The sequence below is a fragment of the Streptosporangium oxazolinicum genome (genome assembly GCF_039537505.1).
Taxonomy (GTDB): domain Bacteria; phylum Actinomycetota; class Actinomycetes; order Streptosporangiales; family Streptosporangiaceae; genus Streptosporangium; species Streptosporangium oxazolinicum.
Genome location: NZ_BAABAQ010000008.1, coordinates 1 through 114,183 on the forward strand (window position 1 = coordinate 1; position 114,183 = coordinate 114,183).

Consider the following 114,183-nt stretch of genomic DNA (forward strand, 5'->3'; position numbering starts at 1 on the left):
TTCAGGCGGGGTCGACGTTCAAGACGTTCACGTTGCTCACCGCGCTCAAGCAGGGCATGAAGGTCAACGACGGGTTCAGCGCGGGGGCGGGGTTTCGCGCGTCGGGGTATGCGGCGTTCAAGAACTGTAAGGGGGAGAACATCGGGGATCCGACCTGGACGGTGACCAACGACGAGGGGGCTCCGGGGTGGAAGACGTTGCGGACCGGCACCTGGGGGTCGGTGAACACGTTCTTCATGGAGTTGGAGCAGCGGGTCGGGCTGTGCGAGACGATCAAGACCGCGAAATCGCTGGGGATCCACCGCTCTGACGGGCTCAAGTTGCTGGAGTTTTCGACGTTCACCCTGGGCACCAACGAGATGGATCCGGTGACGGTGGCCAACGCCTATGCCGCGATCGGGGCGCGGGGTAAGTACTGTGCGCCGATGGCGATCAGCCGGATCACCGACCGGAACGGCAAGGTCACCGATTACAAGCCCAAGTGCCGCCAGGCGCTGGATCCGGAGGTCGCCGACGCGGCGGCCGATGTGTTGTCGGGGGTGTTCACCGAGGGCACGATGCGGGTCGTCGGCGGTATCGGCCGCGACGCGGCCGGCAAGACCGGCACCACCGACAGCTCCGCCACCGCGTGGTTCGCCGGGTTCACCCCGGACCTGGCCGGAGCGGTCAGCATCGGCGACCCGCGCGGCTCGCAGGACTACAAGCTGAACAACATCACGATCGGCGGCCGTTACTACGGCTCGGTCTTCGGTGCCAGCATCCCGGGTCCGATCTGGAAGGACACGATGCTGGCGGCGCTGAAGAACGTCGAGCCGACGTCGTTCACCCCGATCAACACGGAGCGGTTCGGCGGGTGCAGCCAGAGCTGTCAGCCCGCGCCGCCTCCGCGGGATGACGACGAGGATGGCGGCGGCACCGAGGTCATCGGTCCCGACGAGGGCGGCGGCTTCGACCGTCCCGGCGGGAACGACGGCCCCGGCGGCAACGCCGGCGGCGGTCGTGGCGGCCAGAACAACCCCTTCGGCCAGGGCGACGGCTGACGCGGCCTGGGAACCGCGTACGACGGGTGACCGGTGCCCCGGTTCAAGGTTCGTGGTCACCCCTGGCGGGGGTGATCCCGTACCGCCGGAGCCGGTCGGCCTCGGCGGCGCGGCCCAGCCGTCCCAGCAGGGTGATCGCCTGGCGCAGGGCGCCGGGCAGGCCCAGTTCGGCGGCGCGCAGGTGGGCGCGGACCGCTCTCTCCGGGTGGCCGGTCTCGCGCAGCAGGACGGCGATCCAGGTCAGGGCTTCGGTGTCGCCCGCCTCGACGCGGGCGCCCAGCCAGGTGACCGCCTCCGCCGTCCTGCCCGTCTCGTACATCAGGTCGACCGCGTGGTCCAGGGCCCCGGCGTCGCCGGTCTCGGCGCGGGCCCGCAGCCAGGTGACCGCCTCTTCGGAACGGTCCATCTGGTACAGCAGGGTGGTGAACCGCCGGAGGGCCTCGGTGTCGCCGGTCTCGGCGCGGGCGCGCAGCCAGGTGACCGCCTCCTCGGCGCGCCCCGACTCCTGGAGCAGCTCGACCGCCTTCCACAGGGCGTCGGCGTCGCCGGTCTCGGCGCGTTCCCTGAGCCAGGTGATCGCCTCTTTGGAGCGATCCGTCCGCTGGAGCAGCTCGACCATCCGCCACCCGGCGTCGGTGTCGCCCGCCTCGGCGGCGCGCCGGTACGCGGCCAGGGCCTCCTCGGTCCGGCCCGTCTCCTGGAGCAGTTCGACCATCCGCCAGCCCTCGCCGGTGTGTCCGGTCTCGACGGCCCGCCGGTACGCGGTCAGGGCCTCCTCCAGGCGGCCCCGGCGGTGCAGCAGATCGGCCATCGGCCAGTGTGAGCCGGCGTTTCCCGCTTCGGTGGCGTGCCGGTACGCGGCCAGGGCCTCCTCGGTCCGGCCCGCCCTCTCCAGGAGGTGGGGGAGCAGATCGAGGGCGAGGCGGTCGCCGGTTTCCGCGCGGGCGGACAGCCAGGTGATCGCCTCCCCGGACCGGTTCGACTCCCGCAGCAGCTCGACCGCCTCCTCGAGGGCGAGGCGGTCGCCGGTCTCGGCGCGGGCCCGCAGCCGGGCGATCGCCTCCTCGGCCTGTCCCGTCCGCCGCAGGAGGCCGATCGATCGCCAGTAGGCGTAGGTGTCGCCGGTCTCGGCGCGGGCGTCCAGCCAGGTGGTCGCCTCCTCGGCCCGTCCCGTGTACCGGAGCAGCTCGACCATCCTGGAGATCGCGCGGTGGTCACCCGTCTCCGCGCGGGCTCTGAGCCAGGTGATCGCCTCCTCGGTGCGCCCCGACTCCCGCAGCAGCTCGACCGCCTCCCACAGGGCGTCGGCGTCGCCGGTCTCGGCGCGGACCCGCAGGCAGGTGATCGCCTCCTCCGCCCGTCCCATCTCCCGCAGCAGGGCGACGGCCTGCTTGAGGACGTGACCCTCGCCGGTGCTCGCGGCGCGACGGCAGGCGATGATCGCCTCCTCCCGGTGGCCCGTCCGGTACAGCAGGGACGCCAGCCACTCCGGGGCGTCGATGTTCCCCGTCTTCGCGGCGCGCCGGTAGGCGGTGAGGGCCTCCTGATGGTGTCCCCTCCTGTCGAGGAGGGCCGCGGTCCAGGCGGGAAGGTCGGCGTCGCCGAACCAGTCGTGGGCCCACGGCCAGGTGAGCGCCTCCCTGACCCTTCCCGCCTCCACGAGCAGCGCGATCGCCTCCCTCGGGGCGTCGGCGTCCCCCGCCTCGGCGGCGCGCCGGTAGGCGGCGATCGCCCTCTCGCGGTGCCCGGCCCCGTTGAGGATGGCGGCGCTCCAGCCGAGGGCTCGGGCGTCGTCCCGCTCGCTGTGGACCCGCAGCCAGGTGAGTGCCTCCTCGGTACGTCCCGTCTCCCGCAGCAGGGAGATCGCCCGCCGGGAGGCGTCGGGGTCACCGGCCGTGGCGGCGCCCCCGTACAGCAGGAGGGCGTGGCGGTAGAGGCCGCGGGCCCGAGCCTGGGCGGCGAGGCGCGCCAGGTCCTCGGGGGCGGCGTGGGAGACCAGCGCGTCCCACATGGCGGCGGGGACGGGACATGTACGGCGCTCGGCGCGACCGAGCTGTTCCAGGTGGTCCGCCAGCCGGTAGCGGGGGGACGCGGACGGCTCGTCGTGGCGGGGGCGGACGCGCGCGAGGGGGCCGTGGGCACCGCAGGCGTAGGCCAGGGCCCGTTCGAACCAGTCCCGGGGCAGGGCGCCGTACTCATAGTCGGTCAGGTAGTCGAACGCGGCGGTCTTAAGGAGGGCCCGGGAGAGGGCGGGGCCGTGCCCCGCGCGCCTGGCGTCCATGGCGGCCTCGATCACGGCCTTGGCCGGGGCGGGCGCGTTGCGGTAGCGCTCCACCATGCCGGGCACGCCGGTCAGGTACTGGGTGATCCGGCCGTCGCGGGCCCCGGCGTACGCGCGTTCCAGACGAGGGTCGCCGCGTGCCGCGCCGCGCACCGCCTCCAGGGGGGCGCCGGTGAAACGGTCGGGAACGTGGATGGCCGCGCCGGTCACCAGCGCCCGCGCCTGGGTACGGGAGCCGGTGCCCATGCTGGGAGCCGCGGTGAGGGCGGTCCAGTACTCGGGCCACAGGGTGCCCAGGACCAGCACCGGGCCGCGCTCCGGGTCGCTCACCAGAGCCCGCAGCCCGGCGGCGACGCGCTCGCCCAGGCCGTCCGCCGGGGTGAGCAGGTAGGACTGCGACTCGTCGAGCCACACGACGGTCCGAGGCACGAGGGAGCCCAGGGCCACGGTGGCCGCCTCGGGAGGGCCGGAATCGGCCGGGTGCCACAGCCGCCACCCGCGGGGCAGGAGCCGGACGGCCTCCCAGCAGGCCCGGGTCTTGCCGGTGGACGAGTCGCCGACCAGCATCGCGACCGCGCTGTGCCCGGCCGCCGCCCGTCGTACGACGGCGGCGAGGTGGTTGTCGTGGGGGCGCGGCACGTAGGCCGGCAGACCTGCCATGCCGGCGGCCTCCGCGCCCGCGTCGATCGCCCGGTGCACCCCCAGCGAGAACGGGTCGACCGGCGAGCGGACCGGTGCCCCCGCCGCCGAGTGGACCGGCGATCCTGCCGCCGGGTGGACCGGCGACCCGGCCACCGAACGGATCGGTGACCTGGTCGCCCGGTGGACCGGTGACCCGGGCGCCGAGCCCAGGCGGGCCCTCGTCCACAGCTCGCGGCCCCGGTCGGCGGTGTCGGTGGCGTCGGCGGGGTCTCGCCGGGCCAGTCGGGCCAGCACGGTGATGACGGCCGTCAGGTCGGCCTGGCCGGTGGGCATCTCCGCCGAGGTGAGCAGCCGGTGGACGGCGTCGCGTCCGGGAGCACCCGGGCCGGGGAGGTCGTCGGCGATCCTCGCGGCGATGCCGTCGAGGGTGGGGGCGCCAGCTTCCAGATACAGCTCGTACAGCAGGTCCTTGAGATCACGCAGTGGTCCGGGAGGGATCTGCGGGCGGGTGATCAGGAGCGGTCGCCGCCGCACCTGGCCGCTGCTCTCATCACCGTTCTTCATCTCTTATCGCCACTCATCGCAACATCATCGCTCGCCGTGCAGTCTGCGAAAGATAGAAATAAGCAGTAATAAGGTGACAAAGATACTTCCGGCGCAAGTCAGAGCTCGCTTTCCCGATGCCGGAACACTCGGTGTGGACGTGCCCCGGTGGGGGCCGCTGAACGGGAAAGGCTACTTTTTTCTGTATGAGCCGATAATGGGTATTCAGGCGTTTTTTAATGTAGGTTCAGGGGATATTTACGGGCTTGGTGTGTGTATCCGAGGGCTCCATCGGTCCTCCTCGCCGGTCGGTGTCCCCGCCTGTCTGTGTCCCGCCGGACTCAGGCGAGTTTGTCCAACCGGGCGATGTCGTCCTCGGTCAGCCGCAGGTCGGCCGCGGCGATGTTCTCCTCCAGGTGGGCGACGGAGGAGGTCCCGGGGATGGCGAAGGTGATCGGGGAGCGGGACAGCAGCCAGGCGAGTATCACCTGGGTGCGGCTCGCGCCGTGACGCCCGGCGATGTCGTCCAGCGTCAGCTCCTGCTCCCGGGTGGCGGCCATGCCGGGGGGAGCCTGTGACGTGTCCAGGCCGGGCCTCAGGATCCCCGCGATTCGAGCGGCCTCGATCACGCGGAATCGGCGACGGAGCCGGCGACGGAGACGAACCCGGAACCGGGGCGGTAGTTGGGAGACTGGTGCCGGAAGTAGGTGTTGTAGACCCGGCAGTAGTGGCCGCCGCGGGCCAGCAGCGTGGTGTGGTCGCCTTCCTCGACGATCCGGCCGTGATCCAGCACGATGATGCGGTCGACGTGCTCGATCGTGGACAGCCGGTGTGCGATGACGATGGAGGTGCGGTCGGCCAGCACCCGGTCCAGGCCCTCCTGGATCTGGGCCTCGGTCAGCGGATCGACACTCGCGGTGGCCTCGTCCAGGACCACGATCGCCGGATCCTGGATGAGCAGGCGGGCCAGCGCGACGAGCTGGCGCTGGCCCATGGACAGGGCGCGGCCGTGCTCGCCGACGTCGGTCCGCAGGCCGTCGGGCAGGGCGTCGATCCAGTCGCCCCCGCCGACCGCCGTGGCGGCGGCGAGCACCTCCTCCTCGCTCGCCTCCGGCCTCGGGTAGCGGATGTTGTCGGCGACGGTGCCGCTGAACAGGAACGGAACCTGTGGGACCGCGCCGATCTGCCGCCGGTATCCGGCCAGGTCCAGCGTGCGGACGTCACGGCCGTCGATCAGCAACCGGCCGTCCTGGAACTCGTAGAACCGGGTGATCAGCTTGCTGAGCGTCGACTTGCCCGCACCGGTGTGACCGACCAGCGCGACGCTCTCGCCCGCCTCGATGGTGAGGTCGAAGTCCCGCAGGACGGTGCTCGCGGCTTCGTAGCCGAACCTGACGCCGCGGAACTCGATGCGGCCCGCCAGCCTGCCGACCGGCTGGGGATCGGTCTGCACGACCCGGGGCGGCGCGTCGATCAGGGCGAAGACCCGCTCCGACGCGGACAGGCCCTGCTGGAACTGGGACCAGAACGCCGCGATGGAGGTCAGCGGGAACCAGAAGAGCGAGACGCCCTGGAGGAAGAGGAACCAGTCGCCGCCGGACAGACCGCCGCCGAGCACGGCGGTGCCGCCCAACTGGACGAGCGCGACCGTGGCCAGCCCGGCGACGAGGAAGAGCACGGGGAAGATGCTGGAGAAGACGAAACCCTGCCGGAGCGTCACCTGGTAGCTCTGCCGGTTGATGGGGCGGAACTCGTCGTAGACCCGCTGCTCCTGGCGGAAGTTCTTGGCGACGCTGATCCCGCCCATGGTCTCCTGCAGGGTGGCGTTCACCCGGCTCAGCGAGCGTTGCGCCTGGCGGGTGCTGCTCCGGGCGATCCGCCGGAACAGCAGGGCGGCGCCCATCACGATCGGCGCCACGAGAAGGGTCAGCAGGGCGAGCTCGACACTGCGCAGGAAGAGCAGGATCGTGATGAAGCCCACCATCAGCACCTGGCTGATCAGGTCCATCGTCAGGGTGGAGACGGTGGCGAAGTCGTCGGTGTCGGAGGTGACCCGGCTTACGATCTTGCCCGACGGGTTCTCGTCGTAGAACGACAGGTCACGTTCGAGCACGGCGTCGAACGCGTCCTGGCGAAGATGCAGGACGACGTCGCCGGTGACCCTCGCGCTGTACAGCTGGCGGATGAAGTTGAAGAGCCAGCCGAGCACCCCGGCGAGCAGCAGACCGGCGGTTAGCTGCCAGCCCACGTCGGCGATCGTGCCGTCCTCGATTCCGTCCACACCCCAGCTGACCAGCAACGGCATCGCCGCCTGGCTCAGGGAGAACAACACGATCATGACCGCGACCAGGACCATCGATCCCAGTTTCGGCCTGAAATAGGACAGGATCCGGCGAAGAAGGTCACGATCGCTGTAGGTGCGGTCGTAGTCCTCGGCGTCGAGGCCGTCCATGACGAAGCCCATTAGCCCCGCCCTCCCTGCTCGCTGGTGAGAACCACGGCCGGGTCGGTGGTGCCACCGGCCACGTCGCCGTCGGCCACGTCGGCCTCGTCGTAGTGGGCGAAGATCCGCCGGTAGAGGCGGCTCCGGGTGAGCAACTCGTCGTGGGTGCCGTAGTCGACCAGCTCGCCCCGGCGGAGCAGCAGGACCTTGTCCGCCCAGCGGATCTGGGAGAGCCTGTGGGTGATCAGAAAGGTGGTGCGCCCGTCGAGAACGCGGCCGATGGCCTGCTGGATCCTGTCTTCCGTGGCGGAGTCGATCGCGCTCGTCGAGTCGTCGAGCACGAGGATCGCCGGATCCGTCAGCAGCGCCCGCGCGATGGCCAGGCGCTGGCGCTGGCCGCCGGAGAGAGTGATGCCGCGCTCACCGATGACCGTGTCGTAGCCGTCGTCGAGCTCGCCGATGAACTCGGCCGCCTGAGCCTCCTCCGCCGCCCGGACGACGGCGTCCCGCTCCACCCGCTGGCCCAGCCCGAAGGCGATGTTCTCGGCCACCGACCGGGAGAACAGCACGATGTCCTGCTCGATGGTGGAGATCTGGGAGCGCAGCGAGTCGAGGTCCCACTCGCGGACGTCCACGCCGTCGACCAGGATGCGGCCCGCGGTGACGTCGTAGATCCGGGGAACCAGCTTCGCCAGGGTGCTCTTGCCCGAGCCGGTCTCGCCGACGATCGCCACGGTCTCGCCCGGCCGTACGGTGAACGACACCTCGCGCAGCACCGGCTCGCCCTCCCCGTAGCCGAACGTCACGTTCTCGAAGCGGATCGCCCCGCTGATCGGCGCGGCGTGGCCGTCGGCGCGTTGCCCGAGCTCGGTCTCGGTGTTCATGATGCTCAGGATCCGGCGGGAGGACACGATGCCGATCTGGACCAGCGAGAAGGTGAAGATCGAGATGCTGGTCGGGAAGCCCAGCATGCTCACCAGGCCCATGAAGGCGACCAGCTCGCCGATCGTGATGGCGCCCGTGGCCTGGAGGTGGAGACCGTGCCAGAGCGCGCCGGCCATCGCGAAGGCGAAGAGCAGGGTCGGCAGGTATCGGGCCTGGACCAGGCCGTTGTGGGCGAAGGAGTCGCGATAGCGCCGCGCGCGCGTCCGGAACCGCCGCCGCTCCTGGTCCTCCTGCGCGGTCACTTTGATGACCTCGATGCCGCGGACGGCCTCGTTCAGCCCGGCGTTGAGATCGCCGAACTGCTCCCGCATGCGGGTCGCCACCGGGTTGAGCCGTCCCATGTAGTGCCAGAGCGCGACGGCGAAGGCGACCGCGAAGACGCCGGGCACCAGCAGCAGCCGCGGATCGATCGCGGTGATGAAGACCAGGGGCACGAGGCCGGTCAGGCTGGAGTCGACGATCAGGTCGATCCCCGGGCTGATCATGGTGGAGAGCTGCCGGATGTCGTTGGCGGCCCGCGCCATCAGGTCGCCGACCCGCTGCCTGTTGTGGAAGGTCTGGCTCTTGCCGAGCAGGCTGACGTAGAGCTCGTCCCTGGCGTCCCGCTCCAGCCGCTTGGCCAGGACCTCGCTGGACAGGCGCGCGACGAGATCGAAGGCGCCGCGGGCCAGCACGATCGCGAGCAGTCCCAGGGAGATCGGGCCCAGCGCCCGCGCCCCGCCGCCGTTCTCACCCAGCACGGCGTCGAACGCCTCGCCGGTGAGCCCGGGGACCATGGCGTTGAGCACGACCATGATCAGTGACGCGCCGAGGAATCCGGTCAGCTGAAGCGGATGGCGGCGAACATGGGATGAGAGCCAGCGCACCGGGCCCCGCCTGTCGTACGGGCGGCCGGGTACGGAGAACTCCGAACTGCTGGTGGCCACAAGCTCGCTCCCGAGCAGATCGAGGATGAAGGTCGAACCTGTTTTCTATCACCGGGCACCGACGGTTTCCCATCGCATTTTCCGCGGGCCCCTCCCAGGACCGGCCGGGGACGGGACGGAGCCGCGGGACGGAGACGCGGGACGGAGCCGCAGGACCGGGGGCGCCTCCGATATCGGGATGCCTGATACGGAAACCGGCGTGTACCCTGCGCGGGGAACCGTGGAGGGAAATCGTCGTGGGGCACGTTGAGGTTGGCCATCTGACATACGTTCTGCCGGACGGGCGACCGCTGCTGGACGACGTGTCCTTCCGGGTCGGCGAGGGGGTCAAGGCGGCACTCGTCGGACCCAACGGGGCGGGCAAGACGACGTTGATGCGGCTGATCGCGGGCGACCTGCAGCCGGTCGACGGGAGCGTCGCCAGTTCCGGCGGCCTGGGCATCATGCGGCAGTTCATCGGCAGCATCCGCGACGGCAGGTCCGTGCACGACCTGCTGGTCAGCGTCGCCCCGCAGCGCGTACGGCAGGCGGCCGAGCGCCTCGACGCCGCCGAGCTCGTGATGATGGAGCGCGAGGACGAGAAGGCGCAGATGCGCTACGCGCAGGCCATCACCGACTACACCGACGCGGGCGGCTACGACATCGAGGTGCTCTGGGACACCTGCGCCATGGCAGCCCTCGGCATGCCGTACGACGACTGCAAGTACCGCGAGGTCAACACGCTGTCGGGCGGTGAGCAGAAGCGGCTGGTGCTGGAGGCGCTGCTGCGGGGGCCCGACCAGACGCTGCTGCTCGACGAGCCGGACAACTACCTGGACGTGCCGGGCAAGCTCTGGCTGGAGCGGGCGCTGCGCGAGACGGCCAAGACGGTGCTGCTGGTCAGCCACGACAGGGAGCTCCTGGCCAACGCGGCCGACCGGATCATCACCGTCGAGTCCGGCAACATCTGGATCCACGGCGGGGGCTTCCGCTCGTACGCCCAGGCGCGCAGGGAGCGCAACGAGCGCCTCGACGAGCTGAAGAAGCGCTGGGACGAGGAGCACGCCAAGATCAAGCGTCTGGTCCTCATGCTGAAGCAGAAGGCCAAGTACATGGACACCATGGCCGCCGCCTACCACTCGGCCCAGACCCGGCTGCGCAGGTTCGAGGAGGCCGGGCCGCCGGAGGCGGCGCCCAAGGAGCAGTTCATCAGCATGCGGCTCAAGGGCGGCCGGACCGCCAAACGGGCGGTGATCTGCGAGCAGCTGGAGCTCACCGGCCTGATGAAGCCGTTCGACCTGGAGATCTGGTACGGCGAGCGGGTCGCGGTGCTGGGTTCCAACGGGTCGGGCAAGTCACACTTCCTGCGCCTGGTCGCCGGGGAGGAGGTCCGGCACACCGGCGTGGCGAGGCTCGGCGCCCGGGTCGTCCCCGGCCACTTCGCCCAGACGCACGCCCGCCCCGAGCTCATCGGCCGGACGCCCTGTGAGATCGTGATGACCGAGCACGCCCGGCTCAAGAACGAGGCGATGAAGGTGCTGTCCCGCTACGAGCTGGCCGGGACCATCGCCGAGCAGCGCTTCGAGACGCTGTCCGGCGGCCAGCAGGCGAGGCTGCAGATCCTGCTGCTGGAGCTGTCGGGCACCACCCTGCTGCTGCTGGACGAGCCGACCGACAACCTCGACCTGGCCAGTGCCGAGGCGCTTCAGGAGGGGCTGGACGCCTTCGACGGGACCGTGGTCGCCGTCACCCACGACCGCTGGTTCGCCGATGACTTCGACCGGTATCTGGTCTTCGGAGCCGATGGAAAGGTCTACGAATCATCCGAACCGGTATGGGATGAGGCCAGGGTGGTCCGGCAGAGGTAAAGACTCGGGCCGTTTCCGGCGCGCCCAGGTGGGCGGGAGGTCGTCACCGGTTATCACGGCTAGGTGACGCACAGCACCCGAATCGTCGGCGCCCTCACCCTCCTCCTTCTCGTCGGATGCGCCGGATGCACCGGCGACGACGAGGAGACGAAGCAGGCCGCCGCGCTCCAGCCGATCGCGGTCAGGGAGCAGGCCTCCTCCATCGTCAAGGGCGATGACGGGTACGTGGTGAATTGGGCTGGAGTGCTGGCCAACACCAACCCGTGGCACTTCGGCGAGCACGTCGTGGCCACCGTGGTGGCCAAGAACTCCCAGGGCAAGGAGGTCGTCCGGCTGGAACAGCCGCTGGACGCCGTGCCCCCCGCCGGGACGCTGCCCTTCACCGGCCAGGTGGTGACCCAGGACAAGCCCGCCGACGTGAGCATCGCGTACCGCCCGGCGCGCTGGCACCAGGCGGGCCGGATCGTCTCGGCCTTCCAGCCCTTCCCGGTCCGCGAGGTGCTGACCGACCGCACGGCCGACGGCGACTATCTCGTCACCGGCTACGTCGGCACCCCGTACGTGATACCGGCCCGCAGTCTGGCCGTCACCGCGCTCCTGCGCGACAAGCAGGGCAAGCTGCTCGGTGGTGGGAGCACGTTCGTGGACAACGTCCAGGCGGGCCAGAAGCGCCGGTTCATCATGCAGATCAAGAGCGTCGAGAACACCCGCGACATCGCCTCCGCCGAGGTGACCGCGCGCACCTGGGGATCGAGCAGCCGTCCCTTCGAACAACTCGCCCTCGGCGGTTCCCTGCCCCTGAACACGGTCAAGCCGAAGATGCCCCCGTTCGCCAAGGACCGGGGCAGACAGGCACCCCTCGCGGGCGCCGACCGCCCCTGATCGTCCCTCCGCGCCCGCCGGACGCTCGGGACCGTCCGCCCGTCGCCGTGACGCTCGTGAGCGTTCGTTCATGGTCGAACGTTCGTGGGCGTCCGTTCACGGCCGGACGCCCGCGAACGGGAGACCTTCCTCGATGCGCCGATATGCACGATTAATTCAGTTAAATAGCCATTCATCAATATTTATTATTGCTATCAGTGTCGAGTTTTTTACTCGATTCATTGACGCGGTAAAGACAGTCGAAGTCATCGCCCGCGAACCGCTGTATTTGTCGTTACCCAGCGTTTAAGTTCGATTACATGCCTGACAGTGTCCTGGTAGCGGCGTTGCGCGCGAGGAGTTCCGGAGCCCTCGCCGATCTCTACGACTCGTACGCGGAAAGCGTCTACCGATACTGCCGTTCAATGCTCACCACCTCCGGCGCCGCGGAGTCGGCGCTCCTCGACACCCTCGTCGCCGCCGAGGCCCATGTTCACGCGCTCGCCGACCCCCGTCGGCTGGAGGCGTGGCTGTACGCACTCGCTCGGGGGGAGTGCGTACGGCGTAATCTCGCCCGCGCCGAGGAGCCCGATCCGCGGGCCCCCGTCCCGGTGGTCATCGCCGGAGACGACGCGGACCTGCGGGTGATGGCGTGGAACGCCGCCCGGAGCCTGTCGCCCGGCGACCGGGAGGTCCTCGATCTGAGCTGTCGGCACGGCTTCGGGCCCATCGACCTCGCCGCGGTCCTGGGTGTCACCCCCAAGGTCGCGGGCGCGCTGTACGAGTCGGCGAGGGAGCGCCTGCGCGACGTCGTCACCGTGGAGGTCCTCGTCCGCAAGGGGCCCTACGACTGCGCGAGCCGGGCCCGCATGCTGACCGGCTTCAACGGCGAGCTCACGCCGGAGGCGCGCGAGCGGGTCATCCGCCACGTGAACCGCTGCGACACCTGTGCCCCGCACCGGGTCAGGCAGGTCTCCGCGGCCAAGGTCTTCGACCTGCTCCCCCTGGTCGCGCTGCCGCCCACGCTGCGCGCGTGGGTGATGAGCCACTTCACCGACCCCGGACGGGTCCCCTACCGCCGCGACGTCGCCCACCGGGCCGGTCCCCTCGACGACGCCGGGTTCCCCGTCGACAGGGCTCGCGGGAGCCGTCGCGGGCCCTACGCGCTGGCCGGCGCGGTGGCCGCGGTGGCCGCGGCGACGGCGCTCGCCCTGGTCCTCGCCCAGATGGTGGCCGAGCCGGGAGGCGCGGGTTCCGGCGTCGCCTCGGGTACGTTCCCGGCGGTGGCGGATCCTCCGGACGCCCCGAGACCAGGGGACCCCCGGCGGGAAGGCGCGCCCGTGACGCCGGAGCCCGTCGGGGAGGGAGTGGCCGTCGAGCGGATCGGTTCGCTCGGGGCGACGGAGCCGGTCAGCGCCACCGGACCCGACTTCGGGAGCGACCCGCCGGGGGCGCCGGGCCCGATCGGCCGCGAGGCGGAGGCCCCGCCCCGGCGGCCGGGTGACGAACGGCCGGGTGACGAACCGTCCGGCGAAGGACCGGCCGGTCCGGTCGGTGACGGACCGGCCGACCGTCCGTCCGCTCCCTCGGAGGACCCGGCCCCGCCCTCCCCGCCCGTGTCACCCGTGTTGCCGGGATCCCCCGGGATCGGTACGCCGGACAGGCATCCGTCCCGCGACCACCACGGACACTCCTCCCGCAACTGCCGGACCACCCATCGATCGGCGAACCACGCGCCCTCGCGGGTGCCCCCCGGCTCCTCGCACGCGGATCCGGCACCTCCCGGGGCGAATCCGAACCCCCCGAGAGACGCGACGGACCCGAGAGGAGAACACAGGCCCCCGCGCGCGGCCCCCCGGCCTCCGCGGGCGAACCCCCGGCCGCCGTACGTGGACCCGCGACGCCCGCGTGCCAACCCCGGCCACCCGAGGTCCGGCCCGAGACAGATCCCCGACGATTCCCGACCGGCCCCCACCGCTCCGAGGCGGCCCCAGAGCGAGGCGGGCCCGGAACGGATCCCGGCCAGCGCGGGTCATGGGCGGGCCTCGGGCAGCGCGGATCGCGGGCGGAGCCCGGAGAGTGCGGGTCGCGAGCGGATCCCGGACGGTACGAGCCGAGGGCGCGCCTCGGAGGGTGCCGGTCACGGGGGGACCCCGGACGGCGGGGGCCGGGGGAGGTCTTCGGACGGTCCGGGGCAGGGGCGGTCTCCGGGAGGCTCCTCATCAGCCTCCACCGCCGAGACTCCCGCCACGCCGCCGTCGCGGCCGGAGTCTCCCGCCCTCTCCGGGCCGCCTGCCGCATCGGTCTGACCGGTCCGACCTCTGACTGATTCGTCCCTCGCCTTTCCCTGTTTCCCGGCCTGCCTGAACCGCCTGGCCCGCTCGGCCCACCCGGCTTGCTCACCTGCCCGGACCACTTGATCTCCCCGGACCGCTTGGCGTACCCGGTCCGCCTGACCTGCCCGGCTCCCGGCCCACCTTGGGCCCCGATCCCGGCCTTCGCCACGAGGGCCGTACCGATGTCCAGGCCGTACCGCCGCCCGCGAAGAAACCCGCCGCGTCCGCCGGGGGGAAGCCGTCGCGTACCCGCCGTACCGAGGCCCGGTCGTGGGGGTTCTGGGACCGGAGCCCCCGTCGGCGGGGGTATTGTGGCGGGCGGTGACTACGGGGTGTGAGTGATATGTGTGCGGAGAGTGACAGACGGGAATGCTGAGGTAGGCCGCCGCCTGGCACGCGGCGACGCGCCGCGCCGTGCCGCGCGGTGAGACCGCGACACGCGGTATCCAAGGGGGACTCCGGGGGGAGACGCATGCATTCAGTCAGACGGCGCCGTCATGCCGCCGCGGTGGCGGGCCTCGCCTGTTGCCTGATCGCCGGGCCGGGGCTCCCCGCCGGCGCTGTTCCCGGCCGGCCGGGACCGGCCGACGACGCCGTACCGGGCGGTGTGCGGGGTCCGTCGGCCGGTGAGGTCGCCGACGCGCGGGCCCTGGCCCGCGAGCGCGGTGAGAGGCTCGGCGCGACCACGGTCCAGGTCGCCGAGGCGCAGGCCAGGTTGGAGGAGCTGGTCGCTCGGGCGGAGCGGCTCGTCGAGTCGTACAACGGGGAGTTGGTCAAGACGGCTCGCGCCAAGGAGGTCGCCGAGCAGGCGGCCGAGCGGGCCAGGGCGGCGGGTTCCGAGGTCGGGGAGGCCCGGGAGGCGGTGGCCGCGATCACCACCCAGAACTACGGTGGGCTGGACGTCGCCCAGCCCATGATGGCCATGATGACCGACAGCGGCGGTCCCACGGACGACGGCTACCTGCGCCGGGCCAGCATCCTCGCCCACATGGGCGGGGGGCAGACGGAGACGCTCAGGCAACTGCGGGAGGCCCAGGAGGTCTTCGCCATCCTGCGGGCGCAGGCGGATGACGCCTACGCCGGGCAGCGGGAGGCTCAGGCGAGGGCCGAGGAGGCGAAGCTCGCCGCCGAGGAGGCGGTCACCGAGCAGGTCGACGAGACCCGGCGGATCAAGGAGGAGCAGGCGAGGCTGGAGAAGCTGGCCGACGAGGCGCGCAGCGCCGCCGACCTGCTCGCCAGGAGGCGCGAGACGGCCCTGGAACAGGCCAGGATCGCCAGGGAGAAGGCCGAGCGCGCTCGATACCAGGCCGCCGCGGCGCGTCGCGAGGCGGCGCGGACGGCGGTGGCCTCGGGGGAGCCCGCGTCGCGCTGGGCGCTCAACGTGACGGCCGGCTCCGCCAAGGGCGACATCGCCGCCGACTGGGCGCTCACCCAGCTCGACAAGCCGTACGTGTGGGCGGCCGCCGGGCCGGCCGCCTACGACTGCTCGGGGTTGACCATGCGGGCCTGGGAGCGGGTCGGGATCGCGATGGACCACTGGACCGGCACCCAGTGGACCGCGGGCCCGCACGTGCGGCTCAGCGAACTCCAGCGGGGTGACCTGCTCTTCTACGGGCAGATCACCCAGAACCCCGGCGACATCCATCATGTGGGGATCTACATCGGCCGGGGGCTGATGGTGCACGCCCCGCAGACGGGGGACGTGGTCAGGGTCGCGCCGATGTGGCGCAGCGATCTCGTCGGCGCGACCCGTCCCGCGTGACGACCGGCCAGAGGGCGACCGGCTGAAGACGCTGAAGACGCTGAAGACGCTGAGGACCGGGTAATGATCCGGTCACGAATCAGTGCTTTCCGTGGACCTCGTCCTTGGCGCGCTTGATGGAGCGGACGATCTCCTCTTCGGCCTCCACCCTGCCGACCCAGTTGGCACCCTCGACCGACTTGCCGGGCTCCAGGTCCTTGTAGACCTCGAAGAAGTGCTGGATCTCCAGGCGGTCGAACTCCGGTACGTGGTGGATGTCGCGAATGTGTTCCATCCGGGGGTCGGTGGCCGGGACACACAGGACCTTGTCGTCGCCGCCCTTCTCGTCGGTCATGCGGAACATGCCGACGGCCCGGCACTTGATCAGGCAGCCGGGGAAGGTCGGCTCCTGGAGCAGCACCAGGGCGTCGAGCGGGTCACCGTCCTCGCCGAGAGTGTCTTCGATGAAGCCGTAGTCGGCGGGGTACTGCGTGGAGGTGAAGAGCATGCGGTCGAGCCTGATGCGGCCTGACTCGTGGTCCACCTCGTACTTGTTCCGTTGCCCCTTGGGAATCTCAACGAGAACGTCGAACTCCACCGCGGTTCCTCCGCTCAGGCCCCCGGGCACCCCCGGTTGGGCGTTAATGTCTCGTAGGCGTTTTATGCCTTTTGGATACCGATGATGAGAGGACGGCGACGATAATGCGGCGTGAGCGGTGGGTGGCATTGGTCACTCTCGTCCTGCTGCAGATTTTCGTCGTCGCGGCCGGGGCACACCTGCTCACCAGCGGTGTGCTGGTCGAGAGCGAGCCCGAGACGATCGTCGCGTCGGCCGAGCCGCCTCCCGTCCCGGTCATCACCGCGGGTCCGGTGCTGGCGGCGGGGGGGAACGGCCCTCTCCCCGCCAAGGGTACTTTGGCGCAGCGGTTGACCGAGGCGTTGGGTGACCCCGCCCTGGGAGGGAGTGTCGGGGCCGCGGTCCTCGACGCGGAGACGGGCGCCCTGCTGTTCGGCAGCGGCGCGGCCACGGGTATCACCCCCGCCTCCACCACCAAGGTCGTCACCGCGGTCGCCGCGATGGCCTCGCTGGGACCCGATGCGAGGCTGAGCACCCGCGTGGTGCGGGGCTCCTCACCCGGCTCGATCATCCTTGTCGGAGGCGGCGACCCCACCCTGGCGAGCCCCAGGACGGCGGCGAGCCCGGTCTACCCCCGGCCCGCCACCCTCGCCACCCTCGCCTCGCGCGCCGCCAAGGCGCTCAAGGAGGCCGGGGTGTCCAAGGTGACGGTGGCCTATGACGACTCCCTCTACACGGGGCCGCGCACCGCCGCGACGTGGAAGCCCGGCTACGTACCCGAGGGCAGCGTCGCCCCCGTCACGGCGCTCATGATCGACGAGGGCAGGATCTCGCGGGGCAGTGACCAGCGGGTCTCCGACCCCTCCCGCGCGGCGCACGGCGCGTTCGTGTCGCTGCTGTCGAAGTACGGGATCACGGTCGTCAAGTCCGCCAGGCGGTCCAGGGCCCCGGCCGGTGCGCAGGAGATCGCCCGGGTCGACTCCGCGCCGGTCTACGCCTTGGTCGAGCGGGCCCTCACCCTCAGCGACAACGACCTGTCGGAGGCGCTGGCCAGACATGTGGCGATCAAGGAGGGGGAACCGGCCTCCTTCGACGGCGGCGCCTCGGCCGTCGGCAAGGTGCTGACCAGGCTCGGCGCGGCGAAGGGCGTGCGGGTGTTCGACGGCAGCGGGCTGTCGCCGAAGAACCGCATCGCCCCCGAGGCACTCGCCCGACTGGTCGCGGTGGCGGCCTCCCCGGCGAACCCCGCCCTGCACCAGATCGCGAGCGGCATGCCGGTCGCCGGTTTCAGCGGCACCCTCGGGCACAGGTTCGACAAGCTCCACTCCGCCTACGGGCTGATCCGCGCCAAGACGGGCACCCTCGACGGGGTCAACACCCTGGCGGGCATGACCACCACGCGGGACGGACGCCTGGTGACCTTCGCCTTCATGGCGGACAAGGTCCCGCCGGGCTGGGGCAAGGCGGAGGCGGCCCTCGACAGGCTCGCCGCCGCGGTCGCCATCGGCTGATCACGGGTTCCGGGTGCGCGACTTGGGGGGAGAGCACGTACGGTGGACGGTATGCAGGTGATCGATTGGGATCTTGCCGTAGCGACCGGAACGCGCCTGGTGCGCCCCGGGCCGCAAGTGAGCCGAGAGGAGGCCCGGCAGGCCGTCGCCGATTTGCGGCGGCTCTCGCGCGAGGCCGAGGGGCATGTCCGCGAGTTCACCCGGATCGACACCGAGACCGCGCCGCAACCCGCGACCATCGTCGACAGGCCCGGCTGGATCAAGGCCAACGTCGACGGGTTCCGGGTGGTGCTGGAGCCGCTCACCGAGCGGATGGCCGCCCGGGGGAGCCAGGCACCGGCGATCGTGAGCGCCGTGGGCTCGCGCGTCACCGGGGTCGAGGTGGGCGCGGTGCTGGCCTTCCTCGCCTCCCGCGTCCTGGGGCAGTACGAGTTGTTCCTGCCGCCCGACCCGACCGGCCAGGCGCCCACGGGGCGCCTCACCCTGGTCGCGCCCAACATCGTCAACGCCGAGCAGGAGCTCAACGTCAACCCGCGTGACTTCCGCCTCTGGGTCTGCCTGCACGAGGAGACCCATCGGGTGCAGTTCACCGGCGTCCCCTGGCTGCGCGAGTACGTCAGCTCGCAGACGACCGACTTCCTGCTCGCCTCCGACATCGACCTGCCCGCGCTGCTCGAACGGCTCCGCTCGGCCGCCGGTACGTTCACGGACGTCGTCAGGGGCGGTGAGGGCAACCTGATCGACGCGATCCAGACGCCCGAGCAGAAGGTGATCCTCGACCGGCTCACCGCGGTGATGACCCTGGTCGAGGGGCACGGCGACTACGTCATGGACGCGGTCGGCCCCTCGGTGGTCCCCTCTGTCGCCGACATCCGCGCCAAGTTCCACCATCGCCGCGAGGGCGGTTCGCGCCTCGACCGCACGATCCGCAGGCTGCTCGGCCTCGACCTCAAGATGAAGCAGTACGCCGAGGGCTCGGCCTTCGTCCGCACGGTCGTGGGGCAGGTGGGCATCGACGGCTTCAACAAGGTCTGGACCTCGCCGGAGACGCTCCCCACCCAGGACGAGATCGCCAAGCCCGAGCGCTGGATCGCCAGGGTGATCGGCACCCCGGCCATCCCCAGCGGCACCGCAGGCTGACCGGACGGGGCGGCCCGATCGGCCGGGCCGCCCCGCCGTTCCAGCTGTCCCGGTCGACTGCCGGTGAAGCGGTCGCGTCGCCGTCCCGTTCGAGGCCGGACAGCCGGACAATGGCGGGCATGGGTCCGCATCCCGCCGTCGCCGACGTCCGGCGCGCCGTACGCCTCGCGCTGGGCGACCTGGAGCCGGGCGCTCTCGTGCTGGCCGCGTGCAGCGGCGGCGCCGACTCCCTGGCCTTGGCCGCCGCGCTGGGCTTCACGGCGCCCCGCGCCGGGCTCCGCGCCGGGCTGCTCAGCGTCGACCACGGCCTTCAGGAGGGGTCCGGCGACCGCGCGGGTGACGTCGTGCGGCTCGCGCCCGGCCTGGGGCTCGGTCTCGCCGAGGCGCTGCCCGTCTCCGTCGGCGTCTCGGGAGGGCCCGAGGCGGCGGCCAGGCAGGCCAGGTACGCGGCCCTGTCCGAGGCGGCGGAGCGCCTCGGGGCGGCGGTCGTGCTGCTCGGGCACACCAGGGACGACCAGGCGGAGACCGTGCTGCTCGGGCTGGCCAGGGGGAGCGGCACCCGGTCGCTGGCCGGGATGCCCGCGCGGGCCGGGATCTACCGGCGGCCCCTGCTGGAACTCGGCCGCGCGACGACCGTGGCGGCCTGCGCGGCGCTCGGCCTGGTCCCGTGGGACGACCCGCACAACCTCGACCCGCGATACACCCGGGTCCGGGTCCGCGAGCGGCTGCTGCCCGCCCTGGAGGACGAGCTCGGCCCCGGCGTCGCCGAGGCGCTCGCCAGGACCGCCTCCCTGTGCCGCGACGACGCCGACGCGCTCGACGCCTGGGCCGGGGAGGTCTACGCCCGCGTCGCCGTGCGGGATTGCGCTCTTAGCGATATGACGACGGTGACGATGGCCGTACGAGATCTGGAGGATCTTCCCGTCGCGGTGCGGCGGCGGGTGTTGCGGAGGGCGGCGATCGACGCGGGAGCGCCGCCGGGCACGCTCGCGGCCTCGCACGTCCTCCAGGTGGACCGTCTGGTCACGGCGTGGCGGGGGCAGCGACGCGTAGAGGTGCCCGGGGGGGTGGGTGCGGTTCGTCGGTATGGCACCCTGATATTCGCCAGACAGCCAGCCAGCCCCGTTTCGTAAGGAAAATCCCAGGTGGACGCAGCCGACATGGGCCGAGACCTCTCGAAGGTCCTCATTCCCGAGGATGAGCTCCAAGCCAAGATCAAGGAGCTCGCGAGCCGGATCGACGAGGACTACGCGGGCAAGGATCTGCTGATCGTGGGCGTGCTCAAGGGCGCGGTCATGGTGATGGCGGACCTGGCGAGGGCCCTTCACCTGCCCGTGCAGATGGACTGGATGGCCGTTTCGTCCTACGGGGCGGGCACCAGGTCGTCGGGCGTCGTGCGCGTGCTCAAGGACCTCGACACCGACATCGCCGGACGCCACGTGCTGGTCGTCGAGGACATCATCGACTCCGGCCTGACCCTGTCGTGGCTGGTCCACAACCTGAAGTCGCGCGACCCCGCCTCGGTGGAGATCTGCGCCGCGCTGCGCAAGCCGGACGCGGTCAAGGTGCCGATCGACGTGAAGTACGTCGGTTTCGACATCCCCAACGAGTTCGTGATCGGTTACGGCCTCGACTACGCCGAGCGCTACCGCAACCTTCCCTTCATCGGAACTCTCGCCCCCCACGTGTACGGAGCGGGCTGAAAAGTACGCCCTGCGCGAAGTAAGTCATTCACAAACGCGACATTGCCCATAGCGGCGGGGAACACGGACCTACCTGACGTACGTTGGTAGGGCAAAGCCGGTCTGTCCGCGCGGTGACCCCGTGCGCCACGCCGGTGTACCTTCGGACAACCGAAGAGGTGGCCTCCCGCCGTCTCTGGGTAGTCAGTTGGAGCGGTTAGGGATACCGCGAACCCCGGGTTCGCCCGGGGTTGCCAGGCTCTGGTCAGGAAGGGACGGGCCCGCCGGGGTTCCGCATCGGATGGATCTCAAGCGATTTACACGTGGGCCACTGCTGTGGATCCTGGGCATCGTCGTGCTGCTCCTTCTCGTCACCACCATGTGGGGCGGTGAGGGCAACTTCGAGAGGCGAGACACCTCCCAGATCGTCAGCTGGATCGACGAGGGCAAGGTCTCCAACGCCAAGATCATCGACAAGGACCAGCGCATCGAGGTCACTCTGACCGACAAGAAGCGCTACTACTCCTCGTGGGTGACGGGTCAGGGCGTGCAGCTCGCCGACAAACTCCAGTCGGCCAAGGCGGCCAACAAGCTGCCCGGTGGATACAACGTCGACGTTCCCAAGGAGAACTTCCTCCTCGGGCTCCTGGTGAGCTTCCTGCCGATCGTCATCATCGTGCTGATCTTCCTGTTCATCATGAACCAGATGCAGGGCGGCGGCTCCCGGGTGATGAACTTCGGCAAGTCGAAGGCGAAACTCATCACCAAGGACACTCCGAAGACCACCTTCGCCGACGTCGCGGGTGCCGACGAGGCCATCGAGGAGCTCCAGGAGATCAAGGAGTTCCTCCAGGCCCCGGCCAAGTTCCAGGCGATCGGCGCCAAGATCCCCAAGGGCGTCCTGCTCTACGGCCCGCCCGGAACCGGCAAGACCCTGCTCGCCAGGGCCGTCGCCGGTGAGGCCGGGGTGCCGTTCTACTCCATCTCCGGTTCCGACTTCGTCGAGATGTTCGTCGGCGTCGGCGCCTCCCGGGTCCGCGACCTGTTCGAGCAGGCCAAGGCGAACGCTCCGGCGATCATCTTCATCGACGAGATCGACGCGGTGGGCCGCCACCGCGGCGCCGGTCTCGGCGGCGGTCACGACGAGCGCGAGCAGACGCTGAACCAGCTCCTCGTCGAGATGGACGGCTTCGACGTCAAGGGCGGCGTGATCCTGATCGCCGCGACCAACCGGCCCGACATCCTCGACCCGGCGCTGCTGCGTCCCGGTCGTTTCGACCGCCAGGTCACCGTCGACCGCCCCGACCTGGAGGGCCGCAAGGGCATCCTCAAGGTGCACGGCCGAGGCAAGCCCTTCGGCGAGGGCGTCGACCTCGACATCATCGCCCGCCGGACGCCCGGTTTCACCGGCGCCGACCTGGCCAACGTGATCAACGAGGCCGCGCTGCTCACCGCGCGGGCCGACCAGAAGCTGATCACGATGGAGCTGCTCGAAGAGTCGATCGACCGCGTGATGGCCGGTCCCGAGCGCAAGTCGCGCGTCATGTCGGACCAGGAAAAGAAGATCATCGCGTACCACGAGGGCGGGCACGCCCTGGTCGCGCACGCGCTGCCCAACTCCGACCCGGTCCACAAGATCACGATCCTGTCCCGCGGACGCGCCCTCGGCTACACGATGACGCTGCCGATGGAGGACAAGTTCCTCGCGACCCGCTCGGAGATGCTGGACCAGCTCGCGATGCTCCTCGGCGGCCGTACGGCGGAGGAGCTCGTCTTCCACGAGCCCACCACCGGCGCCTCCAACGACATCGAGAAGGCCACCTCCATCGCCCGCCGCATGGTCACCGAGTACGGCATGAGCGAGCAGCTCGGCGCCCGCAAGTTCGGCAGCGGCAACGGCGAGGTCTTCCTCGGCCGCGAGATGGGTCACGAGCGCGACTACTCCGAGAAGATCGCCTCCACGATCGACGAGGAGGTCCGCCGCCTCATCGAGTCCGGCCACGACCAGGCCTGGGAGATCCTCGTCGAGTACCGCGACGTGCTCGACAACCTGGTGCTGGAGCTGATGGAGAAGGAAACCCTCTCCCGCGAACAGGTTCTGCAGATCTTCGCCCCGGTCGTCGTCAAGGAGAAGAGGCCCTCCTACTCCGGCTACGGCAAGCGGCTGCCCTCCAACCGCCCGCCGATCCTGTCCCGCAAGGAGCAGTCCGGCAACGGCGCGCTCCCCACGGGCGAGCAGACCGGTGGCAACGGCGCCCTTCCGGCGGGCACGGGTCATCCCGACGTCTCGCCCAAGGACGTGAACTGAGCCGTGGCGGGGGCCAAGCCGCTCCAGGTCGACACGGTCCGGCTGGAGAACGCCGTCCGCGAGATCCTCATCGCCATCGGTGAGGATCCCGACCGCGACGGCCTCCGGGCCACCCCGGCCCGGGTCGCCCGCGCCTACGCGGAGCAGTTCGCCGGGCTGGGGCAGACCCCGGAGGACGTCCTGACCACGGTCTTCGACGTGGATCACGACGAGATGGTGCTCGTCCGCGACATCGAGGTCTACTCGACCTGCGAGCACCACCTCGTGCCGTTCCACGGCGTCGCCCACGTCGGCTACATCCCGAACGCGAAGGGGCAGGTCACCGGCCTGTCCAAGATCGCCCGCCTCGTCGACGTGTACGCCAGGCGTCCCCAGGTGCAGGAGAGGATGACCTCCCAGATCGCCGACGCGCTCATGAACGTGCTGGAGCCGAGGGGGGTCATCGTCGTGATCGAGTGCGAGCACCTCTGCATGACCATGCGGGGCGTCCGCAAGCCCGGTGCCAAGACGATCACCTCGGCCGTACGCGGAGACTTCCGCAACAGTGACAAGACCCGCGCCGAGGCGATGGCCCTCATCATCCGCTGATCGCCTTCTCGCGTGCCTTCGAGAGCCCGTACGGGCCCGCACCCCGGCCAGACCGCCACCGGCGGCCCGGCCGGGGTTTCCGCGTTCCGGAGGGTGATGATCGGATCCGTTACGGGGCCCGTGGCCGGACCCGTGACAGGGTTTCCGTGACCTGGCCCGCGGCCGGACCCGTACCGGGATCCGTGGCCGGGCCCGTGACCGGGCTCGTGGCCGGAAAGGGCTGTGGCGCGGGGAAAGTCCTCCGAGGTGACCTTGGCCGGGCTAATATCGCCACACCCGGCGGGGCCGGGCGTCCCGACCGGGTTCTCCCCGGCTCCCGGACCGGCTCCCGGATCGCGGCGGGCACGCCCGAGGAGGGGTCCGCGGAGCCGCCGACCCCGAGTGGAGGAGAACGCATGCCAGCCAGACGTCCCGGGCGGGACACCCACCGCAGGCCGTCCGCCCTGTGACGGGTGTGCGGATTCGTTATGGCGCAAGCCGGACCCACGAGACGGGCGTACGGTGCACAACGCCTAGGCTGGTCGCCATGACTACGTGGAGTGTGCCCGGGTTGCCGGACGCGGGCCGGTGCCTCGTGATGGGCGTGGTCAACGTGACTCCCGACTCCTTCTCCGACGGCGGCAGGTGGTTCGACCCGGAGGTGGCCGTGCGTCACGGCCTGGAGTTGGTCGAGCAGGGCGCAGACATCGTCGACGTGGGGGGTGAGTCCACCAGGCCCGGCGCCGCGCGGGTTCCGCTGGAGGAGGAGCTGGCCAGGGTCGAGCCGGTCATCCGGGAGCTGAGCCGCGAGGGCGTCACCGTCAGCGTCGACACGATGCGGGCCGAGGTCGCCCAGATGGCCGTGGAGGCCGGGGCGAAACTGGTCAACGACGTCAGCGGAGGGCTGGCCGACCCGGCGATGCCGAGGGTCGTGGCCGCCTCAGGGGTGCCGTACGTGGTGATGCACTGGCGGGGGCACAGTCACGCCATGGACCGCAGGGCCGTGTACGGCGACGTGGTGACCGAGGTGCGCGAGGAGCTCGCCAAGCGGGTCGCCTCCGTGCTGGCCGAGGGGGTGTCGGAGGAGCAGATCGTGCTCGACCCGGGGTTGGGCTTCTCCAAGAACCCCGAACACAACTGGGCTCTGATCGCGGGTATCGACCGGCTCGGGGAGCTGGGCTACCCGCTGCTCGTCGGGGCCTCGCGGAAACGCTTCCTGGGTCGCCTCCTGGCCGGCCCGGACGGTGCGCCGCGCCCTTTCAATCGTAGTGACGATGCCACGCTCGCCGTGACGGCGCTCGCCGCGCAGGCGGGGGCCTGGTGTGTGCGCGTGCACGACGTCCGCCCGAACGCGGACGCCGTCCGTGTGGCTGCCGCAGTTCAGGGAGCGAGATCATGAGCGTCGACACCACCGCCGTCGAGACGGTCAACCAGGCGTTCTACACCGCCATCGAGGACGCCGACCTCGACCGGATGACCGAGATCTGGGCCGAGGACATCGAGGGCGAGCAGGTGAGCTGCGTCCACCCCGGCTGGCCGATCGTGAACGGCCGCCAGGAGGTGCTGCGCTCGTGGGCGCTCATCATGGCCAACACGCCCTACATCCAGTTCGTGCTGACCGACGTCCGCGTCATGGTCCTGGGCGACGTCGCCATCCTCACCTGTGAGGAGAACATCCTCACCGCGGGCGACGAGGGTGATTCCAGCTTCGCGGCGGGCAAGGTGGTCGCGAGCAACACCTTCGTGCGGACGTCGGCGGGGTGGCGGCTCTGGCTGCATCACGGCTCGCCCGTGCTGCAGGGGGACGACGAGGACGAGGAAGAGGAAACCGCGTGAGCGAACGCACCGGTGAACGGTCCGGCGGGGGCGGCGGTTTCCCGGCGGACGGGGAGTGGGGCGGTGTCGCGTCCCGGATCCACGTCGAGACGCCCCTGCGGATCGACGACGGCGTCGGCGACCTGATCGGCGATCCGGCCGACGAGCCGGTCGGCGGCCCGGCCGGGGGTTCGCTCCGGGGGCCGCTGGAGACCCCGGTCCCGGGTTCGTTCGGGGACGCGGCGTACGGCCCACCGGACACGGCCGACCGGATCAGCCTGAGGGGGCTGCGGGTGCGCGGGCGGCACGGCGTGCTGGCGGCGGAGCGGGAGCTCGGCCAGGAGTTCGTCGTCGACGTCACCCTGTTCCTCGACACGGCTCCGGCGGCGGCCGGGGACGATCTCACCAGGACCGTCCACTACGGCGAGCTCGCCGAGGACCTGGCGAGGGTCGTGGAAGGCGAGCCGGTCGACCTGATCGAGACCCTGGCCCAGCGCCTGGCCGACGTCTGCCTGGCCCGCGAGCTCGTCCAGGTGGCGGAGGTGAGCGTGCACAAGCCCGCCGCGCCGATCCCGCTGCCGTTCGACGACGTGATCGTGACGATCACCCGGCGCCGGGCATGAGGGTGGTCCTGGCGCTCGGCAGCAATCTCGGCGACCGGTTCGACACCCTGCGGGGCGCGCTCGACTCCCTCTTCGAGCAGCCGGGGCTCACGTTCGTCGCGGTGTCGCCGGTCTACGAGACCGACCCGGTCGGCGGCCCCGAGCAGGGCGCCTATCTCAACGCGGTGGTGATCGCCGAGAGCGCGCTGGAACCCCGGGAGCTCCTCGATCGTGCTCAAGGTGTGGAGAACGCCTTCGGCAGGGTCCGGGTGGAGCGCTGGGGAGCGCGCACGCTGGACGTCGACCTGATCACCGTGGGGGACGTCGTCATGGACGACCCCGACCTCACCCTGCCGCACCCCAGGGCGCACGAGCGCGCGTTCGTGCTGGTCCCCTGGGTGCGGGCCGACCCCGGGGCCGTCCTCTCCGGGCGCCGGGTGGCCGACCTGCTGGCCGGTCTCGACCAGGACTACGTACGGCCGCGCCCCGACCTGACCCTCCAGAGGCCCGTGTGAAGCCAACCCGTCCCGGTGTTCTCATCGGGTTCCTCGTCGTGGCCGGAATCCTCACCTGGGCGATGCTCAAACCGCTCTACTCGTCCCTGCCGACCGTGCCGTGGACGGCGATCCCGACGGTGCTGCTGCTGGCGATCGGCGAGTTCTACAGCGGCTGGATGACGAAGGCCAGGATCGAGCGCAGGCCCGACACCAAGCCCGTCGAGCCCCTGGCCGTGGCCCGCCTGGCCGCCCTGGCCAAGGCATCCGCGTACGGCGGGGCGATCTTCGGCGGGATCTTCGCCGGGTTCACCCTCTACACGGTGGAGCTTCTGGAGCAGGAGGTCCCCCGCCGCGACTTCTTCATCACCGGCGGGTCGTTGCTGGTGTGCGTGCTGCTGATCTGCTCGGCCCTGTACCTGGAGCACTGCTGCAAGGTGCCCAAGGACTCCGCGGACGACGACCGCTGAGGCGCCGTCCCCGGCCGGGGTGTCGCCGCGCTAGCGTCGCCGCCCCATCGTCCACTGCCGTCCGAAGAGCATGATGACCGGGAGCGTGCAGACCAGCGCCCCGGCCACTGCCAGGGGGCGCTCCAGCCACCAGAACAGGTCGGGCCGCACCCTCTCACCGGGTCCGGCGCCCGCGAGCCACCAGGTCAGCGCCACCCAGATCGCCATGCCGGTGGTGTGGAACAGGAACAGCGGGAGCGCGAACCGGTTCACCGTCTCGTTCGCGCGCTGCCACCTGGGGCGTGCGAGCAGGCGTTCCATGGACGGCCTCAGCACCTCCACCAGGCCGATCTGGAAGATCAGTAGCGCCACGATGACGAAGGTGGGCGGCGCCATGTTGGACAGCTTGTCGCCGGGAACGCCCACCATCGAGCCCGGGTAGATGCCCGAGTAGACCAGGCCGAAGAGGGCGAACAGCCCGGTCCACAGGATGGCGACGTCGAAGCGGCGGGGAAGCGCCACCACCCGGTCGTAGAAGAATCCGGCCTGGTGGGCCAGCCCCCAGACGATGATCATGTTGAGCCAGCCCGCGGCCTCGTACCCGTAGCGCAGCCGCAGCACGTCGACGACGAGCGCCGCCCCCGCCAGCCAGATCAGGGCCAGCACGTCGTAGTGCCGGTGCAGCCAGAGCGAGACCGGCAGCAGGGCGATCAGCACGAGGTAGACGCCGATGAACCAGAGCGGGCTGATGACGAGCAGAACCACGCGGTCCATCCAGTCGACCCCGAACGCCCGCGTCACGATCACGCCGAACACGATCCAGGTCCCGGCCAGCGCCAGCGCGGGGATCGCGAGGCTGCGGATGCGCCGCGACACGAAGGTGCCGATGCCGACCCCGCGCTCGCAGGCCCGGTTCCACGACAGCAGGTGGACGTGCCCGCCCACGTAGAAGAAGAGCGGCAGCACCTGCAGCAGCCACGTCAGGATCCACAGCCCCGAGGTGAAGCCCAGCGGGCTCGTCGGCGAGGGGCCGCCCGGCCCCCACTGCAGGATCGTGAACGCCCAGTGCCAGACGACCACGACGATCAGGCTGAACGCGCGCAGCCAGTCGACGTACCGGTCCCGCTGTACCCCGCTCGCGACCGGAGGAGCCTGGGACGGCACGGAATCCGTTTCGGCGGGGGATGCGGGAGGCTCCGAGGGGGTCGCCCTCTCCTGGTCTCCACCGGGTTCGATCATGCGGTTCCAACCGTGCCTTACTTGTCGATGTCGCCGACGACGAAGAACATCGAGCCCAGGATGGCCACCATGTCCGAGACCAGGTGGCCGGGGAGCATCTCGCGCAGCACCTGGACGTTGTTGAAGGAGGCCGAGCGGAGCTTCATCCGCCAGGGCGTCTTCTCCCCGCGCGAGACCAGGTAGTAGCCGTTGAGGCCCAGCGGGCTCTCCGTCCAGGCGTAGGTGTGGCCCTCGGGGACCTTCAGCACCTTGGGCAGGCGCTGGTTGATCGGCCCCGGGGGCAGGTCGAGGAGCCGCTCCACACAGGCACCGGCCAGGTCGAGGGAGACCTTCACCTGCTCCAGCAGCACCTCGAACCGGGCGTGGCAGTCTCCCGCCGACCGGGTGACGACCTTCACCGGCAGCTCCCCGTAGGCGAGGTACGGCTCGTCCCTGCGCAGGTCGACGTCGACGCCGGAGGCGCGGGCGATCGGGCCGCTCACGCCGTACTGCATGATCGTCTCGCGGTCGAGGACGCCCACCCCGCGCGTGCGGGCGAGGAAGATCTCGTTCCCGGCGATCAGGTTCTCGATGTCGGGCAGCCGCCGCCGCACGTCGGCCACGGCCTGGGCGACCCGGTCCGTCCACCCCTCGGGGAGCTCCTCCTTCAGGCCGCCGACCCGGTTGAACATGTAGTGCATGCGCCCGCCGGAGATCTCCTCCATCACGGCCTGGAGGGTCTCGCGCTCCCGGAACGCGTAGAAGACCGGGGTGATCGCGCCCAGCTCCAGCGGGTAGGAGCCGAGGAACATCAGGTGGCTGAGCACCCGGTTGAGCTCTGCCATCAGCGTGCGCGTCCAGACCGCCCTGACCGGCACCTCCATGCCGAGCATCCGCTCCACCGCGAGCACGACGCCCAGCTCGTTGGCGAACGCCGACAGCCAGTCGTGCCGGTTGGCCAGCACGATGATCTGCCGGTAGTCGCGCACCTCGAAGAGCTTCTCGGCGCCCCGGTGCATGTAGCCCACGATCGGCTCCGCCGAGCTGATCCGTTCGCCGTCCAGCGTGAGCCGCAGCCGCAGCACACCGTGCGTGGACGGGTGCTGCGGCCCGATGTTGAGGATCATGTCCTCGGTCGCGAGCTCCTTGCCGTCCGCCCCCCGCACGGCTCCGGCGCCCGCGCCCATTCCCACGCTCAGCTCACGGGGCGCGCCTTCAGTCATAGGGCCATGCTGTCATGTCAGCCGCGCGAGGCAAGATCCCGCAGGGCGTCGATCAGCCGGTCGACGTGCTCGGAGGTGGTGCCGATGCCGATGGAGGCGCGGACGGCGGAGGCGGTGACGTCGTCGCAGCCGCCGTCCTTGGCGCCCAGCAGGTGCCGTACGAAGGGGTGGGCGCAGAACTTGCCGTCGCGGACGCCGATGCCGTAGTCGCCGGACAGGGCCTCGGCGACCTCGCGGGCGGTGAAGCCGTCCACCACGAAGGAGACGATGCCGACGCGTGGGTGGTCCGGGCCCCACAGGGAGAGCTCGTGGACGCCGGGGACGGAGGCGAGGCCCGCGCGCAGGCGCCCGAGGAGGCGCTCCTCCTCGCGGACCAGCGGGGTCCAGCCGGTGGCGGTCAGGGCGTCGCAGGCCGCGGCGAGCGCGACGGCGCCCAGCACGTTCGGGGTCCCGGCCTCGTGCCGCGCCTCGGGGTCGTCGTGCCACTCGGTGGCGTCGTCGTTCACGGCCCGCACCGCGCCGCCGCCCCGCAGGTACGGCTCGGCGTCGGCGAGCCAGTCGGAACGGCCGATCAGCGCGCCGGCGCCGAACGGCGCGTAGAGCTTGTGGCCGGAGAAGACCACGTAGTCCAGGTCGAGCGCCGTCAGGTTGAGACGGCGGTGCGGGACGAGCTGCGCGGCGTCCACGAGGACGCGGGCCCCGTGCCGGTGGGCGATGTGGGCCAGCGCGGCGATCGGCCAGAGCTCCCCGGTGACGTTGGAGGCGGCGGTCACCACCAGCAGCTTGGGGCCGTCGATCGAGGCGAGGGCGTCGTCGACGGCGCGGACGGCCTCGCCGGGGAAGGCGGGGGCGGCCAGCCGCACGACCCGGTCCCAGGGCAGCAGTGAGGCGTGGTGCTCGGTGTCGAAGACCACGGTGGTGGTGCCCTCGGGCAGGCTGCGGGCCAGCAGGTTGGTCGCGTCCGTGGTGTTGCGGGTGAAGATCACCGAGTCGTCGGGGCGGGCGCCGACGAAGGCGCGCACCGTGTGCCTGGCCTGCTCGTAGCGGGCCGTGGTCAGCTGGGACGCGTACCCGGCGCCGCGGTGGACGCTGGAGTAGGCCGGGAGCGCGGCGGCGACGGCGGCGCTCACCGGCTCCAGACAGGGGGCGCTCGCGGCGTAGTCGAGGTTGGCGTAGCGGACGAGCCTTCCACCCCTGACCGGGACCTCCAGGTCCGAGCCGAGCACGGCCGGGATCGGCCGGTCGTCGGACGCGCGGGTCCCGGGGACGGTCACCGGGACGGCGGCCGGGGCGACGGGAGACGCGGGGCTCGCGGAGTTCGCGGGGGTGAGGATCGTGAGGGTGGACACGCCATGGCTCCTTAGAGGTCATCGGACCCCAACCCATGGCCTAGGTGCCTGGAGCCCGCGCTTGCCCGGCACACCTCGTGCCGGACCAGGTCCTCACCCGGGGCACCCCGCCGCGGACGCGAGGGTTGCCGGCCAGCGAGCCGGGGCTTGTCACTGGCACTCATGACCTACGGGGGAACTATAACCGACACCCCGCGGTGCCCCGCAAGCCCGAAACGTGATCAACCCGGTATCGGGGCCGGAGCGGGTGCTCCCGGAAGCGCCCGGCGAATTGAGAGCGAAGCGTGATGAGAGAGCAGGAACTCGGAGCGTCTCCCGGTCGTCCTGGCAGTCAGCCGAAGAAGCGTTCGGGCAGTTGGCCGACGGTGTGTCGAGCGCCGACCGACGAAGGAGAAAGCCAATGGACTGGGTGACCAGCCCGGAGATATGGATAGGGTTCTTCACCCTTGTCGCCCTGGAGATCGTTCTAGGAATCGACAACATCATCTTCATCTCGATCCTGGTGGGCAAGCTCCCGCCCGCGCAGCGCGACAGGGCCCGCAAGATCGGCCTCGCCGTCGCCCTGATCAGCCGCCTCCTGCTGCTGCTGGCGCTGTCGTGGGTGGTGAGGCTCACGGAGCCGCTGTTCGAGGTCTTCGGGCAGGGGATATCGGGGCGCGACCTGATCCTGATACTCGGCGGCCTGTTCCTGCTGGGCAAGAGCGTCCACGAGATGCACGGCAGCCTGGAGGGGGAGTCCCACCACTCCGAGGGCAAGGTGGCCTCGTCCTTCACCTCGGTGATCATCCAGATCATGATCCTCGACGTCGTCTTCTCGCTCGACTCGGTGATCACCGCGGTCGGCATGGTCGACGAGCTGGGCGTCATGATCGCGGCAGTCATCGTCTCGGTCATCGTGATGCTGGTCGCCTCCGGGCCGATCAGCCGCTTCGTGGACCGGCACCCGAGCATCAAGATGCTCGCCCTGTCCTTCCTGGTGCTGGTCGGCGTCGTGCTCATCGCCGAGGGATTCGAGCAGCACATCTCCAAGGGCTACATCTACTTCGCCATGGCGTTCTCGCTGCTGGTGGAGCTGCTGAACATCCGGATGCGCGGCAAGTCGAAGCGGAAGCCGGTCGAGCTGCGCTCCCGCTACGAGACCGGGGGCCAGGCCGGTTCCGAGACCCCGGCGACCCCGCAGAGCACGGAGAGCCGGGGAGCTTTGGCGACCCAGACCGACGAACCTGCTGAAAGGGGAAATCCAGACAAGCAGGCCAACTCCTAGGCCGGGATTACGATGCCTGTGTGCGCTTTGATCCCTGGAGTCCGGAGTTCGTCGCCCATCCCTATGACGTCTACGACGAGCTGAGGCGGGAGCGGCCGGTCAGCTTCTTCGAGCCGACCGGCCAGTGGCTGGTGGCCAGGCACGCCGACGTCAACGCGCTGCTGCGGGACCGCAGGCTCGGCCGCTCCTACCTGCACGTGGCCTCGCACCGGGAGTTCGGCAGGCCCGACGACCCCGAGTTCCAGGACCCGTTCTGGCGGGTGATCAGGGCGGGCATGCTCGACGTCGAGCCGCCGGTGCACACCAGGCTCCGGCGGCTGGTCTCGAAGGCGTTCACCCCTCGCATGGTCCAGGCGCTCCGTCCCAAGGTCGCCCGTATGGCCGAGGAGCTGGTGGACGTCTTCGTCGAGCACGGTGGCGGAGACCTGATCGCCGAGGTCGCCGAACCTCTCCCGGTCACCGTGATCGCCGAGATGCTCGGCGTGCCCGAGGCCGACCGGCACCTGCTGCGGCCCTGGTCGGCCGACATCTGCGGCATGTACGAGCTCCAGCCGTCGATCGAGGCCCAGCGCACGGCCGTACGGGCGGCCGAGGAGTTCTCCGCCTACCTCGTCGAGCTGGCCCGCGCCCGCAGGGCCGACCCCGGTGACGACCTGATCAGCGCGCTCGCCCTGGTGACCGACGAGGGCGACACGCTCACCGAGGAGGAGCTGGTCGGCACCTGCGTGCTGCTGCTCAACGCCGGGCACGAGGCCACCGTCAACGTCACCGGGAACGGCTGGTGGTCGCTGTTCCGCAACCCGGCCGAGCTGGACCGGCTCCGCGCCGACCACACCCTGCTGCCCACGGCGGTCGAGGAGCTGATGCGCTGGGACACCCCGCTGCAGATGTTCGAACGCTGGGTGCTGGAGGACGTCTCGGTGGGCGGGATCGACATCCCGCGCGGCACCGAGGTGGCGCTGCTGTTCGGTTCGGCCAACCGCGACCCCGAGGTCTTCGCCGACCCCGGCCGCCTGGACGTGGGCCGGGCCGACAACCCACACATCTCCTTCGGCGCCGGCATCCACTTCTGCCTCGGGGCACCGCTGGCCAGGGTCGAGCTGGTCGAGTCGTTCGGCGCCCTGCTGCGCAAGGCGCCGAAGATGGAGCTCGTTAACGAGCCCACCTGGGGTCCCGGCTACGTCATCCGGGGTCTGGAGTCCCTCCAGATACGGGTCTGAGAACCGGCTCACCCGGACGCGGTGTCCGGATGGATCGGAGAACCGGCCCGCCCGGACGCGGTGTCCGGATGAGGTCGGGAACCGGCCCGTCAGGACCCGCGTACGGCGAGGTGACGTCCTGGGTCTCGTCGGCCACCCGGGTCGCGACCGGCTCAAGAGCCCGCACGAGTCGGCCACCCGGGTCGCGAGCCTCGGCGGGACGACGATGGCGGTCCGGCGGTCAGGGACGGCTCTGGGAGAGCCAGCCGAACCCGCCGAGCCCCCCGGCGGCGATGAGCTCCGCCTCCTCCGAGGCCCTCGTGAGGGCCCGCAGGTAGCCGCGCGGGTCGTTTCCGGCCTGCTCGACCGGCGGGCGGCTCCCGGTGACGCCCAGGGCGCGCAACGCCTCGCGCTGCGTGGTCAGCGCCGTCGTGACGGCCCCGGCGCTCTCGCCGGAGGCCGCGCAGGCGTCGAGCGCCACGTGGGCGGTGATGTCGCACGAACCGTCGGGCACCGGCGCGACCAGCGCCCCGTCGCGGTATCCGGCCAGCGTGCCGTACGGCGGCCGGCTGTCGAGGACGTGGGCGTAGTCGATCGCGATCGCCCGGCCGCGCGCCAGCCGCAGGATCACCGACGCCCAGGCCCTGTCGCGCGGCCTGCCGATCTCGGCCCGCTCGCCGGGGGCCCGCATCCGCCACCAGCGGGCCAGCCACGCGAGATCCGCCTCGGAGGGACTGCCGCCGAGGCGCTCCTCACCATCCGTGACGTTGACCAGGACCAGCCGGGGGCCGTCGGCCGTCTGCTCCGCGATGTCGACGGGGACGTTGTCGAGCCACTCGTTGGCGATCACCAGCCCGTGGATCCCGTCCGGCGCGGCCTTCGACCAGACGATCTCCTCGGGCAGCGCCGGAGGCCGGGGCGCCAGGTCGACCGCGGTCACCCGCAGCCTCGACCGGAGCGCGGGCGGCGCCGCGGCGAGCACACCGGCCGCCAGCCCGCCCTCACCGGCGCCGATGTCGACCAGGTCGAGCACCTCGGGGCCGCCCAGCGCCTCGTCGATCGCGGTCAGCTCGCGCAGCACGGCCTCGGCGAAGACGGGGGAGGCGCCGACCGAGGTCCGGAAATGGCTGGAGGGACGCTCCCGGAGGTAGAAGCCGCTCTCGCCGTAGAGCGCGTGCTCCATCGCGGCACGCCAGGTGAGCCACACGCTCTCAGACGCTACCCGCCGGGGCGGGGGAACGAGATCAACTCGCGCTGACGCTTCGAGTGAGTACATGACTCCATTCTGTCACCGATTCGCACAATCGTTGTCGACACCGCCTCGGCGCGCCGACGTCGGAAACGCCGTGCCGACCGGGTCCGCGGGCTCTCCGAAGGGCCCCGTACGCTCCCGGTGTGCCCGATCCGGGCATCTCGCGGGCGACCCCGCCCCGTTACCGAACACGCGTCTTGCCACGGTTGCGACGGCATGGCCCGTTACGCTGGTCAATCGGGCACGGAGCCCCACATGGTCGAAGGACGGGACGTCATGGACGCAGTCGATCGCCCGGCACGACTGGCCGTCGGAGTGGTTGGAGCGGGCAGGGTCGGTTCGGCACTCGGCGCCGCGCTCGTCAGGGCGGGGCACCGGGTGGTCGCGACGAGCGGCGTCTCCGACGCCTCCAGGGAGCGGGCGGTCGAGCGGCTCGGCCTCGTCCCCACCCGGCCCGAGGACGTGGTGGCCGGCGCGGACCTCGTCCTGCTGACGGTCCCCGACGACGTGCTGCCCGGCCTGGTCTCCGGCCTGGTCGAGACCGGCGCCGATCTGCGCGGCAGGCTGGTGGCCCACACCAGCGGCGCGTACGGCCTGGCGGTGCTGAATCCGGCGATCAAGGCCGGGGCGCTGCCGCTCGCGCTGCACCCCGTGATGACCTTCACCGGCCGCGACGACGACCTGCGCCGCCTCACCGGGATCTCGTACGGGGTGACCGCCCCCGACGCGCTCCGTCCGGTGGCCGAGGCCCTCGTCATCGAGATGGAGGGCGAGCCGGTCTGGATCGCCGACGAGGACCGGCCGCTCTACCACGCGGCCCTGGCGGGGGCGGCCAACCACATGGTGACGCTCATCGCGGAGTCCTCGGAACTGCTGGGCAGGATCGGCGTGGAGCAGCCGGGCAGGATGCTCGGCCCGCTGCTCGGCGCGGCCCTGGAGAACGTGCTGAGACTCGGCATCGCCGGGCTGACCGGTCCGGTGGTGCGCGGTGACGCGGGGACCGTCCGCAGGCACGTGGACGCGCTGATCCTCGCCGCTCCCGAGGCGGCGGACGCCTACGTGGCGCTCGCCAGGCTCACCGCCGACCGGGCACTGGCGGCCGGGCTGCTCAAGCCCGAGGCCGCCGAGCGCCTCCTGGACGCCCTGGGCGGCAACATATGGACCTGAGGGACCGGGTCCTCCGACCCGCTGGGCGGCGACATACGGACCCGAAGGGCCCGGGGCCTGGGAGATCGGCCGGAAAGGCGGCGTACGGGCCCGGGGCTCCCGTTCCGACCCGGTGCCCGTCCCGGCGAGCCGATCCGGTTAGCTGATCCGGTGAGCCGAGTTCACCCGGCCGAGGGAACCGGCGGACTCCGACGAACGTCATTTCTCTCCGGCCCGGGGGCCGGAGCACCCCCGGGAGGTTCCAGTGATCGTGGCGGACGACCGCGCAGGGCTGCTCAAGGCCCGCGAGGCCCTGGGGATCGGCGCGGGCGCCTCCTCGGGAGGGAGCGCGCTGGCGCTCGTGCCGACCATGGGCGCGCTGCACGAGGGGCACCGCTCGCTCATCCGGCTGGCTCGCGAGAGGGCCGCGCATGTGGCGGTGAGCATCTTCGTGAACCCGCTCCAGTTCGGGCCCGCCGAGGATTACTCCCGCTATCCCCGGACGTTCGACGCCGACCTCGAAGTCTGCGCGGCCGAGGGGGTGGGCGTGGTGTTCGCCCCCTCGGTCCAGGACATGTACCTGCCGGACAGGCAGGTCGGCGTGTCCGCGGGCGAGATGGGCTCGGTCGTCGAGGGGGAGTTCAGGCCCGGCCACCTCGACGGCGTGCTGACCGTGGTGCTGAAGCTGTTCAACCTGGTCCAGCCGGACGTGGCGGTGTTCGGGCGGAAGGACGCCCAGCAGCTCGCGATGATCCGCCGGATGGTCGCCGACCTGAACCTGCCGGTCTCGATCGTCGGGGGGCCCACGGTCCGCGAGCCGGACGGCCTGGCGTTGTCCAGCCGCAACCGCTACCTGTCGCCGGACGACCGGACGGCGGCCCTGGCCCTGTCCCGCGCCCTGGAGGCGGGTTCCGGGCGGCGCGCGCCCGAGGAGATCCGCGGGGCCGCGCTCGCCGTCCTGGGGGCCGAGCCGTCGCTGGCGGTCGACTACCTGGTCCTGGTCGACCCCGCGACCTTCGCGGAGGTCGGCGACGACTACGCGGGTGAGGCGATCCTCGCGGTGGCCGCGAGGGTGGGGTCCACCAGATTGATCGACAACGTCACCGTCGACGTCCGCTGACTCCCGGCCGCTCGCCGGTGGGCGGGACGACTCATGAGCGGCCGGTGGCTACGGCGACCCATGAGCGGTGATCTATGTGTGGCCGGTGGTGAGCGGCGGCCCGTGAGCGGCCGATGAGTGGCGACCCGTGAGCGGCCAGTGGGCGGTGGCTCGCGAGTGGCGACCCGCGAGCGGCCGGTGGGCGGTGGCCCGCGAGGGGCGACCCGCCAGTGGCCCGTGGGCGGTGATCGATGAGCGGCCGGTGGTGGTGATCGGCGGTGAGCCGCCGTATCCGGCCCCGAACTGCCGTTATTTCAGGCTTCGGGTGAAATGTCCCACCCCGGGGAACAGCCGCTTCCTGGAGGGCGTTATCGTCACACTGACGAAATGAACGGCCTCTAATGATCCCCGCGAGGAGGCGGCTATGAGCATCCCGGCCATTCCCCAGAGGTTGACCGCTCCCGCTCCGGGCTGGACGGTACGGGCGGACGTGGTCGTGGTGGGCTCCGGCGTCGCCGGCCTCACCCTGGCGCTGCGGTACGCCGCCCTCGACCCCGGGGCGAAGGTCCTGGTCGTCACCAAGGACGTCCTGTCGTCCGGCTCCACCCGCTGGGCCCAGGGCGGGATCGCCGCCGTGCTCGACCCGCGCGACACCCCCGAGGAACACCTCTCCGACACGCTCGTCGCCGGAGTGGGCCTCTGCGACGAGGAGGCCGTCCGGATCCTGGTGACCGAGGGGCCCGACGCGCTGCGCGGCCTGATCGCGGTGGGCGCCAGGTTCGACACCGACGACTCGGGGGCCCTCCAGCTCACCAGGGAGGGCGGCCACCGGCGCGACCGCATCGTGCACGCGGGCGGCGACGCCACCGGGGCCGAGGTGCAGAGGGCGCTCGTCAAGGCCGTCGTGGAGTCGGGGATCGAGGTGATCGAGCACGCGCTCGTCCTCGACCTCCTCAAGGACGCCGAGGGCCGTACCGCGGGGGTGACCCTGCACGTCATGGGCGAGGGCGAGCGCGACGGGGTGGGCGCGGTCACGGCGGGGGCCGTGGTGCTGGCCACCGGCGGTATGGGCCAGGTCTACGCCGCCACCACCAACCCCGTCGTCTCCACCGGCGACGGGGTCGCGCTCGCGCTGCGCGCGGGCGCCGTCGTCAGGGACCTGGAGTTCGTCCAGTTCCACCCGACCGTCCTGTGGCTCGGCGAGAACTCCACCGGCCAGCAGCCGCTGGTCTCCGAGGCGGTCAGGGGCGAGGGCGCCGTGCTGGTCGACGCGGACGGCACCCGGTTCATGCGGGACGTCCACGAGCTCGCCGACCTCGCCCCCCGCGACGTCGTGGCCAAGGCGATCATGCGGCGGATGCGCGTCACCGGCACCGACCACGTCTATCTCGACGCCCGCCACTTCGGCGAGGAGAAGTGGCGCACCCGCTTCCCGACGATCCACGCGGTCTGCCTGGAGCACGGCATCGACCCGGTCACCCAGCTCGTCCCCGTCGCGCCCGCCGCCCACTACGCCAGCGGCGGCGTCCGCGCCGACCTGCGCGGCCGTACCAGCGTGCCCGGCCTGTACGCGTGCGGCGAGGTCGCGTGCACCGGCGTGCACGGCGCCAACCGGCTCGCCTCCAACTCCCTGCTCGAAGGTCTGGTCTTCGCCGGGCGCATCGCCGCCGACATCCATGAGGGACGGGCCACCCGCGACGGGGCGCGGCCGGTCGCGGGGGAGCCGGTCCCCGACGACCGTCCCACCGGCCTGATCGACCCCAGGGCCCGCAGCAGGATCCAGGGGCACATGAGCCGGGGGGCGAGCGTGCTGCGCGGCGAGGAGTCCCTGGGAGAGGTCGCCAGGGCCCTGCTGAACCTCAGGTGGACCCCGGTGACGGTCGAGCCGTGCACCGAGTCCTGGGAGACCACCAACCTGCTGACGGTCGCCTCCGCGCTCGTGGCGGCCGCCCGCGAACGCCGGGAGACCCGTGGGTCACACTGGCGCGAGGACTTCCCCGAGCGGGACGACGACCGGTGGCTGGGCCACCTCGACACCACCCTGACAACGGAGGGACCGGCCATGACCTACGTACCGCACGGGCGGCGCGTGACCGCGCTGCCGCTCCAGGTGGAGAACGACCTGGTCGAGGCGGGGCTGGACCCGGGAGCGGTGGCCGCGATCCTGGAGGCCGCAGCGGCCGAGGACCTCCAGGAAGGCGGCGACGTCACCAGCGTCGCCACCATCCCCGCCGACCAGACCGCCACCGCCGACGTGGTGGCCCGCGCGGACGGCGTGGTCGCGGGGCTGGCCGTGGCCGAGGGCGCCTTCTCCCACCTCAGCCAGGGCCGTCTGGTGGCCGAACGCAGGGTCAAGGACGGCGAGCGTGTCGCCGGGGGCGACGTGCTGATGACCGTCACCGGCCCCACCCGGGACCTGCTGACCGCCGAGCGCACCGCGCTCAACCTGCTCACCCACCTGTCCGGCATCGCGACCCTGACCGATCACTGGGTCCGGGCCGTCGAGGGGACCGGGGCCAGGATCAGGGACAGCCGCAAGACGCTACCCGGGCTGCGCGCCCTGGAGAAGTACGCCGTCCGGTGCGGCGGCGGCACCAATCACCGCATGTCGCTTTCGGACGCCGCGCTGATCAAGGACAATCACGTGGTGGCCTCGGGCGGGGTCGCCGAGGCGTTCCGGGCGGTCCGTGACGCCTACCCCGGCCTGCCGATCGAGGTCGAGGTCGACCGGATCGACCAGATCGAGCCGGTGCTGGCCGAGGGAGCGGAGGAGATCCTGTTGGACAATTTCACCGTCGAGGAGCTGGCGCGGGCCGTACGGCTGGTGGACGGCAGGGCGCGGCTGGAGTCCAGCGGCGGGCTCACCCTCCAGGTCGCTCGTGACGTGGCCGAAACAGGTGTTGACTACCTTGCCGTGGGCGCGCTCACGCACTCGGCGCCGGCGCTGGACATCGCCTTGGACCTTCGGGGGAATTGATGCTGCTTGCCATCGACGTCGGCAACACCCACACCGTTCTCGGCCTCTTCGAGGGCGAGGACGTCATCGAGCACTGGCGGATCTCCACGGAGGCCCGGCGCACGGCGGACGAGATCGCCGTCGTGCTCCAGGGGCTGCTCGGGCAGTCGCCGCTGCTCAAGGGCGCCGACGTCAACGGCATCGTGATCTGCTCCACCGTCCCCTCGGTGCTCAACGAGATGCGCGAGATGTGCCGCCGCTACTACGGCGACGTGAACGCGGTGATCGTCGAGCCCGGCGTCCGCACCGGGGTGCCGGTCAGGATGGACAACCCGAAGGAGGTCGGCAGCGACCGCATCGTGAACGCGCTGGCGGCCATCCAGCTGTACGGCGGGCCGTGCGTCATCGTCGACTTCGGGACCGCGACCTCCTTCGACGCGGTCTCCGCCAAGGGGGAGTACGTCGGCGCGGTGACCGCCCCCGGGATCGAGATCTCGGTGGACGCGCTCGCCGCCGCGGGGGCGCAGCTGCACAAGGTGGAGCTGATCCGCCCCCGCTCCGTGATCGCCAAGAACACCGTCGAGGCGCTCCAGGCCGGCATCATCTACGGCTTCGCGGGCCAGGTGGACGGGATCGTCGAGCGGATGGCGGCGGAGCTCGCCGACGACCCCGACGACGTCACGGTGGTCGCCACCGGCAGCGCGGCGCCGCTCGTGGTGAGCGAGGCGCGCTCGATCGACATGCACGAGCCCTGGCTCACGCTGATCGGCCTGCGCCTGATCTACCACCGCAACACCGCCTGAGGGCGCCCGCGGCGCGGAGGAGGAACCCCCTCCCGGCAGCGGGCGGTCGGCGAACTCGCGGGGTTCGCCGCATCGGTACCCTTTGGAACTGTGACCGATGACGTGACGAATCCCGCCGAGGATCTGCCCGAGCAGATGCGCGTGCGCCGGGAGAAGCTTGACCGCCTCCGTTCCGAGGACGTCGACCCCTACCCGGTGAACTTCCCGCGCACCGCGACCAACGCCGAGATCCGCCAGAAATACGCTGATCTCTCCGCTGACACCGCGACGGGCGACAAAGTGGGCGTCACCGGCCGGGTGATGCTGTCCAGGACCGGCGGCAAGCTCTGCTTCGCCACCCTCCGCGACGGCTCCGGCGATCTCCAGGTCATGGTCTCCCTGGACAGGGTGGGCGAGGAGTCCCTGGCCGCGTGGAAGCGCGACGTCGACCTCGGCGACCACGTGGGCATCGAGGGCGAGGTCATCACCTCCCGCAGGGGCGAGCTGTCCATCCTCGCCGACCGCTGGGTGATCACGTCGAAGTGCCTGCGCCCGCTGCCGGAGAAGCACGCCGGGCTCACCGACCCCGAGGCGCGGGTCCGCCAGCGCTACGTCGACCTCATCGTCAACGACGAGGCCAGGAAGATGGCCCACACCCGCAGCGCCGTGGTCAGGGCCGTCCGCGACTTCTGGCACGAGGAGGGCTACCTGGAGGTCGAGACGCCGATGCTCCAGCCGATCCACGGCGGAGCCACGGCCAGGCCCTTCAAGACCCACATCAACGCGTACGACATGGGGCTCTACCTCCGCATCGCGATCGAGCTCTACCTCAAGCGGCTGGTGGTCGGCGGCCTGGAGAAGGTCTTCGAGATCAACCGCAACTTCCGCAACGAGGGCGCCGACTCCACCCACAACCCCGAGTTCACGATGCTGGAGGCGTACGGCACGTATCTCGACTACAACGACATCGCCGACCTGACCCAGCGGATGATCCAGAAGGCCGTGGTGGCCGCCCTCGGCCACTCCGTGGTCGTCCACGAGGGCCAGGAGATCGATCTCGGCCTGGCGAAGTGGCCGCGGATCACCCTGTACGGGTCGGTCTCCGAAGCGCTGGGCGAGGAGGTCACCACCGAGACGCCCCTGGAGCACGTCCGCAAGCTCGCGGACGCGCGGGAGATCCACTGGGACGCCAAGTGGGGTCAGGGCAAGCTGGTCCAGGAGATCTTCGAGGCCCTCGTGGAGCACACGCTCGTCCAGCCCACGTTCGTCATGGACTATCCGCTGGAGACCTCCCCGCTGGCCCGCAACCACCGGGACAACCCGCTCCTCACCGAGAAGTGGGACCTGATCGGCTTCGGCACCGAGCTGGGCACCGGCTACTCGGAGCTGAACGACCCGATCGAGCAGCGCCGCCGCCTCACCGAGCAGTCCCTGCTCGCCGCGGGCGGCGACGTCGAGGCCATGCAGCTTGACGAGGACTTCCTCACCGCCCTGGAATATGCGATGCCGCCCACCGGCGGCATGGGGCTCGGCATCGACCGCCTCGTCATGGCCTTCACCGGCAAGAACATCCGCGAGACCATCCTGTTCCCGCTGGTCAAGCCGACCACCTGAGCCCGGCGGGCGGCGCGCGAGGACGTTCTCCCCGTACGGTGGCGCCGGGCCGGGCACCGCCCGGCCCGGCGCCACCGTCGTGAGGCCCGGCGCCGCTTCCCGCCCGGAGCGCGTCCCCTGCCGGAGCGCATCGAGGCCGAGAGCCCCGGAAGACCGGCCGGTCGCGCCGAGCGGCACCTCGCACGGCCCCGGGCCGGTGGGGGGCGAACCTGAGGGGTGAGCCGTACGGCCCCGAGGGGCGCGAGCCTGAGCGTTGAGCCGTACGCCCTGGGCCGGTGGGCCTGAATCCGAGCGTGAGCCGCGCGGCCGGGGGTGGGGCGGTCCTCGATACCGCCGGGCCTTTTCCCGTGGACGCGGCTCAGGACACCGGGGCGGAGCGGTGCCGTGGCCCCACCCTCGCGGATCCGCGGATCGCGGGAGTCCCCGTACGGCGTGCGGGTGAGGCCAGGACGGACAGGGCGGAAACGGTGGGCCGGAAACCGCCGTCGCGCCCATGAGCCCCCGTAATGGCGCATCCGTTTCTGTACGGGACAGAAATCCATTTCCAGCACGTCCAATATCGCCCGGCGCCCCATCGTCGCCGCGTGATACTTCGCGAATGCCGCAAAGCTGCTCCCTTGACCCTCATATTTCTGTGTTTCCCGTGGGGTGCCGTCAAGGCGGTGAGTGACCGTGGTCGCCGAAGAGTATCGGGAAGAGATCTGTTTTTCCCGAGAAATGCGGGCGGGCCGGATCCCCGGGGGGCCGGTCCCGGCGCGCCCGGCGTGCCCGGCAGGGGGCGGCGGCTCCGGCGAAACCTTGTTCTGCCAGGACTTCGACCGCCTCGGCCAGGGGGTGCTTGCCGCCTCGTGCCTGGGCTCGATCATGACATAGCCGCAAAGGCACTGACATATCATGAGTACTTCATGTAGCGCCTACTATGTCAATACTGGACGCGCGCTATGAAGAGTGGAACTTGACGACCTTTGAACAAGGCGTTTACCGTTCCTGGCGGACGGTATTCATTTCCGGCGTCTCGCACCCGGTTTCCAGAGTGGGGGGAGTGACTCTTGATGGCATATCCAGAAGTGGATTCACGCCATGGCGACAGCCCCCTGGGCATGAGCGATATCGGTCTCAGCGACGACGACCTCGTGCTGCTGGCTGAGCTCGCCAAGGGTGTCACGGTCGATCGGGTGGGTCGTCGCCTCGACATCAGCGGACGGACCGTCAGGCGCAGGCTGAGAGGCATCTGCGACCGCATCGGTGTCGCCACGGCGATCGAGGCCGTGGCCTGGGCCGCCCGCCGCCGCCTGATCTAACACCGCCGCGTGTCCGGCAGATCGGGCCGGACACGCGTGCGGGGGCCGGGTACGTTCGGTCCGCGATCAGTCAGCGATGCGGACGCCTCCGGCGAAGGGCCGGTTGTCGATCGTGGCGATGTGGACGACGTCCCCCGTCTGGGGCGCGTGGATCATCAGGCCCGCGCCGATGTAGATCCCGACGTGGTGCAGGTCGCTGTAGAAGAAGACCAGGTCGCCGGGGCGCAGCTCGTCCCTGCCGACGTGGGTGCCCGCGGTCCACTGGTCGCCTGTGTAGTGCGGCAGGCTGATGCCGACCTTCTGGTAGGCCCACATGACCAGCCCGGAGCAGTCGAAGGAGTTGGGACCCTCGGCGCCCCAGACGTACGGCTTGAGCTGCTGGGTGAGCGCCCAGCGGGTGGCCTCCGCGGCCTTGCCGCTGCCCACGATGGGCACGTTGGTCCTCACCCGGGCGCCCCTGTTGCTGACGGCCCTGCTGCGCACCTCGCTGAACAGGTCGCTCTCGACCCGCGCGACCAGTCGTTCGATCTTGGTCCGGTTGCCGTCGATCTCCGTCAGGAGCTTCTTGACCTCCGAGGTCCTCGCCGTGGCGCTGGCCTGCGCCCGCTCGGCGGCCTCGATCGCCCGGGCCACCTGGGCGACCTCCTCGCTCTGCTGCTGCTGGAGCGCGTAGTTGGTGGTGGCCTGGTCGAGGAAGGTGTCGGGGTCCGTCGACTGGGTGAAGGCGAGCCCGGGGTTCAGGCCGCCCGACATGTAGGTGCTCTGCGCCAGGAGGGTGGCCTTGGTGCGGCGGGTCGCCAGCTCGGACTCGCTCGACGCGAGGGTCTTCTTGGCGCTCTCCGCGGCCCGCTGAGCCTGCTTGAGCTTGACCCGCTCGCCGTTGTACCGCTCGGCGAGGGTGCCGATCTCCTCGTGCAGCTTCTCGGCCTGCTTGGCCAGCTGCTGGAGGCTGGGCTCTGGGTCGGCGGTGGCGGCGACCAGCGGCGTGCCGAGGGTCAGGGTGGCGAACGCCAGGCCGATGACCGCCACGCGACGGCGCAGCCTTCGCGGCGCGCGTTCTCGACAGCGGGCGTCGTCGCCCGCGTGCTTTCCTCCGCGGTCGCGCGTGCGCTTCACCAACAGGCTCCTCTCCTCGACCGCCTACCGGGTTAGCTGACGGGTTCGGGCCGGAGGCAGCCCTACCGGGTGCGCCGGTGGCACTCGGATTCACCCCGGAGGACGTGGTGGGTCCCCGGTTCCCCGCTGGTGGGGGATTCGGCGGGTCAGGCTTTTTACGTCTCTGACATCGAGCACGGAGATTAGTGCACCCGTGGTTCCTGCTCAACCAGAACTGCGAATTCAGTAGAGGTTTCGCAACTGAAATGTCACGGAAAGATCACATGTCAATAAGATCAACATGGCCATTACGCTGCCTTTGCCTCGTGGGTGACGGGTGCGGCGGAGGTCTTCCCAGGTCCGGGACCGTGCCAAAGGTGAGTTGTGGCACACGGGAGGTGTCGCGCGCTCAGTGTGGCAAAGCGATTACCAAGGGTCATGTGAGGGCTGTGGGCTGCGAGTTAAGGGTGAGCCGTAATTAAAGACCGGCGAGGACGTACGCTGAACGGTCATGGAGCAGCTTGCTGAGCATTCTCCCGTACCGGTCGTTCGCGCCCCCGACGGTGGGGGGCGGCGCGCCGGGGCCGAGGGGGCGGAGCGGGGCTCGCCCGCACCCGGCGCGGGCCCCGAGATCACGGTCCGCCGTGCCCGCACCCCGGACGTCCGCGCCGTCAGGCGGCTCGTCGACACCTACGGCGGCGCCGGCCCGCGCCTGCTGGAGAAGGCCACCGTCACCCTCTACGAGGACGTCCAGGAGTTCTGGGTCGCCACCGACGCGGAGGGGGAGGTCATCGGCTGCGGGGCTCTCCACGTGCTCTGGGAGGATCTGGCCGAGATTCGCACCGTCGCCGTCGATCCGGGCCGCAGGGGAATGGGGATCGGCCACCGGATCGTCTCCGCGCTCATTCGCACGGCCGTCGAACTCGGCCTGCGCCGGGTTTTCTGCCTGACCTTCGAGGTCGACTTCTTCGCCAGGCACGGTTTCCGGGAGATCCAGGGCACACCCGTCGCCCCCAAGGTCTACGCCGAACTTCTCGCCTCCTACGACGAGGGCGTGGCGGAGTTCCTCGATCTGGAGCACGTCAAGCCCAACACCTTGGGAAACACCCGGATGCTGCTGCACCTGACACGCGAGCCCGACTCTGATGACTTTAGAGCTGACTGATCGGAAAGGTGACTGTCGATACCTATGTCGATACCTTGTGCAGCAGCATGCATGTGCGTCTGACATTTGCCACATGCGCAGTCTAAGTGAGGTGACGCGGTGAGCACCGGACAGCCGCCGTATCCACAGGATGATCCCGACCGCGATCGCACACCGTCGGGGCACCCGGATTACGGACAGCACAACGCGGGTCGAGCCGCTGGCGAACTCGACCCCGACGTAACAGTCGTGGGATATCGGTCGGAGGCCTCACAGCCGAACACCGGCCCAGGACAGAGCCAGCCCGGTTACGGGCAGCAGCAGGGATATGGCCAGCAGTACGGCCAGCAGCCCGGCTACGGCCAGCAGCAGGGATATGGCCAGCAGCCCGACTACGGGCAGCAGCAGTACGGCCAGCAGCAGGGCTACGGCCAGCAGGGCGGGACCGGCGCGTACGGGCAGCAGGGTGGGACGGGGGCGTACGGACAGCAGTCCGGTTACGGCCAGCAGGCGTCCCACGAGCAGTCCGGTTACGGCCAGCAGCAGCAGGGCTACGGCCAGCAAGGTGGGGCCGGCGCGTACGGGCAGCAGGGTGGGACGGGGGCGTACGGACAGCAGTCCGGATATGGCCAGCAGGCGTCCCACGAGCAGTCCGGCTACGGCCAGCAGCAGGGCTACGGCCAGCAGCAGCCCGGCTACGGTCAGCAGTCCCAGCCCGGTTACGGCCAGCAGCCCGACTACGGGCAGCAGTACGGCCAGCAGCCCGATTACGGGAAGCAGGGCTACGGCCAGTCCGACTACGGGCAGCAGGGCTACGGCCAGCAGCAGCCCGCGTACGGGCAGCAGGGGTACGGCCAGCCGTACGGCGGTCCTCCCGGGGCGCCCGCCCCGCTCGCCGAGTGGTGGCAGCGCCTGGTGGCGAGGATCATCGACGGGATCATCCTGGCGATCCCGCTGTTCATCGTGAGTGCGGTGATCACCGCCATGCTCGTGACGGCCCCCAGCTTCAACCTGGAGACGGGTGCCACCACGGAGGGGGGCGGGCTCTTCCTCGCCAGCCTGCTCACCTCGCTGATCACCGCGGCCATCTACGTGGCCTACGAGTTCTTCATGCTCAGCCGGGGCGGGCAGACGGTCGGCAAGATGGTGATGGGCATCAAGGTCGTGCCGGTCGGCAGCGCCCTGCCGCCCGGCGGGCTCGGCTCCGACACGGCCGTCAAGCGCGCCGGCGTGCTCTGGGGCCCCTACGGCCTGACCTGGATCCCCTTCGTGGGCTTCGTCGCCTACATCTTCTATCTCGTGAACGTCCTGTGGCAGCTGTGGGACAAGCCGCTGCAGCAGACCCTGCACGACAAGGTGGCCGGGACGGTCGTCGTCAAGATCAAGTAGTTCCCTGAATAACGGGGCCGGCGGTTCAACCGCCGGCCCCGTTTTCGTGCGCGGGTGAGAAAACGGGGGCCCATAGGGGCCCGTAAGGGGTGCGGGGGCCGTGGGCCGCGGAAGCCGCAAAACCATTTGCCAGGCCCCGGGCAACGTCGCGCCCTGAGCAACGCGGGGGAACTTATGACCGAGTCTCGGCCCGCTCGTCGGAATATTCGCGTACGGTGCCCACAACGGGCTCACAGGCGCCCGTGGGTCTCCTATGAGGCGTCAATGCCGGATCCACCCCCGTCGGGGGTTCGCGCACTACTCGCCGAATGGTCGGCCCCGCGTGCCCCCGGCATCCTCGGCGACCCCGCGCCGGATTCTCTTCTTCGTCTTCCGTCGCGTGTTCAGGACAGCCGGTGAAGGCCTTCTTACGGATCCGGATCGGGGGCGCGTGGTGTTGGCGGGGTTGTCCGAGGGGTCCATGGTCTTTGGTGGTTATACGGTCTACGACTATGTACTCCGTGCCAGAGTGGGTCGTACTCTTGACGAGAAAGTGTTGAAGATCCGTCTTGTTCCATACGCTTGTATCACATCGGCTCACAGCGGGGTGATGAAGCGAGCAGCTCTCCGTCCGGGCGTTCTGCCGGCGGCGGGCATTCCCGTGATGAACCCGCTCGCGGCGATCTCCGGTTCCATGGCAAGGTGTCGTTCATCCCGGTCGGAGGGTTCCTTACCAGGGACTTCGTCGCCCGGAGCCCGACGGCGGGGCGGCCGGGAACCCGCCGGGCATTGGTATTACGGAGACGGCGGTGATCACCTGATCGTCCCGCCGGTTTTTCCTCATGACTTTACGACCGCAACCGGTAAGGCGGCTGGAGAGAAGCATTAGGCTGGAGAGAGACGGCATGGTCGCCCCTGCTGACGCGCGTCGCCGGCTGGTGGCGCTATGGTCATCTGTGGGCGGTTCCGGACCGATCGGGCACACCTGCGCGGCCCGGAGAGTCGCCGCCACATTTCCATGGTCCCCAGAAAGCCACCCACGGTGCGGAGCGAGGACGAATGTACGACGTATTGTCCGCGTTGATACCCCCGGCGGTCGTCGGCGGGGCCTTCATCTTCGGAGTCGTCAAGCTACTTCGGAGTGAAGCCGTCGGCCGGCGACCGGCAAAACGGTCCGACCCCGAGTCGCAGAAGAGCTGATCCACAGGAGGGTCGACTGGGAGTCTCGGTTGCCTGTGAGAATCGCCGGGCTCCTGGAATTGCCGCTCTTCGATCGCGGGTATATGTTTAGCTTGCGAATGAAACAATACTCCGCGAAAGGATTGTGTAGATGGCCAAGCAGATCCAGGAGATTCTCATCGACGACCTCGATGGGGGCGAGGCCAATGAGACTGTCGCCTTCGCGATTGACGGCACCAGCTATGAGATTGACCTGAGTGACGTTAACGCGAAGAAGCTCCGCGACTCCCTGTCGCCTTTCGTGCAGAGCGCCCGTCGTTCCGGCGCCCTGGCTCCCCGCCGCCGTCGTGCGGGCGGAGCGCGGGCACTCACGCGAGAGAAGAGCGCCGACATCCGGGCGTGGGCGAAGTCCCACGGCCTTAACGTCAGCGAGCGCGGTCGAATCGCCTCCAAGATCGTCGAGCAGTACGAAGCGGCTCACTAGATCGGCCCAGCGGATCGAGTGAATCATGCGGTTATGGCGGTCACGGTGGGGTCCGGTGGCGGCCATGACCGCATGATGCGTTTGACTGGAAGACAAACGTCGTTCGCTTGCGGCGTAGCGGGAACATCCCGCCCCTCGTAAGTAGTTGGATGGAGGGTGAACGCCCTGCTCTCGGGGAACGTCTTCTGCATAGAGCGGTCGCCGGGTCGGGGCTACCATGCGGGATGACAGGGCTCGGATATCCCGGACCTGCCTGACCGCTCTGTGAGGAGCGACGAGATGTTCGAGAGGTTCACCGACCGCGCACGGCGGGTTGTCGTCCTGGCCCAAGAAGAGGCCCGGATGCTCAACCACAACTACATCGGTACGGAGCACATTCTTCTTGGCTTGATCCATGAAGGTGAAGGCGTTGCCGCCAAGGCTCTGGAGAGCCTCGGCATCAGTCTTGAAGGTGTGCGTCAGCAGGTCGAGGAGATCATCGGCCAGGGGCAGTCTGCGCCGTCGGGGCACATTCCGTTCACCCCGCGTGCGAAGAAGGTCCTTGAGCTGTCGCTCCGCGAAGCTCTGCAACTGGGACACAACTACATCGGCACCGAGCACATCCTGCTCGGCCTCATCCGTGAGGGCGAGGGCGTCGCCGCCCAGGTGCTGGTGAAGCTGGGAGCCGATCTCAACCGGGTCCGGCAGCAGGTCATCCAGTTGCTCCACGGTTACCAGGGCAAGGAGCCGGCCGCCGCGGGCGGTCCGACCGAGGCCGCGCCGTCGACCTCCCTTGTGCTGGACCAGTTCGGCCGCAACCTGACCCAGGCCGCTCGCGAGGGCAAGCTCGACCCGGTCATCGGCCGGGAGAAGGAGATCGAGCGGGTCATGCAGGTCCTGTCCCGCAGGACCAAGAACAACCCGGTCCTGGTGGGCGAGCCCGGCGTCGGCAAGACCGCCGTCGTGGAGGGCCTGTCCCAGAAGATCGTCAAGGGCGAGGTGCCGGAGACGCTCAAGGACAAGCAGCTCTACACCCTCGACCTGGGCGCCCTGGTGGCGGGTTCCCGCTACCGAGGTGACTTCGAGGAGCGGCTGAAGAAGGTCCTCAAGGAGATCCGCACCCGAGGCGACATCATCCTGTTCATCGACGAGCTCCACACGCTCGTCGGCGCGGGTGCCGCCGAGGGCGCGATCGACGCCGCCAGCATCCTCAAGCCGATGCTGGCCCGAGGCGAGCTGCAGACCATCGGGGCCACCACCCTCGACGAGTACCGCAAGCACCTGGAGAAGGACGCGGCGCTCGAGCGGCGCTTCCAGCCGATCCAGGTGGCCGAGCCCAGCCTCAGCCACACGATCGAGATCCTCAAGGGCCTGCGCGACCGTTACGAGGCCCACCACCGCGTCTCCATCACGGACGGCGCCCTGGTGGCCGCCGCGCAGCTGGCCGACCGCTACATCAGCGACCGGTTCCTGCCGGACAAGGCGATCGACCTCATCGACGAGGCCGGCTCGCGCATGCGCATCCGCCGCATGACCGCGCCGCCGGACCTCCGCGAGTACGACGAGAAGATCGCCAACGTGCGGCGCGACAAGGAGTCCGCGATCGACGCGCAGGACTTCGAGAAGGCCGCCGCGCTGCGTGACCAGGAGAAGCAGCTCCAGCTCAAGCGTGAGCGCCGCGAGAAGGAGTGGAAGGCCGGCGACATGGACGTCGTCGCCGAGGTCACCGAGGAGCTCATCGCGGAGGTCCTGGCGACCGCCACCGGCATCCCGGTCTTCAAGCTCACCGAGGAGGAGTCCCAGCGACTGCTCCGCATGGAGGACGAGCTGCACAAGCGGATCATCGGTCAGGACGACGCCATCAAGGGTCTGTCCCGCTCGATCCGCCGTACGCGCGCCGGTCTGAAGGACCCGCGCCGTCCGGGTGGCTCGTTCATCTTCGCCGGCCCGTCCGGTGTCGGTAAGACCGAGCTGTCCAAGGCGCTGGCCGAGTTCCTGTTCGGGGACGAGGACGCGCTGATCATGCTGGACATGTCGGAGTTCATGGAGAAGCACACCGTCTCCCGCCTGTTCGGCTCGCCTCCCGGCTATGTCGGATACGAGGAGGGCGGCCAGCTGACGGAGAAGGTGCGGCGCAAGCCGTTCTCGGTCGTCCTGTTCGACGAGATCGAGAAGGCCCACCCCGACATCTTCAACTCGCTGCTGCAGATCCTGGAGGACGGTCGCCTGACCGACGCCCAGGGCCGGGTGGTCGACTTCAAGAACACCGTCATCATCATGACGACGAACCTCGGCACCCGCGACATCTCCAAGGGTCAGGGGGTCGGCTTCGCGAAGAACAACGACGCCGAGTCCAACTACGACCGGATGAAGTCCAAGGTCCAGGAGGAGCTCAAGCAGCACTTCCGGCCGGAGTTCCTCAACCGTGTCGACGACATCGTGGTCTTCCACCAGCTCACGCCGAAGGAGATCATCCGCATCGTCGACCTGATGCTGGCCCAGGTGAGCCTGCGTCTGAAGGACCGCGACATGGGGATGGAGCTCACGCAGGAGGCCAAGCAGCTACTGGCCGACCGTGGCTACGACCCGGTGATGGGCGCCCGCCCGCTTCGTCGTACGATCCAGCGCGAGCTGGAGGACACCCTGTCCGAGAAGATCCTGTACGGCGAGCTTCGTCCCGGCCAGATCGTGAAGATCGGGATCGAGGGCGAGGGGGAGAACGCGAAGTTCACCTTCATCGGTGAGAACGCGCCGGCCGACCAGGTTCCCGACTCGGCCGCCGCCATCGCGGAGCCGATCCAGAACTAGCACCGGCCGGGCACGGCCCGATCAGGCGGAGCAGACCCCGCCGTGAGGAGACTCACGGCGGGGTCTGCTTATTTGTTACCAAAGACGGTATCTCGCCACGACAGGTAGTACTACACTCTGTAGAGCGAGTTCGGTGAATCTCATCCAGATGATCTCAAAGTAGTACCGGCTGCGATGAGAGCGGTGTCGAGGTCAGCCCAGCGACGTACCGATGAATCAGCTCCGGGAGTGACGCGGAGTTCGGTGGCCGCGCGGGATGCTTCAGACGACCGGGTCGAGCTCCCGGCAGGGAGAGCTCCGGCTCACGCCGCCGTCGACGACCGGCGCGGGGCCATCGGGGACGCTTACACGGAAGTACGCCTTGGAGGCACGTCATGCGTTTGCGGCACGAGGACGGGACGCTCGTTCACCTGGCCTACAACGCGGGCGTGCACCCCGCGGAGGATCTGGAGAACCTCATCGCGCACCTGACGCGGTACGCGGTGCCGGTGCGCAAGCGCCTCGGGGTGGACCGCATGGGGGTCGGCCTCTGGCTCTCCCCGAGCGTCGCCGACCATCTCACCGCCGACAGGATCGAGCTGGTGCGCCTGCGCCGCTCCCTGGAGGAGCGCGGCCTGGAGGTCGTCAGCCTCAACGGCACCGGCGGCAGGAACCAGGAGGTCCCGGGTCCCGACTGGGCCAAGCCCGAGCGCTACCGCTACACGATGGCCCTGGCCAAGATCCTGGCCTTCCTGCTCCCGCAGGATGTCCGCTTCGGGAGCATCTCCACCATCCCCATCGGCTGGCGCCGCGACTGGCCTGCCGACCTGCACTCGATCGCCTCGCGACGGCTGGAGCGCCTCGCCCGCGAGCTGCGCGGGCTGCACAGCGTCACCGGCAAGACGATCAGGGTCGGTTTCGAGCCGTGGCCCGGATGCGTGCTGGAGACCACCAAGCAGGCCCTCGACCGGGTCGGCGGCATCGACTCCGAGCACCTCGGCATCTGCCTGGACGCCTGTTACCTCGCGGGCGGCTCTGAGGAGCCCGGAGCCGCCCTGCGTGGCCTGGCGGACGCCGGAGCCCCGGTGGTGAAGCTCGGCCACGTACACAACCACATGGCCGCCGCCTGCCAGGAGCTGCCCAGCACCCGGCCGGTCCTGGAGGACACCCTCACCGCGATGCTCTCCGGCGCGGTGAACGGCACCGCCCACATCGAGGTGGAGACCCACGATCTGGCCGTGCCGCTGAGGGCGAGGGGCCCCGGCGCCCTGGTCAGCATGATCGCCGAGGAGCTCGACTGGGCCCGCACCAGCCTCACCGCCCTCGGGCTGCGCCTCGCCGCCTGACCCTCTCCGCGCTCGACACCCCCCGGCCCGGCCACGGGGGCGGCCCGCGCCGTTTCAGCCGGGGAGGCGGTAGGTGCCGTCGTCGAGCACCTCGGCCAGCCCGTCCGTCACCAGCCCGTCGAGGGCGCGCTCACGTTGCGGGGCGTCGTCCCAGACCACGTCGAGAGCGTCCTTGGGCACGGCGCCGTGGGCCTGGCGCAGCACCGCGAGGAGGCGGCCGCGGCACTGGCGGTCCGTCCCCGCGTACGTCTGGCCCCTGCGCGCCGGACCGTCGTGGGCCGGCTTGCCCGCCAGTCGCCAGGCGCACAGGTCACTGATCGGGCAGTCGGCGCAGCGGGCGGCGCGAGCGGTGCAGACCAGGGCGCCCAGCTCCATGACGGCGACCGCCCAGACGGGCGCGCGGTCGGCGTCGGGGAGCAGCGAGGCGGCGAGCCTGCGCTCGGGGGGCGTGGTGGCCTTCGGCGGATACTCCTGGCCGCTGACGGCCCGTGCCAGGACCCGCCGCACGTTGGTGTCGAGAACGGCGTGGCGGCCCTTGAAGGCGAAGCTGGCGACCGCGGCGGCGGTGTACTCGCCGACGCCGGGAAGCGCGAGGAGGGCGTCGTGGCCGGTGGGGACCTCTCCGCCGTGCCGTTCGGTGATCGCGCGGGCGCACGCGTGCAGGTTCAGTGCCCGGCGGGGGTAGCCGAGGCGGCCCCAGTGGCGTACGGCCTCGCCGGGGGACTCGCGAGCGAGGGAGGCGGGCGTGGGCCAGCGCTCCATCCACTCGGTCCAGACGGGCAGCACCCTGACGACCGGGGTCTGCTGCAGCATGATCTCGCTGACCAGGATCGACCAGGGGGAGGCGCCGGGCGCCCGCCAGGGCAGGTCGCGGGCGTTGCCGGCGTACCAGTCGAGGATGGGTTCGAGGAGGCGGTTCGACTCGGGCACCTTTCGACGATAGTGCGGGATCGGACGGCCCTGGACGGTCTTCGCCCGTCTTCGCCCGCCCCCGGCCGATGAGCGGAGGCCGAAACAGGCCGGAAGCGGCGGGTCGCCTCCTGCGGCCCGCCAGGACTAACCATACTGAGCGTATGGATCCTGACACGTTCCGTAGCGACATCGGAGTCGACATCTACTGGCGGCGCCGGATGGCCGCGCTCGTCGGTGTGCTCGTGGTGGTCGCCGTCGTGGCGTGGGCCTGCTCGTCGACGAGCGGGCCGGACGACGTCAGGGAGAGGAACACCTCGGCCGCCGGGCAGGAGACGCCGGACCCGCTGCTGGCCGTCCTGCCGACCGTGACGGTCATCCCCTCGACGTCCGCGAGCCCCACGCCCACACCGGCGGCGACCAAGACGACCGCCAGGCCCAGGCGGCCCGGCGAGCCCTGTGCCTCCCCGCAGCTCGTGCTGAGCATGGAGGGTCAGGGGACGGTCTACCCGCCGGGCATCCGGCCCCGGTTCGTCCTCACCCTCGTCAACGTCGGCAAGGTGATGTGCACCGCCGACGTGGGGCCGCGCGCCATGGAGATGCGCATCACCTCCGGCGACGACCGCGTGTGGTCGTCCTCCGACTGCGTCAGCGGCGAGGCCGTCAACATCCGCGAACTCGATCGCGGCATCCCGTACGTCAAGGAGCTGGTGTGGGACCGCCGCCGGTCCGGTGACGACTGCACCGCCGACCGCGCCGCCGCCCTGCCCGGCACCTACGTCGCGGTGGTCCACGCCCCGGGCCTGCGGAGCCGCAAGGCCGTCTTCCACCTCCGTTAGCCGCCGGGGGTTCCCGTCCGGAGGGAGCTCGGGCACGGCTCCGTTAGCCGCCGGGGTTCCCGTCCGGAGGGGGCTCGGGCCCGGCTCCGGTAGCCGTCGGGGGTCTCGTTCGGCGGAGCCTCGGGTCCGCGCCGGGCGGGACACCGAGGGGGCCAGGGGACGTCCGAGGACGCTTAGGGACGCCCAAGAGATACCCGGGGACGCCTAGGGACGCTCAAGGACGCCGTGGGTGCCCGAGGTCCCCGCCCGGCACGGCCTCAGACGTAACGTTCCAGGATGGACGACTCCGCCAGCCGGGACAGGCCCTCGCGGATGTGGCGGGCCCTGGCCTCGCCCACCCCGCCCACCTCCTGGAGCTCGCCGATGCTGGCCGCCAGGAGCTTCTGCAGGCTGGCGAACTGGTCGACGAGGCGGTCGACCACCGTGTTCGGCAGGCGCGGCACCTTGGCCAGCAGGCGGTAGCCCCGGGGGCTCACCGGGGTCTCCAGGGCGTCGTTGCCGGAGTGGCCGAGGATCTGGGCGACGACCGAGAGGTCGAGCAGCTCGGCGGAGGAGAGCTGGTCGAGCTCGTGCAGCGCCTCGGCGAACTTGCGCGGGCGGCGGCCCGCCGCGGGCAGGTAGTCGCGCACGATCAGCTCGCGGTCGCTCTCCGTGCCGGCCACGAGCTCGTCCAGCTGCAGGGAGAGCAGCCGGCCGTCGGTGCCGAGCTCGACCACGTAACCCGCGATCTCCTCGGAGATGCGCCTGACCATCTCCAGCCGCTGGGCGACCACCGCGATGTCACGGACCGTCACCAGGTCCTCGATCTCCAGCGCCGAGAGCGTGCCGGAGACCTCGTCCAGGCGGAGCTTGTAGCGCTCCAGCGTGGCGAGGGCCTGGTTGGACTTGGACAGGATGACCGCCGACTCCTCCAGCACGTAGCGGATGCCGTCGAGGTAAAGAGCGATGATCCGCATGGACTTGCTGAGGGAGATGACCGGCAGCGACGTCTGCAGGGCGACGCGCTGGGCGGTGCGGTGCCGGGTGCCGGACTCGTCGGTGGGGATGGACGGATCGGGCATCAGGTGCACGGCCGCGCGCACGATCCTGAGATCACCGGTGTTGAGGACGATGGCGCCGTCCATCTTGGCCAGCTCGCGCAGCCGCGTCGCGGAGAACTCGACGTCGAGCTCGAAGCCGCCGCTGCATATCTCCTCGACCGTGCCGTCGTATCCCAGAACGATCAGACCGCCCGTGTGCCCGCGGAGAATCCGCTCCAGTCCGTCGCGCAGAGCGGTGCCCGGTGCGACCGCGGCCAGGACGGCTCTGCGGCGTTCGTCGAGTCCTCTGTAGGTTGCTGCCACATGACCCCCGTGGTCTGCGTATAGCGCTCAGCTTACCGGCGAAGGCCTCGCGCGGTCCGGAATCGGTGGATGCCACGCGCCGTACGGCGCCCGTGACGCGCCGCACCGGCGCGGACGCCGCCGGAGCCGTCGGCCGCGCCCCGCCCGGTGCTCGTGACGGGTCGCACCGTGCGGACGGCCGCCCGTGTGGCCGTACGGCGCTCGTGACGGCCACGGGGCCCATGACGGTCACGGGAGCGGGGGCGGGCGGCGTCTCAGGTGACGTGGGTGAGGGCGTCCCAGACGTTCTCCGCCTCGACGACGTCGAAGCCGGGGGCGAAGGGCGCGCCGCGCCCGGCCACGGGCACCAGGGAGTGGTCGCCGTTGCGTTTCTTGCCCGTGTCGAGGGAGCCCGCGGGGACCAGCGCCCGGGTGAAGCCCAGCCGGGCGGCCTCCGACAGGCGGCGCCGCACGTCGCGCACCGGGCGCAGCTCTCCCGCCAGGCCCACCTCGCCGAGCACCACCAGGCCGGAGGGCAGCGCCTTGTCGCCGGCCGCGCTGGCGACCGCGAGCATCACCGACAGGTCGACCGCGGGATCGCTGAGCTTGATCCCCCCGACGGTGGCGGTGAAGACGTCGCACCCGCCCAGCTTGGCGTTGAGCCGCCGCTCCAGCACGGCCAGGACCATCGTCACCCGGTAGGTGTCGAGCCCGGAGGAGGAGCGGCGCGGCTGCTGGGCCTCGGTCCTGGCGACCAGGGCCTGGACCTCGGCCGGCAGCGGCCGGGTGCCCTCCAGGGTGACCGTGACGCACGTGCCGGGCACCGGGTCGGTGCGGTGGGAGACGAACAGGCCGCTGGCGTCGGTGATGCCCTCGATGCCGCTCTCGTGGAGATCGAAGCAGCCGACCTCGTCGACCGGGCCGTACCGGTTCTTGATCGCGCGGACCAGGCGGAGCCGGGAGTGCCGGTCGCCCTCGAAGTGGAGCACGACGTCGACCAGGTGCTCCAGGGTGCGGGGACCGGCGATCGAGCCCTCCTTGGTGACGTGGCCGACCAGCACGGTGGACATGCCGCGCTCCTTGGCCAGCCGCACCAGGTTTCCGGCGACCTCCCTGACCTGGGTCACCCCGCCGGGCACGCCCGTCGCCAGGGTGGAGCCGATCGTCTGCACCGAGTCGACGATGAGCAGGTCGGGCTGGACCTTCTCGACGTGCGAGACCAGCGCGCCCAGGTCGGTCTCGGCGGCGAGGTAGAGGCGGTCCTGGATCGCGCCGATCCGGTCGGCCCTGATCCGCACCTGGGCGGCCGACTCCTCGCCCGTGATGTAGAGGACCGTCTGCTGCCGGGCGATCTTGGCCGCGGCCTCCAGCAGGAGGGTCGACTTGCCGATGCCGGGCTCGCCGGCGAGCAGCACGACGGCTCCGGGGACCAGGCCGCCGCCGAGGACCCGGTCGAGCTCGGGCACCCCGGTGCCGCGCGCGTGCGCCACCTCGGCCTTGACCTGGCCGATCGGCACCGCCGGTGACGACACCGCCCCGGCGGAGGCCACCCGCGCGCCCGCGGGCGCCGTCTCCTCCTCGACCGTGCCCCAGGCCTGGCACTCGCCGCAGCGCCCCACCCACTTGGCCGTCTGCCACCCGCACTCGGCACAGCGGTAGCCACCAGCCTTCTTCGCCATGGCCGCACGTTACCGGCAGGGCCCGACAACTTTCACCTGAAAGTCGCGGGGAGGGACGGCGCGCGCCTCGTCAGATGTGGCCTTCGAGATCGGCCAGGAGCAGGCGCTTGGGCTTGGCGCCCTTGATCTGCTGAACGACCTCGCCGCCCTTGTAGAGGTTGAGCGTCGGCAGGCCGAGGACGCCGTACCTCGCCGTGATCTCGGGGTAGTCGTCGGCGTTGAGCTTGGCGATCGTGACGCGGTCGCCGTACTCGGCCTCGATCTCCACCAGGACCGGCGCGATCATCTTGCACGGCCCGCACCACTCGGCCCAGAAGTCGACCAGGACGGGCTTGTCGCTCCGCAGCACCTGCTCGTCGAAGTTCTCCGCGGTCAATGTGATCATGATTCTCCTGCTTTCCTCAGTACGCATCCTGGGCAGACCGTGGTCAGCTGCGCGGCCACCTCCGCCCTCCGGGTGAGAAGCGTGCGGATCTCGTCGTCGATCTCCGCCAGCTTGCGCTGGTAGACGGCCACGGAGTCCGGGCACGACCCACCGGAGTCGTGACCGGCCCGCAGGCAGGCCACGAACGGACGGGCGTCGTCCAGGGTGAAGCCGACGGCGAGCAGTGAACGGATCTCGGAGACGAGCCTGAGATCCGCCTCCCCGTACTCCCGGTAGCCGTTTGCCGAGCGCCGGGCCGTGATCAGCCCCTGCTGCTCGTAGTAGCGCAGCGCCCGGGTGCTGACACCCGCCCGCCGCGCCAGCTCACCGATCCGCATCCGGCCCTCCCCATGACACGACGATAGACCTTGACATCAACGTCAAGGTCAAGCCCCGTCTCGTTGTTCCCGGCCGTGCGGCGTGCCCGCGGGGAGGTCTCAGAACAGCTTCCAGCGCAGCAGGTTGGGGTAGGCGATCTCCAGGCCGGGGGTCTCGGCGATGGCCCGGTCGGCGACCGGGGGGGTGAACTCGATGCGGAGCACCGCCTCCAGGTCGGCGCGGCGCTCGAAGGACATGCGCAGGTCGAGCTTGTTCGTCTGCCAGCCCTGGCGGTTCCAGAAGCTCTCGACGGACCTGGCCGAGTACGCGGGGATGGACTGGCCGAACCAGCGGCCGAAGGCGCCGCGGGTGGTGTCGATGTCGATCACGAAGGCCGCGCCGCCGCGCCGCATCACCCGGGAGAGCTCGGCCAGGCCCGGCTCGCACCCGGGGCCGAAGAAGTACGCCCAGCGGGCGATGGCCACGTCCACGGAGGCGTCGGGCAGCGGGAGGGCCTGGGCGGTGGCGGAGTGGATCTCGACGTTCCGCAGGCGGCGGCAGCGGTGCTTGGCCAGCAGGACGAGGTCCTCGTGCGGCTCCACACCGATCACGCGGGTGGCTGTGGAGGCGAGAGCCGGCAGGTGGTAGCCGGTGCCGCAGCCGATGTCGAGGACCGTCGCCCCGGTCCACGACCGGATCGCCGCCATCGCGGCCTCGGCGCGCCCCTCGGGATCCACCGCCCGGTTCTCCAGTTCGTAGGTCTGGGGGGCGTTCCAGATGTTGGGGCTGGGGATGGCGCCCCTCAAGAACCTCGGCATGCCCTCACCGTAATGGTGTGATCTCGGTCGTGTCGGTGGTGGCGGACAGCACTGCTCTTCGTACCCGCTTAGGCTGGCAAAGGTGAGCGACGTGAGCGAGGGGGCCGGTCGGCCCGGCGGTGTTCGCGAGTGTGCGCTCCGAGCCGGAGACGAGGAAGCGGTATGAGCGTCCGTGTATCCAGCGCGAAGATCGCGCTGTCCACCGCGTCGGTGTATCCCGAACGTACTCCCGACGCGTTCGAACTGGCCGCGCGCCTGGGGTACGACGGTGTGGAGGTCATGGTGGGCGCCGACCCCGTGAGCCAGGACGTCGACGTCCTGGAGCGGTTGTCGGACCACTACCAGCTGCCGATCCTGGCCATTCACGCGCCGTGCCTGCTGGTGACGCAGCGCGTGTGGGGCAAGGACCCGTGGGCCAAGCTCCAGCGCGCGCAGCGCGCCGCCGAGCGGGTCGGCGCCAGGACGGTGGTGGTGCATCCCCCGTTCCGATGGCAGCGCGACTACGCGCGCGACTTCGAGGTCGGCCTGGCCAGGATGCGTGAGGAGACCGACGTGGTCTTCGCGGTGGAGAACATGTTCCCGCTGAAGGCCAGGGGCAACGAGGTCGTCCCCTACTCTCCCGACTGGAACCCGGTCGACTACGACTTCCCGCAGGTCACGCTGGACCTGTCGCACACGGCGGTGTCCGGGACCGACGCCCTGGAGATGTTCACCAAGCTCGGCGACCGGCTCGCCCACCTGCACCTGGCCGACGGCGTGGGGGTGCCGAACAAGGACGAGCACCTGGTTCCCGGGCGGGGCGGCCAGCCGTGCGCGCCGATCCTGGAGCGGATGGCGGGCAACGGATACTCCGGGCTGGTCGTGCTGGAGATCAACACGCGCAAGGCGGCCAGCCGCTCCGAGCGGATCGACGACCTCACGGAGGCGCTGGCCTTCGCCCGACTGCACCTCGCCGCCTCCACCCCCGCATGAGCGATCCCGCCGTGAGCACCCCGTCCGAGAACGGGAAGGGGAACGGGGAGTCCGGGAACGGGAACGGGTCCCCCGCGGAGGCGAGGAGGCGTCCGGGGCGCAGGCCGGGATCGGCCGACACGCGGGGGCAGATCCTCGCGGCGGCGCGTGAGACCTTCGCGGAGAAGGGGTTCGACAAGGCGACCATCCGGGGCATCGCCCGGCGGGCGGGGGTGGATCCCGCGCTGGTCCACCACTACTTCTCCGGCAAGGAGGGGATGTTCGTCGAGGCGATGGAGCTGCCGATCACCCCCGACATCGTCCTCGCGGCGATCACGGCGGGGCCCCGCGAGGAGGCCGGTGAGCGGCTGGTCCGGCTCATCCTGACGATCACCTCGGAGGTCGGGGCGCGCCAGCCGGTGCTGGCGCTGGTCCGCACCGCGATGACGAACGAGCGGATGGTCGTCACGATCCGCGAGTTCATGACCCGGGCGCTCCTCAACCGGGTCGCGGAGGCCCTGGACATCCCGCCGATCCGGATCGAGGCGGCGTTCGCGCAGATGTTCGGCGTGGTCCTGGTCCGCTACGTCCTGGAGCTGGAGCCGCTGGCCTCGGTGGACCTTGAGGAGCTGGTGAAACTGCTCACACCCACGATCCAGGGCTATATCGACCCGCCCCGATAGCCTCCCCGGCCAGCCATATAACGCCATATCGCGTTATGTCGCGCTATAGCGCCTCATGCGTCGGTCATCCCGGCATCCCGGCGCATCCCGGCCACGTCCCCACCGGCCCCGGTGGTCACTTCGACACCGTCCGGAGACGCGCGGAGCACTGTTCCGGGAGCGATGTTGACCATAGGGTGACCACGGTCGCCGCGGGTCCCGGTGCGAAGAGAAGTTACTCGTCGGTAGGATTCGTGTAGACCCCTTGTCATCGTGGATGACCGGCGGTCGTACGCTGGCAGCCAACGCCGTCTGTGGGAGGACCCGTGCTCTGGGTAGCGATCATCGGGCTGGTCATGACAGCCGTCGCGGTCGCGCTTGCCGCGCGCCGCGTGTTGTTCCTGTACAGGCTCGCCACCGTCGGGCCTCCCGCGCCCGAGCGCGTCGAGTACGCCAGGACCAACCTGGGTGAGGAGATCAAGGCCCAGCTGGTCGAGGTTTTCGGGCAGCGGAAGCTGTTGAAGTGGACGGCCTCGGGCGTCGCGCACTTCTTCGTGATGTGGGCGTTCTTCATCCTGGCGACCGTCTATCTGGAGGCGTACGGCGCGCTGATCCAGGGGGCCGTCACCGGCACCCCCGACTTCCACATCCCGCTCATCGGGACGTGGGCGATCCTGGGCTTCCTGCAGGACTTCATCGCGGTCGCGGCCCTGTTCGGCCTCGTCGCCTTCGCGATCATCAGGGTCAGGAACTCGCCGAAGAAGCTGGGCCGCAGATCCCGCTTCTCCGGGTCGCACCTCGGCGGTGCCTGGCTCGTCCTCTTCATGATCTTCAACGTGATCTGGACGATGTTCCTCTTCCGCGGCGCGGCGGCCAACACCGGCAACCTGCCGTACGCCTCGGGGGCGTTCGCCTCCGACGCGGCCGCCGCCCTGCTGCGCCCGCTGGGCCCCTCGGCCAACGAGACGCTCGAACACGTCGGGCTGCTCCTGCACATCGGCGTCATGCTGGTGTTCCTGGTGATCGTGGTGAACTCCAAGCACCTGCACATCTTCACCGCGCCGCTGAACGTGGCGTTCTCCCGGCGTCCCGACGGCAACGGCCCGGCCCAGCCGATGCGGATCGACGGCAAGGTCGTCGACTTCGAGGACGAGGAGCTCGACGGCGACCGGCTCGGCAGGGGCAAGGTCGAGGACACCACCTGGAAGGGCTTCCTCGACTTCTACACCTGCACCGAGTGCGGACGCTGCCAGGACCAGTGCCCGGCCTGGAACACCGACAAGCCGCTCTCGCCGAAGATGCTCATCCTCGAACAGCGTGACCACGCCTTCAAGATCGCGCCGTACCTGGCGGCGACCGAGGAGCAGCGCGCGGGCTTCCACGAGGACGTGCTGGCCCTGCTGGACAAGCCGCTGGTCGGCGAGGACGGCGTCATCCACCCCGACGTGCTGTGGTCCTGCACCAACTGCGGCGCCTGCGTCGAGCAGTGCCCGGTCGACATCGAGCACATCGACCACATCCTCGACATGCGCCGCTACCAGGCGATGGTGGAGTCCAACTTCCCGTCCGAGGCCGGCGTCATGGTCAAGAACCTGGAGAACAAGGGCAACCCCTGGGGGATGTCCGAGATGAAGCGGGCCGACTGGATCGAGGAGCTGGCGGGGCGCGAGGTCGACCCCATCGAGATCACGCTCGTGGACGAGAAGATGCCCGCCGACACCGAGTACCTCTTCTGGGTCGGCTGCGCCGGGGCCCTGGAGGACCGGGCGAAGAAGACCACCAAGGCGGTCGCGGAGCTGCTGCACGTCGCGGGGGTGACGTTCGCGGTGCTCGGCCCGATGGAGGCGTGCACCGGAGACCCGGCCCGCCGCCTGGGCATGGAGTATCTCTTCGACATGCTGGCCAAGCAGAACATCGAGACGCTGAACGAGGCCGGCGTCAAGAAGATCGTCGCGACCTGCCCGCACTGCTTCAACACCCTCGCCAACGAGTATCCCCAGCTCGGCGGCACCTACGAGGTGGTGCACCACACCCAGTTGCTGGCCAAGCTCGTGGACGAGGGGAAGCTGGTCCCGGTCACGCCGATCGAGGAGAAGATCACCTACCACGACCCGTGCTTCCTCGGCCGCCACAACAAGGTCTACTCCCAGCCCCGCGACATCATGGCCAAGGTGCCCGGGGTGCGGACCCAGGAGATGCACCGCCACAAGGACCGAGGCTTCTGCTGCGGCGCCGGCGGCGCGCGGATGTGGATGGAGGAGCGGCTCGGCAAGCGCATCAACACCGAGCGCGTGGACGAGGCGCTGACCACCGAGCCGGACACCATCTCCACGGCGTGCCCGTTCTGCCTGGTCATGCTGGGCGACTCGATCAACGAGAAGAAGAACACGGGCGAGGCCAAGGAGACGCTGGAGGTCGTCGACGTCTCCCAGCTGCTGATCAAGTCGATCAAGGGCCGGCCCGTCGGGGCGCCCTGACATCCGGCCGACCACCGTCAGAAGGGAGATCTTCCCGATTCCCCTTCTGACATATGGTCAAGTCAATGGGAAAAGGACGTCAGGTCCGAAAACCTTTCTCCACATAACGGGAAAATCACGGTAACCTCAACGTCGCGTAGCTCATTCAACGGGGAGGGGGCTTGACGATGCCCGTCGTCGTCAGCGATGCCGAGGTTACCCTGGCCGATGTTCTCTCACTTCGGCTGGCCGTCGACGAGCCTTTCGCCGACGGCACCGAACTGGTCCTGCGTAACCGGACCACCTCGGTCGAGAGCCGGGTGCCGCTGGGCACTCCGGACGTACGGACGCGCGAGGCGGAGCTGGCGGTCTCGCTCGCGCCGCTCGAACTCGGTCCCGGCCGCTGGGACACCTACCTGCAACAGGGCACGGCGCGCACGCGGCTGCGCAGTGTCGATCCCGGATTCTCCCTCGACCACCTCGACGCGTACGCGCTGAGCCGCCGCACGCTGGCCTATCGCGCCTACCGGACCCGCAACGGCTTCCTCGCCCTGAAGGTCGACGACGCCCGGCCGGCGGCGGAGGTCCGTTCCGTCTGGTTCAGGGAGGGGCGTTTCGAGGTCACCGGGCTGCTCGCCTTCACCGGCCTCGACGACGACGAGGAGCGGCACGAGGCGAGGCTCGCCCTGCGCCGCAGCCGGCCCGACGCCGAGCTGACCTCCGTTGCAACGGTCCAGGGTGTGCGCTTCCACGCGGCGCTCTCGCTGTGCGACGTGCTCGCCGCCGCCCCCGACCAGACCGGCACCTGGGAACCCTCGCTGGAGGTGCGCGGCGTGGCCACACCGCTCCGGCTGGGCTCCCGGCTGGACGACGTCGACGGCAAGCGCCGCCGCCTGCACTATCCCGCGGCGCAGATCGACGGGGTGCCGATCCGGCCCTGCTACACGGCGGACGACGAGCTCAGGATCGAGGTCGGCGGGTGAGGATCTGCCTGCTCACCCCCTCTGTCTACGGCATGCGCGGTGACGTCCGCTCGATCGTCAACCTCGCGGGAGAGCTGGCGAAACGTCACGAGGTCGAGATCATCAGCGTCCGCCGCCACCGGGAGAAACCGTTCTTCCCGGTGGCGTCCGGTGTGACGCTCTCCTGGGTGGTCGACGCCCTGCCGGGGGTCAGACACCTGCTGCCGAGGGGCCAGATGCGCACCGAGGTCGCCCTCTGGCGGCGGCTGCGCGCGCTGCGGGCCGACGTGCTCGTCAGCACCCGGCCCGGCCTGGGCGTCCAGGCGGCCAGGCACGTGCCGCGCGACGTCACGCGGATCGCCCGCGAGTGGGGCCGGCCGCCGGTGCCGGGGCCGATCAGGAAGTTCTACCCGCGTCTGGACGCGGTCGTCACCGCCACCGAGACGGGCCGGCAGGAGTGGGACCACCTGCTGGACGGGAACGTGCCGGTCAGCGTGATCCCGGACGCGCTGCCCGCCGGGCCGTGGCCGCGCTCGCGGATGGACAACCGCATCGTCGCCGCGGGCGGGCGCCTGGTGCCGGGGAAGGCCCACGAGCGGCTGATCCGCGCGTTCGCCGTCGTCGCGGGCAAGCGTCCCGACTGGCGGCTGCGCCTGTACGGCGGAGGCACGGAGGAGAAGCGCCTGCGCGCCCTGGTCGGCGACCTCGACCTGCACAACCACGTCTACTTCATGGGGACGACCTCCGACCTGACCGGCGAATTCGCCAAGGCGTCGATCGTGGCGACGACCTCCAGGGCGGAGGTGCTCGGGATGACCGTGATCGAGGCGATGGCCAGCGGGGTGCCGGTGATCGCGTTCGACAGCCCCCGGGGGCCGGGCGAGTTCGTGGCCGACGGGCGGAGCGGGGTCCTGGTCGCCGAGGGGGACGGCGAGATCGAGGCGTACGCGTCCGCGCTGCTCGCGCTCATCGACGACGAGCGGCGGCGCCGGGAGCTCGCCGCGGGCGCCCTGGAGGTCGCGGCGGGTCACGGCGCGTCCTCGGTGGCCGAACGCTGGGAGAAACTGATCGTGGCCACGTCTCGCCGTGCCTGACACCGGTACCGTTGGGACATGCATGGGTACAGCGGTGACAAGCAGGCTTATCTGACCCGGTTACGACGCATCGAGGGGCAGATCAGGGGCCTGCAGCGGATGGTCGAAGAGGATGCCTACTGCATCGACGTGCTGACCCAGGTCTCGGCCGCCACCCGGGCGCTCCAGGCGGTGGCGCTCGGCCTGCTGGAGGACCACATCGGGCACTGCGTCGCCGACGCGATCAACACCGGGGGGCCGGAGGCGGAGGAGAAGGTCAAGGAGGCGTCGGCCGCGATCGCCCGTCTCGTCCGCTCGTGACTAGTCACATGACTATTTTTTCCGACCACGTCCCGGACCCCGTTGGAGGGTCCGGGACCAGGTCTTGGAAACGGTTCTTCCCGAGGCTTCAGCAAACAGCCGAAGCGCTCAATCCGAGCGCGTTGTCGAGCTCCACCAAGGTGAGGGGCCGTTCGCTGATCGCGACGGCGGACAGCACCTCGGCATAGAGCGCGATCTCGTCCAACGCGACACGGTCGTGGACCCTAGAGTCCAGGTCGTCGTGCCCCACCGCGTCGTCCTTCCTTCCGCAGCCCACACCCACTTCGAGGTTACGGCGGGCGGTCATCGGTGCCCATGGCCCATCGGGACCATTCCTCGCCCCGCCCGGCACATCCTCAAGGAGGATCATTTCCCGTTTAGGAGATCACAATTCAGCTAATTGTCTGATGCGTAGGGGCCTAGAAGGATATAGGGAGAGTAAGGATGAAATAACTAAATTTGTGGTTTAAGCATACTGGCGTGTGTCAGAAGTGACGGGGATGAGTTCCCGATACCGGCGGGACGGGGTCGTCGCGCTCATGCGTCAGCCGGTGCACGACCGCCGAGGCCGTCGCGAACCCGCGCTCCGGGATGTCGGTTCCGGTGAGGCGGCACCACGCGAGCCCGGTGGCGTAGGCGGCGCCGAGCAGGGCCGCCGCCGAGGCGCGGTTCGGCGGGTGCAGCGCCGAGGGCAGCTCGCCCGAGCGCGGCCAGCACCCCCGCAGCGGGTGCGAGGCGTCGGTGAGCACCACGTGGAGGATGTGCCGCAGCTCGGGGTCCAGCCACGGATAGAGGCCGTCGGCCGCCCTGGGCGCGACGCCCGACAGGTCGGCGGCGAGCAGCGAGGCGGCCACCGCCCGGGGGTCCGCGCCCATCGGGGCGAGGAAGCCCAACGCCTGGACCAGGTCGTAGAGCGCGTGCTGGAAGTGCTCGCCGGGCGAGGTGTCGGGCAGCGTCGCGTGGGGCGGGCAGCGCGAGAGCCACGCGTCGCGTACGGCGTCGTCGCCCCGGTGGGCCACGACGGGATCCTGGCAGTTCCGGCGGAGCAACGGCTCGACCATGGACAGCAGGGCGTCGGCCTTCGGCCTGAACCTCGGGTCCTCGCGCACCACGGCGGCGGTGTCGGCCATCAGCGCGACCAGCCGCAGGCCCGCCTCGGGGTGCCCGGCCCTGACCCGCTCGCCGTACAGCGCGACCAGGTCGCCCAGCGAGGTGGGCGGCAGCCAGCGGACCCACTCGTCGCCGGGCAGCGGGCGGGCCAGGAACTCCCCGAACATCGACAGCAGCACCTCGTTGCCGTCGAAGGCGGGGGCGTAGGCGCACCACATGAGCGTGCCCCAGATCGCGGCGACGGGACTGGCCACCTCCCCGGCGAAGAGCCCGGCGAACGGCCCGGTGATCGGGAAGTCCTCCCTGCGCCTGCCGCGCTGGGCGATCACCAGCTCGCGGACCCTCTCGGTGATCTTGTACGGCACGTCGGGGCCGACGAACCCCTGGATCGACCCCCGGTCGGCGACGAGGTCGGCTCCGGTCGGCACCAGGTGCGGCATGATCATCGAGGTGACGTGGACCACGTGCGCCGCGGCGCGGAAGTCCCGGTCGGCGGGAGGCGCGGTCAGGTACCAGCGGCCGTCGGCGGGATCCTGGCGGTACCACCGGGCGTGGGCGCCGAACAGCCAGCGTCCGCCGTCCGGGGTGGCCAGCGTGCGCTGCGCGATGGCCTGGGCGCGCGCGAGCGGCGGTAGCGTCACCCAGCGGTGGTCGGCGACCATGGTCCGCACGTCGTTCTCGATGGCGTCGAACCCGTCCCACTGCCACATGCCGGTCATCGGCATTCCGGGGCGGGGCCCCTGGCCTGCGCCACGGGCGGGATGCCCCTGCCTCCCTTCGGTCAAGGTCGTGCCAGGCCCCGCGATCCCCCGATCGGGCCTTGCACGATCGTAAGGCCCTCCCCGCCACCGCGCCGGGGGAGCATGCGCGGTGGCCCGGGGCCGGGCCATCCGGGCGTCCGGAACGTTTGGATCTTCAGGTGCTCAGCTGTTTGGTCGCCGAGGTGGTCCGAGTCGCTCAGGCAGGTGGGAGGGGGGTCGCGGCCCGGTGGCGGGCCGCCTTGGCGATATAGCCGGCCGGTGTACGGGCGAACGAGGCGCGGTCGTCGTCCGTGAGCTCACGGACGATCTTCCCGGGAACGCCCGCGACGAGCACCCCCGCCGGGATCCGCTTCCCCGGCGCGACCAGGGCACCCGCCGCGATCAGCGACCCCGCGCCGATCCTGGCGCCGCCCAGCACGATCGCGCCGATGCCGACGAGCGCGCCGGTCTCCACGTGGGCCCCGTGCACCATGGCCTTGTGTCCGAGGCTCACCCGGGGCTCCAGCACGGCCGGCTCGCCCGGGTCCGAGTGCAGGCAGCACAGGTCCTGGATGTTGCACTCCTCCCCGACCTCGATGTCCTCGTCGTCGCCGCGCAGGACCGAGCCGTACCAGACGTTCGCGGCACGGCCCACCCGTACCCTCCCGACGACCACCGCTCCGGGGGCGATGTAGGCGTCCGGGTGGATCCGAGGGACGGCGTCGCCGTCGAGGGCGGCGATGTAGGGAGTGGCGTTCATGAGGACGATGGTACGAGGGGGCGATCTGTCTGGTATTTCCCCAAGCAGGTGGCGCGTTCCGGTTGCGGACTTGGGCAGTAAGCAGGAAAGTCGTCTCCTGACGTCTCCTTTCCCGCCACACAACCTCCACGGGCAGTGCCATGACAAACCAGCACGAGAGCTTTCCCGACCTGATGCATGAGGACTCGTTCGAGGTCGTCATGCGCGGCTACAGCCGTCGTCAGGTTCACGACTACATGGACCGCCACCGCCACCAGATCCGCGACCTGGAGGAGCGTCTCGGGCGCGCGATCGACCAGGCCGAGCAGGGCCGGATCGAGCTCGCCGAGGCCCGCAGAAGGCTTTCCGACGCCCCACAGGACTACGACGAACTCGGCCAGCGGCTCAGCCAGATCCTGAAACTGGGCGAGGAGGAGGCCACCTCCAAGAAGCAGGTCGCCGAGGCAGAGGCGATCAAGCTCCGCGACGACGCGGCCATCGAGGCCGAGCGGCTGATCACCTCCGCGCGGGATCGGGCCGAGGGCATCCTGAACGCCGCGCAGCAGGAGGCCGAGCGCCGGGTGGCCGAGGCCACCTCCGCCGCCGAGCAGATGCTCTCCCAGGCGGGCAACGACGCCGAGGAGACGCTCAACGCGGCCCGTGCCGAGTCCGAGGAGACGCTGCGCGGCGCCCGCACCGAGGCCGACCGGATGGTCACCTCGGCGAGGAACGAGGCGGAGCGGACGGTGCAGGAGGCCCGCGCCGAGGCCGACTCCACGCTGAGCGCCGCCCGTTCCGAGGCGGAGGCGACCGTCCTGGCCGCCAACACCGACGCGCACTCCACCGTGTCGACGGCCCAGCAGCGCGCCGCCGCCCTGGACGAGACCACCGGCCGCCGGGTCGTCTACCTCACCGACACCCACCACGAGGTCATGCGCCGCCTGCACGAGATGGGCGCCGTTCTGGGCGACCTGCTCCACCGCGAGGGCGCGGCCGGGCCCCTGATCGACGAGGGCTCCATACTGCCCCCGGCCCGCGTCCAGCCCGCGCTGGCGGCCCCCGCCCCCGCCCTCGCCACCGTTCCCGATCCCGCCCCCTCCGACTCCGACTCCGACTCCGACTCCGGCCCCGCCTCCGCCGAGGCTCCCGGCGACGTCCAGGGCGCGCCCGGCGCGGCGGACGCCGCCGCGCCCGACGGCGCCGAGGCGTCGTCGGGACAGAGCGGGCACGCCCGGCACGCCGAAGCCGAGGACGAGGACGACCCCGAGGGCGTACGGGACACCGGGTTCGACGACTCGTCCGACCTGGAGTCCGTACGGGTGATCGTGGACGACGACGCCCCCGCCGGGAGCGCGGCCGAGCGGAGCGGCCGGGACGACGACCGTTCCGACGAGGTGCGTGTCGAGGTGTACGACGACACCGCCGCCGACCTCGGCCGGGCCACGGGAAAGGCCGATGAGGACGAGGAGAAGTACGCCACCCCCAGGAGGAAGTAGGAGACCCCGCCCCCGGAGACCGTGAAGCGGGTTCGCGCGGCCGTGGAGACGTCGCGCGTCACGGTGGTGGCCGGAGGTCAAGCGGAAGCCCCCGCCCCCGATAGGGTCGGGGGCTTCCGCGATTGGGGGCCCGGCGCCGGGACCGCATCGGATCCGCTCACCCCGGCACCGGGCGGTCTTCAGGTGTCCGTCCCGGGCGTCGTGCCGCCGGAACGTTCCCGCTGGTCGAGTAGCTGCTCACGCAGCCCTTCCGGATCGTCCGCGTCGATGGTCATCGCGCAGCCGACGTCACGCTGGGCGGAGGTCAGCGGGTGGTGGCGGGTCGCCCACCACCTGCCCGCGTCGCTCCGCCAGATCGTCCAGTCGGGGAACTCCCGGGCGATTTCAGCGAGATGTCGGTCGAAAGACATCTGTGCACCTTCCCCGCGCCCAGGCCCGTCTTTGCGACGTTCCACCTCTGACGGTGAGGCACTTCTCTAGAGAAATCAATGATCGCGGGGGACAGGTCAACCTATCGGTTGACGGATGGTCTTGATCTATGAGTCGAAGTCGTACTGAAGTACGTAAGAGGCGGCATCGAGGATCATCTCGTTGACCTCGACGGCGACGCCGTCGGCGGTGCGGGCGACCCGGGCGATCACGATGACCGGGGTGCCCGCGGGCAGGTCAAGCTGGACGGTCTCGTGGGGGTGGGGCATGCGGGCCCGGATCTCCTCGGTGAAGTGCGCCGGGGCGTGGCCGAGCTCGCCGAGGCGCGCGTAGACGCCTCCCGGGCCCGTGTCCTCTCTCGTGATCGCGGTTCCGTCCACCAGGGCGGCGGGGAAATGGGAGACCGACAGCTGCACCGGCCGCTCGTCCACCGAGTAGCGCCGCCTGCGGACCCACACCTCGGGACTGCCCAGCACCCGGGCCACGGCGTCGTCGGCCGTCTCCCGGTCGATGTCCACCTCGTCCACGGTGTAGGGGCGATCCCTGGTGTCGGAGTCCCAGATGGCCTCGCCGCGTTCCCACCGGTCGCGGGAGAGCCGCCGGGAGCCGTGCCGCCTGATGGGGTGGAACTGCCTGACATACACCCCCGAGCCGCGTTTGGGGATGGCCAGTCCTTCGTTGATTAGTACGGACAGTGCCTGCCTGGCGGTGGCACGGGCTATGCCGTGCCTCGCCATCAGGGCGTTCTCGCCCGGAAGCCGATCCCCGTCTCGGAGCTCGCCGGACAGGATCGCTTCGCGAAGCCCGTCGGCGATGCGCCGATAGATCGGGGGCTCGGGAGGTACCGGGGACTGCTGCACGTTCGATCACCCTCTGTCACCAACCGGGTTTGGCGTCTCCAGAGAACTTGCCCCGCCTTGTCCACGATCGCACAGATACGGAGGTTGGTATCGTGCTTCTTTTGGGAGGATCGTGCCCATGTGGCGATCTTCAAGAGTTATCCCGGTCCGTTACTGTGGAACGGTCCCGACCGGTATTCGGGTGGCCCACCATCGGCGCGTGACGAGGGCGGCCAGCACGGCCCCCGCCGCGTTGACGATCACGTCGTCGACGGAGCTCACCCGCCCCAGACGCAGGGCGTACTGGAGGGCTTCCACGGTGAGCGACGCCCCGGCCGCCACGGCCGCGATCCGGGGGAGTGAGGCGAACCGCGCCGAACGGACGGGGAGCGTGGCCCCGAGCGCGGCGAAGACCAGAAGGTTCCCTCCGACCTGCACGAACGCCGCCTGTCCCGGCCCGTGAAGGGTCGCCCACAGGTCCGCGAAAGGGATGAGACTGACGCCTGAGATCCCCGCCCCGGGGGTGAGGATCATCCAGATCCAGGGCGCGGTCCCGGCCACCGCGACCACGTCGGCCAGGGCGGTGCGCGCGGGGAGGGGGTGACCGGCGCGGGCGCGGCGGAGGGCCAGTAGACGGACGGCCAGAACGACTACGGGGACCGCCACCAAGGCCGCCAGAACGACGTTCCCCCACTGCTGCCACGCCTGGTGCATGAGGTGAATGATGTGGTGCGCGGAACCCCGCCGGGCGGCTTTCGAGGTTACGGGAAGGTGACTTCCAGGCAAGGGTCGTTCGCACCGCCGCGAGCGGAGGAGGGGCAACCCCTGGGCATCCGCCCCGGCCTCCGGGGGCTCCCGGGCGAAGCCTCGCCACCACGGACCGCCACGGACCGCCACGAAGCGCTGCCGCGCGTGCGGAGGGCGAGAGCCGGGGAAGAGTGGACGCCTCAGGCAGGGCGGGCCGGGAGCGGGCGAGCGAGGCGTCTCAGGGCAGGGTGGTCGGGGCGAGGTTGCGTCCGAGGAAGTGCACGGCCCGGTCCCAGGCGGCCCGCGCGGCCTCCGGATCGTGGAACCGCGGGGCCTCGTGGTTGTGGAAGGCGTGCCCGGCCGCCTCGGCGACGTACACCTCGACGTTCGAATGCCCGGCCGCGGCCTTCTCCACCACGGAGACCCGTTCCCGTGGGATGTAGGGGTCGGATCCGCCGAACACGAGCAGCAGCGGGCAGGTGATCTTCTCCATCATGCCCGCGGCGTCGGGCACGGCGGATCCGTAGAACGACAGGACCGCGTCCACCTCGACCGTGGCCGCGAGGAGGTAGCCGATCGAGCCTCCCAGGCAGAATCCGATCACCCCGGCCCCGCCCTCCGCCTCGGGCAGCCCGCGCAGGTGCGCCAGGGCCACGGCCGAGTCGGCCACCCCGTGGGGGACGTCGAACCTGGAGCCCATCTCGATCGACAGGGCCGTCCCGGCCTCGTCGTGAGCGGACACCCAGTTGGGCCGCAGCCGCCAGAACAGGTCGGGGGCACCGACGACGTACCCGAGCGCGGCCAGGTCCTCGGCGACCCTCCTGATGTACGGCCCGACCCCGTAGATCTCCTGGATCAGCAGGACGACCGGGCCCCGGCCGCTCGGGGGCAGCCACAGGTGCAGGTCGAACGAGCCGTCGGCGACGGTGACCGTCTCGGTGCGAGCTTCCACGGGATCCTCCTGCTGACTGCTGACTGCTGACTGCTGACTGCTGACTGCTGACTGCTGGCGCGGCGACCGCTGACGTGGCGAGTGCCGACGTACGACAACGAACGAGCAGTGAATCGCATACCCGTCGTACGCGGACAGATGTGCGAGCAAGCGTAAGGCTCGCCCGTCAGATGGTCCTGGCCAGGGCGCGGGAGACGCCCAGGGCGGCGGCCTTGACGGCCGGGGCGAGCCGGGTGGGCTGGAAACGGGCCAGCGGCACCGAGACGGACAGCGCGGCCACGGCCACGCCGTCGCCGAACACCGGGGCCGCGACGCAGGCACCGCCCAGCTGGGCCTCCTCCCGCTCGTAGGCCAGCCCCGCCGCCTGGATCTGGCCGATGACCTCCTCCAGGCGCCGGGGGTCGACGATCGAGTGCGGGGTCAACCGGCGCAGCGGGTGGCCGAGGATCTCGTCGATCAGGTCGGGCCCGGAGTAGGCGAGCAGGGCCTTGCCGATCCCGGTGCAGGTGAGCGGGAGGCGTCCGCCGACGCGCGAGGGCAGGGCGAAGGTCTCCCGGCCGTGGATCCTCTCGACGTAGACGACGTCGAGGCCGTCGCGCACGCCGAGATGGACGGTCTCGTGGGTCGCCTCGTAGAGGTCGTGCATGAAGGGCAGCGCCGCGTGTCTCAGATCGCGCTCCAGGGGCACGATGCTCCCCAGTTCGAAGAGGCGGCGGCCGAGATAGTAGCCGTCCGGGCGGCGGGTGACCGCGCCGATCGCGGTCAGTTCGGTGAGCAGCCGGAAGGCGGTGGTCTTGGGCAGGCGGCAGCGCTCGGCGACGTCGGTCAGGCGCAGCGGGCCTCCCGTGGGACGGAACGCGTCGAGTACGAGCCAGGATTTCTCCAGCACGGACAACCGGTCGGGGTTCCGTTTCACGGAACGCATTCTTGCCGATGAGCCATTCACGGCTCTACCCCATAGCGCCCCATAGCGACCCGTGGCGCCGCGCCGGTGAACCGAGCCCGCCGCCTCGGAGTGCTTCTCGGTCATTGGCCCACTTTCAGGCCAAAAGTTGTTATATCCGGCGTTAGAGGCATGATGGGGGGACTGTCAGGCACCTAACCGGGAGGCGACCCTTGGCCATCAGCCGTGCGGAGTGCGTGGCGCTCGACGCCGCCGACCCCCTCAAGCGGATCAGGGACGAGTTCGTCCTGCCCGACGGGACGATCTACCTGGTCGGCAACTCCCTCGGCGCCCCGCCGAAGACCGCGGCGGCCGCGGTGACGCGGACCGTGGAACAGGAGTGGGGAGGCCGCCTGGTCGGCGCCTGGAACGCCTCCGGCTGGTTCGACCTGCCGCTGACCACGGGCGACCGGCTCGCCCCGCTGATCGGCGCGGGCCCCGGCCAGGTGGTGGTGGGCGACAGCACCTCGATCTCCATCGTCAAGACCGTGTCCGCCGCCCTGGGCCTGCGTCCCGGGCGCCGGGTCGTCATCTCGGACCTGGCCAACTTCCCCACCGACCGCTATGTGGTCGAGGGGCTGGCCGAGGCGCTGGACGGCTACGAGGTCCGCGACGTCACCGGCGTCGAGAACCTCGCCGACGCCCTCTCCGACGACGTCGCGTGTGTGCTGCTGTCGGAGGTGGACTACCGGACCGGGGCCCGCCACGACACGGCGTCGATCACCGCGCTGGTCCAGGCGGCGGGCGCGCTGATGATCTGGGACCTGTGTCACAGCGCCGGCGCCTACCAGGTGGACGTCTCGGCGGCCGACTTCGCGGTCGGCTGCACCTACAAGTATCTGAACGGCGGCCCGGGATCCCCGGCCTTCGTCTACGCCCACCCGCGCCACCAGGCCGAGGCGCGTCCCCTGCTGACCGGCTGGCACGGCCACGCGGCGCCGTTCGCGTTCGAGCCCGGCTTCCGTCCCGCCGACGGCATCCGGCGCTTCACCGTGAGCACCCCGCACGTGATGTCCTTCGCCCCGCTCAACGCCTCGCTCGACATCTGGGAGCGCGTCGACCTGGCCGCCGTACGGGCCAAGAGCGTGGCGTTGACCTCGATCTTCATCGAGCTCGTCGAGGAGCTCTGCGCGCCGTACGGGCTGGAACTGGTCTCGCCCCGCGACCCGGAGCGCCGGGGCAGCCAGGTCAGCTTCGGCCATCCCGACGGCTACCCGGTCATGCGCGCCCTGATCGACCGTGGCGTCCACGGCGACTTCCGCGCTCCCGATGTCCTCAGGTTCGGGTTCGCGCCGCTCTACATCCGCTTCGTGGACGCCTACGACGCGGCCGTGACCCTGGCCGAGGTGCTGGAGAAGGAACACTGGCGCGACGAGCGCTACGGCGACCGCCTCACCGTCACCTGAGGGGACTCGCCGTTCGCTAGCGCCTGCTCAGCCGGCGTCCCTTGTACATCGGGTGATCGGTCTCCCAGTATCTCCAGCCCTCCACCCGCGCGGGGACGCTGGCCACTCCGGCGGCGATCTTGCGCGCCCGGCAGCTGGAGACCTCGCGCCACGCGGAGAAGCCCACCCGGTAGCCGAAAACGCGGTACCACATGTTGCCGTACTTGCCGTCGGTGATCTCCTGTTCGTATTGGTGTCCCGTCTCGACGATGTATTCCTCGGCGAGCAACGGGTTCACCATGTTTCGCAGCTGGCGAATCAATTCGCCCCTGTCGATCTCGCCGATTCTTTCCCTTTCTATTTCCATCTCGGCGTACACGCGGTGCTGCCGGGTGACCGAAACCGTCATGGTGCCGCCGGGGCCGTCGATGAAGCGCGTACGGGGAACGAAGAAATTCCTCGGTCTGAAGGAGTGGAATCTGAAGAAGGACCTCGGCTTGCATTTCTTGCGCGCCTGCTCCAGAAGCGAATGGCGGCCGTCGTCGTCATCGTCGTCGGGGCCGAAGTCGGTGCCCGTACCGGTGTCGGTGGCGAGGTCGTCGGGGCCGTCCGTACCGTTACCGGTATCCGTGCCGCTGTCGGCGTCCGTGTCGGTGTCGCCGGGGGAGGAGGCGGTGGAGGTGCTGGTCGACGTGACGGAGGAGTTCGAGTCGGGGGGTGGGTCGCCGAGCGCGGACGCGGTGGCGGGTGAGGGAACGGCGGAGGAGACGGCGACCACAAGGGCCACGGAAAGGGCTCCGGTCAGGACCAGCATCGCCGATGCTTTCGTCGACCGGCGCCCCTTCTGTCGTTTACGCATGGTTGCGGCACTTATTTGAGGATTGGGAGTGAGCATGGAAACACCATTCCCTTCGAGACGTGATCCGTGGCCGCGACCAATCCGCTGATGCGCCGGGCCGCCCAGCGTGACAGTGATGATGCTTACAGTCGCGATTGGGGGCCATGTGGTGACACGCCGAGACCCAGCCCACCGAATAGGAAGGGGGTCTAGAGTGGCTGCCCGCCGGTGTGCGTCGTCTCGTCGTCGTTCCGCGAGGGCGCGTCGAGCCCGGCGACGAGCCTCTTGGGGGCGACGGCGCGGTAGCTCTCCTCGACCCAGTCGAGGAGCGTCTCGGTCTCCGGGGGCGCGCCCGCGCCCGTCAGGGGAATCGACACCCAGCCCGCCCGGCCCAGCCCGTAGCCGGACGGCTTGGCGCCCTCGACCGCCAGCGCGTGGCCGTTCGACTCGGGCAGCTTCACCCCGATGCTCGGGCTCGATCTCTCGGTCGGCTCGTCGACGCCGAGGAAGAGGAAGATCTTCTTGTTGACCTTGACGACCGTGTCGCCCCAGGGGTGGTCCTCGTAGGATTCCGGCAGGCGCAGCGCGAACTCGCGCAGCGTCTCGCGGACCTCACGCCAGTTGTCCATGGCGCCCATTGTGAACCTCGGCACCGACGATTTCGGCCGGATCCGACGGGGGCGGTCCGGTTCCGGAGCGGTCCGTCCCGGGCGCCCGGATCGGCGCGGGACCCCTGGTCGGCACGGGACCCCCGGTCGGCACGGGCGTCCGGGCCGCTTCGCCGCGTGGATCCGCTCGATGCCGCCGGTCTTCCCCGCGGCGCCGGTCTTTCCCGCGGCGCCGGTCTTTCCCGCGGCGTCGTCCACCGGGCTCGGGCTGTCGGGGGGTCGTTGGGCCCTGCAGTGTTGTTCGTCTATCGAACATAGGTTCTTTATCCGGACATAATGTATCTAGGGGGATACGTTCTCCAGAGAAGATGGCCGGGTCCGGCCGCAGACCTGTCACTTTCCGTGGCGCCCTACTTACCATGCGGGCGAACCAGCCGCTCTTGGAAGGGTGCAGATGACCGGGCAGAACTCAGCGACCGCGTCCGACTACGTCTTCGACAACGACGGGGACCACTCGTCCGACCAGCATCGCTACCTCGCCCAGCTTCTCGACCCGCTGACGTTCGAGCGTCTCGCCCTCACCGGCGTCGGGCCCGGCTGGAACTGCCTGGAGGTCGGGGCGGGCGGGGGCAGCGTGGCCCTCTGGCTCGCCGAGAGGGTGGCGCCGGGCGGGCGCGTGCTGGCGACCGACATCAAGCCCGGTCTGATCCCGTCCAGGCCGGGGCTGACCGTGGCCCGCCACGACGTCGTCACCGACCCGCTGCCGGAGGGCGCGTTCGACCTGATCCACGCCCGGCTCGTGCTCAGCCACCTCCCGCAGCGCCGTCAGGTCCTGAGCCGCCTGCGCGCCGCGCTGCGGCCCGGCGGCTGGCTGCAGCTCGACGAGATCGACATCACCCGCTGGGTGGCGCCGCCCCCCTCCGGCGGGCGTGCGGGGGAGGTGTACCGGGCCTACGTCACGGCGACGGCCCGGGTGCTGGGTGCGGCGGGCAGCGATCCGACCTGGGGGGGCTCCGCCGCGCGGGACGTGGCGGCGGCGGGACTCGTCGACGTCGACCAGGCGCGCTGGACCGAGGTGTGGGAGCGCGGTTCCGCCGGGCTGGGCCTCCTGATCAGCAACAGCCACCACCTGGAGGACCAGCTGGTGGCGGCGGGGATGACGTTCAGGCAGCTCCGGGAGGTCCGGGAGGTCATGTCGGCTCCGGGTTTCAGCGCCCCCTCCTTCGAGATCCACTCGATCCTCGCCCGCAGGGCCGGTGACGACTGAGCGAGCCGCGCGGGTGGCGGCCGGGTGTCCCTGACAGCCGGGGCTTCGGGACACCTGGCCCCTGTGTGCGGCAGGCGAACGTCCCGTGCGGGCGGCGGCGGCCGGGCGTCTCGCGGGATCCGTGACGACGGGGACGGACCTTACGGATGAGGCGCCCCGGTTGTGATAGGCGGGCGAGCTGGGGGTAGAGGCCGTGGCATGACGGTCACGGGTCTCACCACGCGGATCTCCGAGACGTGGACACGTGCTCGCCATCGCCACGGCTGGCTGGACCATCTGGTACGCGCCGTGGTGCGCTACGACGAGGTGGACGCCGGGCGGCTCTCCGCTGCGCTCACCTATTACTCGTTCTTCGCCGTGTTCGCGCTGGGACTGCTCGGCTTCGCCATCATCGGGCAGTTCCTCGACGACCCCAAGGTGCTGAACACCGTTCAGGGCTACCTCTCGGAGAACTTCCCCCGCCTGGACGTACCGGCACTGCAGAGCGCGAGGGCCACGGCCGGGGCGATCGCCTTCGTCGGGCTGCCCCTCACCGGGCTGTTCTGGATGGACGCCCTGCGCTCGGCGATCAGGGCCATCTGGCGGATCGAGGAGTATCCGGGCCGCTTCATGATGCGCCAGGTCATCGACCTGGGGGTGATGGCGGGTCTGGGACTGCTGCTGTCCGCCTCGCTCGCGGGGGCCTTCGTCGCGGAGGCGGTGCTGAACTGGCTGTTCATGCACACGGTGGGTGTCGACGACACGGTGTCGCGGTGGCTGCTCTCGGCCGCCGCGTTCGTGATCGGACTGGCCGTCAACACCCTGCTGGCGATCGCCCTGCTCTGCGCCCCGCCGCGCCTGCGACTCTCGTTTCGCCGGGTCATCTGGCCCGCCCTGCTCATCACCGCGGGCCTGGAGGTCCTCAAGTCCCTGGGCCAGGTCTATCTGGAGATGACCGTGGGCAACCCCGCCTACCACGTCGTCGCCGGTGCCGTCGGGATGCTCGTCTTCCTCAAGATCCTCAACCAGCTGATCCTCCTCGCGGCGGCGCTCACCGCCACCGGCGAGGGCACCATGATCGACCTCGCCGCCCGCCGCGACCGCTCCGACGCCGAGCGCGAGGGATCCCGGGCCGCGAAGGCCGGCTCCCCGAAGAAGGATGACTCCCCGAAGGACGGCTCCCCGAAGGAGGACCTCCCGAGGGATGGCTCCCCAGCGGGGGATGACCGCCCCCGGGTGACCGGACACCGGATGACCGGCCGCCGATCGGCGGCGGATGGTGACGGAATAATTTCATTCAGTGGCGACGGCGGGGAGACGGCCGCTCGCCGACGGCACCCGGTGTGAGCTGCGCGATCGTCCGAAACCCCGGTTTTCACGGGGAAGAAGCCGCCTCATTCACCGCGAACATTGATACTCAATCTTCGCTCTGGTGGCTTGAAGCTCGATATGTCCCATGGGCATAGTGTGTCGAATCACACACGCACCAGTCGCGGCGTGCGATCGTGGGGCCCGCTCTGCCCGCGGTCGTCGGCCACGCGCAGGAACCGCGGATTGGACAAGTCGAATGAGTTCCCCCCCTCCGATCCGCTCGAAGATCCTCCGGATCCTGCTCCTGCCCGTGCTCGCGCTGATCGTCCTCTGGGTGTTCATCGCCTACTCGACCATCGCGCAGGTCGCCGGCATCGCCCAGACCCAGAACCGCTGGCAGGTGATCGGGGCGCCGATACGGCAGCTGATCGTCGAGATCCAGCGGGAGCGTCAGCTCTCCGCGGAGGCGGCCGGTGCGACCGCCCAGAACAGGATGCTCTCCGACCAGCGGCGGGTCACGAACAGCAAACTGGACCTGGTGCGCCAGGCGGTCGCGTCCGCCGCGGCCTACGAGCCCGGCAACGCCCCGACGGACGTGCGGGCGCTGGTGGCCGCGATGGATGGGCTCATCCAGGTGCGTACCTTCGCCGACAGCGGTGCGATCACCCCCATCCAGGTGACCGACGGCTACAACGAGTTCATCAGCGTCGCCAACCGGCAGTTCGGCGACATCACCGCGATCGCCAACCTGTCGTCCTTCCGCCACGTCCGCGGCATGGGCGCCTACAGCACCACCGGCGAGTTCGCGGCGAGGGAACACGCCGTGCTCACCGCCGCGATGAAGCGTGGCGAGATGACGCCCGCCGAGCACGCCGCCTTCGTCTCGGCGATGACCAGCCGGAGAAACTACCTGGTCTACGCGGAGCGGGACATGAGTGTCGACCTGCGGGCGGAGTACGAAACGTTCGTGCAGAACCCCGCCTACCTGCGGTTCAAGGCCAACGAGGACAGGATCTTCTCGTGGAACCTCATCGGCAAGCCGCCGCTGGACGCCGCCGAGTGGAAGCGTGACGCCCAGGCCGTTCTCACCGCCGTCAGCAAGCAGAGCGCGCAGGAACTGGTCAACGCCACGGCGAGGGGCGACGAGCTCAGGAACGACGCCTACCTGCGGGTCGGGCTGATTCTGGGTCTGGGCCTGCTCGCGATCATCATCTCGATCGCGGCCTCCTACCGGTTCGGCCGCTCCCTGATCGCCGAGCTGAAGCGGCTCCAGGCGTCGGCCGTGGAACTGGCCGAGGAGAGGTTGCCCCGGCTGGTCGAGCGGTTGCGCAGGGGCGACGACGTGGACCCGGAGACCGAGGCCCCCGAACTGGCCCCCGCGAGAACCGCCGAGGTCGACCGCGTCGTGCACGCCTTCTCCGCCGTGCGGCGTACCGCGGTGGAGGCGGCGGTCGGCCAGGCGACGCTCCGCAAGGGCGTCGGCATGGTCTTCCTGAACCTCGCCTGGCGCAACCAGGCGCTGCTCCACCGCCAGCTCACGCTCCTCGACACGATGGAGCGCCGCGTCGAGGAGCCGGAGATCCTGGAGGACCTCTTCAAGCTCGACCACCTGACCACCCGCATGCGGCGGCACGCGGAGAACCTGATCATCCTGTCCGACGCGGCCCCGGCCCGCAGGTGGCGCGACCCGGTGCCGGTCTTCGACGTGGTGCGCAGCGCCGTCCTGGAGGTCGAGGACTACACCCGCGTCACCGTGCTTCCCATGCCGCACGCGCCGCTGCTGGTCGGTGCCGCGGTTACCGACGTGATCCACCTGGTCGCCGAGCTGGTGGAGAACGCCACCACCTTCTCGCCGCCGAACACCGTGGTCCACGTACGGAGCATGATCGCGGCCAACGGCTTCGCACTGGAGGTCGAGGACCGGGGCCTGGGCCTGAGCCAGGCCAACCTCGACGAGCTCAACGCCAAACTCGCCGACCCGCCGGAGTTCGACCTGGCGGACAGCGACAGGCTCGGCCTGTTCGTCGTGGCCAGGCTCGCCGCCCGGCACGGGATCAAGGTCGTGCTGCGCCCCTCGCCGTACGACGGCACCACCGCGATCGTGTTGCTGCCGCAGGGCCTGCTCGCCACCTGCGAGGCGCTGGCCGCCGAGGCCGCGCCGAAGCGGGCGCGGCAGGGCGGCGCGCACGCGGGCGGGCCGGTACGGGCACTGAGCGCGGCACCGGAGGACTGGCCCAGGGTTCTCTCCGGCACGCCGGACCACGTGGTGGTCCGCGCTCCCGAGACCACGTCGAGCTGGTTCCCCACCCAGGAGCGGCGCGAGGCCCCCACCCCTGCGATGCCCGTGCGGCGGGCCGTCTCCGTACCGGACGTCGACGACGACCTGGACGGGCTGCCGATGCGGGTACGGCAGGCTAATCTGGCCCCTCAGCTCCGACAGACACGTTCCCCCGAGCAGCGCGACCTCACCGCGCGAACTCCCGAGGAGCTCTCAAACCTCATGTCCTCCATGCAGCGGGGCTGGCAGCAGGGACGCAGCCAGGTCGAGCAGGAACTGGACGTGTGGAAGCGAAAGGATGGCCACTCCGATGCCCGACCCCAGATCTGAACTGAGCTGGTTGCTCGATGACCTGACCCAGCGGGTCACCGGTATCCGGCACGCCATCGTGCTGTCCGCCGACGGCCTGGCGATGGGCGGTTCCCGGGAGCTGACCCGCGAGGACGCCGAGCACCTGTCCGCCATCTCGGCGGGAAGCCACAGCCTCGCGCTGGGCGCGGGACGGCACTTCGGCCTCGGCGGCGTGCGGCAGACCATCATCGAGATGGAGGGTGGCTTCCTGTTCGTCACCGCGGCGGGGCAGGGGGCTCGGCTGGCCGTACTGGCCGCGGGCGACGCCGAACTGGGTATGGTGACCTACGAGATGGCGCTGCTGGTCAAGCGTGTCGGCGAGCACCTGTCCGCGCAGCCGAGGGGAGCTGCCCCAGCGCCCGCCTGGAACGGTGCCAAGACGTGACGGGAGAGGATCCCGGGCCCTTGGTCAGGCTCTTCGGGGTGACCGGCGGCCGGGCGCGCCCGGTCGGGGAGAGCTTCGACCTGGTGGCCATCGTCGCGACCGCCGAGATGCCCTTCGAGCCGGTCGGGCTGATGCCCGAGCATCTCGACGTGCTGTCCCTGTGCCGCAGGCCCACCCCCGTGGCGGACGTCGCCGCGCACCTCAAGTTGCCACTGAACATCACCCGCGTACTCCTCAGCGAGCTGCGACGCGAGGGCCTGGTCACCATCGACAGGCCCCGGCCGATGGGGAAGACGATCGACGAACGCATCTACAGGGAAGTGCTGCATGGAATACGCGGCCTTTGAGCCTGAGCCGGGGATGACCCCGGTCGACACCCCGGCCATGGCCATCAAGATCCTTGTCGCCGGTGGTTTCGGGGTCGGCAAGACGACCATGGTCGGCACGATCAGCGAGATCAGACCTCTGCACACCGAGGAACTGCTGAGCGAACGCGGCATCTACGTGGACGACACCGCGGGCGTGGAGTCCAAGATCACCACAACCGTCGCGCTGGACTTCGGCCGGATCACCATCCGCGACGGGCTCTGGCTCTACCTGTTCGGCACCCCGGGCCAGGACAGGTTCTGGTTCATGTGGGACGAGCTGTCCGTCGGCGCCCTCGGCGCGGTCGTCCTCGCCGACACCCGCCGCCTCCAGGACTGCTTCCCCGCCGTGGACTACTTCGAGCAGCGCGGGCTCCCGTTCGTCGTGGCGGTCAACTGCTTCGACGGCGCGCGACGGCACGACCCGATCAAGGTGCGGCGGGCGCTGGGCCTGGACGGCGTGGCCCCGATCATCCTCTGTGACGTACGCAGGCGCGACTCGGTGAAGGAGGTGCTCACCACGCTGGTCACCTACTCGGCGGGTGGCGCCTTCCAGGCGGCCCACGCGGGCGCCTGAGGCCCGAACCTCTGTGCGTACGGGGGTTCACCGGAGGGGGAGCGGCGGTGGCGGCATGCTCGTCGCCCTGGGGAATCTCCCGCGCACCGGCACCTCGACGAGCCCGAACCGGCCTCGATTCGATTCGCCGACTCGTCGAAGGTGGTCACCCGGCCCGCGGGGTGCGCATCGCCGACCACGCCCACCACGCGAACCCCCGAATGGTCGCGTGGTGGCCGAAGGGGACGCACCACCGGGCATGGCCATCGCCCTCGCCCCGGTCTCAGGCGATGGCCATGCCTAGCACCACTTCGCCGCGCACCGTTCTGCCCTCGATGCGCCGAGCGGACCGAACCGAATTGTTCGCCCGGTTGCCGCCCGACTGAGTGAAGACTATGGATGGGTCGCATATTTTCCATATAGCCGTCGTTCAGCCGCGATTCGGCACCGCTTTGATCCGGGATCGGAAGACAGCGGGATCGTCGCCGACGGCGAGAAAATCGCTTCCGCCGGTGGCGACGAGGCGGGCGAACGTGAGGTGCCGGGAGGCCGGGGCCGCCTGAGGTGGGAGCCCCGCTTCGATCTTCCCGTACGGCTTTCCCGCGATCCGCGACAGGCCGAGTTTCCGGTCAGGTCCGTCTTGACCTGCGGATTCATTTGTCCAAAAGTCCAAACGGCGACCTTGGATGAAGATCCCTTGCTTGGCCGACGAGCCGGATGCCACCATGACGGACGTCCCGAAATCCACCCAACCGGGATATCTCCGGACGCGACACGGCGCTTTTCCGGATCGTGAAGCGTCATAATCCATCTACATTTTCACGGGGGAAATCAAAGATGAACAAGGTAATTCGTTCGCTGACCGTCACAGCGGGTGCCGTTGCCGCGCTGCTGTCCTTCGGCGGCGCCGCCCAGGCCTCGGCGGGCACGTCCGCGCTCCTGGCCGCGAAGGTGTCCTGCAACGCCCCCGGAACCGGCAACACCACCGTTTGGGGCAACTGCAAGAACACCGGCACCACGGCCGGTAAGGCAACCCTGGTGTACTGGTGCGTCAACGCTATCGGCGGCGGCTCGAAGCAGTACAGCACCACGAAGAGCGTCCCGGCCGGCAAGACGGTCAAGTTCGTGGGCGAGTGCACCTTCGAGGCCCGCAACCCCTATTTCAAGATCGGCTGATCACCCCCGATCCCGCAGGACGTTCCCGTCACGGCGACGCCCTGCCCTCCTGATTCACGAATGTGGGAGCGCCACCACCCCTGGGGTGGTGGCGCTCCCGTGCCCGTACGGATGGTGCGCCCTCCCGGGAGCCGCTGCTGGGCGCGGGCCGTAGACACCGCTCGCGTCCTTTTCGCTGTTTTCCCTGGTCACCCAACACCGTCCGAGTACGAGCGGAGGAAAGAAGGTCCGAGTCACGATCACCGTGGACCCCGACGTCGTTGACGTATGCCGAACACCTGGTGTCCAGCGGCAAGGCACTCAGCGTGGCCGCCGTCTTCAACGACGCCATCGCCGCCAAGCGCATCACCGACCAGCGGGCGCTCGCCCTCCTACGGGACCGAGCCCGCAGGGCCGCCCCGGACCGGATAGCCCGCATGATGCGGCACGTGAACCGCCAGCTCACCAAGCAGGGTTTCCCGGCCGCGTCCGGTGAGTGACTTCACCCCCGCCCCGCACATCCTCGACTCCACCATCCTGTTGATGTGGCCTGCGGTGACGTTAACCTGATCGGCTTCCTACAGGACTTCGATCGGGCGGGCCAATCCCTGGTCATCTCGTCGCTCACGGCCGTCGGTGCCCTGCTCGACAGTCAGGGCCTGCCCGACACGCAAGCGCTGTTCATCGGCCTGCCCGCTTTTGAACGCACCACCGTCGCTCCACTCGACCGCATCCATCAAGCGGCGAAACTCGCTGACATCATATCGGCCACCGGGCTCAACGCGTGGGATGCGCACGTTGCCGCCATCGCTGACGTGGCGGTATGCCCGATTCTCACGCTCGACGCTTCCAGGTGGACGCAGCTGTCCCGTGCCCTGGACAACCCGCCATACATCATTGAGATCGCCGACCCGGAGCAATAGCAAAAGAGATCGCCCTTCACGACGAGTCCTCTGCCGCCTGCATCGGCTCTCGACTGTTGCGCGGCTTAAAAGATGCCAAGATGATCGATCATCTTGCGGGCCGCTTCGATGATGGATTCAGCGGTGGTCAGAGCCTGGTCTGCTTCCGGTTGTTCCACTGACTCGTCGGGGAACATCGGGTACTCGAGTTCGTTTCTTCGGCGCCGCATGCTGCCGAATGGCTCGAAGGTGGAACCGAACTGGCGCACCATGGCCTGTTGGACCGCGTAGTGGCCGCCGGTCGTCGTGGCGCGCAGGCCCTGCTGGGCAAGGAGACCCGCACAGGCGAATCTCGCGGCGTCGTACGCCAAGGTGTAGGCGGAGTTCGGGTCGGATTCCACCAGCTCTCGTGCGCTTGACAGGACGACGCCGGCTTTTTCCAGCCAGCCCGTACCGTCGGCGGCGTCACCTCGGACACGCTGAAGCTCATTGGCGGCGAGCATGCGCTCGATGTCTGCTTCGCCACGTGTCCATCGCGTCATTGATCATGCTGCTTTCGATTCGCCCCGGTCGGGGTGAGGTCAATTGTGGGACTTGCCTTGATCTGACGGATCAATGCGTCGGACTCCGCCTCCCAACGTCGAGTGGATGCCAGGACCGGATTGACTGGCATCGCGATGCGTTCCTGGGCCCGGTCGGCCGCAGCATAGACCTCGGTTCGATCCGCGCCACCGACCACCAGCACGTCGATGTCATGTGGGGGAGGTCCTGTCTCCCCATGATGGCGGGCCGCCCAGGAGCCGAAGATGAGCAGGAGTTCGGTCTGGGGGATGGAGCCGAATTCTTCCGCGATGACGACGTGCGGGCCGTAGAGGTAATTCAGGATTTCAGTGAGCGGTTTCGCGAGGGGGTGACTTTGATCGACGCTCAGCACCCGCGATCGGCCGATCGTCGTGGCGCTGACGAGTCCGGCTTCTTCCAAACGGTAGACCTCCGGATGCAGGCTCGACGCGCCGACTCCGAGCTCTCGGGCGATGGATGCCAGCGTCCAGGCCTGGTCGGGGCGTAGGTACAGCGTGGCGAGGAGCCTTGCCTGCGTCTCCGTACGAAAAATGGGCATCGCATGAGACCGGAAACTTCGCACATCGCGAATATATCTTCGCAATCATCGAATCGTCAACTGTGTGTATACAGGCTATCGCTTTCTGTGTCGGTCATGAGCTGTTTGATCGAGTGAGTAACGGAGGAGAGGCGTCGGTGCTGCTGCTGTGTCGCAGCCCTCGTAGGGGTGATGAGGACGCGAGCTCGACCCGGTCACGGGGCTCCGCGACAGGAATCGCCTCCGCTGACTCAGTGGCTGGAGACGTATCCGACAGCGGCGACCAATCGCCGCACGCCTGCCACCTGGGGATGGCGTGCGGCCAGTTGCGTCACGATCGCGCGGATGGAGGGCCGCTCCCGGATCTCTCCCGGGGCGTGCTGGTACGCGGCCAGTAGCGCGTGAGCGGCCTGCTCGGGTTTGCCGCACTGCCACCAGGCGCGGGCAAGGTCGGTATGTAACCGGCCGCGGCGTTCCGGGGTGGAGAACTGGGAGGCGTGAAGGTCCCGGCCCGCGTGCAGGGCCGCTCCCGGGTCACCGAGCGACCAATGCACACCCACCCTGTAGAGCGCGACGTGAGCGGGTGTGACAACGAACGGCTGTCCGGTGGCCGGGTGAGCCGGAAGCCTGGCGGCGGCACGCTCAGCCTCAATGATCATTTCTAGGGCGCGGTCGCGATCCCCGGCCTGGGCGGCGTTGTACGCGCAGGTACACAACATCTGCGCGTAGGTAGCCGCTTGAGCGGGGGTCGTGAGCCCGGTGGCCTCCACCGTGGCGGCGGCCTGCAAGGTGACGCGGTCGGCAACCCGGTGTCGACCCTCGTGACGAAGAACGATGCCGAGACTCCGAGCGGCGGCGGCCATCGCGATCGGTGAGCCGGACATGCGTGCGTACGCCGTGGCCCGGTCAGCGGTGATACGGCTCGCGGTGCTGCGGCCAATCTTGTTCAGCGCCTCGGTGGCCAGGTCGTAGCAAGCCGCCAGGCGTACGTGACCATCCGGGACTCCATCGTCAGCGTTAGCATGCGCGGCGGCTATCACCTGCGGCAGGAGGGCGACGAGCTGGGGAAGGTCACCGCTGTCGAACAGCGCGCGGGCGCGCGCCAACCGGCTGGTGACGTTGGCGGTGGTGGGTGCCGCGGTTGGAGACGGCAGGATCACCAACGCGTCGTCGAGGGCGGCCAGCAGGTGCACCGGGACGGCGACCCCCGCCGCAGCGATGAACGTACGGCGTCGCATGGGATCCTCCTCGCCGGTTGCAGTCACCGTAGCCGACGCCCCAGGAAGATCAAGCAGTTGCACAAGCACGTCGGCCGGGATTCCGGCCACGTGTGCCAGGCGGCACGCCTGCGCTGCTCGCCGTCCGGCCTCCACGGATAGGCGACCACCTATTGACTGTGATGACGTGGTGACTCACAGTCAAGGCGTCCGGATAGGTGCTCGCCTATCCAGCGAACAAAGGATCCCGGATGACCGTCATCACCGATCGTCCCGCCGTCACCCCTCGCTCCCTCATCACCCCCGCCCTGTTCAGCAGGCTCACCGCGCGAATCGCCATCGACCACCCCGAGCACGCCCACCAGGCCGACGTCATCATGGAGCAGGCGCTCGCCTTCTTGGCCGCCTGCGCCGTCCGCCCGACCGCCCGGCTCGCGCCGTCCGAGATCGTCGACATCGGCTGGCATACGTTCATCCTCTACACGCGGGAGTACGCCGAGTTCTGCCAGGAGACCGCGGGCCGGTTCATCCACCACAACCCCACCGACGACAACCAGGCCGAGGGCGGCTGTACGGCGGCCGACACCGTCGCCGTCATCCGCGGGCTCGGCCTGCCGGTCGTCGCCGACCTATGGGGGCACGCCGCTGACTGCGAGGGTAGTGGCACCGGCAAGTGCAGCCAGTGTCATCAAGGCTGCACCAACAGTCCGACGAAATAAGTCACCAGGCCGGTAGGAGCGGCGTAGCGTGCGAAGCGTGACCGGGTACCGATGGGATGACCTTCCCGCCGAGATGCACGCAGCGATCAAGGCCGAATGCGGGCCTATCTTGCGCGTGACCTCACTGCCGGGTGGCTTGACCGCTGGCGCCGCCGTACGTCTGGATACCGCAGCCGGGAAGGTATTCCTCAAAGCCCTGCCCGAAGGGGCACCGTCTGCGCCGCTCTACCAGCGTGAGCGCCTCGTCGGCGCTGTCCTGCCCGAAGGTGTGCCCGCTCCGCGCATGCTGTGGAGCGGGCACACCGCGGGATGGATCGTTCTCCTGGTCGAGCACGTCGACACAGCGCGTGAGGTGGAGCTGGGTCCGGGCTCGCCCAGTCTCGACGGTGTCCTCGACCTGGTGAGGGTGCTCGGCGAGGCTCTCACCCCGAACCCGTGCGAGGGGCTGCCGCCCGTCACCGAGAACGTCCGGTTCCTGACCCGCCGCGCTGACGCGCTACTCGCCGCCCCACCTTCCGACCTGCTGGCGGCGGACGCCTACCGTCACGCCCGCGCGCTCCTCGATGTGGACGCGCTTTTCGGGTCCACGCTGCTGCATGCTGACCTCCACGAGGGCAACCTCCTCACTTCCCCGGCCGGGGTACGGGTTATCGATTGGGGCCTCGCCTGCCAAGGTGCCGCGTGGGTGGAAGTTGCCTTGTTCGTGCCGCGGCTGATCCTGGCCGGTCACACACCCGAGGAGGCCGAGCGACTGGCCGAGCAGGTGCCCGCGTGGAAGGGCGCCCCGGCCGAGACGGTCACCGGTCTCGCCGCCGTGTGGTCGCTGTTTCGCGAGTTCGTCGCCCGTAACGGCCCTGCCGGTATCCGGGCGTCGCGTGCGCAGGCTGCGGCGGCCGGTCGAGCGTGGATGGAGTATCGCACCAGCTGACCGGCTGCGAACCTCGTAGGGGCGATGAGGACGATGGGGCCGTGCTCTTGTTCGTACAGCCAGTGGGGTTGCGACCCCTCGTAGGGGTTCAGCCGGTATTCGACCATGCTGACGTGTGAGGATTCCAGCGTCCCAAAGACGCGCCGGTGAGTATGGGAGTGATGAACGCCTCCGCCGCCACCTGGGCATCGGCCAGGGAAAGGCACCCCCGGAGTCCAACCACCTCGGCTGCGGCGGTGGGATATCCCCTGTCCCAAGAAGGGGCGGGGAAGACGAACCGGTCCGGCAACGTCAAATCCATTCCTAATCCGGTGCGACGACGAACTTCGCTGTCGAGCGCGATGTGCACCGCGGCTCCGCTCAGGCTCTCTTTCTGACTGATCAGCAGAAGGTCTGCGAGATCACGGAATCGGCTGGACGCGGCGCCCTGATGACGCTCGTACATGGCGCAAATCTTGTCTGCCACATGATCAGCGAGCGGATAGAGTTGAACGAACGGCCAGTCATCCGGCCAGGACATAAGGGAACTCGATGCCAGGCTCACCCTCTCAGGAGTGTCGGTGGGATATCGGCCGGTGACAAGGTCAACCTTGATCGTATCGAGCACGCGAGTGCCCAGGGTGACGGTGAAGGTTTGTTTGACGCCGCCAATTTCGTCGGAGTGCTCAACCGTGCTCGTAGGGCTGAAGGTGAAAAAGTCGCCCAGATCGAGTGCGGCGGCGTCGAGCAACGCGCCCAGTGCCTCCTGGGCACTCTGTGCCGTGGAGCGTTGCAGGTCGATGTCCCTGCTCAGGCGAGCCTGAGCAGGGTAACGCAGCAGGAGGGCCTGTCCTCCCTTGAGAAGCCATCCATCAGGGTCATGACGAAAGACTCGCGTGGCCAAACGGCTGAAGTAGAAGCTGCGAAACACCAGAGAGGGGTTAAGGCCATGCTGCTTGGCAAAAGCTCCCAGGCGTTTTTTCATGGCCATCTCAACTGCTCTGGGTGTGATGTAAAGCTGAGTCACCTGGCTTCTCCGGAAGACGTCCTGTCGCTGCTTTCTGTGGTCGATTCCCGGGCAGAGAGGTCTGCGTCACTCCGATTTACTTTTCTGGCGCGAGCGTGGGCAGCGGGCCGGACTTCTTGAGAAGCCTGACGGCCAATCGTTGGCGGTGGGGCCACTTCGCTCTTCGCCAGATGTTCGGCGAGTGATGAGACGCTTCCGGCTCGCAGGCCGGTGAGGAGACCGGGGTAGTCGGTGAAGAGCTGTTTCACCCGGTCTTCGTCAAGGGCGGAAAGCAGTGCCAGTGCGGAGACGAAGCCCTCGACAACGCCTTCTTGCCTGAGACGTGTGCCTTCCTCCACGGGAAGCCCCGTATCAGCCTGCTCCACCAGATACTCCAGCAGTTGCCGCCCCGAGGCGGATCGAGGCAGGCCGTAAGCTGCCGTGAAACGCGCGACGCGCCGACCGAGGGAATTCCGGTTCGTCAGGCCGTACCGATCGGCATCGGCGATCACTCCACCGACATGCGCGCCGTCTACGCGTGCGGCCAGTAGGTCGATCACGGTTCGCTCGGCCGTGGTGACCGGAAGGCCGTCAACCAGTACGACATCGGCCGCTTCAAGCTCGGCGCGATGCATGCGTACTCCAGGCTCGCGGGTGGTACGACGGCGAGGTACGGAAATCTCCACCAGAGACGTTGGGAGATCGCCAAGCTGGTGGAGCTCACAGGCCGAGCCGTGAGAGATCACTCCGCCATACGTCTCAAGACTGTGGCGCTGCCAGGCCGGCAGCTTGGGCTCAAGCCGCAGCCAGGCAACCTTGATGTCCAGATGCTCAGGCCGCACAGCACCTGTGACGAGGTAGACGCCACGGCCGACACTCTCCAGGAAGTCGGCCTCAACCAGCCGTAGTAGATCCACGGCGCTGAGGCCCGCGCTTTTGGCCTGAGCCGCTGTCACAAGGCCCCACTGATCAGCCGCCTGCTCTCCCACGGTCTTGAGTGCCTGGTCTCGCCTCACACAGCAAAGATTACATGTCTTGTGCAGCGATAGTTGCGATCTAAGAGTAACTTTTGCTGCATCAAGGAAGGGTGAATCTTGAACGTATCACCGTGATACAGCAAAAGTCGCAACGTAGCCACCTCCTGTTCCGGGTGGCTGCTGGTCTCTGACAGGTCAAGGCATCGGGCTCCGCCTCCCAGCATCAAGTGGATGTCAGGGCTGGGCTGACCGGTACCGCGATGCGCTCCTGGGCTCGGTCGGCCAGGCGCTGTTACGGCCCCTCGTAGGGGTGATGAGGACGCAGATCGGTGGCGTGAGCGCCGGACTGATCATGCTGTTACGACCCCTTGTAGGGGCGATGAGGACCCGACGGTAAAGGACCAGGTCAGTGCGTGCAATAGCGGGTGCTGAGGCGGCTGTTTTGCAGTGAACCTCGGTAGCGCGGAAAACCCGGGAGGTTTGCTGCAGAACGCGGATGGCTCCTGCCCGAGCTGAGCCATGGCTGAGGCTCCTGGTGGGTCAGAAGTCGTTGGCGCGGATGCCGGTCAGGAAGTTGTTCCAGCTCTTCGGGGTGAAGGTCAACACCGGGCCGGAGGGGTCCTTGCTGTCGCGGACGGCGACGAGGCCCGGAAGGTTCGTCGCCACCTCCACGCAGTCGTTGCCGGTGCCGCTGAGGCTACTTTTACGCCAATCGGCCATGAGCAGGTCAGGGGAGTCAGACATGATTACTCCTTGCTGAGGAGAGGAAGGCCGCAGACTCTTCAGGGGACAAAGCCGAACCGGCGAGTCGCTCGAACATCAGTTTAAGCAGTCTTACCTGGTCAGGTGCTTCAACATAGATATCACCCGCCGGGCTCTCCACGTACCCAACATCAGGATCGGTCGGCTCGCTGAACGACATGACCGAAAACGCTCCTTCCAGCCCCCTGTGGAGTCCTGCACGGTGTGGAAGAACCTGGATCGTGATGGTGTCACGAGCAGCAAAGCCAAGGAGCGCTTCGATTTGCTCAGCCATGATCTTAGGGCGCTCGACGGGGCGTAGGACGGTCTCGTCGATCACTACCCGAATGATCGGTGGTGTGCCCAGCACAATCTTCCGTGCCATTCGAGCGGAGACGTGTCGATCTATATCTGAGTCGCTGAAATCTGGACGTCCCACCCGGAAAAGCTCATGAGCGTACTTATCCGTTTGGAGCAGGCCAGGTATCAGTAGCGGCTGCCAGATGTAGATATCCGAAGCTTCCGCTTCGAGGCCGACGAAGGAGCCGGTGAAAACGTCGCTGTAAGCGGTCCACCAGCCACGTTGACTGGCATCTTTGGCTAACTGGATCAAACTGGCCTTTGTGGGAGAGTCAGCCCCATATAGGTCGCAGGCGTTAGCGATGTCCGTGCTGGAGATCATGATTCGTGCGTTCTCAATGCGGTTCACCTTGCTCTGTGACCACCCGAGATGGATGGCGGCCGCATCCACGCTGAGATTTGCTGTTTCGCGGAGTCGCCGCAGCTCACGACCAAGACGACGGTGACGGACGGTAGGAGATTTCATTGGCATGACGGCATTCTGCCGTTGCCCCTTCCAAAAATCTACGTGCATAATGCTTGTGATCATGCAGTATGCACGCGCATGATGTGAGCCAGCGCACTCCTGTGGGCTTACATGACTAGTCGTGGCTGTCCAACCGCGTCAGCTGTCGGCTGTCTCCCAGTTCTCAGGAGAGCGTGCGAACGTGCCCAACCCGCGAACCGCATAGACGACCCCCTCCTCGCGGAGGCGTACCAGAACCTTGCGGGCCGTCGGCCGAGAGACGCCAAACTCTTGGACGATCATGTGTTCGCTGGCGACAGGTTCGTCGACCCTGTAGGTCCCGTTGCGAATGCGATCCTTGATCACGTTCGCGATCTGTAGCCATTTTGCCTGGTTGGAGCGCCATGCGATCGTCACAAGATCACCGTAGGCATCCCTGACGACCTAGTGATACCCGCTGTTCACAACTGTCGATAGAGGACATCTCTACTTCACAACTGTGAACCCTAGTGAAGCAAGATCCAAAACGGACCCGCCCGACGCTGCACACGTCTGGACGGGTCCTTGACCAGGAAGCGAGTCCTGATCCGTGAATAACACTAGTGCTCCGGTTCTTGACCGGCCGATCGCGGAGAAAAACGGCTGTAGCTGTTTCGTCGAGGTCGCGCCGATGCCGATGGGGTGTGCTGTCTGCGGGCACGCGCCGTACGCGCACGGTTGCCCCGGCCAGCCTGCCGATCACGAGTACGCGCAGCCGTCCGGTGAGTTGATGGCGGTGCGCCTGGAGGCCCGTCGCCTCGGTGTGCCCCTGTCCGGTTTCGAGTCGTCCGCCGACGAGGCTCCCAGTGAGGTGATTCCGGTCGAGGTGATCCCGCTGGTGCCCGCGCAGCGTCGGCCCGACCCGTCCGAAACCGGTCCGGCCGCGCCCGTCGCGCCCGCGTCGCTTCCCCGGCGAGCGGTTCGGTCCCCGGGACGAGGACCCGCCGGGCCGCCTCGGCGTACGGACGCCCGGTGCCCGGCCTCCGGTGGCGGGCATCCGGGGCATCCGGTCAGCCCGCGTTCTCGCCGATCCAGGACCGCTTCGTACGGCGGCGTACTCCAGACCCCTCCTGCTCACCTCACAAGCCGGACCCGCCCGGCGCTCGCGACGTCCGGGCGGGTCCTTGATCGGATGGAGGTCCGATCCATGCACGATGGTAAGTCCACGACTCCCGGACCGGTGATTTCGGGCTGGCGGGTCATTCTCAGTGACAGGGGGCGGCTGTGGGCCTCCCGTATCGTCCCGTTCAGTGACGCCGAGTCGAACGCGGGCGCGAATCGTACGGTCGACGCCGACACCCTCGACGAGTTGTGGGCCGAGGTCGAGCGGCAGGAGAGTACTGCTCGGCAGGTGACCGGGCGGGCGGCCTCGTGATCCGGCGCAGGCCCGCGCCTGCCGGAGGGCGGCATCGCGACGGCTTGGTCCCGACCCTGGCTCCCCGACGGTCGTGGGATCGCCGGGCCCGTGCCGAGGCCGAGCGGTTGGATCGCGAGTGGAAGGACTGGGCCGTCTTCTACGGCACGCACTCGCGCCTGTTCTACGCGATCGCGGCCTGGCCGGTGCCCGGTCCGGAGATCCTGCGGGCCTCCACCGCCGAGGATCTCGAAGCCCAGATGTACGAGGTGGTCATGGCCCTCGCGGTCCAGCCCGTCATGGCTCCTTCCGTTCAGCCTGAGGCGGCCACCGCGCGTACATCCTCCGAACGGGTGCGGCGGCGTTCCCGCGGCCGTGCCGATGACTCCCGCGAGCGGCGGTGCGAACCTTCCGGGACCGCTCGCGGGGACGGGGGCGGCCGGGCACCATGAACCCGGTCGCCACGGCGGTGCCCTCGTCAGGGGTGGCGAGGGCACCGCTCCTACCCGGGGGGCTCGCGCCCCACGGAGTTGACCGAACCAGGGAAGGATATTTGGGCGGTCATAAGCGCTTTGCATTGATTTGCGGGAATTGACTGATATTGGAGGAAGTCCTGTGCACTCGGGCCGGTGTGGCCGAGGCGAGCGAGGGGACGGGCCGCGACGCGAGAGCCGTCACGAGAGCACGACACAGGACCAGCGGAACCATCAGGAGAACGGGGAGATCGACATGTCCCATCACCTTGACTCACCGATTGCCCGGCAGGACGTCCGCCTGGACATCACCGATCTCTACGTCTTCCGCGGCGAGACGGGCACCGTGTTCGTGATGGACGTCTGCCCCTCCATCGCCGGTGAGAGCGCCCCCAAGGGCTTCCACCCCGAGGCCCTGTACGAGTTCAAGATCGACGGCGACGGCGACCACGTCGAGGACCTCACCTACCGTCTCACCTTCGGCGAACGCGAGGCGGAGGGAAACCAGGACCTGGAACTGCACCGCCTCGCCGGTGCGGAGGCTCGCGACGCGGGCGCGTCCGGCGACGTGGTCGCCCGGGGGACCACCGGCCGGCGGATCGACACCGACGGTGGCCTGCGGCTGTGGGTCGGCAAGACGAGCGATCCCTTCTGGATCGAACCCGACGCCCTCGCGGCGATCGGGAAGGCCTTCGCGGACGGCACCAGGGCCGACCTGTCCTCCTGGGACCCGGCGGGCGCGAAGAACCTGTTCGTCGAGAACAGGGTGTACGCCATCGTGCTCGAAGTCCCCGACGGCGACCTGCTTCCCGTCGCCGGTGACGACCGGCACGTCGACGTGTGGGCCCTCACCAGCCTGGCCACCGACGACGGCGGCTGGCATGCCGTCAACCGCGCCGGTCACCCCATGGTCCATCCGCTCTTCACCCAGCACGACGGGGATCTCGGTGACCAGCTCAACCTCTCCCGGCCCGCCGACGACTTCCGGCACTTCGGGAAGATCGTCGCCGACATGGTCGCCGGGGTCGTCGGCGCCTACGGCACCGCCGAGGACCCGCACGTGTACGGCGGGCTGGTCGCCGACAGGCTCTTCCCCAACGTGTTGCCGTACACCGTCGGCACCCCGGCGGTCTACGGCTTCGCCGGGTGGAACGGCCGCTCGCTCACCGACAACGCGCCGGACGTGATGTTCTCCTTCGCGACCAACACCGCGTTCACGATCGGGCTGGGCAGCGACTCCGTCGCCGCCAGGCCGACCCGGACCTTCCCCTACGTCCCGTCGGTCACCTGATCGCTCGCGCCATCAGATCGGGGAGCGGTGCCCTCGTCAGGGGTGGCGAGGGCACCGGGCCGGTGAATGCCGGACAAGCAGGCCCCGGCACGCCCCTCCATCAGTGAGATTCTCAGCGGCCTTCAGGCCGGGGAATCGTCCGGGGCGCTCACCGAGATGGCGCCCGAGGGGCACAGTTGCTGGGCCCGGCGGGCGGCGGCGTGCAGCTCGGGCGGGGGTGTCTCGTCGAGGAGCACGACGGTGCCCTCGTCCTCGCTCTGGTCGAAGACCTCGGGTGCGGTGAGCGCGCACATGCCCGCTCCGATACACCGGGACACATCCGTGGTGATCTTCATATCGCCTCCTACCATCTGACCGGCAGCTCCCGTACACCGTAGATGGACATCGTGTCGCGCATGGGCACCTCCTCCGCCGGTACGGCGAGGCGCAGGCCGGGGAAGCGGTCGAACAGCATCGGGAACGCGGTGCGCATCTCCACCCGGGCGAGCTGCTGGCCGAGACACTGGTGCAGCCCGTGCCCGAACGCCATGTGTCCGGTCGCGGGGTTGGTGATGTCCAGGTGGTCGGGGTCGGAGAAGCGCGCGGGGTCGCGGTTGGCGGCCGGGAGCGAGAGGGTCACCGGGTCTCCGGCCCTGATGAGCAGCCCCTCCACCTCGACGTCCTCCAGGGCCGCGCGCAGCGGGCCGACGTGGATGATCCCGAGGTAGCGCAGCAGTTCCTCCACCGTGTTGTCGATCAGCGAGGGGTCGGCGCGCAGCGCGGCGAGCTGGTCGGGGTGCTGGAGCAGGGCGAACGTGCCGAGCCCGAGCATGTTCGCCGTCGTCTCGTGCCCGGCGGCGAGCAGCAGGAACCCGATGTTGCTCAGCTCCTCGTCGGTCAGATCGCCGTTCGTGATCAGCCCGCTGAGCAGGTCGTCGGCCGGGTCGGCCCGCTTGGCCGCGATGAGCCGGACGAAGAACGCCCTGAAGGTGGCGACCGTCGCGTGGATGTCCTCGACGGTGGACTCCAGGTTCAGCAGCACCGCGGTGGACCGCTGGAACTCCTCGCGGTCGGCGTACGGGACGCCGAGCAGCTCGCAGATCACCAGCGAGGGGATGGGCAGCGCGAACTCCCGTACCAGGTCCTGGGGAGGCCCGGCCTTCTCCATCGCGGCGAGCCGCTCCTCGGTGATCTCGTGGATCCTGGGCTCCAGCTGCTTCATCCGCCGCACCGTGAACTGCGCGGTGAGCAGTTTCCGGTAGCGGGTGTGGTCGGGCGGGTCCATCCGGATGAACATGCCGGGGTCGGCCGGGGTGCGCATCTCCTGCATCAGCGCGAAGGGCAGCGGGACGTCCAGCAGCTCGCGCCGGGAGCTGAACCGGGGGTCGGCCAGGATCGACCGTACGGCGGAGTAGCCGGTCACGAGCCAGCCCACCTTTCCGTCCGGGTAGACCATCGAGGCGATGGGCCGCTCCTCGCGCAGCGAGGCCAGGCCCTCGGGCGGCTCGAAGGGACCGGGACGTCCGAAGGGGAAGGTGACCGCTTCCGGGTAGGACCGTGTCATTTCACACTCCTCTGCAGCGACGCGCTTCGTCCCATCCAGAAAACTACATCAAATGCAAAATTACAATACGTGCAAAGTATGGTCTGATGCATTAGGCTGCCCGCATGAGTGAGACCCCGGGACTGCGTGAACGCAAGAAGCTCCGCACCCGGCACGCGCTCATAACCGCGGCCTTCGAGCTCTTCATGGAGAAGGGCTACGAGCAGACCACCGTCTCGGAGATCGCCACGGCCGCCGACGTCTCGACGCGCACCTTCTTCAGCTACTTCGCGAGCAAGGAGGACGTGATCTTCCACAACTCGCGCGACGGCATCGAGCACGTGCTGCGGGTGATCGCGGAGCCCCGACCGGGAGACCGGGCGATCGACCTCCTGACCCGCGCCGTCACCTCCGGCTTCTCCATGTTCGCCCTCGACGAGCAGCTCCAGCGCGAGATAGGCCCGGCCAACCACCTCGTCATGACCGTCCCCTCGCTGCGGGCGCGCGGTCTGCTGCTCCTCTTCGAGAGCCAGCGGGAGCTCGCCGAGGCCCTGCACCGGGCGTTCCCGGAGGAGCTGAGCCTCGTCGAGGCGTCGGCGGTCGTCGGCGCGGTGGTCGGCGGGGGCAAGCTCGCCGCCTTCGTCAGCATGAGCAACGGCGCCTCACCGGAGGAGACACTGAAGGCCGGTCGCCAGGCCGTCGAGTTCACCCTCTCAACCCTCCGCGCCGCCTCCTCGCAGCCGTCCTGACCCCGCCCCGCCGGTTTTCCCCCGCCGTCTTCTCTCGGCTGTTTCGACCTCGCCCTTTCTCCACGTCGTGTACGGCCCGCCGTTCATACCTCGGACCAGCCGGTCTTCCCGGTATGCCACCGGCGACGCTTTCGCGCCTACGCTGATGTGACATGGCGACGTCCTCTCCCACCGCGCTCCTGCTGAGAGAGAGGCGCTTCGTCCTGCTCGCCTCGGCTCGGACGATCTCCGTGCTGGGTGACGGGTTCGCCCGGGTGGCCCTCGCGTTCGGCGTGCTCGCGATTCCCGGCAGCACCCCCGCGCAGCTGTCGCTGGTGCTGGCGTGCCAGGCCGTGCCGCAGCTGCTGCTCATCCTCGTCGGCGGTGTGCTGGCCGACCGGTTCTCCCGGTCCGGCCTGATGGTGATCGCCGACGTTCTGGGCACCGCCGCGTACGGCGGGCTGGCGGTGATGCTCCTGACGGGCGACGCGCCGATCCCCGCCGTGGCGCTGCTGGCGACCCTCGCGGGGGTGGCCACCGCGTTGTTCGCACCGGCGATGACCGGTGTGGTGCCGGAGGTCGTCCCCAGGAAGCGGTTGCAGGAGGCCAACGCCCTGCTCGGGGTCGCGAGGAACGGCGCGATGGTGCTGGGGCTGGCGCTGTCCGGCGTCGTCGTCGCGCTGGTCGGCGCCGGGTGGGCCCTGGCGTTCAACGCCGTCTCGTTCCTCGTCAGCGCCGCGCTGATCCGCGCCATGCGCCTGCCCCGCCGCCTCCGGGTGTCCGCGGGATCCGGCTGGTCCGACCTGCGGCACGGCTGGCGGGAGTTCGTCTCACACCAGTGGCTGTGGGTCGTGGTGCTGCAGTACGCCTTCGTCGTCGCCGCCGTCGGGGCGAACGTCGGCGTGCTCGGCCCTCTGATCGCCGAACGGGACCTGGACGGGGCGAGCTCCTGGGCGCTGATCGTCGCGGCCCAGGCGCTGGGGACCGTCGCGGGAGCGGGACTCGCCGCGCGCCTGCGGCCCCGGCGGCCCATGCTCCTCGCGGTCCTGGCCACCTTTCCCACGGCGCTGCCGATGGCGCTCCTCGGCGCCGGGGCGCCGCTGTGGACGATCGTCGTCGCGATGTTCGCCGCAGGGGTGGCCGGGGACGTGTTCGGCGTGCTGTGGACCACCACCATGCAGCGCGAGGTGCCGCCCGACGCGCTCTCCCGCGTCAGCTCCTACGACTGGTTCGGGTCCCTCGCCCTGGCACCCCTCGGCATCCTCGTCGCCGGTCCCGTCGCCGCCGCCGTCGGTCTCGGTACGGCCCTTCTCGGTTGCTCCGCTCTCGTCGTGGCAGCCACGCTCGCGGCGCTGCTCTCCCCCCAGGTCCGCACCCTCCGGGCGCCGGTCCCCGAGGAGGAGGAAGCCGTACGGCCCGCGCCGGGGGAGGACGCGGGCCGTACTCGTACTCGGGAGGGCGGTTAGGAGCTGGGGACGGTGTCGACCCAGGCGGTCGAGGCGGAGCGGTAGTTGTTGACGCGGCTCAGGACGGTGGCGGGGGCGACGACCTCGTTCTTGGAGTGGTAGAACCAGTCGATCTGCTGGACGTAGTTACGCGAGGTCGAGCTGCCGACCAGGCCGCCGCTGATGAACCAGAGGTTGAAGTTCACCGACTGCACCGTCTCCGGGTAGTAGTCGCCGCCGTGCTCGGCGAAGAGGGCGCCGTCGATGTAGTACCTGATCTGGCCGCCGGAGACCTGGAGGACCAGGTCGTGCCAACCCGCGTAGCTCTGCCTGACCTCGGTGTGGACGTTCACCGCCTGCCAGGGTTCGTTGCGGTAGGTCTCCCACGACGTGGCGTACATGATGTTGGCGGGCTCGCCCCAGCCGCCGTTGGGCAGATACTCGAAGTCCTGCTCGCTGTAGTTGGGGTCCATGTCGGCGGCGAGGGGAGTGATCGTGAAGAAGGTCTGCACGATGTGGTCCCCGTCGGGGCCGCTGACCGGGGTGTCGGAGAACTTCACCCTGGCCGCGTAGGTGCCCTCCAGGAACTTGCGCTGGTGCAGCACCTCCGACTGCTGGGTGCCCGAGGAGGTGCCGTCGGTGACGGCCTTGAGCTGCAGTGCCTTGTTCGTCCCGGAGACCGTGGGGAAGGTCACGTTCTGCTTGGGCCAGCTCGCGCCGGGCACGCCGGGGCCGCCGCTGTTGGTGCGCACGGTCCAGTTGTGCGCGGAGATGTTCGGGTCGTCGGCGTTGGTGTACGAGAAGTCGTCGAACACCACCCCGCTGCCCCCGGGAGGGTTGACCGTCGGGGTGGGGGTCGGGGTCGGGTCGCCGCCACCGCCCACGGGCGAGGTGCCCCAGACCAGGGCGCCGTTCTGGTAGACGGTCACCTTGGTCCAGTCGCCGTACGTCGTGCGGGCCGGGCCGAAGGAGTAGTCGTCGCTCTGGGTCAGCCGCTGCCAGTCGGCGCGGTGGAAGCGCAGCTGCAGGTCACCGGTCTGCGCCCCGACCGCGAGGTTCCCCGAGGTGAAGCCCACCTCCAGGTAGCGGTCGGCGGTGGCCGTACCGGGGGAGAGCGTCCCGAAGGTCCCGGTGACCGTGGAGCAGGAGATCGTCGCCCACGAGCACGCGAACCGGTACTGCGGCGATCCGGCGTCCGACTTGAAGTAGTAGCGGATCTTCACGCCGCTCAGCGAGACGGCCGAGGTGCCGCTGTTGACCAGGTTGAACCACGGCTCGACCTGGTCGGCGGTCGCCCCGGTGGCGCTCGTCTTGTACTGGAGCCTGAGAGACTGCTGGGCGCTCGCCGGGTTGGCCGCGACGCCCACCAGCGCGAGCAGCATGGCGGACACGAGTCCGCCGAGTAACAGCTTTCTGCGCACTTTCTTTCCTTTCCTGGGTGCTTCCCGGTTTTCGGGATTTGCGGGTCTCTAGGGGATGAGCGGGCCGCCGCGGACGCCCTGGGCGCTGAGCCGGGCGAGGTGCGGGCCGAGCCGCCGGAGGAAGTCGGGGTAGTCGCCGGACGAGCCCCAGGCGACCTCGGCGAAGGCGCACATCCTGGGCAGGGCCATGAACTCGACCCGTTCGGGCGTGGGCATGTACTCGGTCCACAGCTGGCACTGCACGCCCCGCGCGGCCGGGTCGGGTGCAAACGCGTAGGTGTCGGCCAGGGTGAGGACGCGCTCCTGGACGGTCGGCCGGTCGGGGTCGGCGGGCTGGTCGTCGAAGGGCGCTGCCGAGGGGCGGTAGTCGAAGTAGGTCCGCGTGTGCGGCGCCAGGATGATGTCGTTGCCGCCGCGCTCGGCCTGCTCGTCGCGCCAGACCATCACGGTCGTGCCGGGGGTGGGCTCGCGGTCCGGCTCGTCCCAGCAGACCAGCTTGCGCGAGTGCTTCTCCAGGTGCGCGGCCATCCGGCCGATGAACCAGGCGCACGCGTCCCGGGGTCCCGCCAGCCCCAGCTCCGCCAGCCTCCGCCGCGCCCGGGGACTGCGCTCCCACTCGGCGGTGGGGCACTCGTCCCCTCCGACGTGCACGTACGGGCTCGGGAAGAGCTCGAGGACCTCGTCGAGCACGTCCTGGCAGAAGCGGACGGTGGACTCCTCAAGGTTGAGGACGTGCTCGCTGATCCCCCACTCCGACCAGACCTCCACCTCGCGGGACGGGTCGTTGCCCAGGTGCGGGTAGGCGGCGATGGCGGCCTGGGCGTGGCCGGGCATCTCGATCTCGGGCACCACGGTGACGAAGCGCTCCGCCGCGTACGCGACGATCTCCCGCACGTCCTGGCGCGTGTAGAAACCGCCGCGCCGCGCGCCGACCTCGGTGAGCAGGGGGTAGCGCTCGATCTCCAGGCGCCACCCCTGGTCGTCGGTGAGGTGCAGGTGCAGCACGTTGAGCTTGTGCTCGGCGAGCAGGTCGACGAGGCGCAGGACGAACGCCTTGGGCATGAAGTGCCGGGCGACGTCCAGCATCACCCCGCGCCAGGCGAACCCCGGCCGGTCCTCGATCGTCCCGTACGGGATCAGCGGCCCCAGCTGGGCGAGGGTCCGCGAGCCGTAGAAGCGACCGGCCGGGCCGCCGGAGGTGAGCTCGACGCCGGAGGGGGAGACGTCGAGGCGGTAGCCCTCCTCGCCGAGGGACGGGTCGTCGGGCATCAGCCGCAGGAGGTCCCGCCGGTACGCGACGGAGCCCCCGTCGACGGCCACTTCCCGTGGCATCGGAATGATCACGTTGGTTTCCCTTCGCGGCGCCCCGGGAGGGCACGCCTGTGGACGGACGGTGGGAGGGCATGGTTTTTCCGGGTCCGGGGGCGGACCTCCGGGGGACCGGCCGGTGGGGAGGCATGGATTTTCCGAATCCGGGGGCGGGTCTCGGGGGCCGGTCGGCGGGCGCCGCCGCCTCGCTCACCCCTTGACGGCGCCGGAGATCATTCCCGAGGTGACCCTGCGCTGCAGGACGAGGAAGATCAGCAGCACCGGCAGCATGAAGAGGGTCGAGGCGGCCATGGTGGCTCCCCAGTCGGTGCCGAAGACGTTGCTGAAGGAGGAGAGCCAGACGGGCAGGGTCCGGTCGTCCTGGTTCTTGATGATCAGCGCGTTGGCGAAGGCGAACTCGTTCCACGCGGTGATGAAGCCGAACAGGCAGGTGGACATCAGGCCGGGGGCGAGCAGCGGCAGGACCACCCGGCGGAAGGCCGAGGCCCGGTCGCACCCGTCCATCAGCGCGGCCTCCTCCAGTTCGGGAGGGATCGCGGCGAGGAACCCGCGCAGGGTCACGATGGTGAACGGCAGCGTCGTCATGAAGTAGATCAGGGTGAGCATCGACAGCTTGTCGAGCATGTTGGTGTCGCGGGCGATGATGAACATCGACACCAGCAGTGCCTCCCAGGGGGCCATCTGGGCGATGAAGACCATCAGGACGAACGCCTTGCGCCCGCGCCAGCGCATCCGGGCCACCGCGAACGCGGCGAGCAGCGCGACCACCAGGGCGAGCAGTACCGCGCTCGCGGTGACGGCGAGGCTGTTGCGCCAGAACGTCCAGAAACCGTCCGCGCTCACCGCGGTCGCGAAGTGCTCCAGGGTGGGGTTGGCGGGCCAGAAGGTCGGGGTCCGCGACTGGATGTCCCGGGTGGGCTTGAACGCGGTCAGCACCATCCAGTAGACGGGGAAGACCGAGACGGCGAGCACGGCCAGGGCCGCCAGGTTCAGCGGCGCGCGGCGCAGCGGGCGGGCGAGTGCCGGGCGGCCGGGCGCCGGGCGGCTGGACATGAGGGTGGTCGTCACAGTTCCTCCCCTTCGTGCTTGAGCATCCGCCGGAGATGGGTGATCAGCAGGGCGATCAGGATCAGTACGGTGAGGGTGGAGATCGCCGAGCCGAGGTCGTACTTGTGGAGCGACTGCGCGACCTGGAACGCGTAGACGGGCAGCGTGGTGGTGGCCTCTCCCGGCCCGCCCCTGCTGATCGCCCAGATCTGGGCGAAGCACTTGAACACCCAGATCACCTCCAGCGAGGTGATCAGGCCGAAGAGCGGTCGCAGGATGGGGAAGGTGACGGCGGTGAAGACCCGCCGCCCGCTCGCGCCGTCGATCCGCGCGGCCTCGTACAGTTCGGCGGGGATGGTGGTCAGGCCCGCGTAGAGGGTGAGGGCGGCGAACGGCACGGACTGCCAGACGACCAGGGCGACCAGGATGGCGAAGGTGGACGTGCCGTCGGCGAACCAGGTGTAGTCCCTGAAGGACTCGAACCCCAGCGTGACCAGCAGCCAGTTGACCACCCCCAGCCGCGACTGGAACAGCCACTGGAAGATCGTGGTGGCGGCGAGGACGGGGGTGGCCCAGGTGAGCACCAGGCCGCCCAGCACGGCCAGGCGCATCCCCCGGCCCAGACGGGCGATCATCAGGGCCACCGCGGTGGAGATGACCATGATCAGGACGACGTTGACGGCCGTCCAGACCAGGGTCCTGCGCACCACGGCCCAGAACTCCGCCCCGCCGAGCACCTCCGCGTAGTTGTCCAGGCCGACGAACTCCGCCCCGCCGCGGATCAGCTCGCCGGTCCTGAAGTGCTGGAAGGAGATGACGACGCTGCGGATCAGCGGGTAGAGCAGCAGGTAGGCGGTGCCCGCCAGGGTGGGCACGATCAGCAGGTAGGGCCAGAGGCCGGTGAGCCGTGACGGCCGCGCCCCGGATAGCGTCGCGTTCATTCTTGGCTGTCCGGATTGTCCTGGCTGTTTGGGCTGTTCGGGGCGCTCGGGTGCGGAGGCGTCCCGGTCGCGGGCGCGCCGCCGTGTCGGGCGCCCTGTCGGGGCCTGGGGGGCAGCGGGCATGGCACTCCTCGGAACGGGCGAGCGGTACGGATGGGAATTCGGCGCGGGCTTCTCGCGGGCCGGTGCGGTGGGTGAGGCCCGGTGCCGGGTCTCGTGCACCGGTCGCGGTGGGCGTGGGTCTCGTGGACCGGTGCGCCAACAGGCGGCCGGTGCGATGGGCGGGTGCCCGTGCCGGATCCGGAGTATCGAGTGGGTGCTTGTGCTGGATCCGGGGCACCGGGTGGGTGCTCGTGTCGGATCCGGAGCACCGGGCGGGTGTCAGGACTTGGTGTTGAGGATCTCGGCGATGCCCTGGTCCACCCTGGCGGCCTCGGTGGCGGGGTCGCCCCCGGTGAGCACCTTGGTCAGGTACTCCTTGATCAGGTTCTTGGCCTCGACCGCCGCCCAGTTGGGGGAGTTGGGGGTGGCGTGCCCGTTGGCGGCGCCCGCGGCCATCGCGGCCGTCGCCTCGTTGCCGTCCAGCACGCCCGCCAGGGAGACGCGGTTGGGCACGTAGCTCATCTCCTTGGCCATGTCGGTCTGGAACTTCTCACCCGCCAGCGCCTTGACCACCTCGTACGCCGCCTCGGGGTTCTTCGAGGCCTCCGGGATGACCAGGTCGGAGCCGCCGGTGAACACCGCGCCCGGCTTGTCGGCGGTCTTGCCGGGGATCGGGAAGAAACCGAGCTTGCCCTTGAGCTCCGGGTTGGCCTTCTCGATCGCGACCGCGCCGCCCGGGGCGGAGATGAGCTGGGCGACGTCGCCCTTGGCGAAGACGTCGGCCTGCGGAGGCTTGGCCTCGTCGGAGTCCTTAGGACCCCTGCCCAGCGCCTGGAGCTTCCGGTAGAACTCGACCCCGGCCAGTGCCTGGGGGGTGCCGAGGCCGCCCTTCCAGGTGCCGCCCTCGTTGACCGCGAGGTCGCCGCCCTCGTCCCAGATGAACCCCGCGAGGGTGTACCAGTTCTGGCCGGGCAGGTAGATGCCCTGGTCGCCGCCCTTGTTGAGCTTGGCCGTGACCTCCAGCCACTCGTCCCTGGTCTTGGGCGGGGAGGTGATCGAGGCCTTGGCGAACAGGTCCTTGTTGTAGATGACCACCCGGTTCGCGGCGTACCACGGGATGCCGTACTGGCGTCCGTCGATCCTGCCCGGTTCCGCGAGGCCGGGCAGCCAGTCGCCGCCGCCCAGGTCGGTGACCTTGTCGGTGAGGTCCTTCACCCCGCCGCTGGCGGCGTACTCGGCGACCTGGGTGTTCCCGACCTCGATGACGTCCGGGGCGTCGTTGCTGGCCAGGGCGCTGGTGACCTTCTGGCCGATGCCGTCCCACTCCTGGATCTGGATGTCGAGGGCGACGCCGGGGTGGGCCGCCTGGTAGTCGGTACGGAAGCGGTCGAGGAGGGCGTCGGAGAAGCTGTCCCGCATGACCCACACGGTGAGGTTCGTGGAGCCCTGCCCGGTACCGGCCGAACCGGGTGAGTCCGCGGAGGGGGACGGCTCGGAGGAGCCGCATGCGGTGAGGCCTGCGGCGAGTGTCAACACTGCCGCGGTGGCGCGGAGGCGGTACCCCATCGGTACTCCCAGAGGTCAGATATTGGTAAGTAATTGGCTTGCTCCGCATAGGGTGGCTCTTGCTACTTCTGGCGTCAAGACCTGTTTTTTCCGGGATGACAGGTAACAAATAGGTAAGATCTTGGTAAGGTGGGGTGGTGACTCTAAACATGAGGTCCGGGCTCAAGCGCGACCGGGTGCGCGACGTCCTGCTCGACTTCATCGCCGACATGAAGCCGGGCGAGGCGATCCCCTCCGAGCGGGATCTCTGCAAGGAGCTGGGAGTCTCCCGGCCCACGGTGCGCGCGGCGATCGACGATCTGGTGATGTCGGGGCTGCTCGTCCGCGAGCACGGGCGCGGCACGTTCACCGGGCCGCACCGGGTCACCCAGGCACTCGCCTCGACCACGGGCAACTCGTTCTACGCGCCGCCCGCCGAGGGCAACTGGCTCAGCAGGATCCTGGAGTTCGGTTCCACCCCCGCGGGCGCCCGGCTCGCCACCCGGCTCCAGCTCTCTCCCGCCGACCCCGTCCTGAGGGTCGTGCGGCTGCGGGTCGTCGACGACGAGCCCATGGCGATCGAGCGCATCCACCTGCCGTACGCCCTGGTCGGCGGCCTCGTCCCGGCCGACATGGAGTCGGGCTCGTTCTACCGGCTCCTGCGGGAACGTTTCAACGTCGACGTCCGCACCGCCGTGCAGACGATAGAGCCCACCGTGACCGACGAGACAGAGGCCGAGCTCCTCCACGTCCCCCAGCACGCCCCGGCCCTGCTCTTCGAGCGCACCACCCGCGACGTCGGCGGCCGGATCGTCGAGTTCACCCGCTCGATCTACCGCGGCGACCGCTACCGGGTGACCTCGGAGCTGTCCTTCAACGCCGACTCCGGCTGATCCCGGGCTCTCCGCCGAGCCCGGCGGCCTTGGCTGACGTCGGCTCGCTCCGGGGCTGTCCCGGGTCCGTTCCGAGGCCGCTTCGGTCGCGAGGCCCGCCGAGGGGAGCTCGGCGGGCCTCGGCCCTGGGGATTGCCCGGGTATGAGCCCCGGCCCTCCCTTACTCGATCGCGGCCAGGTCCACGACGTACATCTTCTCCCCGACCTGATAGGTCATCAGCCGGTCGGCGCCGCCGTCGGGGATACCTCCCCCACCGTCCTGAGGCACGCCCAGATCGGCGGACGTGCCGGTGACCACGTCGTAGAGGGCGATACCTCGCCTGAAAATCCTCTTGTAGAACCGATCCAGGCCGGGATCGTCGTTTATCTGGACCTCGGGAGGCAGCGCCCGCTCCCGGGAACCGTCGCGCTCGCGGACGAAGGCGCGTGGGCCGGGCCCGTTGGCCGGGCCATGGCCGTAGCACCGCGCGACGCCACACCTGACGAAGTTCTCGCCGGGCCTGATCACGGCGTCACGCCGCTCCCTCGTCTTGACGTTGAACAGTTCGGCGAAGGCGGCCTGCTTGAGGTGGCGGCCCGCCCAGGGCCACCGCAGGAGGTGCTGTCCCTCGGTGCCCGGAACCGCCCGGGGCTCGCCGCCGCGCAGCGGCACCCGGTACACCCCGCCGCTCTCGCGAGAGAAGACCACGTCCCGGCCCACCACCTCCAGTGCCCTGATGTGGCCCTTCTTCATGACGTTCTCCAGCGGGACGTCTGCCACCTTCCGAGGGGTGCCGCCGACGGCGGGCACCGTCCAGATCCGGGCGACCCGCTGCCTGCCCGATTCCCTGTACGACGCCCACCAGACGATGTCCCCGCCGCCGGCGGTGACGTCTTCGGCGTAGAGCGTCGAGTTCCTGGTCGGGATTTCGGCGATCCGCCGGGACCCGCCGTTCTCCAGGTCGTAGCTCCACAGGAACTGCTTCGCCCCGTCGCCCGCTCCCGTCGTGACGATCAACGTCCGGTCGTCGAGAAGCGACTGCGGGTAGTAGACGCGGCCGTCGGGCAGCCTGGCGGGGATCTTGTGCAGGGCCCGAGGCCATATCCGCTCGATGGGCGGCGGCAGCTTCTCCTCCGGTAGCGAGGTCGACTGTGGCATCGGTCCCTGCGTGCCCGTGGCGTTCACCGCGGGCTGCCGCACGGCCGACGAGCCCAGGGTCCGCACCGCCGTACCCGCCCCACCGGCCACCACGACCACGGCCGCCGCCGCGAGCAGTGCGGCGGGTGCCCGCCGGGGGCGGCGGCGTGCCCTGACCGTTGCCGACAGCCTGACCCGCGCCCGCTCGGGTACCTGGTTCGCCGCTCCGGCCAGGACGCGGCTCAGCTTGTCTTCGATGTCGGTCATCGCGCGCTCCCGTAGGCCGCCGGTGAGGTGGAGAGGGCGGAGCGCAGCTTGTCCAGGCCGCGGGAGGCCTGGCTGCGCACGGTCCCCGGGGAGATGCGGAGCACCTCGGCGATCTCGGCGTCGGTCAGCTGCTCGTAGTAGCGGAGCACCAGCACGGCGCGCTGTCTGCGGGGCAGCGCGGCCAGTTCCCGCCAGAGTCCCTGGTCCTCCTCGGAGGGGAAGACCGCCTCCCAGGTCCGTTCGGGCGGCTCCCCGGTGAGATGCTCGTGCCTGCGCCGCCGCCAGATGCTGATGTGCAGCCGCGCCATCGTCGTCCGGGCGTAGCCGTGCGCGTCGGTCTTGTGCCGCACCCTCGGCCAGGCGTCGCGTAACCGGGTCAGCGCCTCCTGCGTGAGATCGGCGGCGTCGTGCGGGTTGCCGGTCAGGACGTACGCGTAGCGGAGCAGCGCCTCACTCCTTTCGGCTACGAAACCGTCGAAACCGGGTTCGTCACTCACATGCCGTCCCTTCTCCATCGTCACCGCATAGACGTCGAAGGGCTGGAAAGTGTTGCACCACGCCACCGGCGCGTACGGGCCGCTCTGGATGTCGGCGGGCGGCTCGGCTACGTTCGTTCAGATGACGATCCCCTCGGCTGTCCCGGTTCGGGGCGGCCTGCCCCGATGACATCCCTCGACGACCTGGTGATCCGGGCCCGCTCCCTCGTCCGAGAGGGGCGCCGCGCGCTGCTCGGCGTCACCGGAGGCCCGGGGGCGGGCAAGACCACCCTCGCCGAGCACCTGGTCCGCCTGCTGCGGCCGGTGCCTCCCGAGGGCCTGCCGGAGCGGGAGTGGGTGGCGTACGTGCCGATGGACGGCTTCCACCTCGCCGACGTCGAGCTCGACCGGCTCGGGCGCCGCGACCGCAAGGGCGCCCCGGACACCTTCGACGCCGCCGGGTACGCGGCCCTCCTCCGCCGCCTGCGGGAGGACGAGGACGACGTGGTCTACGCGCCCGCGTTCGAGCGCGACCTGGAACAGCCGATCGCGGGCAGCATCCCGGTCCCCCGGGCCGCCCGGCTCGTCGTCACCGAGGGGAACTACCTGCTGCTCGACCGCGGCGACTGGACACGCGTGCGGGCCGGGCTGCACGAGGTCTGGTACTGCGACCTCGATTCGGACGAGCGCGTGCGCCGCCTCGTCGCCCGGCACGAGCGCTTCGGCAAGGCTCCCGACGCCGCCGTGGCCTGGGCTCTGGGAACCGACCAGCGCAACGCCGACCTCATCGCCACCACCCGTCCCCGCGCCGACCTCGTCATCCCGGACGCCGTCCTGCGTTCGATCGACGACCGCATGATCGGAGACCGTTCGATCGACGACCGTTCGATCGACGACCGCGAGACGGAGGCCGGTCGACAGGGGCCGGTCGACAGAGGAACGCAGCACTAGCCGGGCGTTCCGTCGCGTTCGCCTCTTCGGGCGAAGCGCTGGAGCTGCCGTTCGTGCACGCCGGTCACCCACTCCCAGCCGGGCCTGGCGGATGGGCCGACCCTCGGGTCGCCGGGATCGTGGCCGTCGCGCACGGCGAGCACGTACGCCCGGTCCTGGTCGATCCGTGCGCGTACCCGATCGGCTCCGCCGACGGACCCGTGGCCGGGGACGACGACCTCGACATCGTCCGCCACGCCGTCGAGCAGCCGTAGCGCGGCGAGGTGGTCTTCGATCGGGTCGGCGGTGCCGTTCGGATCGAGCATCGGGATCAGGACATCGGACAGCATGTCACCGGCGACGAGAACGCCGCGTTCCTCGATCAACAGTGCCGCGTGGCCCGGGGCGTGTGCCTGATGCTCGATGATCCGGACCTCGGGGCCGTCCCACGGAATTCGCGCCGTGCCCGAGGGCAGGCCGGTGATGAGACCGAGCAGGTCCAGCGGTACCTCGTCGGGGATGCCGAACCGGCGTGCGTCGATCCCGCCCGACAGCCGATCCCTGACGGTGTCCGCGCAGCGGGCCGTACCGTAGCGGGGCGCTTCGCCGAGCCCGGGGTGCCAGAGCAGGTGATCCCAGTGCGGATGGGTCGAGAAGCCCGCCACGACGGTCTGGCCCGAATCCGACAGGTCGCTCGCGAGGCAGGCGAGTTCGTCGTCCAGCACCCCGGCGTCGATGAGCAGCACGCCGGTGCCGCCCTGTACGACAACGGCGTTGCTCTGGCAGAACTCGCTCTCGTGGATCAGGACACCCTCCGCGACTCGCGTCAGCACGGCGCCACCTCCTTCGCGTCGCGGATGGCGTAGCGGTGCATCGTGACACCCTGCGCGAACGATCGCTGCTCAAGCAGGTCGAGATCGATCGGCAGGTCGTAGTCGTCGAACAGCGGTCTGCCGAAGCCGAGGATCGCCGGGTGGGTGAAGAGCAGCAGCTCGTCAAGCAGCCCGGCCCGGAGAAGCCGCGTCGCGACCGCCGCGCCGCCGACCCCGATGGTGCCGTCGGTCTCGGCCCGGAGCGCGGCGAGCCGCTCGATCGCGTCGTCTCCACCGATGATCCGGGTGTTGTGACCGGCGCTGTGCCGGGTGCGGGAGACGAGCACCTTGGGCTTGGTGGTCCAGATCTCGCCGTACTCACGCAGGACATCCGGCAGCGAGGCGTCCTCGCGCGCCCGTGGCCAGTATTCCTCCATCGTCTCGTACATGACCCGGCCCTGGACCATCAGGGCGAGCGCCTGCGCCCGGGTGTTGAACTCGCGGTGCAGCTCCTCGTCGATGCGCAGCCACTCACCCGCGCCGTTGTCTCCCGGAACCTGCTCGATCCGCAGGTCGAGGGACACGTTCATCCAATATACGAAGTGGCCCATCATCTCCTCTTCCCGTATAGTGATTGCGTTTTGCAACTACTACATTGAGGGCGAAACACCTGTCAAGGAGGAATCGTGGAACCACGGTCCGGGTGTCCGATCAACGCCGCTGTCGAGGTGCTCGGAGATCGCTGGTCGTTGCTCGTGCTTCGCGACATCATCTTCGGCGACCGCCGCTACTTCCGGGTGCTGCTCACCGGGTCGATCGAGGGCATCGCCTCGAACATCCTCGCCGACCGCCTCGTGCGGCTCGTCGAGGCGGGGATCCTCACCCGCGGCACCGCGGCGCGGGGGCAGCGCGCTCGCTACAGCCTCACCGAAGCCGGTATCCAGACCCTTCCGATCATTTACGCCCTCGGCAACTGGGGCCTCGACTGGTGCCAGGGCAGCGCCGAGCTCAGGATCCGGCAGCAGCTCATGCGCGACGAGGGGCCGGCGTCCGTCGAGAAGCTCATGGACGAGCTCCGCGTCCGTCACCTCGGCGCCCCGCCGAAGCCACACGACGGCCCAGGTCCGCCGGTGCTGTGACCGGGAACGTCCGCCGGGTTCGGAGTGCGCGTCCCCTGCCAGGAGCACAAAAGTGCACGAAAGGGGTATTCGTTCCGAATGGGACTCGGTATGAGTCTTGAGGGTCGACGTGGTTCGTCTTTCCGGAAAAAAGGCGATATCTCCGTCGAATCATCCGCACGTCATGGGAGAACCCATGTCCGTTGCCCGCTGTACCGCCATCGCCATCGCCGTCCTCGTCGCCTCCACGGTGACGCTCGCCGCGCCGGCCGCGTCCGCCGCCCTCATCCCGCCCCAGCCCGCGGTGGCGAGCGAATGCTCCCTCTTCGGGAAGGTGACCGTCAGGAAGGGTGATCGTACGGAGACCTGGACGTGGGGTCCGGGCTACCAGAGCTACCAGAGCAATGAGAGCAGCTCCCGGACGTTCACGGAGAGCATGTAGGGGCGCTGCCCCGAGTGTGACCCGGCCCTGTCGTGTGGGCGCCGCCTGAATTCGGCCGTCGTCCGCACGACGGGGCTCCGGGGGAGAGAGCGATCGCGGTTCGCGGTCGTCGCGAGCGGGCGTACCTGCCCCCGTCCGTCTCCCGGATTCCCGAATATTCTCTAACCGTGGGCCTGAACCGGTCATTTCTTGGAAGCACGCCACCTTCTCTCCAGGGGGAGCCCGTCCACCGGCCTTAACGTCGAACGATGAAGATCGACGTGGTGCCGCCCCGCCCGGACGGGGAGGCGGCTCTGATACGCCGGGTCGTGGCCGATCGAGCGGACGCATGAGCCGCGCCGGGAACGGGCGGTACGGCGCCGGTCCGTTTCCTCACACCCGGGAGGAGCTTTCCCGGGACGAGATACTCCATGGCGACATGTCCAGGAACCGGCGGCCCTGGGGGGAGCCGTCGCGGCACGTACCGTCCCAGGGCGGGCCGCCCGGGGGACAGGTCGTGGTGATCGCCAGGGAACCGGTGCCCGGGGAGGTCAAGACCCGGCTGATCCCGCCCTTCACCGCGCATGAGGCCGCCGCGCTGGCCGCCGCCGCCCTTGAGGACACGTTGCGCGCGGTCGCCCGCGTCCCGGTCGCCCGGCGCGTGCTCGCGCTCGACGGCGCCCCGGGGCCCTGGCTTCCCCACGGGTTCACGGTGCTGCCGCAGCGCGGGGACGGGCCGGACGAGCGGCTCGCCGCGGCCTTCGACGACGCCCACCGGCTCCTGCCCGTGCCCGTCGTACTGATCGGCACGGACACCCCGCAGGTCACCCCGGACATGCTGGCCTACGCCCTGTCCATGTTCAGCGCCTACGACGCGGTGTTCGGCCCGGCGGCGGACGGCGGGTTCTGGCTGCTCGGGCTGCGCGCTCCCGACCCCGCCCTCCTGCTCGGCGTCCCGATGTCGGAGCCGACCACCGGCGAGGTCCAGCTGCGGAGGCTGGGGGAGGCCGGGTTGAGCGTCGCCCTGATGCCCCGCCTCACCGACGTGGGCACCGCGGCGGACGCGTTCGTCGTGGCCGCGCAGGCCCCACGCTCCTTCTTCGCCGCAGCCCTCGCCAGGATGAGCGCGCTTCGATGAACGGAGCCCGGGAGGCCGCGGTCGGCAGGGCCTGGAACCGGCCCTGAAGGCGGGGTCTGGAACCGGCCCTGGAAGCGGGACCGGTGAGGAAGGCGGGGTCTAGAAGAGTGTCGGGGTGGTCTCCTCGTTCGCGCGTTCCAGCTCGCCCGGTTCGAAGAGCCGGATCACGCCGTACGTGCCGTCGTACCCCGGTTCCCGGATCACCTCGCCGCGGCGCAGCCGTTCGACGGCCTTCGCGAGCGGCGGTGAGTGGGCCGCGATGTCGCCGACCGGCACGTCCTCCAGGATCCTCAGTTCGGGACCCAGGGCGGCGGTGAGCCTGTCGACCTCCTTGAGGACCTTCTTGCTCTTCGACCCCACGTCGAGGATCTCGCCCACGATCTCCGGCAGCGGTACGAGGCTGCGGAAGCCCGCGACGCCCTCCGGCCGGAAGCCGTCAGGCCGGTCGGCCAGATCCCGGACCCGGCTCAGCACGCCCACCGTGAGCGGCTTCCCGCACACGGGGCAGATCCCGTCGCGCCCGCGCGTCTCCTCGGGGTTCGTCCGGATGTCGCACCCGCGGTGCCCGTCGAGGTGGTACTTGCCCTCCTCGGGGAAGAACTCGGTCGTTCCCGCGTACCCGGTCCCGGTCTGGAGCGCCCGCAGGACGGCGAAGTAGTCGAGGTCGGTCTCGAACACCGTGGTCTCGCGGCCGACCATGGGCGGCGAGTGGGCGTCGGAGTGGCTGACCAGCCGGTACCGGTCGAGGGCGGAGACCCGCCAGTTCATGGCCGGGTCGCTGGACAGCCCGGTCTCCAGCGCGAAGATGTGCTCGGAGAGCTCGCCGTAGCACTCCTCGATCGTGTCGAACCCGGACTTCGAACCGAAGACGCCGAACCACGGCGTCCAGACGTGGGCGGGGACCAGATAGGCGCCGTCGCCGCTGCTCAGGGTGACCTCCAGCAGGGCGCGGGAGTCCATGCCGAGGATGGGCCGCCCGTCCGCGCTCAGGTTGCCGATCCGGTCGAGCCTGGCGTTGAACGCCGCGGCCTCGTCGAAGCCCGGCATGTAGACCAGGTGGTGGATCTTGCGGGTGCGTTCGCCGCGCCGGTAGATCGTGGAGATCTCCGTGGACAGCATGAACCGCACCTGGCCGGGGGCCACCCCGGCGGGCGGCGGCCCGAGGGCCTCCAGGTCGATCTCCTCACGCAGCCGGAACAGCCCCGGCTCCGCGGGCACGAGATTCTCGCGTAAGTGCTCGAACCACGTCGGATGGGTGAAATCACCGGTGCCCATCAGCGCGACGCCCTTGCGCCGCGCCCACCACGTCAGGTGCTCCAGGTCGCTGTCTCTGCTGCAGGCCCGAGCGTATTTCGAGTGAATGTGCAGGTCAGCATGGAAACGCATCCATCACATTCTGCCACAGGCCAGTTATGAAGATCCGAAAAGCCGGTATCCGACGGTAAAGATCCACAATCTCGCGGGTTCCCCCTATCATTCCCTGAAGACGAGGGGCGGTGGTGAGGGCATGACCGAGCAAAACCGTGTTCCGGCAGGTGTCGATCCAAGCATCCCGAGCGTTGCTCGAATGTACGACTACTACCTCGGAGGCAAGGACAACTTCGCCTCCGACCGCGAGGCCGCCGAACAGATCGTGCGGATAGTGCCCGACATCCGGCG

General features: G+C 69.8%; 106 protein-coding genes and 2 riboswitches (1 of these 108 only partly in view). Of the genes, 60 read left to right on the top strand and 46 right to left on the bottom strand.

What is annotated here, in order from left to right; translation table 11 throughout:
- A partial coding sequence (locus ABD817_RS21395) for a transglycosylase domain-containing protein (RefSeq protein ID WP_344919836.1) occupies positions 1-1,040 on the top strand: 1,040 nt, incomplete at its 5' end.
- A 43-nt stretch (positions 1,041-1,083) separates the two neighbouring features.
- Here ABD817_RS21395 and ABD817_RS21400 read toward each other — a convergent pair.
- The 4 genes from ABD817_RS21400 to ABD817_RS21415 all read right to left on the bottom strand — a co-directional run bounded on the left by ABD817_RS21400 (position 1,084) and on the right by ABD817_RS21415 (position 8,820).
- Positions 1,084-4,527 (bottom strand): hypothetical protein, encoded by a 3,444-nt coding sequence (locus tag ABD817_RS21400; RefSeq protein ID WP_344919837.1) that lies wholly within the window; start codon positions 4,525-4,527, stop codon positions 1,084-1,086.
- Positions 4,528-4,847: 320 nt separating this feature from the next.
- The gene (locus ABD817_RS21405; RefSeq protein WP_344919838.1) at positions 4,848-5,135 is read right to left on the bottom strand and encodes an aldo/keto reductase; all 288 of its coding nucleotides are present in this window, start codon (positions 5,133-5,135) and stop codon (positions 4,848-4,850) included.
- Positions 5,132-6,970: an ABC transporter ATP-binding protein gene (locus tag ABD817_RS21410; RefSeq protein WP_344919839.1), complete on the bottom strand. Its 1,839-nt coding sequence runs from the start codon at positions 6,968-6,970 to the stop codon at positions 5,132-5,134. The genes ABD817_RS21405 and ABD817_RS21410 overlap by 4 nt, the downstream gene beginning before the upstream one ends.
- Positions 6,970-8,820 (bottom strand): ABC transporter ATP-binding protein, encoded by a 1,851-nt coding sequence (locus ABD817_RS21415; RefSeq protein WP_344919840.1) that lies wholly within the window; start codon positions 8,818-8,820, stop codon positions 6,970-6,972. Before ABD817_RS21415 ends, ABD817_RS21410 begins: the two co-directional genes overlap by 1 nt.
- A 236-nt stretch (positions 8,821-9,056) precedes the next feature.
- Between ABD817_RS21415 and ABD817_RS21420 the strand changes: the two genes are divergently transcribed.
- From ABD817_RS21420 to ABD817_RS21435, 4 genes are all read left to right on the top strand, one after another.
- Positions 9,057-10,667 (top strand): ABC-F family ATP-binding cassette domain-containing protein, encoded by a 1,611-nt coding sequence (locus ABD817_RS21420; protein ID WP_344919841.1) that lies wholly within the window; start codon positions 9,057-9,059, stop codon positions 10,665-10,667.
- 63 nt (positions 10,668-10,730) lie between these two features.
- On the top strand, positions 10,731-11,549 hold the full coding sequence (locus ABD817_RS21425) for a hypothetical protein (protein ID WP_344919842.1): 819 nt from the start codon (positions 10,731-10,733) through the stop codon (positions 11,547-11,549).
- A 299-nt stretch (positions 11,550-11,848) separates the two neighbouring features.
- Positions 11,849-13,837: a hypothetical protein gene (locus ABD817_RS21430; protein WP_344919843.1), complete on the top strand. Its 1,989-nt coding sequence runs from the start codon at positions 11,849-11,851 to the stop codon at positions 13,835-13,837.
- A gap of 499 nt (positions 13,838-14,336) precedes the next feature.
- On the top strand, positions 14,337-15,626 hold the full coding sequence (locus tag ABD817_RS21435) for a C40 family peptidase (RefSeq protein WP_344919845.1): 1,290 nt from the start codon (positions 14,337-14,339) through the stop codon (positions 15,624-15,626).
- A 79-nt stretch (positions 15,627-15,705) separates the two neighbouring features.
- Here the strand turns inward: ABD817_RS21435 and ABD817_RS21440 are convergent, their stop codons facing one another.
- On the bottom strand, positions 15,706-16,203 hold the full coding sequence (locus ABD817_RS21440; RefSeq protein WP_329087576.1) for an inorganic diphosphatase: 498 nt from the start codon (positions 16,201-16,203) through the stop codon (positions 15,706-15,708).
- A gap of 122 nt (positions 16,204-16,325) precedes the next feature.
- On the opposite strand from ABD817_RS21440, the gene dacB reads away from it, so the two are divergent.
- From dacB to ABD817_RS21495, 11 genes are all read left to right on the top strand, one after another.
- Positions 16,326-17,693: a D-alanyl-D-alanine carboxypeptidase/D-alanyl-D-alanine endopeptidase gene (gene dacB, locus ABD817_RS21445; protein WP_344919846.1), complete on the top strand. Its 1,368-nt coding sequence runs from the start codon at positions 16,326-16,328 to the stop codon at positions 17,691-17,693.
- A 51-nt stretch (positions 17,694-17,744) separates the two neighbouring features.
- Positions 17,745-18,833 (top strand): zinc-dependent metalloprotease, encoded by a 1,089-nt coding sequence (locus ABD817_RS21450; RefSeq protein ID WP_344919847.1) that lies wholly within the window; start codon positions 17,745-17,747, stop codon positions 18,831-18,833.
- A 119-nt stretch (positions 18,834-18,952) separates the two neighbouring features.
- Complete coding sequence (gene tilS, locus ABD817_RS21455; protein ID WP_344919848.1) at positions 18,953-19,966, top strand: tRNA lysidine(34) synthetase TilS; 1,014 nt, start codon at positions 18,953-18,955, stop codon at positions 19,964-19,966.
- A gap of 12 nt (positions 19,967-19,978) precedes the next feature.
- Entirely contained in the window at positions 19,979-20,536 is a 558-nt protein-coding gene (hpt, locus tag ABD817_RS21460; RefSeq protein WP_344919850.1) for a hypoxanthine phosphoribosyltransferase, read from the top strand.
- 280 nt (positions 20,537-20,816) lie between these two features.
- The gene (gene ftsH, locus ABD817_RS21465; protein ID WP_344919852.1) at positions 20,817-22,823 is read left to right on the top strand and encodes an ATP-dependent zinc metalloprotease FtsH; all 2,007 of its coding nucleotides are present in this window, start codon (positions 20,817-20,819) and stop codon (positions 22,821-22,823) included.
- Between the two features lie 3 nt (positions 22,824-22,826).
- On the top strand, positions 22,827-23,411 hold the full coding sequence (gene folE, locus ABD817_RS21470; RefSeq protein WP_344919853.1) for a GTP cyclohydrolase I FolE: 585 nt from the start codon (positions 22,827-22,829) through the stop codon (positions 23,409-23,411).
- 526 nt (positions 23,412-23,937) lie between these two features.
- On the top strand, positions 23,938-24,789 hold the full coding sequence (gene folP / locus ABD817_RS21475) for a dihydropteroate synthase (protein ID WP_344919855.1): 852 nt from the start codon (positions 23,938-23,940) through the stop codon (positions 24,787-24,789).
- Complete coding sequence (locus ABD817_RS21480; protein WP_329087560.1) at positions 24,786-25,226, top strand: nuclear transport factor 2 family protein; 441 nt, start codon at positions 24,786-24,788, stop codon at positions 25,224-25,226. The genes folP and ABD817_RS21480 overlap by 4 nt, the downstream gene beginning before the upstream one ends.
- Before the next feature lie 185 nt (positions 25,227-25,411).
- Positions 25,412-25,828 (top strand): dihydroneopterin aldolase, encoded by a 417-nt coding sequence (folB, locus tag ABD817_RS21485; protein ID WP_344920156.1) that lies wholly within the window; start codon positions 25,412-25,414, stop codon positions 25,826-25,828.
- Positions 25,825-26,322, top strand: a complete 498-nt coding sequence (gene folK / locus ABD817_RS21490) for a 2-amino-4-hydroxy-6-hydroxymethyldihydropteridine diphosphokinase (RefSeq protein ID WP_344919857.1) — start codon at positions 25,825-25,827, stop codon at positions 26,320-26,322. Before folB ends, folK begins: the two co-directional genes overlap by 4 nt.
- Positions 26,319-26,771 (top strand): DUF3180 domain-containing protein, encoded by a 453-nt coding sequence (locus tag ABD817_RS21495; protein WP_344919858.1) that lies wholly within the window; start codon positions 26,319-26,321, stop codon positions 26,769-26,771. Before folK ends, ABD817_RS21495 begins: the two co-directional genes overlap by 4 nt.
- A gap of 30 nt (positions 26,772-26,801) precedes the next feature.
- On the opposite strand, the gene ABD817_RS21500 is transcribed toward ABD817_RS21495, so the two are convergent.
- From ABD817_RS21500 to ABD817_RS21510, 3 genes are read right to left on the bottom strand one after another with little or no spacing between them, the layout of a single operon-like run.
- On the bottom strand, positions 26,802-27,989 hold the full coding sequence (locus ABD817_RS21500; protein WP_344919859.1) for an acyltransferase family protein: 1,188 nt from the start codon (positions 27,987-27,989) through the stop codon (positions 26,802-26,804).
- A gap of 17 nt (positions 27,990-28,006) precedes the next feature.
- Entirely contained in the window at positions 28,007-29,191 is a 1,185-nt protein-coding gene (locus ABD817_RS21505) for an NADH-quinone oxidoreductase subunit D (RefSeq protein WP_344919860.1), read from the bottom strand.
- A 17-nt stretch (positions 29,192-29,208) separates the two neighbouring features.
- Positions 29,209-30,540: an aminotransferase class V-fold PLP-dependent enzyme gene (locus ABD817_RS21510; protein ID WP_425583395.1), complete on the bottom strand. Its 1,332-nt coding sequence runs from the start codon at positions 30,538-30,540 to the stop codon at positions 29,209-29,211.
- Positions 30,541-30,592: 52 nt separating this feature from the next.
- A riboswitch (SAM riboswitch) is annotated at positions 30,593-30,708 on the bottom strand.
- 232 nt (positions 30,709-30,940) lie between these two features.
- Here ABD817_RS21510 and ABD817_RS21515 point away from each other — a divergent pair.
- Together ABD817_RS21515 and ABD817_RS21520 are read left to right on the top strand one after the other, a co-directional pair.
- Positions 30,941-31,804: a TerC family protein gene (locus ABD817_RS21515; RefSeq protein WP_344919861.1), complete on the top strand. Its 864-nt coding sequence runs from the start codon at positions 30,941-30,943 to the stop codon at positions 31,802-31,804.
- A 20-nt stretch (positions 31,805-31,824) separates the two neighbouring features.
- On the top strand, positions 31,825-33,024 hold the full coding sequence (locus ABD817_RS21520; RefSeq protein WP_344919862.1) for a cytochrome P450: 1,200 nt from the start codon (positions 31,825-31,827) through the stop codon (positions 33,022-33,024).
- A 220-nt stretch (positions 33,025-33,244) separates the two neighbouring features.
- Here the strand turns inward: ABD817_RS21520 and ABD817_RS21525 are convergent, their stop codons facing one another.
- Positions 33,245-34,210, bottom strand: coding sequence for an SAM-dependent methyltransferase (locus ABD817_RS21525; RefSeq protein WP_344919863.1), 966 nt, complete (start codon positions 34,208-34,210; stop codon positions 33,245-33,247).
- Positions 34,211-34,531: 321 nt separating this feature from the next.
- Here ABD817_RS21525 and ABD817_RS21530 point away from each other — a divergent pair, with 321 nt between their 5' ends.
- From ABD817_RS21530 to ABD817_RS21555, 6 genes are all read left to right on the top strand, one after another.
- Positions 34,532-35,422 carry a Rossmann-like and DUF2520 domain-containing protein gene (locus ABD817_RS21530; RefSeq protein ID WP_329087545.1) on the top strand — a complete coding sequence of 297 codons (891 nt, stop codon included), beginning with the start codon at positions 34,532-34,534 and terminating at the stop codon, positions 35,420-35,422.
- A 271-nt stretch (positions 35,423-35,693) separates the two neighbouring features.
- Positions 35,694-36,521, top strand: a complete 828-nt coding sequence (gene panC, locus ABD817_RS21535) for a pantoate--beta-alanine ligase (protein WP_344920158.1) — start codon at positions 35,694-35,696, stop codon at positions 36,519-36,521.
- 403 nt (positions 36,522-36,924) lie between these two features.
- The gene (locus ABD817_RS21540; RefSeq protein ID WP_344919864.1) at positions 36,925-39,477 is read left to right on the top strand and encodes an L-aspartate oxidase; all 2,553 of its coding nucleotides are present in this window, start codon (positions 36,925-36,927) and stop codon (positions 39,475-39,477) included.
- Entirely contained in the window at positions 39,477-40,259 is a 783-nt protein-coding gene (locus ABD817_RS21545; protein WP_344919865.1) for a type III pantothenate kinase, read from the top strand. Before ABD817_RS21540 ends, ABD817_RS21545 begins: the two co-directional genes overlap by 1 nt.
- Positions 40,260-40,349: 90 nt before the next feature.
- Positions 40,350-41,852 (top strand): bifunctional lysylphosphatidylglycerol synthetase/lysine--tRNA ligase LysX, encoded by a 1,503-nt coding sequence (gene lysX / locus ABD817_RS21550; RefSeq protein WP_344919866.1) that lies wholly within the window; start codon positions 40,350-40,352, stop codon positions 41,850-41,852.
- Positions 41,853-42,952: 1,100 nt separating this feature from the next.
- Entirely contained in the window at positions 42,953-43,153 is a 201-nt protein-coding gene (locus ABD817_RS21555; RefSeq protein WP_030905642.1) for a helix-turn-helix domain-containing protein, read from the top strand.
- A gap of 66 nt (positions 43,154-43,219) precedes the next feature.
- Here the strand turns inward: ABD817_RS21555 and ABD817_RS21560 are convergent, their stop codons facing one another.
- Positions 43,220-44,269: a C40 family peptidase gene (locus tag ABD817_RS21560; RefSeq protein WP_344919867.1), complete on the bottom strand. Its 1,050-nt coding sequence runs from the start codon at positions 44,267-44,269 to the stop codon at positions 43,220-43,222.
- 5 nt (positions 44,270-44,274) lie between these two features.
- Positions 44,275-44,423, bottom strand: a riboswitch (cyclic di-AMP (ydaO/yuaA leader).
- A gap of 336 nt (positions 44,424-44,759) precedes the next feature.
- Between ABD817_RS21560 and ABD817_RS21565 the strand changes: the two genes are divergently transcribed.
- From ABD817_RS21565 to ABD817_RS21585, 5 genes are all read left to right on the top strand, one after another.
- A complete protein-coding gene (locus ABD817_RS21565; protein ID WP_344919868.1) occupies positions 44,760-45,413 on the top strand; it encodes an amino-acid N-acetyltransferase in 654 nt (217 codons plus the stop codon).
- Between the two features lie 228 nt (positions 45,414-45,641).
- The gene (locus ABD817_RS21570) at positions 45,642-46,781 is read left to right on the top strand and encodes an RDD family protein (RefSeq protein ID WP_344919869.1); all 1,140 of its coding nucleotides are present in this window, start codon (positions 45,642-45,644) and stop codon (positions 46,779-46,781) included.
- 1,309 nt (positions 46,782-48,090) lie between these two features.
- Positions 48,091-48,423 carry a histone-like nucleoid-structuring protein Lsr2 gene (locus ABD817_RS21575; RefSeq protein WP_012895497.1) on the top strand — a complete coding sequence of 111 codons (333 nt, stop codon included), beginning with the start codon at positions 48,091-48,093 and terminating at the stop codon, positions 48,421-48,423.
- A gap of 279 nt (positions 48,424-48,702) precedes the next feature.
- Complete coding sequence (locus ABD817_RS21580) at positions 48,703-51,210, top strand: ATP-dependent Clp protease ATP-binding subunit (protein ID WP_344919870.1); 2,508 nt, start codon at positions 48,703-48,705, stop codon at positions 51,208-51,210.
- Positions 51,211-51,584: 374 nt separating this feature from the next.
- Positions 51,585-52,535 (top strand): TIM barrel protein, encoded by a 951-nt coding sequence (locus ABD817_RS21585; protein WP_344919872.1) that lies wholly within the window; start codon positions 51,585-51,587, stop codon positions 52,533-52,535.
- 54 nt (positions 52,536-52,589) lie between these two features.
- Here the strand turns inward: ABD817_RS21585 and ABD817_RS21590 are convergent, their stop codons facing one another.
- Entirely contained in the window at positions 52,590-53,465 is an 876-nt protein-coding gene (locus tag ABD817_RS21590; protein ID WP_344919873.1) for an HhH-GPD family protein, read from the bottom strand.
- 143 nt (positions 53,466-53,608) lie between these two features.
- Here ABD817_RS21590 and ABD817_RS21595 point away from each other — a divergent pair, with 143 nt between their 5' ends.
- A complete protein-coding gene (locus ABD817_RS21595) occupies positions 53,609-54,283 on the top strand; it encodes a hypothetical protein (RefSeq protein ID WP_344919875.1) in 675 nt (224 codons plus the stop codon).
- A 257-nt stretch (positions 54,284-54,540) separates the two neighbouring features.
- On the opposite strand, the gene disA is transcribed toward ABD817_RS21595, so the two are convergent.
- From disA to ABD817_RS21620, 5 genes are all read right to left on the bottom strand, one after another.
- Entirely contained in the window at positions 54,541-55,626 is a 1,086-nt protein-coding gene (gene disA, locus ABD817_RS21600; protein ID WP_344919876.1) for a DNA integrity scanning diadenylate cyclase DisA, read from the bottom strand.
- 254 nt (positions 55,627-55,880) lie between these two features.
- Positions 55,881-57,284: a DNA repair protein RadA gene (radA, locus tag ABD817_RS21605; protein ID WP_344919877.1), complete on the bottom strand. Its 1,404-nt coding sequence runs from the start codon at positions 57,282-57,284 to the stop codon at positions 55,881-55,883.
- 70 nt (positions 57,285-57,354) lie between these two features.
- On the bottom strand, positions 57,355-57,669 hold the full coding sequence (trxA, locus tag ABD817_RS21610; RefSeq protein ID WP_344919878.1) for a thioredoxin: 315 nt from the start codon (positions 57,667-57,669) through the stop codon (positions 57,355-57,357).
- Positions 57,666-58,046 (bottom strand): MerR family transcriptional regulator, encoded by a 381-nt coding sequence (locus ABD817_RS21615; protein ID WP_344919879.1) that lies wholly within the window; start codon positions 58,044-58,046, stop codon positions 57,666-57,668. The genes trxA and ABD817_RS21615 overlap by 4 nt, the downstream gene beginning before the upstream one ends.
- Positions 58,047-58,145: 99 nt before the next feature.
- Positions 58,146-58,844, bottom strand: a complete 699-nt coding sequence (locus ABD817_RS21620; RefSeq protein ID WP_344919880.1) for a class I SAM-dependent methyltransferase — start codon at positions 58,842-58,844, stop codon at positions 58,146-58,148.
- Between the two features lie 162 nt (positions 58,845-59,006).
- Here ABD817_RS21620 and ABD817_RS21625 point away from each other — a divergent pair, with 162 nt between their 5' ends.
- The 6 genes from ABD817_RS21625 to ABD817_RS21650 all read left to right on the top strand — a co-directional run bounded on the left by ABD817_RS21625 (position 59,007) and on the right by ABD817_RS21650 (position 65,269).
- Positions 59,007-59,816, top strand: coding sequence for a sugar phosphate isomerase/epimerase family protein (locus tag ABD817_RS21625; protein WP_344919881.1), 810 nt, complete (start codon positions 59,007-59,009; stop codon positions 59,814-59,816).
- Positions 59,813-60,478: a TetR/AcrR family transcriptional regulator gene (locus ABD817_RS21630; RefSeq protein ID WP_344919882.1), complete on the top strand. Its 666-nt coding sequence runs from the start codon at positions 59,813-59,815 to the stop codon at positions 60,476-60,478. Before ABD817_RS21625 ends, ABD817_RS21630 begins: the two co-directional genes overlap by 4 nt.
- Positions 60,479-60,783: 305 nt before the next feature.
- Positions 60,784-62,934 (top strand): heterodisulfide reductase-related iron-sulfur binding cluster, encoded by a 2,151-nt coding sequence (locus ABD817_RS21635; protein WP_344919883.1) that lies wholly within the window; start codon positions 60,784-60,786, stop codon positions 62,932-62,934.
- A gap of 167 nt (positions 62,935-63,101) precedes the next feature.
- The gene (locus ABD817_RS21640) at positions 63,102-63,896 is read left to right on the top strand and encodes a hypothetical protein (RefSeq protein ID WP_344920159.1); all 795 of its coding nucleotides are present in this window, start codon (positions 63,102-63,104) and stop codon (positions 63,894-63,896) included.
- Positions 63,893-64,969 (top strand): glycosyltransferase, encoded by a 1,077-nt coding sequence (locus ABD817_RS21645; RefSeq protein ID WP_344919884.1) that lies wholly within the window; start codon positions 63,893-63,895, stop codon positions 64,967-64,969. The genes ABD817_RS21640 and ABD817_RS21645 overlap by 4 nt, the downstream gene beginning before the upstream one ends.
- Before the next feature lie 18 nt (positions 64,970-64,987).
- Positions 64,988-65,269 (top strand): metal-sensitive transcriptional regulator, encoded by a 282-nt coding sequence (locus ABD817_RS21650; protein WP_089210077.1) that lies wholly within the window; start codon positions 64,988-64,990, stop codon positions 65,267-65,269.
- Positions 65,270-65,754: 485 nt separating this feature from the next.
- Here the strand turns inward: ABD817_RS21650 and ABD817_RS21655 are convergent, their stop codons facing one another.
- Positions 65,755-67,098, bottom strand: coding sequence for a hypothetical protein (locus ABD817_RS21655; protein ID WP_344919885.1), 1,344 nt, complete (start codon positions 67,096-67,098; stop codon positions 65,755-65,757).
- A 238-nt stretch (positions 67,099-67,336) separates the two neighbouring features.
- On the bottom strand, positions 67,337-67,879 hold the full coding sequence (locus ABD817_RS21660; protein WP_344919886.1) for a gamma carbonic anhydrase family protein: 543 nt from the start codon (positions 67,877-67,879) through the stop codon (positions 67,337-67,339).
- Positions 67,880-68,019: 140 nt separating this feature from the next.
- Between ABD817_RS21660 and ABD817_RS21665 the strand changes: the two genes are divergently transcribed.
- Positions 68,020-69,354 carry a DivIVA domain-containing protein gene (locus ABD817_RS21665; RefSeq protein ID WP_344919887.1) on the top strand — a complete coding sequence of 445 codons (1,335 nt, stop codon included), beginning with the start codon at positions 68,020-68,022 and terminating at the stop codon, positions 69,352-69,354.
- A gap of 179 nt (positions 69,355-69,533) precedes the next feature.
- On the opposite strand, the gene ABD817_RS21670 is transcribed toward ABD817_RS21665, so the two are convergent.
- From ABD817_RS21670 to ABD817_RS21690, 5 genes are all read right to left on the bottom strand, one after another.
- On the bottom strand, positions 69,534-69,764 hold the full coding sequence (locus ABD817_RS21670; protein WP_344919888.1) for a hypothetical protein: 231 nt from the start codon (positions 69,762-69,764) through the stop codon (positions 69,534-69,536).
- A 126-nt stretch (positions 69,765-69,890) separates the two neighbouring features.
- On the bottom strand, positions 69,891-70,643 hold the full coding sequence (locus ABD817_RS21675) for a GntR family transcriptional regulator (protein WP_344919889.1): 753 nt from the start codon (positions 70,641-70,643) through the stop codon (positions 69,891-69,893).
- Between the two features lie 150 nt (positions 70,644-70,793).
- Positions 70,794-71,336, bottom strand: coding sequence for a VanZ family protein (locus ABD817_RS21680; RefSeq protein ID WP_344919890.1), 543 nt, complete (start codon positions 71,334-71,336; stop codon positions 70,794-70,796).
- A 271-nt stretch (positions 71,337-71,607) separates the two neighbouring features.
- Positions 71,608-72,321 (bottom strand): dienelactone hydrolase family protein, encoded by a 714-nt coding sequence (locus ABD817_RS21685; RefSeq protein WP_344919891.1) that lies wholly within the window; start codon positions 72,319-72,321, stop codon positions 71,608-71,610.
- Between the two features lie 166 nt (positions 72,322-72,487).
- The gene (locus ABD817_RS21690) at positions 72,488-73,246 is read right to left on the bottom strand and encodes an IclR family transcriptional regulator (protein ID WP_344919892.1); all 759 of its coding nucleotides are present in this window, start codon (positions 73,244-73,246) and stop codon (positions 72,488-72,490) included.
- 191 nt (positions 73,247-73,437) lie between these two features.
- On the opposite strand from ABD817_RS21690, the gene kynU reads away from it, so the two are divergent.
- Positions 73,438-74,670 (top strand): kynureninase, encoded by a 1,233-nt coding sequence (gene kynU, locus ABD817_RS21695; RefSeq protein WP_344919893.1) that lies wholly within the window; start codon positions 73,438-73,440, stop codon positions 74,668-74,670.
- A 16-nt stretch (positions 74,671-74,686) separates the two neighbouring features.
- Here the strand turns inward: kynU and ABD817_RS21700 are convergent, their stop codons facing one another.
- Positions 74,687-75,544, bottom strand: a complete 858-nt coding sequence (locus tag ABD817_RS21700; protein WP_344919894.1) for a hypothetical protein — start codon at positions 75,542-75,544, stop codon at positions 74,687-74,689.
- A gap of 152 nt (positions 75,545-75,696) precedes the next feature.
- Positions 75,697-76,116 carry an MmcQ/YjbR family DNA-binding protein gene (locus tag ABD817_RS21705; protein WP_344919895.1) on the bottom strand — a complete coding sequence of 140 codons (420 nt, stop codon included), beginning with the start codon at positions 76,114-76,116 and terminating at the stop codon, positions 75,697-75,699.
- 433 nt (positions 76,117-76,549) lie between these two features.
- Here ABD817_RS21705 and ABD817_RS21710 point away from each other — a divergent pair, with 433 nt between their 5' ends.
- From ABD817_RS21710 to ABD817_RS21735, 6 genes are all read left to right on the top strand, one after another.
- Positions 76,550-77,362 carry a class I SAM-dependent methyltransferase gene (locus ABD817_RS21710; RefSeq protein ID WP_344919896.1) on the top strand — a complete coding sequence of 271 codons (813 nt, stop codon included), beginning with the start codon at positions 76,550-76,552 and terminating at the stop codon, positions 77,360-77,362.
- A 198-nt stretch (positions 77,363-77,560) separates the two neighbouring features.
- The gene (locus ABD817_RS21715) at positions 77,561-78,688 is read left to right on the top strand and encodes a YihY/virulence factor BrkB family protein (RefSeq protein WP_344919897.1); all 1,128 of its coding nucleotides are present in this window, start codon (positions 77,561-77,563) and stop codon (positions 78,686-78,688) included.
- A gap of 220 nt (positions 78,689-78,908) precedes the next feature.
- The gene (locus ABD817_RS21720; protein WP_344919898.1) at positions 78,909-81,260 is read left to right on the top strand and encodes a sensor histidine kinase; all 2,352 of its coding nucleotides are present in this window, start codon (positions 78,909-78,911) and stop codon (positions 81,258-81,260) included.
- Positions 81,241-81,666: a roadblock/LC7 domain-containing protein gene (locus ABD817_RS21725; protein WP_344919899.1), complete on the top strand. Its 426-nt coding sequence runs from the start codon at positions 81,241-81,243 to the stop codon at positions 81,664-81,666. The genes ABD817_RS21720 and ABD817_RS21725 overlap by 20 nt, the downstream gene beginning before the upstream one ends.
- 20 nt (positions 81,667-81,686) lie before the next feature.
- A complete protein-coding gene (locus ABD817_RS21730; protein ID WP_344919900.1) occupies positions 81,687-82,013 on the top strand; it encodes a DUF742 domain-containing protein in 327 nt (108 codons plus the stop codon).
- A gap of 13 nt (positions 82,014-82,026) precedes the next feature.
- Positions 82,027-82,608 carry a GTP-binding protein gene (locus ABD817_RS21735; RefSeq protein ID WP_344919901.1) on the top strand — a complete coding sequence of 194 codons (582 nt, stop codon included), beginning with the start codon at positions 82,027-82,029 and terminating at the stop codon, positions 82,606-82,608.
- Positions 82,609-83,017: 409 nt separating this feature from the next.
- On the opposite strand, the gene ABD817_RS21740 is transcribed toward ABD817_RS21735, so the two are convergent.
- The gene (locus ABD817_RS21740; RefSeq protein ID WP_344919902.1) at positions 83,018-83,335 is read right to left on the bottom strand and encodes a hypothetical protein; all 318 of its coding nucleotides are present in this window, start codon (positions 83,333-83,335) and stop codon (positions 83,018-83,020) included.
- Positions 83,336-83,424: 89 nt separating this feature from the next.
- Between ABD817_RS21740 and ABD817_RS21745 the strand changes: the two genes are divergently transcribed.
- The 3 genes from ABD817_RS21745 (at position 83,425) to ABD817_RS21755 (ending at position 84,665) form a co-directional block, all read left to right on the top strand.
- Complete coding sequence (locus ABD817_RS21745; protein WP_344919903.1) at positions 83,425-83,763, top strand: hypothetical protein; 339 nt, start codon at positions 83,425-83,427, stop codon at positions 83,761-83,763.
- Between the two features lie 260 nt (positions 83,764-84,023).
- Positions 84,024-84,242 carry a hypothetical protein gene (locus ABD817_RS21750; protein WP_344919904.1) on the top strand — a complete coding sequence of 73 codons (219 nt, stop codon included), beginning with the start codon at positions 84,024-84,026 and terminating at the stop codon, positions 84,240-84,242.
- Positions 84,243-84,287: 45 nt separating this feature from the next.
- A complete protein-coding gene (locus ABD817_RS21755; protein ID WP_344919905.1) occupies positions 84,288-84,665 on the top strand; it encodes a hypothetical protein in 378 nt (125 codons plus the stop codon).
- Positions 84,666-84,730: 65 nt separating this feature from the next.
- Here the strand turns inward: ABD817_RS21755 and ABD817_RS21760 are convergent, their stop codons facing one another.
- From ABD817_RS21760 to ABD817_RS21770, 3 genes are all read right to left on the bottom strand, one after another.
- Positions 84,731-85,186, bottom strand: coding sequence for a hypothetical protein (locus ABD817_RS21760; RefSeq protein WP_344919906.1), 456 nt, complete (start codon positions 85,184-85,186; stop codon positions 84,731-84,733).
- Positions 85,183-85,764, bottom strand: a complete 582-nt coding sequence (locus ABD817_RS21765; protein ID WP_344919908.1) for a hypothetical protein — start codon at positions 85,762-85,764, stop codon at positions 85,183-85,185. Before ABD817_RS21765 ends, ABD817_RS21760 begins: the two co-directional genes overlap by 4 nt.
- Positions 85,765-85,994: 230 nt before the next feature.
- Positions 85,995-86,981, bottom strand: a complete 987-nt coding sequence (locus ABD817_RS21770) for a hypothetical protein (RefSeq protein ID WP_344919909.1) — start codon at positions 86,979-86,981, stop codon at positions 85,995-85,997.
- A gap of 230 nt (positions 86,982-87,211) precedes the next feature.
- Here ABD817_RS21770 and ABD817_RS21775 point away from each other — a divergent pair, with 230 nt between their 5' ends.
- Positions 87,212-87,679 (top strand): glycine-rich domain-containing protein, encoded by a 468-nt coding sequence (locus tag ABD817_RS21775; protein ID WP_344919910.1) that lies wholly within the window; start codon positions 87,212-87,214, stop codon positions 87,677-87,679.
- 37 nt (positions 87,680-87,716) lie between these two features.
- A complete protein-coding gene (locus ABD817_RS21780) occupies positions 87,717-88,607 on the top strand; it encodes a phosphotransferase family protein (RefSeq protein ID WP_344919911.1) in 891 nt (296 codons plus the stop codon).
- Positions 88,608-88,695: 88 nt separating this feature from the next.
- Here the strand turns inward: ABD817_RS21780 and ABD817_RS21785 are convergent, their stop codons facing one another.
- From ABD817_RS21785 to ABD817_RS21805, 5 genes are all read right to left on the bottom strand, one after another.
- Positions 88,696-89,613: a nucleotidyl transferase AbiEii/AbiGii toxin family protein gene (locus tag ABD817_RS21785; protein ID WP_344919912.1), complete on the bottom strand. Its 918-nt coding sequence runs from the start codon at positions 89,611-89,613 to the stop codon at positions 88,696-88,698.
- Positions 89,610-90,608 (bottom strand): type IV toxin-antitoxin system AbiEi family antitoxin domain-containing protein, encoded by a 999-nt coding sequence (locus ABD817_RS21790; RefSeq protein WP_344919913.1) that lies wholly within the window; start codon positions 90,606-90,608, stop codon positions 89,610-89,612. Before ABD817_RS21790 ends, ABD817_RS21785 begins: the two co-directional genes overlap by 4 nt.
- Positions 90,609-91,109: 501 nt before the next feature.
- Positions 91,110-91,313, bottom strand: a complete 204-nt coding sequence (locus ABD817_RS21795; protein WP_344919914.1) for a DUF397 domain-containing protein — start codon at positions 91,311-91,313, stop codon at positions 91,110-91,112.
- Positions 91,306-92,184: a helix-turn-helix domain-containing protein gene (locus ABD817_RS21800; RefSeq protein ID WP_344919915.1), complete on the bottom strand. Its 879-nt coding sequence runs from the start codon at positions 92,182-92,184 to the stop codon at positions 91,306-91,308. Before ABD817_RS21800 ends, ABD817_RS21795 begins: the two co-directional genes overlap by 8 nt.
- 90 nt (positions 92,185-92,274) lie before the next feature.
- On the bottom strand, positions 92,275-92,532 hold the full coding sequence (locus ABD817_RS21805) for a GntR family transcriptional regulator (protein ID WP_344919916.1): 258 nt from the start codon (positions 92,530-92,532) through the stop codon (positions 92,275-92,277).
- 769 nt (positions 92,533-93,301) lie between these two features.
- Here ABD817_RS21805 and ABD817_RS21810 point away from each other — a divergent pair.
- The 3 genes from ABD817_RS21810 (at position 93,302) to ABD817_RS21820 (ending at position 95,272) form a co-directional block, all read left to right on the top strand.
- On the top strand, positions 93,302-93,529 hold the full coding sequence (locus ABD817_RS21810; protein ID WP_344919918.1) for a hypothetical protein: 228 nt from the start codon (positions 93,302-93,304) through the stop codon (positions 93,527-93,529).
- A gap of 44 nt (positions 93,530-93,573) precedes the next feature.
- Entirely contained in the window at positions 93,574-93,960 is a 387-nt protein-coding gene (locus ABD817_RS21815; RefSeq protein WP_344919919.1) for a hypothetical protein, read from the top strand.
- A 277-nt stretch (positions 93,961-94,237) separates the two neighbouring features.
- Complete coding sequence (locus tag ABD817_RS21820; protein ID WP_344919920.1) at positions 94,238-95,272, top strand: DUF4331 family protein; 1,035 nt, start codon at positions 94,238-94,240, stop codon at positions 95,270-95,272.
- Between the two features lie 122 nt (positions 95,273-95,394).
- Here the strand turns inward: ABD817_RS21820 and ABD817_RS21825 are convergent, their stop codons facing one another.
- Entirely contained in the window at positions 95,395-95,607 is a 213-nt protein-coding gene (locus tag ABD817_RS21825; protein WP_344919921.1) for a ferredoxin, read from the bottom strand.
- An 8-nt stretch (positions 95,608-95,615) separates the two neighbouring features.
- Entirely contained in the window at positions 95,616-96,815 is a 1,200-nt protein-coding gene (locus ABD817_RS21830) for a cytochrome P450 (protein WP_344919922.1), read from the bottom strand.
- Between the two features lie 104 nt (positions 96,816-96,919).
- Between ABD817_RS21830 and ABD817_RS21835 the strand changes: the two genes are divergently transcribed.
- The gene (locus tag ABD817_RS21835) at positions 96,920-97,543 is read left to right on the top strand and encodes a TetR/AcrR family transcriptional regulator (protein ID WP_344919923.1); all 624 of its coding nucleotides are present in this window, start codon (positions 96,920-96,922) and stop codon (positions 97,541-97,543) included.
- A gap of 152 nt (positions 97,544-97,695) precedes the next feature.
- Positions 97,696-98,988, top strand: coding sequence for an MFS transporter (locus tag ABD817_RS21840; RefSeq protein ID WP_344919924.1), 1,293 nt, complete (start codon positions 97,696-97,698; stop codon positions 98,986-98,988).
- Here the strand turns inward: ABD817_RS21840 and ABD817_RS21845 are convergent.
- The 5 genes from ABD817_RS21845 to ABD817_RS21865 form a co-directional block, all read right to left on the bottom strand.
- Positions 98,985-100,388, bottom strand: coding sequence for a cellulose binding domain-containing protein (locus ABD817_RS21845; RefSeq protein ID WP_344919925.1), 1,404 nt, complete (start codon positions 100,386-100,388; stop codon positions 98,985-98,987). The two genes, ABD817_RS21840 and ABD817_RS21845, sit on opposite strands and share 4 nt — an antisense overlap.
- A gap of 48 nt (positions 100,389-100,436) precedes the next feature.
- A complete protein-coding gene (locus ABD817_RS21850) occupies positions 100,437-101,732 on the bottom strand; it encodes a beta-N-acetylhexosaminidase (protein WP_344919926.1) in 1,296 nt (431 codons plus the stop codon).
- Between the two features lie 174 nt (positions 101,733-101,906).
- The gene (locus ABD817_RS21855; protein WP_344919927.1) at positions 101,907-102,785 is read right to left on the bottom strand and encodes a carbohydrate ABC transporter permease; all 879 of its coding nucleotides are present in this window, start codon (positions 102,783-102,785) and stop codon (positions 101,907-101,909) included.
- Positions 102,782-103,705, bottom strand: a complete 924-nt coding sequence (locus ABD817_RS21860; protein ID WP_344919928.1) for a carbohydrate ABC transporter permease — start codon at positions 103,703-103,705, stop codon at positions 102,782-102,784. The genes ABD817_RS21855 and ABD817_RS21860 overlap by 4 nt, the downstream gene beginning before the upstream one ends.
- A gap of 381 nt (positions 103,706-104,086) precedes the next feature.
- A complete protein-coding gene (locus tag ABD817_RS21865) occupies positions 104,087-105,226 on the bottom strand; it encodes an extracellular solute-binding protein (RefSeq protein ID WP_344919929.1) in 1,140 nt (379 codons plus the stop codon).
- Between the two features lie 284 nt (positions 105,227-105,510).
- Here ABD817_RS21865 and ABD817_RS21870 point away from each other — a divergent pair, with 284 nt between their 5' ends.
- On the top strand, positions 105,511-106,245 hold the full coding sequence (locus tag ABD817_RS21870; RefSeq protein ID WP_344919930.1) for a GntR family transcriptional regulator: 735 nt from the start codon (positions 105,511-105,513) through the stop codon (positions 106,243-106,245).
- Between the two features lie 160 nt (positions 106,246-106,405).
- Here the strand turns inward: ABD817_RS21870 and ABD817_RS21875 are convergent, their stop codons facing one another.
- Together ABD817_RS21875 and ABD817_RS21880 are read right to left on the bottom strand one after the other, a co-directional pair.
- Positions 106,406-107,629, bottom strand: a complete 1,224-nt coding sequence (locus tag ABD817_RS21875; RefSeq protein WP_344919931.1) for a TolB family protein — start codon at positions 107,627-107,629, stop codon at positions 106,406-106,408.
- Positions 107,626-108,126: a SigE family RNA polymerase sigma factor gene (locus ABD817_RS21880; RefSeq protein WP_344919932.1), complete on the bottom strand. Its 501-nt coding sequence runs from the start codon at positions 108,124-108,126 to the stop codon at positions 107,626-107,628. The genes ABD817_RS21875 and ABD817_RS21880 overlap by 4 nt, the downstream gene beginning before the upstream one ends.
- 165 nt (positions 108,127-108,291) lie before the next feature.
- On the opposite strand from ABD817_RS21880, the gene ABD817_RS21885 reads away from it, so the two are divergent.
- On the top strand, positions 108,292-109,056 hold the full coding sequence (locus tag ABD817_RS21885) for a nucleoside/nucleotide kinase family protein (RefSeq protein ID WP_344919933.1): 765 nt from the start codon (positions 108,292-108,294) through the stop codon (positions 109,054-109,056).
- On the opposite strand, the gene ABD817_RS21890 is transcribed toward ABD817_RS21885, so the two are convergent.
- Together ABD817_RS21890 and ABD817_RS21895 are read right to left on the bottom strand one after the other, a co-directional pair.
- Positions 109,053-109,868 carry an MBL fold metallo-hydrolase gene (locus tag ABD817_RS21890; protein WP_344919934.1) on the bottom strand — a complete coding sequence of 272 codons (816 nt, stop codon included), beginning with the start codon at positions 109,866-109,868 and terminating at the stop codon, positions 109,053-109,055. The genes ABD817_RS21885 and ABD817_RS21890 overlap by 4 nt on opposite strands.
- Positions 109,862-110,437, bottom strand: coding sequence for a dihydrofolate reductase family protein (locus ABD817_RS21895; RefSeq protein WP_344919935.1), 576 nt, complete (start codon positions 110,435-110,437; stop codon positions 109,862-109,864). Before ABD817_RS21895 ends, ABD817_RS21890 begins: the two co-directional genes overlap by 7 nt.
- Positions 110,438-110,533: 96 nt before the next feature.
- Between ABD817_RS21895 and ABD817_RS21900 the strand changes: the two genes are divergently transcribed.
- The 3 genes from ABD817_RS21900 (at position 110,534) to ABD817_RS21910 (ending at position 112,524) form a co-directional block, all read left to right on the top strand.
- A complete protein-coding gene (locus ABD817_RS21900; RefSeq protein ID WP_344919937.1) occupies positions 110,534-110,986 on the top strand; it encodes a winged helix-turn-helix transcriptional regulator in 453 nt (150 codons plus the stop codon).
- 175 nt (positions 110,987-111,161) lie between these two features.
- Entirely contained in the window at positions 111,162-111,407 is a 246-nt protein-coding gene (locus ABD817_RS21905) for a hypothetical protein (protein ID WP_344919938.1), read from the top strand.
- 418 nt (positions 111,408-111,825) lie between these two features.
- Positions 111,826-112,524, top strand: a complete 699-nt coding sequence (locus ABD817_RS21910) for a TIGR04282 family arsenosugar biosynthesis glycosyltransferase (RefSeq protein ID WP_344919939.1) — start codon at positions 111,826-111,828, stop codon at positions 112,522-112,524.
- Between the two features lie 99 nt (positions 112,525-112,623).
- On the opposite strand, the gene ABD817_RS21915 is transcribed toward ABD817_RS21910, so the two are convergent.
- Complete coding sequence (locus ABD817_RS21915; RefSeq protein WP_344919940.1) at positions 112,624-113,910, bottom strand: endonuclease Q family protein; 1,287 nt, start codon at positions 113,908-113,910, stop codon at positions 112,624-112,626.
- 121 nt (positions 113,911-114,031) lie between these two features.
- On the opposite strand from ABD817_RS21915, the gene ABD817_RS21920 reads away from it, so the two are divergent.
- Positions 114,032-114,183: the 5' portion of an SAM-dependent methyltransferase gene (locus ABD817_RS21920; protein WP_344919941.1), read on the top strand. Its footprint extends 655 nt past the window's final position; only the first 152 of its 807 coding nucleotides appear in the window; its start codon is at positions 114,032-114,034; the stop codon falls past the right edge of the window.

Coding starts and splice junctions, on each gene's coding strand:
- ABD817_RS21625 (WP_344919881.1), top strand. CDS start 59,007: ATGAGCGTCCGTGTATCCAGCGCGAAGATCGCGCTGTCCACCGCGTCG.
- ABD817_RS21775 (WP_344919910.1), top strand. CDS start 87,212: ATGACCGTCATCACCGATCGTCCCGCCGTCACCCCTCGCTCCCTCATC.
- radA (WP_344919877.1), bottom strand. CDS start 57,284: ATGGCGAAGAAGGCTGGTGGCTACCGCTGTGCCGAGTGCGGGTGGCAG.
- ABD817_RS21595 (WP_344919875.1), top strand. CDS start 53,609: ATGGATCCTGACACGTTCCGTAGCGACATCGGAGTCGACATCTACTGG.
- ABD817_RS21565 (WP_344919868.1), top strand. CDS start 44,760: ATGGAGCAGCTTGCTGAGCATTCTCCCGTACCGGTCGTTCGCGCCCCC.
- ABD817_RS21795 (WP_344919914.1), bottom strand. CDS start 91,313: ATGTCTGACTCCCCTGACCTGCTCATGGCCGATTGGCGTAAAAGTAGC.
- ABD817_RS21680 (WP_344919890.1), bottom strand. CDS start 71,336: ATGCACCAGGCGTGGCAGCAGTGGGGGAACGTCGTTCTGGCGGCCTTG.
- ABD817_RS21540 (WP_344919864.1), top strand. CDS start 36,925: ATGAGCATCCCGGCCATTCCCCAGAGGTTGACCGCTCCCGCTCCGGGC.
- ABD817_RS21710 (WP_344919896.1), top strand. CDS start 76,550: ATGACCGGGCAGAACTCAGCGACCGCGTCCGACTACGTCTTCGACAAC.
- tilS (WP_344919848.1), top strand. CDS start 18,953: ATGGGTCCGCATCCCGCCGTCGCCGACGTCCGGCGCGCCGTACGCCTC.
- ABD817_RS21640 (WP_344920159.1), top strand. CDS start 63,102: ATGCCCGTCGTCGTCAGCGATGCCGAGGTTACCCTGGCCGATGTTCTC.
- ABD817_RS21620 (WP_344919880.1), bottom strand. CDS start 58,844: ATGCCGAGGTTCTTGAGGGGCGCCATCCCCAGCCCCAACATCTGGAAC.
- ABD817_RS21400 (WP_344919837.1), bottom strand. CDS start 4,527: ATGAAGAACGGTGATGAGAGCAGCGGCCAGGTGCGGCGGCGACCGCTC.
- ABD817_RS21725 (WP_344919899.1), top strand. CDS start 81,241: ATGCCCGACCCCAGATCTGAACTGAGCTGGTTGCTCGATGACCTGACC.
- ABD817_RS21505 (WP_344919860.1), bottom strand. CDS start 29,191: ATGACTGAAGGCGCGCCCCGTGAGCTGAGCGTGGGAATGGGCGCGGGC.
- ABD817_RS21840 (WP_344919924.1), top strand. CDS start 97,696: ATGGCGACGTCCTCTCCCACCGCGCTCCTGCTGAGAGAGAGGCGCTTC.
- ABD817_RS21800 (WP_344919915.1), bottom strand. CDS start 92,184: ATGCACGTAGATTTTTGGAAGGGGCAACGGCAGAATGCCGTCATGCCA.
- ABD817_RS21875 (WP_344919931.1), bottom strand. CDS start 107,629: ATGACCGACATCGAAGACAAGCTGAGCCGCGTCCTGGCCGGAGCGGCG.
- ABD817_RS21500 (WP_344919859.1), bottom strand. CDS start 27,989: ATGATCGAACCCGGTGGAGACCAGGAGAGGGCGACCCCCTCGGAGCCT.
- ABD817_RS21410 (WP_344919839.1), bottom strand. CDS start 6,970: ATGGGCTTCGTCATGGACGGCCTCGACGCCGAGGACTACGACCGCACC.
- ABD817_RS21885 (WP_344919933.1), top strand. CDS start 108,292: ATGACATCCCTCGACGACCTGGTGATCCGGGCCCGCTCCCTCGTCCGA.
- ABD817_RS21545 (WP_344919865.1), top strand. CDS start 39,477: ATGCTGCTTGCCATCGACGTCGGCAACACCCACACCGTTCTCGGCCTC.
- ABD817_RS21715 (WP_344919897.1), top strand. CDS start 77,561: ATGACGGTCACGGGTCTCACCACGCGGATCTCCGAGACGTGGACACGT.
- ABD817_RS21670 (WP_344919888.1), bottom strand. CDS start 69,764: ATGTCTTTCGACCGACATCTCGCTGAAATCGCCCGGGAGTTCCCCGAC.
- ABD817_RS21515 (WP_344919861.1), top strand. CDS start 30,941: ATGGACTGGGTGACCAGCCCGGAGATATGGATAGGGTTCTTCACCCTT.
- ABD817_RS21735 (WP_344919901.1), top strand. CDS start 82,027: ATGACCCCGGTCGACACCCCGGCCATGGCCATCAAGATCCTTGTCGCC.
- ABD817_RS21580 (WP_344919870.1), top strand. CDS start 48,703: ATGTTCGAGAGGTTCACCGACCGCGCACGGCGGGTTGTCGTCCTGGCC.
- folP (WP_344919855.1), top strand. CDS start 23,938: ATGACTACGTGGAGTGTGCCCGGGTTGCCGGACGCGGGCCGGTGCCTC.
- ABD817_RS21865 (WP_344919929.1), bottom strand. CDS start 105,226: ATGCGGGACAGCTTCTCCGACGCCCTCCTCGACCGCTTCCGTACCGAC.
- ABD817_RS21665 (WP_344919887.1), top strand. CDS start 68,020: ATGACAAACCAGCACGAGAGCTTTCCCGACCTGATGCATGAGGACTCG.
- ABD817_RS21810 (WP_344919918.1), top strand. CDS start 93,302: ATGCACGATGGTAAGTCCACGACTCCCGGACCGGTGATTTCGGGCTGG.
- ABD817_RS21720 (WP_344919898.1), top strand. CDS start 78,909: ATGAGTTCCCCCCCTCCGATCCGCTCGAAGATCCTCCGGATCCTGCTC.
- ABD817_RS21615 (WP_344919879.1), bottom strand. CDS start 58,046: ATGCGGATCGGTGAGCTGGCGCGGCGGGCGGGTGTCAGCACCCGGGCG.
- ABD817_RS21915 (WP_344919940.1), bottom strand. CDS start 113,910: ATGCGTTTCCATGCTGACCTGCACATTCACTCGAAATACGCTCGGGCC.
- ABD817_RS21820 (WP_344919920.1), top strand. CDS start 94,238: ATGTCCCATCACCTTGACTCACCGATTGCCCGGCAGGACGTCCGCCTG.
- ABD817_RS21660 (WP_344919886.1), bottom strand. CDS start 67,879: ATGAACGCCACTCCCTACATCGCCGCCCTCGACGGCGACGCCGTCCCT.
- ftsH (WP_344919852.1), top strand. CDS start 20,817: ATGGATCTCAAGCGATTTACACGTGGGCCACTGCTGTGGATCCTGGGC.
- ABD817_RS21650 (WP_089210077.1), top strand. CDS start 64,988: ATGCATGGGTACAGCGGTGACAAGCAGGCTTATCTGACCCGGTTACGA.
- ABD817_RS21705 (WP_344919895.1), bottom strand. CDS start 76,116: ATGGACAACTGGCGTGAGGTCCGCGAGACGCTGCGCGAGTTCGCGCTG.
- ABD817_RS21835 (WP_344919923.1), top strand. CDS start 96,920: ATGAGTGAGACCCCGGGACTGCGTGAACGCAAGAAGCTCCGCACCCGG.
- ABD817_RS21430 (WP_344919843.1), top strand. CDS start 11,849: ATGCCTGACAGTGTCCTGGTAGCGGCGTTGCGCGCGAGGAGTTCCGGA.
- ABD817_RS21825 (WP_344919921.1), bottom strand. CDS start 95,607: ATGAAGATCACCACGGATGTGTCCCGGTGTATCGGAGCGGGCATGTGC.
- ABD817_RS21770 (WP_344919909.1), bottom strand. CDS start 86,981: ATGCGACGCCGTACGTTCATCGCTGCGGCGGGGGTCGCCGTCCCGGTG.
- ABD817_RS21555 (WP_030905642.1), top strand. CDS start 42,953: ATGAGCGATATCGGTCTCAGCGACGACGACCTCGTGCTGCTGGCTGAG.
- ABD817_RS21575 (WP_012895497.1), top strand. CDS start 48,091: ATGGCCAAGCAGATCCAGGAGATTCTCATCGACGACCTCGATGGGGGC.
- trxA (WP_344919878.1), bottom strand. CDS start 57,669: ATGATCACATTGACCGCGGAGAACTTCGACGAGCAGGTGCTGCGGAGC.
- ABD817_RS21700 (WP_344919894.1), bottom strand. CDS start 75,544: ATGCTCACTCCCAATCCTCAAATAAGTGCCGCAACCATGCGTAAACGA.
- ABD817_RS21745 (WP_344919903.1), top strand. CDS start 83,425: ATGAACAAGGTAATTCGTTCGCTGACCGTCACAGCGGGTGCCGTTGCC.
- ABD817_RS21435 (WP_344919845.1), top strand. CDS start 14,337: ATGCATTCAGTCAGACGGCGCCGTCATGCCGCCGCGGTGGCGGGCCTC.
- ABD817_RS21585 (WP_344919872.1), top strand. CDS start 51,585: ATGCGTTTGCGGCACGAGGACGGGACGCTCGTTCACCTGGCCTACAAC.
- ABD817_RS21905 (WP_344919938.1), top strand. CDS start 111,162: ATGTCCGTTGCCCGCTGTACCGCCATCGCCATCGCCGTCCTCGTCGCC.
- ABD817_RS21450 (WP_344919847.1), top strand. CDS start 17,745: ATGCAGGTGATCGATTGGGATCTTGCCGTAGCGACCGGAACGCGCCTG.
- ABD817_RS21910 (WP_344919939.1), top strand. CDS start 111,826: ATGTCCAGGAACCGGCGGCCCTGGGGGGAGCCGTCGCGGCACGTACCG.
- ABD817_RS21830 (WP_344919922.1), bottom strand. CDS start 96,815: ATGACACGGTCCTACCCGGAAGCGGTCACCTTCCCCTTCGGACGTCCC.
- ABD817_RS21480 (WP_329087560.1), top strand. CDS start 24,786: ATGAGCGTCGACACCACCGCCGTCGAGACGGTCAACCAGGCGTTCTAC.
- ABD817_RS21630 (WP_344919882.1), top strand. CDS start 59,813: ATGAGCGATCCCGCCGTGAGCACCCCGTCCGAGAACGGGAAGGGGAAC.
- ABD817_RS21530 (WP_329087545.1), top strand. CDS start 34,532: ATGGACGCAGTCGATCGCCCGGCACGACTGGCCGTCGGAGTGGTTGGA.
- ABD817_RS21655 (WP_344919885.1), bottom strand. CDS start 67,098: ATGACCGGCATGTGGCAGTGGGACGGGTTCGACGCCATCGAGAACGAC.
- folK (WP_344919857.1), top strand. CDS start 25,825: ATGAGGGTGGTCCTGGCGCTCGGCAGCAATCTCGGCGACCGGTTCGAC.
- ABD817_RS21760 (WP_344919906.1), bottom strand. CDS start 85,186: ATGACGCGATGGACACGTGGCGAAGCAGACATCGAGCGCATGCTCGCC.
- ABD817_RS21895 (WP_344919935.1), bottom strand. CDS start 110,437: ATGAACGTGTCCCTCGACCTGCGGATCGAGCAGGTTCCGGGAGACAAC.
- ABD817_RS21690 (WP_344919892.1), bottom strand. CDS start 73,246: ATGCGTTCCGTGAAACGGAACCCCGACCGGTTGTCCGTGCTGGAGAAA.
- ABD817_RS21765 (WP_344919908.1), bottom strand. CDS start 85,764: ATGCCCATTTTTCGTACGGAGACGCAGGCAAGGCTCCTCGCCACGCTG.
- ABD817_RS21860 (WP_344919928.1), bottom strand. CDS start 103,705: ATGAACGCGACGCTATCCGGGGCGCGGCCGTCACGGCTCACCGGCCTC.